This window comes from Bacillus sp. FSL R9-9492 (genome assembly GCF_038007365.1).
In the GTDB taxonomy this organism is placed as follows: Bacteria; Bacillota; Bacilli; order Bacillales; family Bacillaceae_G; genus Bacillus_A; species Bacillus_A mycoides.
Genome location: NZ_JBBOXC010000001.1, coordinates 2,787,002 through 2,902,344, shown reverse-complemented (window position 1 = coordinate 2,902,344; position 115,343 = coordinate 2,787,002). Strand labels below are relative to the sequence as shown.

General features: G+C 33.2%; 119 protein-coding genes, 6 pseudogenes, 2 riboswitches and 1 other annotated feature (1 of these 128 cut by a window edge). Of the genes and pseudogenes, 98 read left to right on the top strand and 27 right to left on the bottom strand.

What is annotated here, in order from left to right:
- Both MKY70_RS14785 and MKY70_RS14780 read right to left on the bottom strand, forming a co-directional pair.
- A protein-coding gene (locus MKY70_RS14785; RefSeq protein ID WP_341024879.1) for a cytoplasmic protein crosses the window boundary here: on the bottom strand, positions 1 to 231 show its 5' portion. Its footprint begins 126 nt before the window's first position; the window shows 231 of its 357 coding nt (coding positions 1-231); the start codon lies at positions 229 to 231; the stop codon falls past the left edge of the window.
- A 129-nt stretch (positions 232 to 360) separates the two neighbouring features.
- Positions 361 to 984, bottom strand: a complete 624-nt coding sequence (locus tag MKY70_RS14780) for an acetylglutamate kinase (RefSeq protein ID WP_341024877.1) — start codon at positions 982 to 984, stop codon at positions 361 to 363.
- Between the two features lie 1,091 nt (positions 985 to 2,075).
- On the opposite strand from MKY70_RS14780, the gene recQ reads away from it, so the two are divergent.
- From recQ to MKY70_RS14755, 5 genes are all read left to right on the top strand, one after another.
- Complete coding sequence (recQ, locus tag MKY70_RS14775; protein WP_341024874.1) at positions 2,076 to 4,193, top strand: DNA helicase RecQ; 2,118 nt, start codon at positions 2,076 to 2,078, stop codon at positions 4,191 to 4,193.
- Positions 4,194 to 4,218: 25 nt separating this feature from the next.
- Complete coding sequence (locus tag MKY70_RS14770) at positions 4,219 to 4,602, top strand: gamma-glutamylcyclotransferase family protein (RefSeq protein WP_242245714.1); 384 nt, start codon at positions 4,219 to 4,221, stop codon at positions 4,600 to 4,602.
- Between the two features lie 181 nt (positions 4,603 to 4,783).
- The gene (locus MKY70_RS14765; protein ID WP_341024871.1) at positions 4,784 to 5,527 is read left to right on the top strand and encodes a class I SAM-dependent methyltransferase; all 744 of its coding nucleotides are present in this window, start codon (positions 4,784 to 4,786) and stop codon (positions 5,525 to 5,527) included.
- A gap of 117 nt (positions 5,528 to 5,644) precedes the next feature.
- Positions 5,645 to 7,720: a HelD family protein gene (locus tag MKY70_RS14760; protein ID WP_341074527.1), complete on the top strand. Its 2,076-nt coding sequence runs from the start codon at positions 5,645 to 5,647 to the stop codon at positions 7,718 to 7,720.
- 75 nt (positions 7,721 to 7,795) lie between these two features.
- On the top strand, positions 7,796 to 8,095 hold the full coding sequence (locus tag MKY70_RS14755) for a DUF952 domain-containing protein (protein ID WP_256486231.1): 300 nt from the start codon (positions 7,796 to 7,798) through the stop codon (positions 8,093 to 8,095).
- Positions 8,096 to 8,190: 95 nt separating this feature from the next.
- On the opposite strand, the gene MKY70_RS14750 is transcribed toward MKY70_RS14755, so the two are convergent.
- On the bottom strand, positions 8,191 to 8,763 hold the full coding sequence (locus tag MKY70_RS14750; protein ID WP_341024865.1) for a DJ-1/PfpI family protein: 573 nt from the start codon (positions 8,761 to 8,763) through the stop codon (positions 8,191 to 8,193).
- 419 nt (positions 8,764 to 9,182) lie between these two features.
- On the opposite strand from MKY70_RS14750, the gene MKY70_RS14745 reads away from it, so the two are divergent.
- The 4 genes from MKY70_RS14745 (at position 9,183) to MKY70_RS14730 (ending at position 12,068) form a co-directional block, all read left to right on the top strand.
- A complete protein-coding gene (locus tag MKY70_RS14745) occupies positions 9,183 to 9,530 on the top strand; it encodes a PadR family transcriptional regulator (protein WP_341024863.1) in 348 nt (115 codons plus the stop codon).
- Positions 9,517 to 10,524 (top strand): HAAS signaling domain-containing protein, encoded by a 1,008-nt coding sequence (locus MKY70_RS14740; protein WP_341024861.1) that lies wholly within the window; start codon positions 9,517 to 9,519, stop codon positions 10,522 to 10,524. The genes MKY70_RS14745 and MKY70_RS14740 overlap by 14 nt, the downstream gene beginning before the upstream one ends.
- Positions 10,525 to 10,585: 61 nt before the next feature.
- Positions 10,586 to 11,098 carry a GNAT family N-acetyltransferase gene (locus MKY70_RS14735; RefSeq protein WP_341024859.1) on the top strand — a complete coding sequence of 171 codons (513 nt, stop codon included), beginning with the start codon at positions 10,586 to 10,588 and terminating at the stop codon, positions 11,096 to 11,098.
- A 184-nt stretch (positions 11,099 to 11,282) separates the two neighbouring features.
- Positions 11,283 to 12,068, top strand: a complete 786-nt coding sequence (locus tag MKY70_RS14730; protein ID WP_341024857.1) for a serine hydrolase — start codon at positions 11,283 to 11,285, stop codon at positions 12,066 to 12,068.
- A 218-nt stretch (positions 12,069 to 12,286) separates the two neighbouring features.
- Here MKY70_RS14730 and MKY70_RS14725 read toward each other — a convergent pair whose 3' ends face one another.
- Positions 12,287 to 12,997, bottom strand: a complete 711-nt coding sequence (locus tag MKY70_RS14725) for a collagen-like protein (RefSeq protein WP_341074526.1) — start codon at positions 12,995 to 12,997, stop codon at positions 12,287 to 12,289.
- Positions 12,998 to 13,303: 306 nt separating this feature from the next.
- Between MKY70_RS14725 and MKY70_RS14720 the strand changes: the two genes are divergently transcribed.
- From MKY70_RS14720 to MKY70_RS14675, 10 genes are all read left to right on the top strand, one after another.
- Entirely contained in the window at positions 13,304 to 13,720 is a 417-nt protein-coding gene (locus MKY70_RS14720) for a GNAT family N-acetyltransferase (RefSeq protein WP_016120345.1), read from the top strand.
- A gap of 34 nt (positions 13,721 to 13,754) precedes the next feature.
- Positions 13,755 to 14,159 (top strand): GNAT family N-acetyltransferase, encoded by a 405-nt coding sequence (locus MKY70_RS14715; RefSeq protein ID WP_341024854.1) that lies wholly within the window; start codon positions 13,755 to 13,757, stop codon positions 14,157 to 14,159.
- 15 nt (positions 14,160 to 14,174) lie between these two features.
- Positions 14,175 to 14,528, top strand: coding sequence for an MmcQ/YjbR family DNA-binding protein (locus MKY70_RS14710; RefSeq protein ID WP_016091529.1), 354 nt, complete (start codon positions 14,175 to 14,177; stop codon positions 14,526 to 14,528).
- Between the two features lie 92 nt (positions 14,529 to 14,620).
- The gene (locus tag MKY70_RS14705; protein ID WP_201067355.1) at positions 14,621 to 15,007 is read left to right on the top strand and encodes a ribosomal maturation YjgA family protein; all 387 of its coding nucleotides are present in this window, start codon (positions 14,621 to 14,623) and stop codon (positions 15,005 to 15,007) included.
- Between the two features lie 26 nt (positions 15,008 to 15,033).
- The gene (locus MKY70_RS14700; RefSeq protein WP_341024852.1) at positions 15,034 to 15,963 is read left to right on the top strand and encodes a phosphotransferase enzyme family protein; all 930 of its coding nucleotides are present in this window, start codon (positions 15,034 to 15,036) and stop codon (positions 15,961 to 15,963) included.
- Positions 15,960 to 16,478 (top strand): DNA topology modulation protein, encoded by a 519-nt coding sequence (locus MKY70_RS14695; RefSeq protein ID WP_000720539.1) that lies wholly within the window; start codon positions 15,960 to 15,962, stop codon positions 16,476 to 16,478. Before MKY70_RS14700 ends, MKY70_RS14695 begins: the two co-directional genes overlap by 4 nt.
- Positions 16,479 to 16,510: 32 nt before the next feature.
- Positions 16,511 to 17,188: a formylglycine-generating enzyme family protein gene (locus tag MKY70_RS14690; RefSeq protein WP_341024850.1), complete on the top strand. Its 678-nt coding sequence runs from the start codon at positions 16,511 to 16,513 to the stop codon at positions 17,186 to 17,188.
- 92 nt (positions 17,189 to 17,280) lie between these two features.
- Positions 17,281 to 18,477 carry a macrolide family glycosyltransferase gene (locus tag MKY70_RS14685; protein ID WP_341074525.1) on the top strand — a complete coding sequence of 399 codons (1,197 nt, stop codon included), beginning with the start codon at positions 17,281 to 17,283 and terminating at the stop codon, positions 18,475 to 18,477.
- 76 nt (positions 18,478 to 18,553) lie between these two features.
- Positions 18,554 to 19,114, top strand: a complete 561-nt coding sequence (locus MKY70_RS14680; protein ID WP_002165644.1) for a hypothetical protein — start codon at positions 18,554 to 18,556, stop codon at positions 19,112 to 19,114.
- 438 nt (positions 19,115 to 19,552) lie between these two features.
- Positions 19,553 to 20,920: a lytic polysaccharide monooxygenase gene (locus tag MKY70_RS14675; protein WP_341024848.1), complete on the top strand. Its 1,368-nt coding sequence runs from the start codon at positions 19,553 to 19,555 to the stop codon at positions 20,918 to 20,920.
- 212 nt (positions 20,921 to 21,132) lie between these two features.
- On the opposite strand, the gene MKY70_RS14670 is transcribed toward MKY70_RS14675, so the two are convergent.
- The 3 genes from MKY70_RS14670 to MKY70_RS14660 form a co-directional block, all read right to left on the bottom strand.
- Positions 21,133 to 21,567 carry a GNAT family N-acetyltransferase gene (locus MKY70_RS14670; RefSeq protein ID WP_002189834.1) on the bottom strand — a complete coding sequence of 145 codons (435 nt, stop codon included), beginning with the start codon at positions 21,565 to 21,567 and terminating at the stop codon, positions 21,133 to 21,135.
- Between the two features lie 105 nt (positions 21,568 to 21,672).
- Positions 21,673 to 22,335, bottom strand: coding sequence for a ribose 5-phosphate isomerase A (gene rpiA / locus MKY70_RS14665; protein ID WP_088033830.1), 663 nt, complete (start codon positions 22,333 to 22,335; stop codon positions 21,673 to 21,675).
- A gap of 4 nt (positions 22,336 to 22,339) precedes the next feature.
- Positions 22,340 to 22,660, bottom strand: a complete 321-nt coding sequence (locus MKY70_RS14660) for a 2Fe-2S iron-sulfur cluster-binding protein (RefSeq protein ID WP_002189833.1) — start codon at positions 22,658 to 22,660, stop codon at positions 22,340 to 22,342.
- Positions 22,661 to 22,803: 143 nt separating this feature from the next.
- Here MKY70_RS14660 and MKY70_RS14655 point away from each other — a divergent pair, with 143 nt between their 5' ends.
- Positions 22,804 to 23,490, top strand: coding sequence for an RNA polymerase subunit sigma-70 (locus MKY70_RS14655; RefSeq protein WP_341024846.1), 687 nt, complete (start codon positions 22,804 to 22,806; stop codon positions 23,488 to 23,490).
- 20 nt (positions 23,491 to 23,510) lie between these two features.
- Positions 23,511 to 24,092: an ATP-dependent Clp endopeptidase proteolytic subunit ClpP gene (gene clpP, locus MKY70_RS14650; protein WP_002136712.1), complete on the top strand. Its 582-nt coding sequence runs from the start codon at positions 23,511 to 23,513 to the stop codon at positions 24,090 to 24,092.
- 53 nt (positions 24,093 to 24,145) lie between these two features.
- Here clpP and MKY70_RS14645 read toward each other — a convergent pair whose 3' ends face one another.
- Complete coding sequence (locus MKY70_RS14645; protein WP_002085124.1) at positions 24,146 to 25,003, bottom strand: glycine betaine ABC transporter substrate-binding protein; 858 nt, start codon at positions 25,001 to 25,003, stop codon at positions 24,146 to 24,148.
- 173 nt (positions 25,004 to 25,176) lie between these two features.
- Here MKY70_RS14645 and MKY70_RS14640 point away from each other — a divergent pair, with 173 nt between their 5' ends.
- The gene (locus tag MKY70_RS14640; RefSeq protein ID WP_002013036.1) at positions 25,177 to 26,382 is read left to right on the top strand and encodes a quaternary amine ABC transporter ATP-binding protein; all 1,206 of its coding nucleotides are present in this window, start codon (positions 25,177 to 25,179) and stop codon (positions 26,380 to 26,382) included.
- Entirely contained in the window at positions 26,375 to 27,211 is an 837-nt protein-coding gene (locus MKY70_RS14635) for an ABC transporter permease (RefSeq protein WP_002127727.1), read from the top strand. The genes MKY70_RS14640 and MKY70_RS14635 overlap by 8 nt, the downstream gene beginning before the upstream one ends.
- 47 nt (positions 27,212 to 27,258) lie before the next feature.
- Here MKY70_RS14635 and MKY70_RS14630 read toward each other — a convergent pair.
- Positions 27,259 to 27,496: pseudogene (locus MKY70_RS14630) on the bottom strand (hypothetical protein).
- Between the two features lie 215 nt (positions 27,497 to 27,711).
- On the opposite strand from MKY70_RS14630, the gene MKY70_RS14625 reads away from it, so the two are divergent.
- The 5 genes from MKY70_RS14625 (at position 27,712) to MKY70_RS14605 (ending at position 30,231) form a co-directional block, all read left to right on the top strand.
- Positions 27,712 to 27,885: a hypothetical protein gene (locus MKY70_RS14625; protein WP_002085128.1), complete on the top strand. Its 174-nt coding sequence runs from the start codon at positions 27,712 to 27,714 to the stop codon at positions 27,883 to 27,885.
- Positions 27,886 to 27,989: 104 nt separating this feature from the next.
- Positions 27,990 to 28,481 carry an HIT family protein gene (locus MKY70_RS14620; protein ID WP_078185648.1) on the top strand — a complete coding sequence of 164 codons (492 nt, stop codon included), beginning with the start codon at positions 27,990 to 27,992 and terminating at the stop codon, positions 28,479 to 28,481.
- The gene (locus tag MKY70_RS14615; protein ID WP_341024844.1) at positions 28,465 to 29,301 is read left to right on the top strand and encodes a PP2C family serine/threonine-protein phosphatase; all 837 of its coding nucleotides are present in this window, start codon (positions 28,465 to 28,467) and stop codon (positions 29,299 to 29,301) included. The genes MKY70_RS14620 and MKY70_RS14615 overlap by 17 nt, the downstream gene beginning before the upstream one ends.
- A 63-nt stretch (positions 29,302 to 29,364) precedes the next feature.
- Positions 29,365 to 29,682: a DUF4181 domain-containing protein gene (locus MKY70_RS14610; RefSeq protein ID WP_080784428.1), complete on the top strand. Its 318-nt coding sequence runs from the start codon at positions 29,365 to 29,367 to the stop codon at positions 29,680 to 29,682.
- A gap of 165 nt (positions 29,683 to 29,847) precedes the next feature.
- Positions 29,848 to 30,231, top strand: a complete 384-nt coding sequence (locus MKY70_RS14605; RefSeq protein WP_060751394.1) for a DUF4181 domain-containing protein — start codon at positions 29,848 to 29,850, stop codon at positions 30,229 to 30,231.
- 108 nt (positions 30,232 to 30,339) lie between these two features.
- On the opposite strand, the gene MKY70_RS14600 is transcribed toward MKY70_RS14605, so the two are convergent.
- Both MKY70_RS14600 and MKY70_RS14595 read right to left on the bottom strand, forming a co-directional pair.
- Positions 30,340 to 30,849: a GrpB family protein gene (locus MKY70_RS14600; RefSeq protein WP_341024841.1), complete on the bottom strand. Its 510-nt coding sequence runs from the start codon at positions 30,847 to 30,849 to the stop codon at positions 30,340 to 30,342.
- Between the two features lie 40 nt (positions 30,850 to 30,889).
- Positions 30,890 to 31,735: an oxidoreductase gene (locus tag MKY70_RS14595; RefSeq protein ID WP_341024838.1), complete on the bottom strand. Its 846-nt coding sequence runs from the start codon at positions 31,733 to 31,735 to the stop codon at positions 30,890 to 30,892.
- 263 nt (positions 31,736 to 31,998) lie between these two features.
- On the opposite strand from MKY70_RS14595, the gene MKY70_RS14590 reads away from it, so the two are divergent.
- The 5 genes from MKY70_RS14590 to lpdA all read left to right on the top strand — a co-directional run bounded on the left by MKY70_RS14590 (position 31,999) and on the right by lpdA (position 37,320).
- Positions 31,999 to 32,478, top strand: a complete 480-nt coding sequence (locus MKY70_RS14590) for a DinB family protein (RefSeq protein ID WP_002085139.1) — start codon at positions 31,999 to 32,001, stop codon at positions 32,476 to 32,478.
- Between the two features lie 169 nt (positions 32,479 to 32,647).
- The gene (acoA, locus tag MKY70_RS14585) at positions 32,648 to 33,646 is read left to right on the top strand and encodes an acetoin:2,6-dichlorophenolindophenol oxidoreductase subunit alpha (protein WP_002127717.1); all 999 of its coding nucleotides are present in this window, start codon (positions 32,648 to 32,650) and stop codon (positions 33,644 to 33,646) included.
- Positions 33,647 to 33,663: 17 nt separating this feature from the next.
- Positions 33,664 to 34,698, top strand: a complete 1,035-nt coding sequence (gene acoB, locus MKY70_RS14580) for an acetoin:2,6-dichlorophenolindophenol oxidoreductase subunit beta (protein WP_002085142.1) — start codon at positions 33,664 to 33,666, stop codon at positions 34,696 to 34,698.
- Between the two features lie 27 nt (positions 34,699 to 34,725).
- Positions 34,726 to 35,925, top strand: coding sequence for a dihydrolipoamide acetyltransferase family protein (locus tag MKY70_RS14575; protein WP_341024835.1), 1,200 nt, complete (start codon positions 34,726 to 34,728; stop codon positions 35,923 to 35,925).
- A 15-nt stretch (positions 35,926 to 35,940) separates the two neighbouring features.
- On the top strand, positions 35,941 to 37,320 hold the full coding sequence (gene lpdA / locus MKY70_RS14570; protein ID WP_341024834.1) for a dihydrolipoyl dehydrogenase: 1,380 nt from the start codon (positions 35,941 to 35,943) through the stop codon (positions 37,318 to 37,320).
- Positions 37,321 to 37,488: 168 nt separating this feature from the next.
- Here the strand turns inward: lpdA and MKY70_RS14565 are convergent, their stop codons facing one another.
- Positions 37,489 to 38,082 carry a hypothetical protein gene (locus MKY70_RS14565; RefSeq protein ID WP_061674243.1) on the bottom strand — a complete coding sequence of 198 codons (594 nt, stop codon included), beginning with the start codon at positions 38,080 to 38,082 and terminating at the stop codon, positions 37,489 to 37,491.
- A gap of 220 nt (positions 38,083 to 38,302) precedes the next feature.
- On the opposite strand from MKY70_RS14565, the gene MKY70_RS14560 reads away from it, so the two are divergent.
- A complete protein-coding gene (locus MKY70_RS14560; protein ID WP_341024831.1) occupies positions 38,303 to 38,929 on the top strand; it encodes a DUF4085 family protein in 627 nt (208 codons plus the stop codon).
- Between the two features lie 48 nt (positions 38,930 to 38,977).
- Here the strand turns inward: MKY70_RS14560 and MKY70_RS14555 are convergent, their stop codons facing one another.
- Positions 38,978 to 39,469 (bottom strand): hypothetical protein, encoded by a 492-nt coding sequence (locus MKY70_RS14555; RefSeq protein WP_341024829.1) that lies wholly within the window; start codon positions 39,467 to 39,469, stop codon positions 38,978 to 38,980.
- A gap of 251 nt (positions 39,470 to 39,720) precedes the next feature.
- On the opposite strand from MKY70_RS14555, the gene MKY70_RS14550 reads away from it, so the two are divergent.
- The 6 genes from MKY70_RS14550 (at position 39,721) to MKY70_RS14525 (ending at position 44,198) form a co-directional block, all read left to right on the top strand.
- The gene (locus MKY70_RS14550; protein WP_341024827.1) at positions 39,721 to 40,491 is read left to right on the top strand and encodes a DeoR/GlpR family DNA-binding transcription regulator; all 771 of its coding nucleotides are present in this window, start codon (positions 39,721 to 39,723) and stop codon (positions 40,489 to 40,491) included.
- Between the two features lie 12 nt (positions 40,492 to 40,503).
- Positions 40,504 to 41,100 (top strand): GNAT family N-acetyltransferase, encoded by a 597-nt coding sequence (locus MKY70_RS14545; RefSeq protein WP_341024824.1) that lies wholly within the window; start codon positions 40,504 to 40,506, stop codon positions 41,098 to 41,100.
- Positions 41,073 to 41,411 (top strand): NIPSNAP family protein, encoded by a 339-nt coding sequence (locus MKY70_RS14540; RefSeq protein ID WP_002127705.1) that lies wholly within the window; start codon positions 41,073 to 41,075, stop codon positions 41,409 to 41,411. The genes MKY70_RS14545 and MKY70_RS14540 overlap by 28 nt, the downstream gene beginning before the upstream one ends.
- A gap of 314 nt (positions 41,412 to 41,725) precedes the next feature.
- Positions 41,726 to 43,576, top strand: a complete 1,851-nt coding sequence (locus tag MKY70_RS14535) for a sigma-54-dependent Fis family transcriptional regulator (protein WP_088033635.1) — start codon at positions 41,726 to 41,728, stop codon at positions 43,574 to 43,576.
- A 115-nt stretch (positions 43,577 to 43,691) separates the two neighbouring features.
- Positions 43,692 to 43,937, top strand: coding sequence for a DUF3977 family protein (locus tag MKY70_RS14530; RefSeq protein WP_000873838.1), 246 nt, complete (start codon positions 43,692 to 43,694; stop codon positions 43,935 to 43,937).
- Between the two features lie 21 nt (positions 43,938 to 43,958).
- A complete protein-coding gene (locus MKY70_RS14525) occupies positions 43,959 to 44,198 on the top strand; it encodes a DUF3953 domain-containing protein (protein ID WP_002165667.1) in 240 nt (79 codons plus the stop codon).
- A gap of 47 nt (positions 44,199 to 44,245) precedes the next feature.
- On the opposite strand, the gene MKY70_RS14520 is transcribed toward MKY70_RS14525, so the two are convergent.
- Positions 44,246 to 44,857 (bottom strand): TetR/AcrR family transcriptional regulator, encoded by a 612-nt coding sequence (locus MKY70_RS14520; RefSeq protein WP_016101297.1) that lies wholly within the window; start codon positions 44,855 to 44,857, stop codon positions 44,246 to 44,248.
- A 159-nt stretch (positions 44,858 to 45,016) separates the two neighbouring features.
- Here MKY70_RS14520 and kynU point away from each other — a divergent pair, with 159 nt between their 5' ends.
- From kynU to MKY70_RS14495, 5 genes are all read left to right on the top strand, one after another.
- Complete coding sequence (kynU, locus tag MKY70_RS14515) at positions 45,017 to 46,303, top strand: kynureninase (protein WP_107886815.1); 1,287 nt, start codon at positions 45,017 to 45,019, stop codon at positions 46,301 to 46,303.
- A gap of 2 nt (positions 46,304 to 46,305) precedes the next feature.
- Positions 46,306 to 46,935, top strand: coding sequence for an arylformamidase (gene kynB, locus MKY70_RS14510; RefSeq protein WP_044444362.1), 630 nt, complete (start codon positions 46,306 to 46,308; stop codon positions 46,933 to 46,935).
- A gap of 33 nt (positions 46,936 to 46,968) precedes the next feature.
- Positions 46,969 to 47,808 carry a tryptophan 2,3-dioxygenase gene (gene kynA, locus MKY70_RS14505; RefSeq protein WP_044444363.1) on the top strand — a complete coding sequence of 280 codons (840 nt, stop codon included), beginning with the start codon at positions 46,969 to 46,971 and terminating at the stop codon, positions 47,806 to 47,808.
- A gap of 125 nt (positions 47,809 to 47,933) precedes the next feature.
- A complete protein-coding gene (locus tag MKY70_RS14500) occupies positions 47,934 to 48,851 on the top strand; it encodes a serine hydrolase domain-containing protein (protein ID WP_088033639.1) in 918 nt (305 codons plus the stop codon).
- A 20-nt stretch (positions 48,852 to 48,871) separates the two neighbouring features.
- Positions 48,872 to 49,507 carry a Pr6Pr family membrane protein gene (locus MKY70_RS14495; RefSeq protein WP_341024821.1) on the top strand — a complete coding sequence of 212 codons (636 nt, stop codon included), beginning with the start codon at positions 48,872 to 48,874 and terminating at the stop codon, positions 49,505 to 49,507.
- Between the two features lie 56 nt (positions 49,508 to 49,563).
- Here MKY70_RS14495 and MKY70_RS14490 read toward each other — a convergent pair whose 3' ends face one another.
- Positions 49,564 to 49,896 carry a DUF3889 domain-containing protein gene (locus MKY70_RS14490; RefSeq protein WP_002013085.1) on the bottom strand — a complete coding sequence of 111 codons (333 nt, stop codon included), beginning with the start codon at positions 49,894 to 49,896 and terminating at the stop codon, positions 49,564 to 49,566.
- Between the two features lie 145 nt (positions 49,897 to 50,041).
- Here MKY70_RS14490 and sleB point away from each other — a divergent pair, with 145 nt between their 5' ends.
- From sleB to MKY70_RS14460, 6 genes are all read left to right on the top strand, one after another.
- On the top strand, positions 50,042 to 50,821 hold the full coding sequence (gene sleB / locus MKY70_RS14485; RefSeq protein ID WP_002032721.1) for a spore cortex-lytic enzyme: 780 nt from the start codon (positions 50,042 to 50,044) through the stop codon (positions 50,819 to 50,821).
- A 15-nt stretch (positions 50,822 to 50,836) separates the two neighbouring features.
- The gene (gene ypeB, locus MKY70_RS14480) at positions 50,837 to 52,177 is read left to right on the top strand and encodes a germination protein YpeB (protein ID WP_002032722.1); all 1,341 of its coding nucleotides are present in this window, start codon (positions 50,837 to 50,839) and stop codon (positions 52,175 to 52,177) included.
- 26 nt (positions 52,178 to 52,203) lie between these two features.
- A complete protein-coding gene (locus MKY70_RS14475; RefSeq protein ID WP_002085166.1) occupies positions 52,204 to 52,800 on the top strand; it encodes a YhcN/YlaJ family sporulation lipoprotein in 597 nt (198 codons plus the stop codon).
- A 104-nt stretch (positions 52,801 to 52,904) separates the two neighbouring features.
- The gene (locus MKY70_RS14470; RefSeq protein ID WP_002165674.1) at positions 52,905 to 53,261 is read left to right on the top strand and encodes a hypothetical protein; all 357 of its coding nucleotides are present in this window, start codon (positions 52,905 to 52,907) and stop codon (positions 53,259 to 53,261) included.
- 27 nt (positions 53,262 to 53,288) lie between these two features.
- On the top strand, positions 53,289 to 53,786 hold the full coding sequence (locus MKY70_RS14465; protein WP_033709200.1) for a GNAT family N-acetyltransferase: 498 nt from the start codon (positions 53,289 to 53,291) through the stop codon (positions 53,784 to 53,786).
- A 164-nt stretch (positions 53,787 to 53,950) separates the two neighbouring features.
- Positions 53,951 to 54,487 carry a DUF1697 domain-containing protein gene (locus tag MKY70_RS14460; RefSeq protein WP_088033642.1) on the top strand — a complete coding sequence of 179 codons (537 nt, stop codon included), beginning with the start codon at positions 53,951 to 53,953 and terminating at the stop codon, positions 54,485 to 54,487.
- Between the two features lie 41 nt (positions 54,488 to 54,528).
- Here MKY70_RS14460 and MKY70_RS14455 read toward each other — a convergent pair whose 3' ends face one another.
- Positions 54,529 to 54,933, bottom strand: a complete 405-nt coding sequence (locus MKY70_RS14455) for a hypothetical protein (RefSeq protein WP_002127690.1) — start codon at positions 54,931 to 54,933, stop codon at positions 54,529 to 54,531.
- Between the two features lie 209 nt (positions 54,934 to 55,142).
- Between MKY70_RS14455 and MKY70_RS14450 the strand changes: the two genes are divergently transcribed.
- A complete protein-coding gene (locus MKY70_RS14450; protein ID WP_002013097.1) occupies positions 55,143 to 56,312 on the top strand; it encodes a ParM/StbA family protein in 1,170 nt (389 codons plus the stop codon).
- A gap of 11 nt (positions 56,313 to 56,323) precedes the next feature.
- Positions 56,324 to 56,659, top strand: coding sequence for a hypothetical protein (locus tag MKY70_RS14445; protein WP_002085171.1), 336 nt, complete (start codon positions 56,324 to 56,326; stop codon positions 56,657 to 56,659).
- Positions 56,660 to 56,938: 279 nt separating this feature from the next.
- On the opposite strand, the gene MKY70_RS14440 is transcribed toward MKY70_RS14445, so the two are convergent.
- Positions 56,939 to 57,796: an alpha/beta fold hydrolase gene (locus tag MKY70_RS14440; RefSeq protein ID WP_088033644.1), complete on the bottom strand. Its 858-nt coding sequence runs from the start codon at positions 57,794 to 57,796 to the stop codon at positions 56,939 to 56,941.
- Positions 57,797 to 58,032: 236 nt separating this feature from the next.
- Here MKY70_RS14440 and MKY70_RS14435 point away from each other — a divergent pair, with 236 nt between their 5' ends.
- Positions 58,033 to 58,959, top strand: coding sequence for an NADP-dependent oxidoreductase (locus MKY70_RS14435; RefSeq protein WP_002032503.1), 927 nt, complete (start codon positions 58,033 to 58,035; stop codon positions 58,957 to 58,959).
- A gap of 73 nt (positions 58,960 to 59,032) precedes the next feature.
- Here the strand turns inward: MKY70_RS14435 and MKY70_RS14430 are convergent, their stop codons facing one another.
- Positions 59,033 to 59,461 carry a cell wall hydrolase gene (locus MKY70_RS14430; protein WP_002013108.1) on the bottom strand — a complete coding sequence of 143 codons (429 nt, stop codon included), beginning with the start codon at positions 59,459 to 59,461 and terminating at the stop codon, positions 59,033 to 59,035.
- Positions 59,462 to 59,621: 160 nt separating this feature from the next.
- Between MKY70_RS14430 and MKY70_RS14425 the strand changes: the two genes are divergently transcribed.
- The 4 genes from MKY70_RS14425 to MKY70_RS14410 all read left to right on the top strand — a co-directional run bounded on the left by MKY70_RS14425 (position 59,622) and on the right by MKY70_RS14410 (position 63,441).
- Entirely contained in the window at positions 59,622 to 60,536 is a 915-nt protein-coding gene (locus MKY70_RS14425; protein ID WP_088033649.1) for an acetamidase/formamidase family protein, read from the top strand.
- 119 nt (positions 60,537 to 60,655) lie between these two features.
- A complete protein-coding gene (locus tag MKY70_RS14420) occupies positions 60,656 to 61,363 on the top strand; it encodes a response regulator transcription factor (RefSeq protein WP_002032499.1) in 708 nt (235 codons plus the stop codon).
- Complete coding sequence (locus MKY70_RS14415) at positions 61,360 to 62,343, top strand: sensor histidine kinase (protein ID WP_002189808.1); 984 nt, start codon at positions 61,360 to 61,362, stop codon at positions 62,341 to 62,343. The genes MKY70_RS14420 and MKY70_RS14415 overlap by 4 nt, the downstream gene beginning before the upstream one ends.
- Positions 62,344 to 62,541: 198 nt before the next feature.
- Positions 62,542 to 63,441, top strand: a complete 900-nt coding sequence (locus MKY70_RS14410) for a LysR substrate-binding domain-containing protein (RefSeq protein ID WP_088033650.1) — start codon at positions 62,542 to 62,544, stop codon at positions 63,439 to 63,441.
- Between the two features lie 77 nt (positions 63,442 to 63,518).
- Here MKY70_RS14410 and MKY70_RS14405 read toward each other — a convergent pair whose 3' ends face one another.
- On the bottom strand, positions 63,519 to 64,508 hold the full coding sequence (locus tag MKY70_RS14405) for an aldo/keto reductase family protein (RefSeq protein WP_341024809.1): 990 nt from the start codon (positions 64,506 to 64,508) through the stop codon (positions 63,519 to 63,521).
- A gap of 510 nt (positions 64,509 to 65,018) precedes the next feature.
- On the opposite strand from MKY70_RS14405, the gene abc-f reads away from it, so the two are divergent.
- The 3 genes from abc-f to MKY70_RS14390 all read left to right on the top strand — a co-directional run bounded on the left by abc-f (position 65,019) and on the right by MKY70_RS14390 (position 68,190).
- A complete protein-coding gene (abc-f, locus tag MKY70_RS14400) occupies positions 65,019 to 66,647 on the top strand; it encodes a ribosomal protection-like ABC-F family protein (protein ID WP_088033832.1) in 1,629 nt (542 codons plus the stop codon).
- Positions 66,648 to 66,667: 20 nt separating this feature from the next.
- On the top strand, positions 66,668 to 67,261 hold the full coding sequence (locus MKY70_RS14395; protein WP_088033654.1) for a GNAT family N-acetyltransferase: 594 nt from the start codon (positions 66,668 to 66,670) through the stop codon (positions 67,259 to 67,261).
- Positions 67,262 to 67,695: 434 nt separating this feature from the next.
- Complete coding sequence (locus MKY70_RS14390; protein WP_002032490.1) at positions 67,696 to 68,190, top strand: DUF3267 domain-containing protein; 495 nt, start codon at positions 67,696 to 67,698, stop codon at positions 68,188 to 68,190.
- Between the two features lie 122 nt (positions 68,191 to 68,312).
- Here MKY70_RS14390 and MKY70_RS14385 read toward each other — a convergent pair.
- A protein-coding gene (locus MKY70_RS14385) for an IS3 family transposase (protein ID WP_341024805.1) occupies positions 68,313 to 69,508 on the bottom strand; the annotation gives its coding sequence in 2 pieces (ribosomal slippage) (positions 68,313 to 69,202 and positions 69,202 to 69,508; 1,197 coding nt in all).
- A 321-nt stretch (positions 69,509 to 69,829) separates the two neighbouring features.
- On the opposite strand from MKY70_RS14385, the gene MKY70_RS14380 reads away from it, so the two are divergent.
- The 3 genes from MKY70_RS14380 (at position 69,830) to MKY70_RS14370 (ending at position 73,247) form a co-directional block, all read left to right on the top strand.
- Positions 69,830 to 70,600, top strand: coding sequence for an ABC transporter ATP-binding protein (locus MKY70_RS14380; protein ID WP_002136646.1), 771 nt, complete (start codon positions 69,830 to 69,832; stop codon positions 70,598 to 70,600).
- Positions 70,575 to 72,506: an ABC transporter permease gene (locus MKY70_RS14375; RefSeq protein ID WP_341024802.1), complete on the top strand. Its 1,932-nt coding sequence runs from the start codon at positions 70,575 to 70,577 to the stop codon at positions 72,504 to 72,506. The genes MKY70_RS14380 and MKY70_RS14375 overlap by 26 nt, the downstream gene beginning before the upstream one ends.
- Positions 72,507 to 72,575: 69 nt before the next feature.
- A complete protein-coding gene (locus MKY70_RS14370) occupies positions 72,576 to 73,247 on the top strand; it encodes a lipoprotein BA_5634 family protein (RefSeq protein ID WP_088033834.1) in 672 nt (223 codons plus the stop codon).
- 75 nt (positions 73,248 to 73,322) lie between these two features.
- On the opposite strand, the gene MKY70_RS14365 is transcribed toward MKY70_RS14370, so the two are convergent.
- Positions 73,323 to 73,664, bottom strand: a complete 342-nt coding sequence (locus MKY70_RS14365; RefSeq protein WP_002127670.1) for a DUF3914 domain-containing protein — start codon at positions 73,662 to 73,664, stop codon at positions 73,323 to 73,325.
- A gap of 280 nt (positions 73,665 to 73,944) precedes the next feature.
- Between MKY70_RS14365 and MKY70_RS14360 the strand changes: the two genes are divergently transcribed.
- The 9 genes and pseudogenes from MKY70_RS14360 to MKY70_RS14320 form a co-directional block, all read left to right on the top strand.
- Positions 73,945 to 75,186 (top strand): esterase/lipase family protein, encoded by a 1,242-nt coding sequence (locus MKY70_RS14360; protein WP_341024798.1) that lies wholly within the window; start codon positions 73,945 to 73,947, stop codon positions 75,184 to 75,186.
- A gap of 86 nt (positions 75,187 to 75,272) precedes the next feature.
- Entirely contained in the window at positions 75,273 to 76,298 is a 1,026-nt protein-coding gene (locus tag MKY70_RS14355) for a homoserine dehydrogenase (RefSeq protein WP_341024797.1), read from the top strand.
- 96 nt (positions 76,299 to 76,394) lie between these two features.
- On the top strand, positions 76,395 to 77,843 hold the full coding sequence (pdxR, locus tag MKY70_RS14350) for a MocR-like pyridoxine biosynthesis transcription factor PdxR (RefSeq protein WP_088033663.1): 1,449 nt from the start codon (positions 76,395 to 76,397) through the stop codon (positions 77,841 to 77,843).
- A gap of 4 nt (positions 77,844 to 77,847) precedes the next feature.
- Positions 77,848 to 78,762 (top strand): D-alanine--D-alanine ligase, encoded by a 915-nt coding sequence (ddlB, locus tag MKY70_RS14345; RefSeq protein ID WP_002013134.1) that lies wholly within the window; start codon positions 77,848 to 77,850, stop codon positions 78,760 to 78,762.
- Between the two features lie 73 nt (positions 78,763 to 78,835).
- A riboswitch (TPP riboswitch) is annotated at positions 78,836 to 78,941 on the top strand.
- A gap of 124 nt (positions 78,942 to 79,065) precedes the next feature.
- Positions 79,066 to 79,752, top strand: a complete 687-nt coding sequence (gene tenA, locus MKY70_RS14340; protein WP_002032475.1) for a thiaminase II — start codon at positions 79,066 to 79,068, stop codon at positions 79,750 to 79,752.
- Positions 79,753 to 80,093: 341 nt separating this feature from the next.
- On the top strand, positions 80,094 to 82,475 hold the full coding sequence (locus tag MKY70_RS14335) for a pPIWI_RE module domain-containing protein (RefSeq protein WP_088033665.1): 2,382 nt from the start codon (positions 80,094 to 80,096) through the stop codon (positions 82,473 to 82,475).
- 210 nt (positions 82,476 to 82,685) lie between these two features.
- Positions 82,686 to 83,453 (top strand): DUF3959 family protein, encoded by a 768-nt coding sequence (locus MKY70_RS14330; protein WP_088033667.1) that lies wholly within the window; start codon positions 82,686 to 82,688, stop codon positions 83,451 to 83,453.
- Between the two features lie 144 nt (positions 83,454 to 83,597).
- The gene (locus MKY70_RS14325) at positions 83,598 to 84,014 is read left to right on the top strand and encodes a DUF3995 domain-containing protein (protein WP_088033669.1); all 417 of its coding nucleotides are present in this window, start codon (positions 83,598 to 83,600) and stop codon (positions 84,012 to 84,014) included.
- Positions 84,015 to 84,084: 70 nt separating this feature from the next.
- A pseudogene (locus tag MKY70_RS14320) lies at positions 84,085 to 84,376 on the top strand (homoserine dehydrogenase); the annotation flags it as partial.
- Positions 84,377 to 84,974: 598 nt separating this feature from the next.
- Here the strand turns inward: MKY70_RS14320 and MKY70_RS14315 are convergent.
- Positions 84,975 to 85,166: a hypothetical protein gene (locus MKY70_RS14315; protein ID WP_002070042.1), complete on the bottom strand. Its 192-nt coding sequence runs from the start codon at positions 85,164 to 85,166 to the stop codon at positions 84,975 to 84,977.
- A 624-nt stretch (positions 85,167 to 85,790) separates the two neighbouring features.
- Between MKY70_RS14315 and MKY70_RS14310 the strand changes: the two genes are divergently transcribed.
- Complete coding sequence (locus MKY70_RS14310; RefSeq protein ID WP_002085220.1) at positions 85,791 to 85,994, top strand: hypothetical protein; 204 nt, start codon at positions 85,791 to 85,793, stop codon at positions 85,992 to 85,994.
- Positions 85,995 to 86,346: 352 nt separating this feature from the next.
- Here the strand turns inward: MKY70_RS14310 and MKY70_RS14305 are convergent, their stop codons facing one another.
- A complete protein-coding gene (locus tag MKY70_RS14305; protein ID WP_088033673.1) occupies positions 86,347 to 86,550 on the bottom strand; it encodes a hypothetical protein in 204 nt (67 codons plus the stop codon).
- 298 nt (positions 86,551 to 86,848) lie between these two features.
- On the opposite strand from MKY70_RS14305, the gene MKY70_RS14300 reads away from it, so the two are divergent.
- The 6 genes from MKY70_RS14300 to MKY70_RS14275 all read left to right on the top strand — a co-directional run bounded on the left by MKY70_RS14300 (position 86,849) and on the right by MKY70_RS14275 (position 92,199).
- Entirely contained in the window at positions 86,849 to 87,853 is a 1,005-nt protein-coding gene (locus tag MKY70_RS14300) for a DUF1835 domain-containing protein (protein WP_088033675.1), read from the top strand.
- Between the two features lie 146 nt (positions 87,854 to 87,999).
- Positions 88,000 to 88,404: a hypothetical protein gene (locus MKY70_RS14295; RefSeq protein WP_044443784.1), complete on the top strand. Its 405-nt coding sequence runs from the start codon at positions 88,000 to 88,002 to the stop codon at positions 88,402 to 88,404.
- A 160-nt stretch (positions 88,405 to 88,564) separates the two neighbouring features.
- Positions 88,565 to 89,800 (top strand): cytochrome P450 family protein, encoded by a 1,236-nt coding sequence (locus MKY70_RS14290; RefSeq protein ID WP_002013149.1) that lies wholly within the window; start codon positions 88,565 to 88,567, stop codon positions 89,798 to 89,800.
- 267 nt (positions 89,801 to 90,067) lie between these two features.
- Positions 90,068 to 91,351 carry an MFS transporter gene (locus MKY70_RS14285; protein ID WP_341024791.1) on the top strand — a complete coding sequence of 428 codons (1,284 nt, stop codon included), beginning with the start codon at positions 90,068 to 90,070 and terminating at the stop codon, positions 91,349 to 91,351.
- Positions 91,341 to 91,970 carry a Vat family streptogramin A O-acetyltransferase gene (locus tag MKY70_RS14280; RefSeq protein ID WP_341024789.1) on the top strand — a complete coding sequence of 210 codons (630 nt, stop codon included), beginning with the start codon at positions 91,341 to 91,343 and terminating at the stop codon, positions 91,968 to 91,970. The genes MKY70_RS14285 and MKY70_RS14280 overlap by 11 nt, the downstream gene beginning before the upstream one ends.
- A gap of 73 nt (positions 91,971 to 92,043) precedes the next feature.
- Positions 92,044 to 92,199 carry a DUF1540 domain-containing protein gene (locus MKY70_RS14275; protein ID WP_000046089.1) on the top strand — a complete coding sequence of 52 codons (156 nt, stop codon included), beginning with the start codon at positions 92,044 to 92,046 and terminating at the stop codon, positions 92,197 to 92,199.
- Between the two features lie 102 nt (positions 92,200 to 92,301).
- On the opposite strand, the pseudogene MKY70_RS14270 reads toward MKY70_RS14275, so the two are convergent.
- Positions 92,302 to 92,421, bottom strand: a pseudogene (locus tag MKY70_RS14270) (PadR family transcriptional regulator); the annotation flags it as partial.
- On the opposite strand from MKY70_RS14270, the pseudogene MKY70_RS14265 reads away from it, so the two are divergent.
- From MKY70_RS14265 to MKY70_RS14235, 7 genes and pseudogenes are all read left to right on the top strand, one after another.
- A pseudogene (locus tag MKY70_RS14265) lies at positions 92,414 to 92,912 on the top strand (cytochrome P450); the annotation flags it as partial. The pseudogenes MKY70_RS14270 and MKY70_RS14265 sit on opposite strands and share 8 nt — an antisense overlap.
- A gap of 113 nt (positions 92,913 to 93,025) precedes the next feature.
- A complete protein-coding gene (locus MKY70_RS14260; protein ID WP_113769523.1) occupies positions 93,026 to 93,604 on the top strand; it encodes a cysteine dioxygenase family protein in 579 nt (192 codons plus the stop codon).
- Positions 93,605 to 93,781: 177 nt separating this feature from the next.
- The gene (locus MKY70_RS14255; RefSeq protein WP_341024782.1) at positions 93,782 to 94,633 is read left to right on the top strand and encodes a Cof-type HAD-IIB family hydrolase; all 852 of its coding nucleotides are present in this window, start codon (positions 93,782 to 93,784) and stop codon (positions 94,631 to 94,633) included.
- 351 nt (positions 94,634 to 94,984) lie between these two features.
- Complete coding sequence (locus MKY70_RS14250) at positions 94,985 to 96,772, top strand: ATP-binding protein (RefSeq protein ID WP_341024780.1); 1,788 nt, start codon at positions 94,985 to 94,987, stop codon at positions 96,770 to 96,772.
- Between the two features lie 224 nt (positions 96,773 to 96,996).
- Positions 96,997 to 99,123, top strand: coding sequence for a peptidoglycan D,D-transpeptidase FtsI family protein (locus MKY70_RS14245; RefSeq protein ID WP_341024778.1), 2,127 nt, complete (start codon positions 96,997 to 96,999; stop codon positions 99,121 to 99,123).
- Positions 99,124 to 99,201: 78 nt separating this feature from the next.
- Positions 99,202 to 99,732, top strand: a complete 531-nt coding sequence (gene lepB / locus MKY70_RS14240) for a signal peptidase I (protein ID WP_088033690.1) — start codon at positions 99,202 to 99,204, stop codon at positions 99,730 to 99,732.
- Positions 99,733 to 99,988: 256 nt separating this feature from the next.
- Positions 99,989 to 101,167 carry a macrolide family glycosyltransferase gene (locus MKY70_RS14235; protein WP_341024776.1) on the top strand — a complete coding sequence of 393 codons (1,179 nt, stop codon included), beginning with the start codon at positions 99,989 to 99,991 and terminating at the stop codon, positions 101,165 to 101,167.
- 49 nt (positions 101,168 to 101,216) lie between these two features.
- Here MKY70_RS14235 and MKY70_RS14230 read toward each other — a convergent pair whose 3' ends face one another.
- Positions 101,217 to 101,900 (bottom strand): aspartate/glutamate racemase family protein, encoded by a 684-nt coding sequence (locus MKY70_RS14230; protein WP_012261026.1) that lies wholly within the window; start codon positions 101,898 to 101,900, stop codon positions 101,217 to 101,219.
- Positions 101,901 to 102,050: 150 nt separating this feature from the next.
- Positions 102,051 to 102,166: riboswitch (SAM riboswitch) on the top strand.
- Positions 102,167 to 102,305: 139 nt separating this feature from the next.
- Here MKY70_RS14230 and MKY70_RS14225 point away from each other — a divergent pair.
- The 4 genes from MKY70_RS14225 to MKY70_RS14210 all read left to right on the top strand — a co-directional run bounded on the left by MKY70_RS14225 (position 102,306) and on the right by MKY70_RS14210 (position 105,592).
- Entirely contained in the window at positions 102,306 to 102,854 is a 549-nt protein-coding gene (locus MKY70_RS14225; RefSeq protein ID WP_002127640.1) for an ECF-type riboflavin transporter substrate-binding protein, read from the top strand.
- Positions 102,855 to 102,864: 10 nt separating this feature from the next.
- Positions 102,865 to 104,565 carry an ABC transporter ATP-binding protein gene (locus MKY70_RS14220; protein ID WP_193654152.1) on the top strand — a complete coding sequence of 567 codons (1,701 nt, stop codon included), beginning with the start codon at positions 102,865 to 102,867 and terminating at the stop codon, positions 104,563 to 104,565.
- Positions 104,558 to 105,358 carry an energy-coupling factor transporter transmembrane component T family protein gene (locus MKY70_RS14215; RefSeq protein WP_341024770.1) on the top strand — a complete coding sequence of 267 codons (801 nt, stop codon included), beginning with the start codon at positions 104,558 to 104,560 and terminating at the stop codon, positions 105,356 to 105,358. Before MKY70_RS14220 ends, MKY70_RS14215 begins: the two co-directional genes overlap by 8 nt.
- A 135-nt stretch (positions 105,359 to 105,493) precedes the next feature.
- On the top strand, positions 105,494 to 105,592 hold the full coding sequence (locus MKY70_RS14210; RefSeq protein ID WP_000007808.1) for a YjcZ family sporulation protein: 99 nt from the start codon (positions 105,494 to 105,496) through the stop codon (positions 105,590 to 105,592).
- 99 nt (positions 105,593 to 105,691) lie between these two features.
- Here the strand turns inward: MKY70_RS14210 and MKY70_RS14205 are convergent, their stop codons facing one another.
- Together MKY70_RS14205 and MKY70_RS14200 are read right to left on the bottom strand one after the other, a co-directional pair.
- Complete coding sequence (locus MKY70_RS14205) at positions 105,692 to 107,011, bottom strand: sensor histidine kinase (RefSeq protein WP_002141985.1); 1,320 nt, start codon at positions 107,009 to 107,011, stop codon at positions 105,692 to 105,694.
- Positions 107,012 to 107,057: 46 nt separating this feature from the next.
- Entirely contained in the window at positions 107,058 to 107,939 is an 882-nt protein-coding gene (locus tag MKY70_RS14200) for a serine/threonine protein kinase (protein WP_193654153.1), read from the bottom strand.
- A gap of 126 nt (positions 107,940 to 108,065) precedes the next feature.
- On the opposite strand from MKY70_RS14200, the gene MKY70_RS14195 reads away from it, so the two are divergent.
- The 7 genes and pseudogenes from MKY70_RS14195 to MKY70_RS14165 all read left to right on the top strand — a co-directional run.
- The gene (locus tag MKY70_RS14195; protein WP_341024767.1) at positions 108,066 to 108,584 is read left to right on the top strand and encodes a GrpB family protein; all 519 of its coding nucleotides are present in this window, start codon (positions 108,066 to 108,068) and stop codon (positions 108,582 to 108,584) included.
- Positions 108,585 to 108,737: 153 nt separating this feature from the next.
- Positions 108,738 to 109,727: a zinc-binding dehydrogenase gene (locus MKY70_RS14190; RefSeq protein ID WP_341024764.1), complete on the top strand. Its 990-nt coding sequence runs from the start codon at positions 108,738 to 108,740 to the stop codon at positions 109,725 to 109,727.
- 273 nt (positions 109,728 to 110,000) lie between these two features.
- Positions 110,001 to 110,600, top strand: a complete 600-nt coding sequence (locus MKY70_RS14185; protein WP_061690138.1) for an undecaprenyl-diphosphatase — start codon at positions 110,001 to 110,003, stop codon at positions 110,598 to 110,600.
- Positions 110,601 to 110,834: 234 nt separating this feature from the next.
- Positions 110,835 to 112,973, top strand: a complete 2,139-nt coding sequence (locus tag MKY70_RS14180) for a penicillin-binding protein (RefSeq protein WP_341024759.1) — start codon at positions 110,835 to 110,837, stop codon at positions 112,971 to 112,973.
- Between the two features lie 176 nt (positions 112,974 to 113,149).
- Positions 113,150 to 113,407: a binding site (T-box leader), on the top strand.
- Positions 113,408 to 113,472: 65 nt separating this feature from the next.
- Entirely contained in the window at positions 113,473 to 114,711 is a 1,239-nt protein-coding gene (locus MKY70_RS14175) for an MFS transporter (RefSeq protein ID WP_341024757.1), read from the top strand.
- A 110-nt stretch (positions 114,712 to 114,821) separates the two neighbouring features.
- Positions 114,822 to 115,024: pseudogene (locus tag MKY70_RS14170) on the top strand (penicillin-binding protein); the annotation flags it as partial.
- Between the two features lie 57 nt (positions 115,025 to 115,081).
- Positions 115,082 to 115,252: pseudogene (locus MKY70_RS14165) on the top strand (GNAT family N-acetyltransferase); the annotation flags it as partial.
- Between the last annotated feature and the right edge of the window lie 91 nt (positions 115,253 to 115,343).

The window sequence follows — 115,343 nt, the reverse complement described above, 5'->3', positions numbered from 1 at the left end:
TAAGAAGGGGAATACTTGTCCAGTATAATCATCGAGAGATTTACAATAGTATTTTTCGTCTAAGTATATGCTGTATTTACATTTTAGTTCTACTAATGAGTTACCTTCATCATCAAATACTTCTTTAGAATCAATAATATCTATTAATGCGAATTTTTCATTCAGATAAACTTTCTTCTTTTTCTCGTGCTTATTTGTGAGAATAAATACGAGACCAATTGCGTTAATCAAACTATTTCCTCCTTTAAAAAACGGATATTAATAAAATATATCGATATACGTTAAATGTAAAGAGGAGTGGTGAAATATCATTGATAGAAAACTAAATAAGCCGATTTGTTTTTTCAAATCGGCTTATTATTATTGAAATACTTGCGGAAATTGTTTTACGATTGCATCTGTTATAGTATCAGCCATTTCTAATGCTTCTTTTTCAATTTTATCATATAGTTTTACACTGGCATCATAATCTTTATTTAGGAAGGCGAGTGCTTCCGCTTTCGTTAACGCTAAATGCTCATAAAACATTTTTCTAAATTCTTCTTTTTCTATATATGGATTGATACTAGTTAGAAACTCAACAATTTCATCACCATTAGAGTACCACTTCTTTTCTATAGCGGCTGCAGCGTTTTGATCACCAGCTTTTGCGGCTTTAACAAGATCAGCAGCGATTGTTAAGTGGTCTTTAATTAATGCACTATATTTTTTTACTGCATTTTCTCCGTAGAATGGTTCAAGTGATAGCCCCATGTGTGTTGCATTTTGTAGAAGACGTCCAACGGTAACGTTTACGTCGGGCAAGTTAAAGATGATGCCTATAATGGCTAATCGTGTCCAAGCAACGTGTTGTTCCCATAAAGAACGCATATATCCTTTTAGAAAGTTTTCGTTTTTACTAACTCGGTAATTTCGTACAAATGAATCGAAGTTTCCATTAGTGATATGATAAGGGGAGTAATACGATTGCCAATAAGTATACATAAATAGTTACACTCCTTTGAACATGTATATCTCACAATATGATAAACGTTATTTTTAAGTTACGTGTCCAAGAGTTTTTTTGAGAGTTGGAAAAGGAGAAAGTTGAAGGGAATAAAAAACACACTTATGATATATATGAATAAAAAGAATTTTAAGATAATAGAGGTCCTGCAAGGGAAATTGCAGGACCTCAAAAGGGTATTGCCGAGATGTCGGACTCGACTACGTAATATTAACATAAAATCCTTTCGAAAAAACCTGGTAAATGTGTCCAAATGAGAAGGGTGCTTTTTAATAAAGTTAAAGGGATCTGCTTCCCGCGGCAGATCCCTTTAACTAGATAATGTTGATGAGCAAAAACTCATCTAGAGTACTTTTATAGTAACAAATGAAATTCACTTTGTGTATTGAGAAAAAATGAATTGCTTGTATGAATGTAGCGGATTTATATTTTGCTTTTTGGAATTATAATCATTTGTGGAGAGCGGAATAGGGTTCTAAAATGGAGAAAAGACTTTTCAGCCAGGCTACGATACATTGCAATATGTAAGTATAAAAAAAGACCTGCTAATTTAAGCAGGTCAACATAAGGGGTTTATCTAACAGATTATTATATATGGTAACAACTGTATTGTAGTAAGTCTATAAGTTATATGTTGAGAAAATTTGTTTGAATGATATATATTTGGCACATGTATTAACGTTTAAAAAGTTGAGAAAGGAAATTCATAAGCTTGCTATAAGAAAATAAGGGCTGATACTTATAAAATGATTCATATTTCCACGCATCATTATTAGAGAATTGGAGTTGTTTATTTGATGCTCTAGGTTTGTTGGAATTATTGTAACGACTCTTCATAATTTAACCTCCTCAAATTCATATGTATACGATTAGTAGTATTCTAGGAAGGTAAATTAAATGAATATTTATTTTGAAATTCTTTCTTCTTGTGTACTAGATTTGTTTTTTTATGTTGGAAAACGTAGGAAGCAAATAGAACTCAAATACTTATAAAATTCAAAGTGGCGAGAATCAGTTTGATGATATAATGGGAATAGATGAAAGATAAAGAAAAGCAGGTGACTCTTTTTTGTTTACAAAAGCACAAGAACTTTTAGCGTCTTATTTCGGTTATTCGTCATTCCGAAGAGGACAAGATGAAACAATTAAAAATGTATTAGATGGGAAAGATACAGTCTGTATTATGCCTACGGGTGGTGGTAAGTCAATTTGTTATCAAATTCCCGCATTAGTATTCGAAGGAACGACATTAGTTATTTCACCTTTGATTTCACTTATGAAAGACCAAGTAGATACATTAGTACAAAACGGTATTTCAGCTACTTATATTAATAGTTCTATTTCTATTACAGAAGCAAATCAACGAATTCAATTAGCGAAACAAGGCCATTATAAGTTACTTTATGTGGCGCCTGAGCGTCTTGATTCAATGGAATTTGTTGATCAACTTATCGATATGAAAATCCCGATGATTGCAATTGATGAGGCGCACTGTATTTCGCAGTGGGGACATGATTTCCGTCCTAGTTATTTACATATACATCGCATATTAGATTATCTTCCAGAAAAGCCGCTCGTATTAGCTTTAACTGCTACGGCAACACCACAAGTTCGTGAAGATATTTGCAACACGCTTGGAATTAATCAAGAAAATACAATTATGACAACGTTTGAGCGCGAGAACTTATCATTCTCTGTCATTAAAGGACAGGATCGTAATGCTTATTTAGCGGATTATATTCGTCAAAATCAGAAGGAATCTGGGATTATATATGCAGCTACAAGAAAAGTTGTCGATCAGTTATATGAAGATTTAGGGAAAGCAGGAGTTTCTGTATCGAAATATCATGCTGGTATGAGCGACCACGATCGAAATGAACAGCAAGAACTCTTTTTACGAGATGAAATAAGTGTTATGGTGGCAACATCTGCATTTGGAATGGGTATAGATAAATCGAATATACGTTACGTTATCCATTATCAACTTCCAAAAAATATGGAAAGTTACTATCAAGAAGCAGGACGTGCTGGTCGTGATGGATTAGATAGTGAATGTATTTTGTTATATTCTTCTCAAGATGTGCAAGTACAACGCTTTTTAATCGATCAATCAACTGGAGAATCACGTTTTTCAAATGAGCTTGAAAAACTCCAAAATATGACCGATTACTGTCATACAGAACAATGTTTACAATCATTTATTTTGCAATACTTCGGAGAAGAGCCGAAGGAAGATTGTGGTCGCTGCGGTAATTGTACGGACGATCGTGAAAGTATCGATGTGACGAGAGAATCCCAAATGGTACTATCTTGTATGATTAGGACGAACCAACGATTCGGAAAGCAAATGATTGCACAAGTATTAACTGGATCGAAAAATAAAAAAGTTATTGAGTTTAATTTTCATACTTTACCAACTTACGGACTTTTATCAAATCGTAGTGTGAAAGAAGTCAGTGAGTTTATTGAGTTTTTGATTTCAGACGAGTTGATCGCAGTTGAACATGGTACATATCCGACATTAAAAGTAACGGAAAAAGGTAAAGAAGTACTACTTGGTAAAGAGAACGTTTTACGTAAAGAACGAGTAGAAACACGCCAAATTGTTCAAAACCATCCTTTATTTGAAGTGCTTCGTGAAGTGCGTAAAGAAATTGCACAAGGTGAAGGCGTACCTCCGTTCGTTATTTTCTCTGACCAAACGTTAAAAGATATGTGTGCGAAAATGCCGCAAAGTGACTCTGAACTCCTAACTGTAAAAGGAATTGGAGAACACAAACTTGTGAAGTATGGCTCTCAATTCTTACAAGCAGTGCAGCACTTTATTGAGGAAAACCCAAACTATGCTGAAACAATTAAGACGGAAGTTGTTTCAGAACGTAAAAAGTCAGGGAAAGCTTCAGCAAACTCTCATTTAGAAACATATGAAATGTATAAACAAGGTATTGATTTAAATGAGGTTGCAAAGGAACGTGGGTTATCGAGACAAACGATTGAAAACCATTTAATCCGTTGCTTTGAAGATGGTATGGAAGTAGACTGGAATAGCTTTGTTCCAGCAGAGTATGAAGCTCTAATTGAAACTGCCGTGCAAAATGCAGAGGGTGGTCTGAAATCGATTAAGGACCAACTTCCAAATGAAGTGAGTTACTTTATGATTCGTGCTTATTTACAAATTAGAAAGTAGAGACATATAAAGGGGATAGGGATTTATGCATCACGTTTTCGTGTATGGCACGTTAAGAAAAGAGCAAACGAATGCTCATATTATGCAAGGTGCAATATGCATCGCAGACGAAGCATGGACGTATGGTAAATTATTTGATACATACGAAGGGTATCCTGCGATGATTTGTTCAAATGAGGACAAATTATACGGAGAAGTTTATGAAGTAAATGATGATGTTCTGCAAAAGTTAGATGAACTTGAAGAATACACAGGTAATGCAGAGAGTGATTTATATGACCGAATCACCGAAACGATTTATTTAGGTGATAGAGAAATACGTGCATTTGTGTATATTGCTCAAGATAAAGAGATGCTAAAGAAAGTTATCATTTCTGGTGATTGGGTGGAGTATCAACAAGGAAAATAAAAGCAGCTATAGAGCAGATAGTGGAATCGACCATTATCTGCTTTTTATATTGGTACTTTTAAAATTCTTATTATTTTGATAAATTGTAAATGTAGAGAAATAAGAATGGTTTTTTTTATGGGTGTCAGAAATTTAGTTTCTCACCTGTAGCAGAAAAGTCTAGTGCAGGAGGAGAATAATAATGAACAAATTAAATGTGAAGGAATTTTACCAAAAACAATTCGAACTGTCGAATTACGATCTCAATACAGAAAGCTGGTTAGAGCAGGTTGCTAAAGAAGTTCAAGAACAAGTTGGTCATCCATTTCAAACGATGTTAGAACTAGGAGCAGGAAATGGTAGATTTGCAAGGGCGATGTCTAGGTTACAAGTGAAAATGACTACGGTTGAACTTGTACCAGAGTTAGTTATGTTTGCAAAAGAACATTCTACTAATAATATAGATATTCATTGCGCTGATTTTTATAAAATTAACTTTGAAGAAAAGTTTGATGTTGTTAGTTATTTAGACGGTTTTGGTGTAGGAACAGATGATGAGCAATTGATTCTATTAAAACGGATTAAAAATTGGATGAAGGATGATGGATGTGCACTTATTGATATTTATCAACCATTGTATTGGAAAAAAGTAAGTGGACAAGAAATGTCCTTAAGTGCAGCTATGCGAAAATACGAATATGATAGTATAAATGAAAGAATGTTAGATCATTGGTGGGACCCTAATTATCCAAATGATGTAGTAACACAGTCTTTACGATGTTATACGGTAGATGAGATTAGCAATCTATGTGCTGAAGCTGGTTTAAGTATTATGGGATTCTTCCCTGGGGGAGCATATGATTTTGAAAAACGAAAATATAAAGCATTGGCAACATTAAATGAATGTTTGGCATATCGAATTAAAGTAAGGAAGAGTAGGGATTAATCTCTACTCTTTTTTAATTTAGAAAATTCTTACTAAAACTATTGACTTTATGAATGGATTTTTAATACAATTATATTTCGACTGAAAAAATTGGAACGGACAGGAGGGAATCATCAAATGAACAACATTTTTGACGAAGAGTTACAAAAAATGAAAGATACTTTAAGTACGATGGATGATCAATTAGAACAGCTTGAAAAAATCCCGGTTTATTATGGAGAAGATTTTAAAGAGCAAATTCTTGAAAGTATGAGGGAGTCTAATAGACAAAGCTTACGTATTGGTGTACATGAGCCGTATTTTGGAAGATTAGACTTTCAGGAGGATGGCAAGGAAGACGTAATGCCGATTTACATCGGTAAAGTAGGTGTTTCGGATAAAGATACGATGAAACCAATTGTAATTGATTGGCGTGCACCTGTCGCAAGTATGTTTTATTCATTTACCGGTGGTGAAGAATTAGCATTTTATCATTCACCAGACGGATTAGTAGAAGGCGATGTTTATTTAAAACGAAACATTTCGATTCGAAAGAGAGAACTAGAACGTGTTGTTGATACATATGTGAAAGGAAATGAAGATGTCTCACATGCTGATGATTTTCTTCTATATCGATTAGGTGAGAATAAAGATAACAAATTGAAAGATATCGTTTCGACTATACAATCGGAGCAAAATGATATTATTCGTGCGGAAAGAAACTTACCGTTATTAATTCAAGGGGTTGCAGGGAGCGGAAAAACAACGATCGCTTTACATCGCCTTGCTTTTTTAATTTATGAATATCGTGAACAACTTGAAGCGGAGAGAATGATCGTATTCGCTCCAAACAGTTTGTTTTTAGACTATATTTCAAGTGTACTTCCTGAGTTAGGTGTAGGAAATATTAGTCAAACAACGTTTCCAGATTGGGCATTACGTACGTTAGATGGTTCGGTGAAACTGAAGCAGACAGAAGAAAAATTGAAAGAAGCTTTCTCAATTAATCGCGATGAAAAAAAGGTTATGCTAGGTAAATTGAAAGGCACGCTGGAATTTAAGTCGTTTATTGAAGAAAGAATGATTCAATTTGAAAAAGATTTAGTGCCAATAAAAGATTTTGAGGCATGGGATAAAGCTGTTATTCCAGTGGAAGACGTTAAAAAATGGATGCAGGTTGAATATAAACACTATCCATTAAAGAAAAGAAGAGAACGTTTAGTCGGCCGTATGAAGCGCTGGATTGAAATTGAGCTTAAAAAGTTTGGAGAAACAAACGAGAAAAAATTACTAAAAAAAGAAGCGACAAAGAGATTGAACACATATATGAATTTTTGGCCGAAAATGAGCCCGCTTTCACTATATAATTCAATGATAAAGAGTAAAGAAATACTCGAAGTATTACCTGAAGAACTTGTTCAAGAAACAGAAAAGAATTGTCGTAAAAAAGAAGTGTATGTAGAAGACTTACCAGCTTTAATTTACATACAACATCGCATAACAGGAATTAAAATTGGACAAAAGTTCCATCACGTCGTTATTGATGAAGCGCAAGATTTCTCGCCATTCCAAGTATATGTATTAAAAGAAATTACACTAGGTAATTCTTTCACTATATTAGGTGATTTATCTCAAGCGATTTATGATTATCAAGGAATTGAAGACTGGGGTGCCTTTAAGGAAGTATTCCAAGAAACAGGTTATTATGAATTGACGAGAAGTTATCGTTCTACAAAAGAAATTATTGAATTCGCGAATGAAATAATTAAAAATGCAGAGATTCCAGTGGGACTCGCAACTCCAGTTTTCCGTAGCGGTGAAGACGTGAAAGTAATTCCGGCAGAGGACCAATTTACTGAAGTTTTAAAGACATTACAGCATTTGCAAACTGAAGATGTGAAAACAATCGCGGTAATTGGAAGAACAGACGATGAATGCCGTGATATATATGAGAAGTTAACAAATGCAGGGTTGACTGTTAATGTCATTGAAGCAGATCAAAGCAAATATGAAGGTGGTATTTCGGTAGTACCTGTATATTTGGCGAAAGGATTAGAATTTGATGCCGTACTTCTAATCGACGTTGATGAGGAACATTACAAAAATACAAAACATGATGCGAAATTATTGTATGTCGGATGTACGAGATCGCTTCATGATTTATGGATTTTCCATAGTGGGGAAGCGTCGCCATTAATTAAGGAATTAAAATAAACGTAAAAAGAGGATTTTCTAGTAATAAACAGAAAAACCTCTTTTTTTCTATATAAGGATATAGGGGGAATGGATATGATTACAAAAGTAATAACAAAAAGAAATTGGGAAATCGCAAAAACAACTAGAGAGATTAATGAAGCCTCACTTAAAGAAGAGGGGTTCATTCATTGTTCATTATTAGGCCAAGCTTTAAAAGTTGCGGAAACACATTTCAGTCATGAAGAAGATGTATTATTACTTACAATTGATCCATCCCTAGTAAAAGCAGAAATAAAATATGAACTTGCTTCTAACGGTCAAGAATATCCGCATGTATATGGGGTAATTAATATTGAGGCAATTGTAGATGTTACCCCATTGCCATCAAGTTAAAATTTTATAGAACACCAGAACAAGATTTTGTGCTAACTTGTAACAAAAAAGATCATTTTATCATTTTGGAGAGCAACCAATCCCTTGATTTGAAATTAAAAATATAAACCTTTGCCTACTGGCTGAACAGTTTCTAGCACAGTATCAACCATTTCTTCATTAATTAGGGTTCTTATAATCCAAGCTGAGAGATCTTGAGCAGCAAAACAACCCGCAGCAGTCGAGATATTTCCTTCGTTTACGAAACTTTGTTCAATAACGTCTACATCAAATTCTTTAAGCTGTTCTACTACGGATGGATATGTAGTTGCTTTTTTGCCAGTTAACAATTTTTTAGCTCCTAGTAGTAGTGAACCAGAGCACATAGATCCTATTAATTGTTTTTGAGGATCTACATGAATGCTATTTATATACTCTTGATTTTTATATAAATCTTGTACACCCTTACCACTTGCAAATATTACAGCGTCAGCAGAAGGAATATCAGATATACTTCCTGTCATGGGAATACGTAAGCCGGACATGGATATATGAGTTTTTTCCGTTCCTAATAGTTGGACATTCCAATCAGAAATACCACCAACTAAACGTACACGATTTAATAAATCCCATGGTAGAAAAACATCTATATCAGTAAAGTTATCGAAACAGACTATTGCAATTTTCATTTTCCAACCCTCCATTATCAAAAAAATAAGAATGTTTTAATTATAACAATTTCAAGTGCCGGTAGCGAGATTTAAATTTTTAAATAACTGGGTATCACTGCATCGCCATCAAGCTAAAAAATTGTAAACGCAAATGAAAAAACGCTATTCTTTATGTAGAAATATACAGAAAGGGTAGCGTTTTTGATAAGGATTTATCGATTTCTGAAGAATTACAATTGTTTTCTAAAGAATTACAGCAACATATTTCACCACACACTCTAGATCAATTGGCTAGAAAAGCACAAATTATATAGTTTGTGCTTTTTTTATTGTCTATTTTTTGTAAATAGTCATTGTTTTTATCACACTAATACTGTACGATACATAGTATAAAACACATACTGTATGACATATAGTAATGGAAATGAGGTGGGTGAATGGATACTTTATTAAATTCATTAATTACTGAGCTAAGGAGAGGATCATTGACGTTAGCGGTTTTAAGCCAATTAAGAAAGCCGCAGTATGGTTATTCACTTGTCCAGTTATTGGAGCAATCAGGAATCATGATAGATCAAAGTACTTTATATCCACTACTTCGCCGATTAGAAAAGCAGGAGCTAGTGACGAGTAGTTGGGATAAAACGGAGAGTAGACCTCGTAAGTATTATGTTTTAAGTGAATATGGATTAGATATATTTTTGCAATTGAAAAAGGAATGGATAAAGGATTCGAAAGAACTTTATAACTTATTAAAGGAGGAGGACGAGAATGAATTTAATTGAGGTTTATATTCAGGAGGTTGCGAAGAGATTACCTGAAAAAAATCGTGAAGATATTACACTAGAACTTCGGTCAACTATAGAGGATATGTTACCTGATGAGTACAATGAGGAAGATGTAAAGAGTGTCCTTGAAAAATTGGGGAGTCCGGTTTCATTGGCTAATGGGTATTTGGATAGACCGATGCATTTAATTGGACCACGCTATTTTGATGTATATACAACGTTATTAAAAATGATTATACCAATTGCAGCTGTTATCGCACTCATTGCAATGGTTGCAGAAAATTTTATAGGTTATACTGGTGATCAAGCAGTATTAGATGTTATTTTAAAATTGATAGGTAAAGGCATTGGGGAAATTGTCGAAGTAGGCCTCCATGTATTTTTTTGGTTGACACTTGTATTTGTTATTTTAGAAAGAACGGATAAAGACAAAGGTACTCAACCGTTGACGACAAGTTTAAAAAAATGGACTCCTGATGATTTAAAAAACATTTCGTATGTTCCAAAGAAAAAGTCAATCTCAAAGTTTGAAGTTTTTGGAGGTTTGATGTGGACAGCAGTTTGGGCTACACTTTACTTTTATGCGAATCATCTTGTTGGCGTATATAATGGCACAGCAAATGGACTGAAGTTTGTCGCGCCAACTTTCAATCAAGATGTTTTACTTCAGTATTGGCCAATCGTTGTAATTATGATCGTTTTCGAAATAGGTATATCTCTTTATAAATTAGTGCAAGGACAGTGGACGCAAAGATTGGCAATTGGGAATTCTATTCTTCAAGTAGCCGGAACAATAGTATTCATTGTAATTGTAGTAAATCCGCATTTATTTAACGAAGGATTTATTACGTATGTGGCAAATATGTTTACTATTTCCCCAGAGGAATTTAAAACGTGGTTAATTGGCGGTGGAATTTTCATTTACACGCTGTCTGCTGCAATAAATATATTTGATGGTTTCCGAAAAGCTAGTATTCGTATGTGGAAATGAATCAGAAATTCCGATAATATGAAACCATTTAGAAGATAACCATTATGAAAGGAAGAAAACAATGATAAGGGAAGCAACTAAAAGAGATGTAGCATATATTTTAGATATTTATAATGATGCGATAGTTTATACAACAGCTGTATATGCTTATAAACCTGTAACCCTTGAAAATAGAATAGATTGGTATGAACAAAAAAAGACTGACGGTTATCCGATTTTAGTATACGAACTAGATAATAAAGTAGTAGGATTTGCGACATTTGGTCCATTTAGAGCATGGCCTGCCTATAAATATTCAATTGAACATTCTGTGTATGTTGATAAGGAATATAGAAAAAATGGAATTGGGTCCACTTTAATGGAAGAATTAATCACAATTGCAAAAGAAAGAGAATATATGACCTTAATTGCTGGAATTGATGCGGAAAATGAAAAGAGTATTGCCTTGCATCAAAATTATGGATTTGTTCATGCAGGAACAATAAAAAAAGCTGGTTATAAGTTTAATAGATGGCTAGATTTAGCCCTTTATCAATTGGAGCTTAATGGCCCTAAAAATCCTACTGAAGAATAGCTGTATCTATTACTGTAAAAATAATTTTTTTAAAAAATTGTATATATTTCAAAAGATAGTATGAAGAAATCTCATGCTATCTTTTTCTTATTGTATTCATGATTATCATTTAACAAAAAAGGATTCTTATATTCTATATCGAATTTTGAGAAGATGATAAAACGATATAAGAAGAGGGATGAATATGCAGGCTGTCATTAGAAAAATAAAAGAAATACAAATTGGTCAAGTTGGAATACTTGTTTATTCAACAAAGAATGGAAATATAGTTGCTACCCATAACAATGAGCTATACGTTCCTTTAGCATCAGCAGCAAAAGTGGCAATTGGATTTGCAGTAGCAAAGATGGTAAAGGACAAACAAATTAGTTGGATTGATACACTTCATCACATTAAGTTTAATCCAAATGAGGATAGTGTGCAGCTATATCCTCATTTACAAGGAAGAACTACATTAACACTTAGTAAATCGGTTGAAGTGATGATAGGATGTCACGACAGCTATATTGCAAAGTCAATTGTTATGCACTGCGGAGGATGGGAAACTGTCAGAGAAAATATTTTAACGTACTTTTCAAAGATTCATATACAGGAAAACCCTAGAGATGAGCAAAATGTCGGAGAGTTAAATCAAGTTCTTTCACTTTTAGTACATATTTTTCAAGGGTATAAAGCAGAACCAGAATTATGGGAACCCATTATTAGTGGAATGGTAAGACAACAAGGTGATTATGAAGGGATACCGTATTATCATTTAGCTCATATGACAGGTGGTTTATCCACCGCTACAATAAATATTGGTATAATAGGAATGTTTCATGAATTTCCGTTTCTTTATGTAGTTGGGGGAAGAGATTTACCTAATCGATTTGATAATAAAGAGGTTGATGAAACAATTCTAGAAGCTTTGAAGTGCTTATATAAAGAATATAAGATGACAAGTCAACCAAACGTTGTAACCGATAATTGAATAAAAACGTTATTTTAATAGCAGGGAGGGGAATAGTGCACCTAAAGGAGTATACCGTTTACAAAAGTGAATCGCTCATATGTATCGGGACTATAAAGGAATGCGCTCAGCATATGGGAGTGTCTGGTGATTTCTAACATAAAAAGAGAGCACAAAGGCTCTCCTTAATGGTTTTGTGATCCGCCAGTAAAACGAAAAGCTTCAAGTACTTCAATACATTAGAAATTTTGTGAACATGAAGGACAAGGTCCACCAGTAGGTTGGAATACAACATTATCAACAAAAGCTGTTGCACCTTCTCCACCTGTAGCAATATTTTGGAAAGCAACACATGCTGTAGTCACACCAGGAGGTATACACACAACAAGAATATAATGTTGGAAAAGAGATTGCGGTTGATTCCCAACAGGTATAATATGTGGAATATTTAATGAACCAAGAGTTGTAGCGAGAGGAGGACATCCGTGTCCAAGTTCTGGAAAAGATACAGAAGCTATAAGAAATGCATTATCCCTTACATCCGCAGCGAAAGAAAGTGTAAAACAACAACCTTCGCCAACATCAACCGATTGATTAATACTTCCACCTGGTTCAATTGACGCAGCTAAGAGACTAAGTGTCCCATTTGAAAGAATACGACCACTATGGGCATTTGGAAAACCTACCTCTGTAACATCCCCAGTTTGATTCCAACCAGGAACTGGATCGGTTATTATTGGTAGCTCATCAAATCCAGGGTTGTCAAGAACATTAGTACATGGACAACACCCTACTGCTGTTGGTCCTGTTGGTCCTGTCGGTCCTGTCGGTCCTGTCGGTCCTGTCGGTCCTGTCGGTCCTGTTGGACCCGTTGGACCAATTTCAGGTGGAGGTAAAGGGGGACCAAAACATTCGCACGGAATATGAAATTTCTTTTTAAATTTACTCATTTTTACACCATCCTTATCATTCACCCACTTACACTTTATAGTTTATGAACTAGCTAACACGCAAGTATAAGCAAAAAGCCTTTAAAAATAAAAATAAGCATATGCCCTTATGTCACAGGTATAAATCTATTCCATTAATTGCTAGTTATATCGTCATAAGTTATGCAAGAACAGGGTATGTATCAATGCCGGGGTTAATTAGTTTTTCATGTTTTGTTACATATGGTGGATTTGTATGGATTAGTCTATTGAAATGAAGAAATAAAAATATGTAAATATTATAAGAATTGAAAGGAAGAAGTACATATGAAACGTATAGAGAACGGTACTCGCACTGAAGGCGAATACATAAAAAATAAAGTAATTCAATATAACATGTCCACCTTAACAGATGAAGTAAAGCAACCAATGGAACAAGTAAGTTTCGTAGTGAAAGATGAGGAAGGGAAAATCTTTGGCGGGGTAACAGGAACGATGTATTTTTATCACCTTCATATCGATTTTTTATGGGTAGATGAATCAGTTCGTCATGGTGGATATGGAAGCCAATTATTACATAAAATCGAAGAAATCGCGAAAGAAAAAGGATGTAGACTAATATTACTAGATTCATTTAGTTTCCAAGCACCAGATTTTTATAAAAAGCATGGTTATCGAGAGTTTGGGATTGTTGAAGATCATCCTAAAGGTCATAGTCAGCATTTTTTAGAAAAAAGACTTTAATATAATTATATTATGTTTACTAGGAGAACGAAAAATGTACACTTATAAATCTCACCACGAACAGTCTATCTCTGCACAACAAATAAAAATGCTTTACGATTCTGTAGGTTGGTGGCCAGAAAGAAAAGAAGTCGATATTCAAAAAATGTTAAAGAATAGCATAGCAATTGGAGTATGGGAAGAAAACGAATTAATTGGATTTGCTAGAGTTGTTACTGACGGTGTTTTTCGGGCGTATATTGAAGATGTTGTCGTACATGAGAGTGTAAGAAACAAGGGAATTGGTGAGAAGATGCTTACAATGTTACTTCAAGAGGTATCCCATATTGATATTGTTAGTCTATTTTGCGGAGAGAAACTAATAAAGTTCTATGGTGAACAGCAATTTCAAGTTACGAAGCAAATTGTGATGCATCGTAATCAAATAGTGAAAGAATAAGAGGTGCCAATTAGAATGAATGCAACAAGAGCATATTGTTTATCGAAAAGAAAAGCGACAGAAGATTCTCCAGATGGCTGGAGTGCAACATGTATGAGATTAAATAATAAAATATTTGCGATAGTAAACCATGAAGAAGGGGAAAAAGCTGCGATCACATTAAAATGTGATCCAGAACTCGCTTTACGAATAAGAGAAGATTACCCAGAAACAATAATTCCTGGATATCATATGAATAAAAAGCATTGGAATACAGTGTACATACATAAGGATGTAGGACAAGAACAAATTAATAAGATGATAGATTGGTCGTATGATTTAGTACTACAATCGTTTTCAAAGAAAAAGCAGCAAGAGTTATTGGATTAAATACAAAGTGAAGTCGACTATAAATAGCTAGTAAAATGACTATATTTTACTAGCTATTTACAGTTTTAAATTATGAAGTAGGAGCTTTTGAAATGAATACGAAACGAAATAGATTACTATATGTAATGTTTACTATAGTTGTTATTATTTTAGGTCTTAGTTCCAGAAAGTTTGCTTTTGCGTTACCAGATTTGTTAAATGGGTACTTAGGTGATGCTTTATGGGCATTAATGATTTTCACTGGATTTGGATTTTTGTTTCCTAAAATAGAAACGAGGAAATTAGCTTTTATTAGTTTAATATTTTGCTACGGGATTGAAATTAGTCAATTGTACCATGCGGAATGGATAGATAGCATTCGAGCAACGACTTTAGGTGGACTCGTATTAGGTTACGGATTTTTATGGAGTGATTTAGTGGCGTACACAATTGGTGTTGGAGTAGGAATGCTTGGTGAGTTTGTGCTACGGAAGAAATAAGTGACTTTAAAAAGGGGGATTTGTACATGAAGGATATATTAGAAATTGCAAAGTTTTGGTTTCAAGATAAAGGTGTCACAGCTACTGAAATTCAACCAAACGTAACGAAGATTCATTGTAATAATAAAGCGTATATTTTAAAGGGAAAGGGATCGATAAAACAGTTTCTAGTTGAACTAAATGTATTAGAACAGCTTGATGAAAAAGGAGTTAAAGTACAAAAATTAGTAAAAACGAGAAATGATGAAAGGTACGTATTGTATAAAGAGAAGAATTATTGTTTGTACGAATATGTTGCCGGAAGTGTACTAGAAATCAAAGATACAGAAAAGTTAAAAGTGCTAGGAAGCACAATTGGAGAGGAAATGGCTAATTTACATCACGAACTAAATTCAGTGAATAGTACTAACGAGTTAATAAAAAGAGAGTTATATAAAGTGGTATACGAATGGGCTTTACCGAATTTAGTAAAGAATGAGCATGTTCATCAGGATGTAATTCAAAAAATGGATCAAATACATACAACTTTCAAGGAAACGGTTCACTTATTACCGAAACAAATTATTCATCGCGATATGCACTTATCAAATGTAATCTTTAGAGAAAGTGATTTTCAAGGGTTTATCGATTTTGAGCTTCTAGAAGAAAACGTTCGAGTATTCGATTTATGCTATTGCTGTACAAGTATTTTAAGTGAGATATTTAGTGATGAAACATTAAGAAGGAAATGGTTACAAATTGTAAGTGAAATTTTTAGAGGATATTATAAGCAAAACATTTTAACGAGAGAAGAACTACAATCAATTTGGTATGTAATGCTTTCAATTCAAGTTATATTTATTACTTATTTTGTTCAGTTAAAAGATTTACTAAAGTTAAATGAAGAGATGTTTTTATGGATTTTTGCTAATAAGGAAGATATTGAAGAATCTATAGAGAGAATCGTATTCATATGAAAAAAATAATATTAATAGGTTCTGGTGGTTCAGGAAAATCTACATTAGCAAAACAGTTAGGGAATAAATTAAATATTAAGGTGCATCATCTTGATGCACTATTTTGGAAACCAAATTGGGAGGGTGTACCGAAAGAGGAGCAGAGAACGGTTCAAAATGAATTAGTTAAAGAAGAAAAGTGGATTATTGATGGGAATTATGGCGGGACAATGGACATAAGAATTAACGCAGCTGATACAATTATCTTTCTTGATATTCATAGAACAATATGTGTTTATCGTGCTTTTAAAAGAATTGTGCAATATCGTAATAAAACAAGACCGGATATGGGTGCTGGATGTGAAGAAAGGTTTGACTTGCAATTTTTTAAATGGATATGGGAATATCCTAAAACGAAACGCCCTTCAATTTTAAAGAGGCTAAATCAATTGAGTAAGGATACAGATGTTATTATTTTAAAATCTTCAAATGAAGTAAGACTATTTTTAGAGAAGCATGATACCATAAATAGTTAGATTATAAAAAGAAGTAACATGGGGGGATAGTATTGAATAAATTCATTCGCTCGATTGATTCTTATATGGTGGAAATTCCAGCAGGAAAAGTAGAATTAAGAGATGATCGAATAAAAAAAGAATGGCAAGTTCAAATAAAACCATTTCTTCTTGCAAAGTATGTTGTAACAGCGGAATTATATTACGCGATTACGAATCGTGCACTAAATGGTAATGAAAATGGTAATAAACCTGTTGTAAATATTTCATGGAATGATGCAATCGCTTTTTGTAATTTACTTTCTAAAAAGTTGGGAGAAACAGAGTATTATTCTATTAGTGATGACGGCCAAAAGGTTAGTTGTAATGTAGAATCCAAGGGCTATCGATTACCATTTGAGGCAGAGTGGCAATACGCATGTAAAGCAGGTACGACGGGATATACGTATGGGGAACTTCAGAAAATAGCATGGTATAATGAAAATTCAAGTGGACAAATTCATGACGTCGGTAAAAAAGAGCCGAATGCATGGGGACTTTATGATATGTTAGGGAACGTTTGGGAATGGTGTTATGATTTGTATGATGAAAAGGTATATGGATCGTACCGGATTTTCCGAGGCGGTAGCTGGGCTGAAGAAGCGAGAGGGTGCGGTGCCACTTGTCGCCGTCGTAGTCATCCTACATTTCATATAGATGATCTCGGTTTTAGGCTTGCTAGGTCAATTTAGCAGGAAAATGATACATATAACTCCGTAAAGAGTATGGAAAGTATCCATATTCTTTACAACATAGAAATTTTAAAATTTAAGGAGTGTTTTGAATGGCACGTGTTTTATTCATTAACGCTGGATCAGAAGGACATATAAATCCAACATTACATGTTGTAGAAGAACTGATTTCTCGCGGTGAAGAGGTAGTTTATTTTTCAATAGAGGCTTTCAGGGAGCGTATTGAGAAGACAGGTGCTACTGTACGAACGATTGATGATCAAAAATTTATACAAGCATTTCTTTCCGGTGGTCGAAATTATTTACAGGAAAGAATAAACGGCCTTCTACATACAACGGATGTTGTAATACCTAGTGTTTTAGAACAAATTGAAGGTGAACATTTTGATTATATTATTCATGATTCGATGTTTGGCTGTGGTCGCTTAATTGCCCAAATTCTTAATCTTCCAGCCATAAATTCATGCACATCTTTTGCACAAGATGAAAAATCATTTAAACAAATGTTAGACCATCTTTCTAAAAATATTCCACTGGAAGTTCAGGATAGAATACATAATGATTTTGAAAACTTAACTAATGGAATTACAGAAAAATATGGTGTTGATATAGATTCACCGTATGAAGTTTTCTGCAATCCAGCTTCACTTACTATTGTGTATACAATTAAGGAGTTCCAACCTTTTGGGGATACATTTAATGAAACATTCAAATTTGTGGGTCCATCTATCTCTACACAAGTGAAAAATGAAGGTTTTGATTACACTTCAATTGAAGAAAAAAGCCTGATTTATATTTCATTAGGTACTGTTTTTAATGAAGCGCTTGATTTTTATAAACTTTGTATGAAGGCGTTCAAGAATAGTAAGCATACAATTGTTATGTTTATTGGCAACAAAACGGAAATAAGTGATTTAGGTAATATCCCTAAAAACTTCATTGTGAAAAACTATGTACCACAAACTGAACTTCTCAAATATACGAAACTATTTATTACACACGGCGGTATGAACAGTACGCATGAAGGGATATATAACGGGGTTCCACTCGTTGTAATTCCGCAAAGTGCAGATCAGCCAGTAATCGCAAAGCAAGTGGAGAGTCTCGGGGCAGGAGTTAAATTGCAAATGCAAGGATTAACTGCGGATCAACTAAGTGAAAGTGTAGAAATAGTATTAAATAATCCGTCATGTAAAGAAGCTGCTTTGAATTTGAAGGAGTCTCTCCGAAAATCAGGTGGGTATAAGCAAGCTGTTGATGAAATTTTTAAATTTACAGGCCGTTATTAAAACTATACATGTGAAAGGGTGTCTATATTAAATGATATAGACACTTTTATGTTATATGAAGCGAGGAATTGATGAAATGGAAAGAATGAAAATACTAGATGTAAATTTTGCTGATATGACAGCTACACCATTTTTTCAAGTGGAGGCGAAAAATAGAATTAGATTCGATATAGAATTATTTGAGGGTAATTTGAGAGGATTAAGAGGGATTTTGACTGAACTTTTTAAAAGTCCTGATACGATTGATGTTTCATTTATTTCCGGTTACATAACATATGGTAAAAGTAAGAGAATAAATGAGAAAACAAAAATTGGAAGGTTCATGAAGATTAAGAATTGGACAGAAACGAAAGTAGACGTTGATGATCTTGAAAGTACAATCATATTTACTACGATTAAAGGTGTACATGAAGATGAAGTATATAAGTATTGCAAGTATGTCGTTAATGGTGGTCAGCAAGCGTATATTTCTTTTTATAACGATACTTATTTATTGTATATAAGTACAGACGTTATTGACATTGTTTCACCAGATACAAGTTTAATAGAAAAGTTAAAACTTCAATACAGTGAAGAATATGATAAATTTTATGAAACGATATTGACGGATTCGGAAATGTTTACAAGTGATAAGTAATTTCAAAGTATTGATAGAAAGATATATGGAAAATGGAGATGGCACGTTGTTTTAAAATAATGTGATCTCACATTGCCATGCGTTTTAAGTTAACGATGAAGGGTTTCAAGACGACTTGGTGCAATTCATCCATATATATACCTAAAATTTTTCATTACAAGTACTACAATTTCTATTGCTCACTTTTACTTTATAAATTTAGGATGTAGTTTTACGTGTTAGTAGTAATTTCACTGTTTCTGCACAACTTCTGCACACGTTTAGGTGATTTCTATGTCATGATATATTCCATAAGTGAAATATTTCACAAGAAATGAAATGTTTCTTTACGACGGTGTATGCATATTTACGCATACACGAAATAAGATTGACTCTTGTTATTCTTTTACATCAAAGCCCACATTACACTACGAAGTATAACAAGAAGGGGACAGGAACATGAATAATCGATTTTTAAAACAACTACAAAACTTGAAAATGAACAAAAAAAGTATAGGAGCTGTTGCATTAACAGCTGGAATTATCAGCACGACACTTATTCCTCAAAATGCATACGCGCACGGCTTTGTTGAAAAGCCTGGTAGCCGTTCCGCTTTATGTAGTCCAACTTATGGTTCTCTAAATGTAAACTGCGGAAGTGTTATGTATGAACCACAAAGTTTAGAAGCTCCAAAAGGATTCCCACAAGGTGGCCCAGTTGATGGGCAAATCGCTTCTGCAGGTGGAAAATTTGGCGGTATTTTAGATCAACAAACAGCAAATCGTTGGTTTAAAAATACAATCACTGGTGGGGAAAATACATTTACTTGGAAGTATACAGCACCTCACTTAACAAGCAAATGGCACTACTATATTACAAAAAAAGGATGGAATCCAAATAAAGCACTAACAAGAGCAGACTTTGAGCCAATTGGCACTGTACAACATGATGGTTCTGCAGCTTCAAATAATTTAACTCATAAAATCAATGTACCTACTGACCGTAGTGGATATCATGTGATTTTAGCTGTATGGGATGTAGCTGATACAGCAAATGCGTTCTATAATGTAATTGATGTGAATCTCATCAATAATGTGAAACCAGACACAGAAGCGCCAAGTATTCCAAATGGAATTCAGGCGCAAAAAGTAACAGCGAATAGTATAGAACTAACATGGAACGTTTCTACGGATAATGTAGGAGTAAAAGGGTACCAAATCTTCCATAACGGAGAGATGATTGACACAGTACCAGGCACTTATTTTATTGATAAGAAATTACAACCAAGCACAGAATACACTTATACTGTAAAAGCAATTGACGCAGCTGGCAATGTATCGAAAGAAAGTACAGCGCTTACAGTGAAAACAACAGTTGAAGCTCCTGATACAGAAGCACCAACACAACCAAAAGGATTACATAGCATGGGAACAACAGCGTCAAGTGTGGATCTAATGTGGAGCCCATCTGATGATAACGTTGGAGTAGACTATTACGATATTTATAGAGAAATAGAAGGAACAATGAAAAAAATTGCAACATCCAATACGACTTCTTATATGGATAAAAATTTACTCGCTAATACTACTTATAAATATGCAGTGAAAGCAGTGGATGTAGTTGGAAATGAATCCGTACAAAGTGATACGTTCACAATTACTACAAAAACTGAAAGCGCTTCATATGAAGCGTGGGATGCAAAGAAAGCATATAAAAAGGAAGATAGAGTTTTACACGAGGGAAAAGTGTATGAAGCAGTCCAGAATTATGAAGGACATGGGGATCCAAACTGGATTTTTGCTTTATCCTTATGGAAAACAGTGTAAGCTTTACCTCAAAATGAAATGAAAGATGATGGGCTTTGATGCAAAAAAAGGAAGTTTGAGAGTTAACTTTTCTGCTTATAAAAAAGACGACGTATTCAGCGTCGTCTTTTTGTATTAATCTAGAATATTCATCAAAGAGACTTTCAAACGAATAAGCTACAGAAAGGTTACTATACGAATACATAATGTAGAATCATATAGTAACCTTTCTATTATGATAACACTTTCGTCATAAGAATATGTGGAATTCCATCTTCCATAAATACGTCGGAAGAAGTTTGATAGCCTAATTTTTCATAAAACCCTTCAGCTTGTGTTTGACCGTGTAGTTTAACTTTGTTTGCTTCTTTGTTACGAGCAATCTCTTCTAACTTTTGAATGATTACTTTGCCTAATCCGTATTTGCGATAGTCTTTTAAAATACAAATTCTTTCTAGTTTACCCATTCCGTCAACGAATCGTATACGGCCAGTTCCTACAGGAAGTTCATTATAATAAACTAATATATGTTTGCATGCCTCGCCAATTTGGTCATATGTATCGAATTCATCTTCAAGTGGGACACCTTGTTCTTTTACAAAGACTTCTTTTCGAATGTGAAAGGCAGTTTCTAAATCTGTAAGTTCTGTTATGAGTTTGGATTGCAAATTGTTCAGCCCTTTCTAGTGTGATATGAATGTGTTTTCATAGTATATCATACTGTAATGCTATAAAAGAAAAAACTGACTTGCAAAAGTCAGCCTTTAAAATGCTTAATATTCTTTTATACCGTTTTTTGTTCCGATGATCGCTTTGCTCGTCATATTGATAAATAATCCTGTTTCAACTACACCGGTAATCATCTTTAACTCTGTATGTGTATCATTTGGATTCAATATTTTGTTTGGAAAAATACAATCAATAATTAAATTGCCGTTATCAGTTATAAATGGTCCGCCATCTTTCATACGTAAACGCGTTTCGCATCCTAAAGATTGAATTCTCTTTTCAGTTTGCTTCCAAGAGAAGGGGATGATTTCAATAGGAATTGGAAAGGTACCTAAATGTGAAACGAGTTTGGATTCATCTGCAATAATAATAAGTTCTTTAGAGGAGGTGGCAACAATCTTTTCGCGAAGTAATGCACCACCGCCACCTTTTATTAATTGTAAATCAGTATTGATTTCATCTGCTCCATCAATTGTGAGATCAAGTATATCAATTTCATTTAAAGAAATTAGCGGAATAGATAATTGTTTTGCTAATACTTCAGTTTCTTTTGATGTCGGTGCAGCTTGAATAGATAAACCTTCTTGCACACGTTTCCCTAACTTTTGTATTGTCCAATATACAGTTGAACCCGTACCAAGTCCAACCCTCATTCCATCTCTTACAAAGCCAGCAGCATACTCACCGGCTAGCTGTTTTAAATTCATCATTTTACTCCGCCGGGCGTGATCCAGCATCTAAACCGGAATTTTCAACTGTAAGTATAGGGCGAACGGTAATATCTTTATGTACACGCATTTGGCACGATAATCGTAAGTGGTCTTCAATTCCTTTTTCCGTAATAGCTTGTTTTTCATCATTTGTCGCCTCACAAAAATCACCTGCAATGACTTCAACTCTACAAGTTGTACATCTTGCTTTGCCACCGCAACGATGAAGAATGTGTACACCGTTATCTTCAAGTGCTAATACTAATTTCGTTCCTTCTTTAATATCGAAAGTTCCGGTACCTTCAACTGTTAATTTTGGCAAATTGATTCCTCCTCATGTAAAATTCTATATAACATATTTATGACCCGTATTCATGAACATAAACATAAAATTAATTATAAGCCCCGTAACTTTTTTATTTGTTCAATCGTTTATTAAGTAAGCGCTGAAAAGGAGTGGTTATTTTGTGCACAAAAGTAACTCAGGTTTTAAAGGATCATATCGATATGAATCATTCAAATATAAAATTTTTAATTACACATTATGCAGAGGTAAAAAGATACTGTACGTTTTTGACGAAAAACAAATGGGATGGGGAAGACCTTGCCCAAGAAGCAATTTGCAAAGTTCTTCAAAAGTATAGTGAGAAGGAAATTTGTATAACGCTTCTGTATAAAATTGCTCGAAATCAATGGTTAGATCAAATGAAATCAAAATCCGTTCAAGAAAAGTTAGAACAGCAAAATACATTTGAAGAACCACATGGAAAAATTGCAGATTTGCATGAAATGGTAGGGAAAGTATTGTCTTCGTTAAATGTGCAACAATCCGTAATTTTATTATTGAAGGATGTTTTTCAGTATAGTATCGCGGATATTGCAAAAATATGCTCTGTATCAGAAGGGGCAGTGAAAGCATCTTTATTTAGGAGTAGAAATAGGCTGAAAACTGTAAATGAAGAAGGCATTGAAATAGTGGAGTACACGGATGATGTTGAAATCGTTGTAACTTCTATTCGAGAAGAAAGACCTGAATTGTTGACGAAACTTCTCCCAACAATAGATTTCACTAAGTTACCATCAATACAACCAGTGTTATTCTTCAGTATGAAACAATCTTCTTCTTACAGTTGTATGCTTAATGCGGCATAAAACAGATGGAGGGATTTATAATGAGTGTAATTCCTTACGTAATAGAACAAACGAAATTAGGAGAACGCTCCTATGATATATATTCAAGATTATTAAAAGACCGAATTATTATGATTGGTTCAGAAATTAACGATCAAGTTGCAAGCAGTGTAGTAGCACAATTATTGTTTTTAGAAGCGGAAGATGCAGAAAAAGATATATTCCTGTATATCAATAGTCCGGGTGGTTCAACGACAGCGGGATTTGCAATATTAGATACGATGAACCTTATTAAACCAGATGTGCAAACACTTTGTATGGGCTTTGCGGCATCATTTGGTGCGCTTTTACTATTAGCTGGCGCAAAAGGAAAAAGATTTGCGCTCCCTAACAGTGAAATCATGATTCATCAACCGCTCGGCGGTGTAAAAGGGCAAGCAACGGAGATTGAAATTACAGCAAAAAGAATATTAAAGTTAAAACATGATATTAACAAAATTATATCTGATCGAACAGGGCAACCAGTAGAAAAGGTAGCTCATGATACAGAAAGAGATTATTTTATGACGGCAGTAGAAGCGAAGGAATATGGAATTGTTGATGCAGTTATTGAGAAAAAATAACGTAAAACAGGCTAGAGAATATACTAAATTCTCTAGCCTGTTTTTGTCATTCTTTATTCTTTTATCCATTCATCAACTAAAGCTTGATTCTTTTTTATCCATTTTCGAGCAGCTTCTTCTGGATCTTTCGTTTTATTTAGCATGACCATTAAAGTACCTAGTTGTTCATCGTTCATTTTCCATTGGTCAAAGTATTTCACAATATCCGGATGATCTTTTTCGAAACCTTTACGAACTGAGTAATAAATGTCATCTTTTTCACCATATACTTTCTTAGGGTCTTTTAAATATTTTAAGTCAAATTCTGAAAAGCCCCAATGAGGATTCCAAAGCGTAACAGCGATTGGTTTCTTTTTCGTATATGCCTTCTTTAGTTCGCTCATCATCGCAGCTTCTGAAGATTGGACAAGTTTTAGTTTTATATCATATTCCTTCATTGCTTTATTCGTTAAATTCATTAGGCTACTACCAGGTTCAATCCCAACAATTTTATTATCTAGCTCATCTTTATGTGCATTTAAATCTTCAATACTGTTAACGTTTTTCACATAAGAAGGGACGACTAAACCAAGCCCAGTACCTTCATACCATTTTGATTTTAAGACGAAGTCATCTTTGTAACGGGCATTTAATGGTTTATCCGTAACAGGAAGCCATACTTCTAGATTCGCATCAACATCACCACGTGCGACGCCAGTCCATATCGCAGCTTTTTCTAAATACATGAGTTCAACTTTATAGCCTTTTTCTTCTAATAAAACTTTCCACATATTTGCGGTTGCGATATTTTCTTTCCAACTTGTTACACCAAGTTTAATTTTTCCTTTCGAATTTGCATTTGTTGCATTACAAGAAGTGAAAATCATACTAATAAATAGTAACAGACTTATAATCCATATTTTTTTTCGCATTCAAAACCTCCTGTGAAGCTTTTGCTTTTTATAAATTAATCTATAAGTGAACCTTCTTATTATGAACGGAAACAAGAATTTTTAAAGAAATCTTATATATGTCATTTTTATGTAATATTTCTCTGTAAAATCGCAACACTATGTAAATAGATGGGTAGAAAAGGAGTAGTGACATGGATAATACAAAGGTACGTGTTGAAAATGTAACAAAAGTCTTTGGGAAACATCCGCAACGAGCGCTTACCTTATTAAAAGAAGGAAAAAGCAAATCCGAAATTTTAAAAGAGACAGGAATGAACGTTGGTGTGAAAAAGGCAACGTTTGAAGTATACACCGGAGAAATTTTCGTTATTATGGGTTTATCCGGTAGCGGGAAATCAACGCTAGTTCGAATGCTAAATCAATTAATCAAACCGACAGCCGGGCATATATACATAGATGGTGAAGACATCGCAACGATGGGAAAAGAAGAATTGCGAAGAGTAAGAAGGACGAAAATGAGTATGGTTTTTCAGAAGTTTGCTTTATTTCCACATCGCACGGTAATACAAAATGTTGCGTACGGGTTAGAAATTCAAGGAGTTCCAGTAGAGGAACGAGAAAATAAGGCGTTAGAATCGCTACAGTTAGTAGGACTCGATCATCATAAAGATAATTACCCTAGTCAACTTAGTGGTGGTATGCAGCAGCGTGTTGGAATTGCAAGGGCACTAACGAATAATCCAGATGTATTACTAATGGACGAGTCATTTAGTGCATTAGATCCACTAATTCGAAAAGAAATGCAAGATGAATTGTTAGAGTTACAAGATAAAATGGAAAAAACAATTATTTTTATTACACATGATTTAGATGAAGCTCTTCGAATTGGTGATCGTATCGCATTAATGAAAGATGGAGAAATTGTCCAAATTGGAACACCGGAAGAAATTATGATGAGCCCTGCAAATGAATTTGTAGAGAAATTCGTGGCGGATGTGAATTTAGGAAAAGTAATTACGGCAGAATCTATTTTAAAAAGACCAGAAACGTTATTAATCGATCGTGGGCCGCGTGTAGCTCTGCAAATTATGAGAAATGCAGGTGTTTCTACGGTATATGTTGTGAACAAAAAGTATGAGTTTTTAGGTATTTTAACAGCGGATGATGCAAGTAAAGCAATGAAAAAACAATGGCCAATTGCTGATTTATTACTTAACGATATTCCACACGTTTATCTAGATACATTACTGGAAGAAACGTATGCAAAAATGGCGGAGATGAAATATCCATTACCCGTAATTGATGAAAAGAAAAGGTTGAGAGGAATTATTAAACGTGAAAGTGTCATTCAAGCTCTTGCAGGTAACATTGAGGAAGAGGTGAAAGACGATGAATAATATTCCGCGCATTCCATTAGGCGAATGGGTCGATTCATTTGTTGCAAGTTTATATGAGCACTTTGAAGGCTTGTTCCGAGGATTCTCCTATATTATCGGTGGATTTGTTGATTTACTCACTAATTTTTTAACAATAATACCAGCCATAGTGATGATTATCATCTTATGTTTCCTCATTTGGTACACAACGAGGAAATTATCTTTAGTCATTTTTACGCTCATCGGATTATTATTTATTTTAAATATTAACTACTGGGCACAAACGATGCAAACATTAGCGCTCGTACTTACGTCAGTTATTATTTCAATTATTATCGGAATTCCCATTGGCATTTTAGCATCTCAAAATGAACGTTTCTCAAAATTTTTAAAACCGACATTAGATTTTATGCAAACAATGCCGGCATTCGTCTATCTCATTCCCGCGATAACATTTTTTGGAGTAGGCGTCGTACCAGGCATTATTGCTTCCGTTATTTTTGCTATGCCACCGACAATCAGATTTACAGACTTAGGAATTAGACAAGTTCCAGAAGATTTAATTGAAGCTGCGAATGCGTTTGGCTCTACCGCATCACAAAAATTATTTAAAGTACAATTACCGCTCGCAACCGGAACGATCATGGCTGGCGTGAATCAAAGTATTATGCTTTCGTTATCAATGGTTGTAACAGCTTCACTTGTAGGAGCGCCAGGACTTGGCGTCGATGTATATCGCTCTGTAACACAAGTAAATATCGGAATGGGATTTGAAGCTGGACTAGCTATCGTCGTGATTGCGATTATATTAGACCGAATTACGCAAGGGTTTTATACAAAAAGAAAATAATTCAAAAAACACACTTTATACTAAAAAGTGTGTTTTTTGAATTCGAATTACATCCGAACAATAACAGAACCTCCAGCTGGTGCACAAACTTGGTTTTGCTGTTGTTCCATTGATTTTATTAATTGATTATTTTCTTCGATTAATGAGATTAATTTAGCTAATTGGCTTTCAAGGCTTGCGATACGCTGCATCATGTATTGCGAATCATAATGCAGTGTATTCCTTACTGGATGGGGGGGAGTAAGCATATTGTTGATTTATATTTGGATTCCAATGAGGATACATTTGAATCGTTCCTCCTTCAATAAATTACTGATCTTTCTTATAGTAAATGCCTATGTATATGTAATGGTGACTTAAAAATTCTTTCAAACGAAGAGGATTATGTAGGGGGAATGGAAAAGTAATAAAGTACATTTTCTGGAAATTTTCAAGCGGAATAGCAAATATATTAGGAGACAGCAACGTTCATGTAAATGGATATTATATGGGGAGAAATTATGAGAGGAGATGCTATTTTGGCTAATAATAAAAAAAGAAATGATGCTATGACAATTGGTGTCGCTATAGGTGTTGTAATCGGTGTAATTCCTGGTGTATTTAATGATAATATAGCAATCGGAATAGCGATTGGGATTGCAGTTGGAATGGGGATTACGCTTTTGAAGAAATAATGAGTTGTAAATTATTTTAATGTGAAAATTCTCATTTCAAGAGATTGAATTTTCGGAATATAAAACCTATTTTTCCTTTTTTTATGATATTATATATGCAAAGGATGGTGATGGATATGCCAATAAACAATCAAGCAGAACAAAACTGCTTCATTTGTGAAAAACATAAAGGGAACATTACAGTTCCAGGTGGAGCTATTTACGAAGATGAACTCATTTACGTTGGACATGTCCATTGGGATGCAGAAGAAACATATCTTGGTTATGTAATGATTGATATAAAGAGACATGTACCTGGTCTCGCTGAATTAACTGAAGATGAGGCAAAGGCATTCGGACTGATAACAAGTAGAGTAAGTAAAGCGCTTAAAGAAAGCAAAGGTGCAGAACATATTTACAGTTTCGTTTCAGGTAATGGTGTACCACATTTGCATATGCACATTATTCCGCGTTATCCAAATACACCAAAAGAGTTTTGGTCACCGACTGAAGTAGCAAATTGGACTGGTGCACCACATGGAGATTCAGAGAAAATTAAAAAACTATGCGAAAGAATACGAAAGTATATGGTAAATGAGTATGCATACAACAAATAATACACAATATTCATGGGTTGGAAGTAGGGAAATGTGTTTAGACGAAGTTTCAGTAAAGCAATATGGTGATATCGTACTTGGTAAATACGGCGGGAATATAAGTGCCGGAGCAAAAAAGAATGAAGACGGTGCATTAGTTTTGTCGAATGGTGATTGGGAATTCGCCGTTATATTAGACGGACATAATAGTACAGAAAGTGTGGATTTAGTAGTAAATACAATTAAAAAAGAATATGAAAATATAGAAGTGATTATGAAAGAATCAATTGAAACCGTATTTCGATCTGTTGAAAATTATATACTTACGATATTTCAATCCTGCTCATTTAAAGAAAAGTGCGAAAGGGTAAAAGGTGAAACTGCTTGCTTAATATGCGTAAGAAAAGAAAATTACATATGGTGGCTTTCCATAGGTGATTGCTTAGTTTATGTATTTCATGATGAATTACATAAATTAGGACAATATACATTGAATCAACGCCACTTTTACGAATGGATTGGAAATGTAAACACATTTGATTTACCTGTTCCTTGCTATTCTTCAGGAATTCGTGAACTACGTACTGGAAAGAATCGAATTGTAATGGTGACAGATGGGGTATTAGAATGCGGGGAACGCCGTTATGAAACGCCATTAAACCTATACAGTGATATGAATAAAAATAATATAGCGCTTAAAGAAAATGTTCACAATATTTTAGAACACGTTCATCATCAATTAGGACGAGATAGTGCGACCATTATTAGTTGGGACCTAGAAAACAAAACAAATGCTACGTATCCGAGTGATCAGTCGGAGAAAATTAAAGTGAAAAAATAAAAAGGAGAGGGTTTTCTGTCAGTTACAAAAATATCCTTATTAATTTTATGGGTGCTATCTTTATTGGTTTTTGAAAGAATAGCGAGAAGACAGTTAAATATACCGAAACAAAAAGGATGGAATAACCAATATGTGAATGATACACATAAATGGGGAAATAGAATTATTATTTCCTCTTATATAGTTGTTATTGCTATAAGCACTTTTCTTCCAAATCGTATATATATGGGCTATGTACCTCTTTTGTTTTTTATTACGTTATATGGATTTCAATCATATATGGAGTGGAAATATGATAAGGAATCGCGGGAGTTTTTGATTTCATTATTAGGAGTTGCAGCATTAATAATAACAGGGTTCATACTATATTTCTTCCTTTAATATAGTATAAATTTAAAGGAAGAGGGAGAGAAGAAATGAAAAACCTTTTCTTACGTGCAGAATCGATCATTTTTAATGAAGATCATTCAAGAATACTCGTTCAATAACCGTTAATATAGTCCACTTTATTTTAAACAATTCAATGAAGTAATAGGAGGAATGATATTGAGAACCTATACATTTTGGATTATAATTTTTGTTTTTTGTATAGCGGGCTACTTTTTGGATCGATTTTTAAGAAAAAAATTGAATATGCCAAAGAGCGGGTTTTGGGGATATAATAAATATGTAAATAGCTTACATAAAAAATTGGAAATAGGACTGCTTTTTGTTTATTTAATAATTAGTTTTATTTACATCTTTAAATTCGAAAGCACTAATATTTGGTTTATCATTTTCACTTATTTAGGGGTTACGTGGATCCTAAGGACATGGATGGAATGGAAGTATGATAGAGAATCGAAAGAATATATTTTTTCGATAATTGGATTATTTGCAGTTATTTTTATGACTTCGATGCTATTTTACTTCGTTCCACCTGCTGCATAATAAAATGATTATTGATGGTACAAATAATGAGATAACTAATTAATAAGAAACCATTCATCTATACATGAATGGTTTCTTATTATGTGTATGAAGTTCGGCCTTCGCAATTTAATCATTTATTTTAACCGATATGGATTTAATGAAATTTGTTTTATCCGCTGCATATTTATGCTTATCATTAGGGTTAGCTTTTGAAAGTTGAATCTTTAACTGTTCATACTGCATACGAGAAGTTTTATTGTCTATTAAGTAGTCTCTGAATTTTAATTGTTCCATTAAATATTTATTCTCTTGTTCATACATATGAATTTGATGAGTTCTTGGCTCACCTTTATTGAAATAATACCTTTCAGGTAATACATCTTTTCTATATTTATAATGTAATTGTTCTAGGTTTGTAATACATTTTAGACCACTTTTGAAATCTTTTAATTCAATCGCAATATCAATAATAGGTTTTGCGCTTAAATGCGGGATGGAAGTACTTCCGATATGGTGTATCGCTAAAATATATTTTCCAATTTGTTCCTCAATCAATTGTTTTTCTTTTGAAAATTCAAATTCCCACTTTTCGGACCACGGAACTAAAAACACTTTACCATAGGGTAAACCTAGCATTTAATTAGCACCCCCTTACATATTTTTTCAATAAAGTTACTTACATCTTCCTAAAACTCTTCAAAACAAGAAACTCCCATAATCTCCAAGGTAAAATCTTCTTCGCAAAGATCATAAATTTTACACCTTTCCCAATTGGGTATCGTAATGTAGTACGCCTTGCTTCAGCAATTTCTACGATTTTATTTGCAACATCTATCGGATTACCAAATGTATCACTGCCGCTATTAATATGTTTTTGGATTTTATCCATATATTCATTGTAAGGAGAAGAACTATCAGATTGGTTTGTAGCTAGTTGTTTACCAACTTCCCAAATATTCGTGTTATAAGAACCAGGTTCAATTAATGCAACATCTATTCCGAAAGGTTGTACTTCTAAACGAAGGGATTCACTCCAGCCTTCTAATGCATATTTTGAAGAAACGTAAGGGGATAAACCAGGGAATCCGACTTGGCCGCTAATGCTGCTAATATTAATGATTTTTCCGCTTTTCTGTTCTCTCATATATGGTAAGGCAAGCTGAGTGATTGATATAGCTCCAAAAAGGTTCGTTTCAAATTGTTTACGGTATTCCTCTACTGGAATTTCTTCTACAAAGCCCCCAGTTGCATATCCTGCATTATTAATGAGAAGGTCTACTCTGTTTATTTCTTTTAAAAATAATTGGAAGTTATGTATAGAACCTTGATCTGTTACATCTAATTGTTGAACTTTTATATTTTGTTGTAAGTGGAGTTTAGTAGCTTGAGATATTAAGTCTACTTGTTTTTCAAGATTTCGCATTGTAGCAATGACAAAATAGTCTTTTTTTGCAAGTTCAAGTGTCGTTAAAAGTCCGAATCCACTTGATGCCCCTGTAATAATCGCGATTTTTGTATTCATTGTTCGCTCGCTTTCTTTTTCTTTTATCATAACGAGTTATAAAGAGAAAATCTATTAATCTTACATATTGTTTTTATACATGTAATAGCAATTAGTAGCATTCTATATTTTAGGAGGCGGCTTATGGATTAGGTGCTTTAAGTTTTTTTTAGCGCGCATAAGTGTGGCTAAAAAGAGGGAATCGTATAGACTCAGCGTATATAGAGAAGAGAGTGTTGCATTCATGATGATGAAATTAAGTTTTTAAAATGGGGGGAAGCAAAGTGTTCCATGTTAAAGACGTATTAGCAGATCAGTTATTAGCAAATGCGAATGATCCCAGTTGGTATATTCCATTTTCAGATGCAGTTAAGGATTTATCTGAGAGAGAAGCTTTCTGGAAACCGAATGAAGAGTGTAATAGTATAGCTGAAATTGTACAACATTTACTGTATTGGAATACGACGTGGCAAACTAGGTACAAAGAATCAAATGTTAATGCTGTGCCTGCTATTGGTGATAATAACAAAAGTTTTATGCTTTCAGATAATCAAACATTTGAAGAGTTAAGAGAAAAACTATTAGAGAAACTGTTACAATGGCAAAGTCTCATAAATGAAGACAAGGTTGAAAGTGATGTAATTGGATTTCCTGTATCTGCGAAGTGGTGGGAAGTATTAGCTAATGTAACGACTCATAACGCGTATCACATTGGTCAAATTATTTACATTCGGAAATTACAGAAGAGTTTTGATAATGAATAAGATAATAATTCTCAAATTAGGTGAACAAAAGTGGACAAAACGAGACAGATGTCTCATTTTGTCCACTTTTTTATTATGAAAGAAAAGAGAAAACCTATTAAATCAGGGATTAGAATTTGGCACAGTACTTGCAATATAAAAGATGAACAAGAAAATAGGAGGGCTGGACATGTTAAAAACAACTGAAAGTAAAGGGAATGAAATTACGAAAGAACAAGCTCGTTGGATGTATGAAAAAATGTTAGAGATTCGTAAGTTTGAAGACAAGGTGCATGAATTGTTCGCGCAAGGCGTTCTGCCAGGTTTCGTTCATTTATACGCTGGTGAAGAAGCAGTAGCAGTTGGTGTATGTGCCCACTTAACAGATAGTGACAGTATTACAAGTACGCATAGAGGTCACGGCCATTGTATCGCAAAAGGTTGTGATTTAAATGGCATGATGGCCGAACTTTTTGGGAAAGCGACAGGGTTATGTAAAGGTAAAGGTGGTTCAATGCATATTGCCGATTTAGATAAAGGAATGCTTGGTGCAAATGGGATTGTAGGCGGAGGTTTTCCACTTGCTTGCGGTTCAGCATTAACAGCTAAATATAAAGGAACGAAAGATGTAAGTGTTTGCTTCTTCGGTGACGGAGCAAATAATGAAGGAACATTCCATGAAGGGGTTAATTTAGCAGCGATTTGGAAGTTACCAGTTATTTTTATCGCAGAAAATAACGGTTACGGTGAAGCAACAACATTTGAATATGCTTCTAGTTGTAACTCTATTGCTGATCGTGCAAAAGCATATAACATTCCGGGTGTTCAAGTAGATGGAAAAGATCTATTAGCAGTATATAAAGCGGCGGAAGAGGCTGTTGAGCGTGCACGTAATGGCGGTGGCCCAACTTTAATTGAATGCATGACATATCGTAATTACGGTCATTTTGAAGGAGAAGCACAAACGTATAAAACAGCGGAAGAAAAAGAAGAACATTTAAATGAAAAAGATGCGATTGTGCATTTCCGCAAGCATTTAATTCATGAAGCTTTATTAACGGAATCCGAACTTGTGGATATGGAAAAGGCAGTAGATGAAGCAGTACAAAAATCAATTGAATTTAGTGAAAACAGTCCATATCCAGAGGATGAAGAATTATTAAAAGATGTATACGTTTCTTACAAATAAGAGGAGGGTGAAAAATAATGACTAGAACAGTAAGTATGTCAACTGCAATTAATGAAGCGATGAAAATATCAATGCGTCGTGATGAAAACGTAATTTTAATCGGAGAAGATGTTGCAGGCGGTGCACAAGTGGATCACTTGCAAGATGATGAAGCATGGGGCGGTGTACTCGGTGTTACGAAAGGACTTGTACAAGAATTTGGTCGAAATCGTATTTTAGATACTCCAATTTCAGAAGCGGGTTATATGGGAGCGGCGATGGCAGCTGCTGCAACAGGTTTACGCCCGATAGCTGAATTAATGTTTAATGATTTTATCGGTAGTTGTCTTGATCAAGTATTAAACCAAGGTGCAAAGTTCCGCTATATGTTCGGTGGAAAAGCGAAAGTGCCAGTTACAGTACGTACGATGCACGGTGCTGGATTTAGCGCAGCGGCACAGCATTCACAAAGTTTATATGCGTTATTTACGAGCATTCCAGGTATAAAAGTTGTCGTTCCTTCCACTCCTTATGACGCAAAAGGCTTATTATTAGCGGCAATTGAAGATGACGATCCAGTAATCTTCTTTGAAGATAAAACACTTTACAATATGAAAGGCGAAGTACCAGAAGGGTACTATACAATTCCTTTAGGAAAAGCAGATATTAAACGTGAAGGTTCTGATGTAACAATCGTTGCAATTGGAAAACAAGTTCATACAGCACTTGCGGCTGCAAAGCAATTATCGGAAAAAGGACTCGAAGTAGAAGTAATCGATCCACGTTCTTTATCACCGCTGGATGAAGATACGATTTTAGCATCTGTTGAAAAAACGAATCGCCTAATTGTTATTGACGAAGCAAATCCAAGATGTAGTATCGCAACAGATATTGCGGCAATTGTAGCGGATAAAGGATTCGATTTGTTAGATGCACCTATTAAACGAATTACAGCGCCACATACACCAGTTCCGTTTTCGCCACCACTTGAAAAGTTATATTTACCAACGCCGGAGAAAGTAATTGAAACTGTATCAGAAATGATCGGAGACCAATCTTTATTACGTGTGTAATGAAACGATGAGAAGGGAGAGAGAAACATGGCTGTAGAAGTTGTAATGCCGAAGTTAGGTATGGCGATGAAAGAAGGTATTATTACGAGCTGGAATATTAAAGCAGGTGATAATGTAGAAAAAGGTGAACTAATTGCTAGTATTAACTCGGAAAAAATCGAAACTGAAATAGAAGCACCAGCTGATGGAACTGTTCTTGATATAGCTGTAAGTGAAGATGAGGGAGTGCCGCCGGGTACTGTAATTTGCTACATCGGTAAACAGGACGAAAAAATAGAAGTCTATGAAAGTACAAATGTTGTAGAAGAAAAAATACCTAATCCAGAACCTAAAAATATACAACATCCAGAACCATATGCGAAAGAAATAGCAAATCAAAGAATCAAAATTTCACCTGTTGCGAAGAAAATTGCAAAGTCTGAAAATCTGGATATCAAGGCATTAGTTGGTACAGGTCCTGGTGGAAGAATTACAAAGGTAGATGTGTTAAAGGTGCTTGAAAAAAGAGTGCCGATTCCAGAAGTACTTGAACAAGAAGAAAGTAAAGTCATTCCTGTTACTGGTATGCGGAAGGCAATTGCGAACCGTATGCATGCAAGCTTACAAAATAGTGCGCAATTAACATTAACGATGAAAGTAGATGTTACAGATTTAGTTGCTTTACATAAAGAAATAGCGGAAGTTGTACAAAAACGATACGATAACAAACTAACCATTACGGATTTTGTTTCTCGTGCTGTTGTATTAGCGCTTGGGGAGCATAAAGAAATGAATAGCGCTTATATAGATGATGCCATTCATCAATTTGAATATATTCATTTGGGTATGGCAGTCGCGTTAGAAAAAGGATTAGTCGTTCCAGCTATTCGCTTTGCTAATAATCTATCTTTAGTAGAGTTATCTAAAGAGATTAAAAATGTGGCACAAAAGGCACGAGCAGGCAGTTTAAGTAGTGATGATATGCAAGGGACAACATTTACAATTAGTAATTTAGGTAGCTTCGGGATTGAATATTTCACACCAGTATTAAATACACCTGAAACTGGTATTTTAGGTGTAGGTGCAATTGAACATGTTCCTGTATATAAAGGGAAAAAATTAAGAAAAGGAAGTATGTTACCTTTAAGTTTAACATTCGATCATCGTGTATTAGATGGTGCACCAGCAGCTGCATTTTTACACACAATTAAAAGTTATTTAGAAGAGCCTGTAACAATTCTTTTATAAAGAGAAGGTGAGAAAATGAGTAATTTAGTTGTTATTGGGGGCGGACCTGCTGGTTATGTAGCGGCAATTACCGCGGCTCAAAATGGAAAAGATGTCACTCTTATTGATGAAGCTGATCTTGGCGGGACTTGTTTAAATGTCGGTTGTATGCCTACGAAATTATTGTTAGAAAGTGCGGAAGTATACGATATTGTTAATCATGCGAATCGTTTTGGAGTATTAGTAGATAAGCAGAATATATCAATTGATTGGAAACAAATACAGACGAGAAAATCACAAATCGTAACGCAGCTCGTCCAAGGAATCCAATATTTAATGAAGAAAAATAAAATAAAAGTTATACAAGGTAAAGCGAAATTTGAAACGGATCACCGTATGCGAGTTACACACGGTGATAAAGAAGATGTAGTAGATGGAGAACAGTTCATTATAGCGGCAGGATCAGAACCAACTGAATTACCTTTTGCTCCATTTGATGGGAAGTGGATTTTAAATAGTAGTCATGCAATGTCCCTAGAAAATATACCAAAATCATTATTAATCGTTGGTGGTGGTGTAATAGGTTGCGAGTTTGCAAGCATTTATAGTCGTCTTGGAACAAAAGTTACGATTGTTGAAATGGCATCGCAATTATTACCTGGTGAAGATGAAGATATCGCACAAATTTTAAGGGAGAAACTAGAAAATGATGGCGTAAAAATATTTACAGGAGCGGCTTTAAAAGGATTAAATAATTATAAGAAGCAGGCTTCATTTGAATATGAAGGAAGTATCCAAGAAGCCAACCCGGAATTCATTCTCGTTTCTGTAGGTCGAAAACCACGTGTACAAGAATTAGCTTTAGAAAAAGCAGGCATTCAATTTTCAAATAAAGGAATTTCTGTGAATGAACATATGCAAACAAACAGATCACATATTTACGCAACGGGTGATGTGATTGGTGGAATACAGCTTGCTCACGTTGCCTTCCATGAAGGAACGACAGCGGCATTACACGCGAGCGGAGAAGATGTGAAAGTAAACTATCATGCTGTACCTCGCTGTATTTATACAGCTCCAGAAATTGCTAGTGTCGGTTTAACAGAAAAAGGAGCAAGAGAGCAATACGGTGACATCCTCATCGGAGAATTCGCATTTACAGCGAACGGAAAAGCGCTTATTATTGGAGAACAAACGGGGAAAGTAAAAGTTATTGTGGAACCTAAATATCAAGAAATTGTAGGGATTTCTATTATCGGTCCTCGTGCAACCGAACTAATCGGACAAGGAACGGTGATGATTCATACAGAAGTAACCGCTGATATAATGAGAGATTATATTGCAGCACATCCAACTTTATCTGAAGCAATCCATGAAGCATTATTGCAGGCGGTAGGACATGCTGTACATGCTTGAAGGTAAAAAGACCAGTCTAATATGACTGGTCTTTTTAGTAAATAATATTTAAGTAGCAATATGTATAAAAAGATACTAGAAAAATCACTATACTCTCATGTTTTTTTAATCGATGAGAGTATAGTGATTTTGAAACGTCTTCACTTATTTAATTGAAATGCGCTGTTACTATTTAATTTCAATAGCTGAAGTTATATCGTTCCAATCTGCAGCTAAATTAGCAGTTTGACCATACCAATCAGAGTGTCTAAAGGAGACACCTTTTCCATATCCTTGAGTTGAAGAATGTTCCCATAGCGTTGTTGAATAACTTGCAGAAGGTGAAGCTGTACTTACAGAAGAAATTCTGTCGTTCCAGCTAGAAGGTAGGTTTTTAAAGCCACTGCTCCAATAAATATACTGTCCACCTTTATTTTGATGCTCATAAAAATCGGTACTACCAGCACCACTACCTAAAGGGTTAATTTTATTTTTAAGTGCCTTTTTATCCTTTTCAATAAAAGCATTCAATGTTTCTCTGCTAGTAAAGCCATAAGCTAACCAATCTCCATTTTCATTTTGCTTAGGTAGTACCATAGTAATTTGGATGTCTTTTTTTGATTGATCGCTTAATTTTGTGAATGAATTAACATTCTTTTCATCAACTTTTAAATAATCAAATGATTTAATTGTATTATCTTTTTCTGCAGCACTTACTACTCCTAATCCTCCAGTTAATGCAAAACCTGCTACTAATGTCCCTGCTACTAATTTCTTCAACATATAACCATCCCTTTTTGTTTAGATTTTTGTACAGGTAAAACTTGTACATGTAAAATGTATTCTAATTTCACATTTTTGTAAATATTCTGAAGTTTTAGAAATAATAGGCGGAATATTTACATTTTTGCATTTATTCTTTAGAAAAAATAGCTATTGGAATGATATAATAAATAGATATATTGCTTTTGTTGGATGTTGAAATGTTTTAGGAGGAAAGCCATTGAAGTATTTCAATAAAGATTGGTATAAAGAAATGCAAATTATAGAATTTGTAAGTTTTATAGAGTCTATAAAAGAATGGTCAGAAATGGATATACAAAGTTTAATAGAGGAAATAAAGGAAAGGAAAATAGATTTATTAAAATTCCTTCCTGAATCCATACATCCATTTATTCATAGCACCACAATTAATTCAGAATATCCTTCTAGTGAATTGAAAAAACTTATGAAAGAATGGATAGAGGATTGTGAGAAACGAAGGGCTCATTTAGATCGATTCTACTTAGAGCACTTCTATTCGATTAAGAAAAAACTCCCAACAAATGTTATGAAGTTACATAATTGCTCACTACATGACAGTGTAGTCAAATCAGTAGAGAGAAGATCAAAAGATACGCTAATTATAACTTTAGATTGCAGTGGTACTTTCAGTGAATTTGACAAACTGGAAGTAACTTTTACAGGCGTAACGAAATGTTCTATTCCGGAAAATTTTGAAGGTGCTTGGTGGTTATGTCATGAAATAGATCTTACTAATGAAGGTTTCGAATTGGATGTTTTATTTGATTGCCCATTTGAAGAAGTGACGATTTGTGCAAAAGATGTATTGCTTAAGAAAAGTAACTAGTAAACTTTATAACTTTACAAACAAAAAACAGTCTTATATGACTGTTTTTTATTTAGATGCTAAATTATCAAGTTTCCAATATGTATCTGTTAACGGCGCAGCTTTGCTATCTATGTATAAATACATATTATTTAAATCTTTTGGAGAAGTTTTCATATTAAATACAATGTCGGTAGTTAAAGAAAACTCAGATGGAACCTTTTTAGCATTTTCATTTTGTATAAATTCACCTTCGTATTTTTCACCCGTTTTTTCATCTTTTATGAAATATTTTATTTCTGAAAGATCTATCGTTTGTCCTTCAGCACGAGCATTATTTATAGTAACGCGAGCTGTGAGACGCCACTCTTTGTCTATTTTATCGAATTTTGCATTTTCAACAGTTGCTCTATAGTATTCGTTTTTAAATATTTCCCCATAGTGCATTGCATTCTTTTCAAAAGCGCTCTTTTCTTGTTTTGGTGCAGTATTTCCACTACACCCTGCCATTATTCCTGTAAATAATAATGCTGTACAAGTTACTTTAATTATAGATTTCATAGTAATCCCTTTCTGTATTAAAAAGTAAAACATAGGAATAATTTTACATCAATAGGAAGGTAAATGGAAGTATGTTTGTGGAATATGCAAATATACATTTATTTCGTTTTCAAGTTAATGGGATAGAAAGAGGGAGAAAAACTGTATAAAGCTGAATAAATCAGAATTGAAAATATTGTAATACAGAAAAAGCATGCATATAATTAAAATAAAGATTAAATTTCTGAATCTTCAATAATGGTGGTGATAACATGTTCACTGAAGAGCGTAGAGAGAAAATTTTAGAGTTACTTAAGAAAGATGGAAGAGTAATCGCAAAGGATCTTGCGGAAAGTTTTGATATGTCTATTGATTCTATAAGAAGAGATCTATCCATTATGGAGAAAGAGAGTTTATTAAAAAGAACGCACGGAGGTGCAGTTGAACTTACGCGAGTGAGAAACTTAGCTGCCGAACCATCGAAACGTTATCGTGATAGTTCAATAGATGAAGATGCGATTGCGAAAGTTGCTGTATCCTACATACAAGAAGGAGATTCCGTTTTTATTGGCGGGGCTTCCATTCATTATGCCATGTTAAAGTATTTACCTGAAACATCATTTATAGTTATTACGAATGCTTTAGAAATTGCTAGTAAGTTACGAGAATATAAGAACATTGATACGTACTTAATTGGTGGAAAAGTGAAACCATCAGGAAATATGACAGATACACTGGCCTCTGAATTGATAAGTAGATTCTCTATTGATCTTTATTTCTCTACAGGTGGCGGTATTTCATTGAATGGTATAAGTACTGCGACACCGGAAGTTGCTTATTTTGGAAAAACAGTAAGTAAAATTGCTAGAAGAAATATTTGTTTAGCTCCTCATAATAAACTTGGAATAGACTGCTTTATAAAAGGAGAGTCACTGTTAGAAATTGACCTTATAATAACAGATGAAGGGGCTAGTAAAGAAACGATTCAACAATTTGAGAAACAAGGTAAAGAAATTGTAATAGCGTCAATAGACCTCATTTAAAAGGAGTTTGAAATGATTATAAAAGGACAAGAGTTTCATATAAATGGATTAACTTATACAGTTCGTTCTGCAGCTGAAACGGATGCTGAGCAGTTATCGGAAATTAGAGTTCAGATCGATGGCGAAACTGAAAATATGGATAGAGAAGCTGGAGAGGGGTTTATTGATAAGATAGGGTTTCAAAAAATAGTAAAAACAGATAGTGAAGAGATGAAGAATCTTTTTTTAGTTGCAGAAGTGCACAACCGAATCGTAGGATTTTCGAGATGTGAAGGATCAAATTTGAAGAGATTATCCCATAAAGTAGAGTTTGGTGTTTGTATTTTAAGAGAGTTTTGGGGATATGGAATGGGTAAGAGTCTATTGCAACAATCTATTCAGTGGGCTGATGAAAATGAAGTGAAAAAGATATCATTGCAAGTGTTAGAGACAAATGAAAAAGCCATCCAACTTTATAAAAAATTAGGTTTGGAGGTAGAAGGTATTCTAAAAAATGATAAAAAACTGTCGGATGGTAAGTATTATAATACGGTAGTAATGGGAAGGTTTACTGATACTTTTCATAAAAGAGGTGAAGAAGTATGTTTTACAGAAGGAAATACTATGTAGTAAAAAATGAATTCATAGAAATATTTAATGATCATTTCAATGATACTAATTTACCTAATCAAATAAAATATGGTTCTCGTTTAATAGGACGCTGGATGAAAGATAATAATGATGGTACGACTGAAGTATTTGCAATATGGGAATATGATAGTTATGAACAGTATAAAGAAATTGAATCAAAAATTAGAAGCGACAAGATACATGTTAAAAGAATACATGATTGGTATGAAAAACATGGCGGGAAAGAATATGTTTTACAGGAGTACATATTAGAGTTAAAAAATGAAGAGTTAGTATGTACTGTAAAGTGATAGAGGGGTGAGGAATAATGGGAATTAAAACAAAATTATATTTTAGTTTAGCATCCACCATTTTATTTGCAATAGCGGTGATAGTTTTCTTTATAAACGGCAATCCACAAAAGTGGTTTTGGTTATGTATTTTCTTTGCGTCCATTATACAAAATATAGTTCTACTAAAAAAGAATAAAGAAGTTCATTAAGATATTCAAATTATTAACATATTTGTGTCATCTTTCTAGTTGTATTGAAAACGCTTTTATTCAGTTTTATAATAAAAGTATGTTTTATAAATCTCCAAAACAATTAATAGGGGAGATGATACAATGTTAGCTTCACCGTTTTACTTACATACATGGAAAAAGTTTGTGGATGAAGGAGTCCTTGATTCGAACCGTATAAACGAAAGAATTTCAGAGTCATGGCATCGATGTAAACAAGCAAATGTGAATCCTCATATGAATAAAGGTCAGAAAATTTTGTCTTCTGATATTTTTCAGGATCAAAAGAAAAAGAGTGAAATCTTCCTTGATATAGCAATACCTCAAATACAAAATATGAGAAAAACCATTGATGAACTGCAAATGATGGCATTATTAATTGATCCAGATGGTTATGTTCTATCATTAAGTGGGAATCAGCAAACGTTGAAACGAGCGAAACATATTAATTTTATTGAAGGTGTGAAATGGACGGAAGCAGCTGTTGGTACAAATGCGATAGGAACAGCGTTACAGATTGAAGAGGCTATTATGATAAGTGGTACAGAGCATTATTCTGTCGCATCTCATAGCTGGAGCTGTGCGGCCTCTCCGATTCATAATGATGATGGGAAATTAATTGGTGTTCTAGATTTCTCCTGTCCAATTGAGTTTTCACATCCATATATGCTCGGAATGGTAACTTCGATCGCGCATGCGATTGAACGTGAATGTAGTATTCGAGTACATCAAAATGAACTGCATTTAATCCATCGTTTTTTAGATGTAATTGACAGTGATGAACAAGTTGTTATTTGTAACCATCGTGATGTTATCGTTTCTGCGAGCAAGAGGGTTCGTGAACGAGTATGTAATTGGTCACGAATGAAACTTGAAGATTTATTGCACAATGGATTGAAACCTAAATTAGAGGTACCGGTATATAGTAATGATAGAATGATTGGGAAATGTATTTACTTAAAGGAAAATAAACAAGAAAATTTATTTTCTACTTACCCGTTTATAAACGGAATTACTTTCCCTGGAGTTATTGGGACAAGCAGCGTATTTCAACATACTTTAGAAGAAATTAAGCTTGTTTCACCAACTGACGCTAGTATATATGTTTGTGGAGAAACAGGTGTAGGGAAAGAATATGTAGCGAGAGCGATTCATGAAAATAGTCCAAGAAAAAATGGTCCTTTTATAGCTGTTAACTGCGGTTCATTACCGAAAGAATTAATGGAAAGTGAATTATTCGGTTATGCTGAAGGTGCGTTTACAGGTGCGCGGCGCCAAGGATATAAAGGGAAATTCGAACAAGCAGACGGAGGAACAATATTTTTAGATGAAATTGGTGAAGTACCGCCAGAGATGCAAGTGGCATTATTGCGTGTTTTGCAAGAACGAACAGTAACCCCAATTGGTAGTTCAAAAGAGGTACCAGTAAATATTCGTATTATTACTGCGACACATAAAGATTTACTACGATTAGTAGAAGAAGGGAAATTCCGTCAAGATTTATATTATCGTTTACATGTTTATCCGCTATATGTTCCGTCGTTAATAGAAAGAAAAGAGGATATTCCGTACTTCATACAACATTTTTGTGAACGAAAGGATTGGAATGTTGTATTTCCAAAGAGTATTTGTAATCAATTTTCACAGCATACATGGCCCGGAAATATTCGAGAATTATTAAATGTAGTAGAACGCATATACATTTTGTCGCAAGGACGGGAAATATGCGAAAAACAAATCTCTTTTTTATTACAAACAATGATTGGAAATCAACATCAACTTGAATTGCAAGCAGAAAATAAAACGGAGCATACATTAAATTTCCGTGAAAAAATACAGCGTGATAGCATGATTGAAGCGTTGCAAAAGACGAACGGAAATGTTTCATTAGCTGCAAAACTATTAGATGTGCCACGCAGTACATTTTATAAACGTATGCAAAAATTTAGGCTATAAAAGTAGATTTTTGTAATCTACTTTTTCTTTATGGGCTCACGTTCTGTCGGAATGTGCGCTTGCCAGGGAAATAATAGAATAATTAGAAAGAAGATTTCCTGAAGGGGGTTAGCATGTGAAGTATATTGAAATTGGAATCGGGAATAGGTGGTTCATTCGAACGGAAACCGAAAATAAAGATGGAACTGAATTCGAGGAACGAGGAATTATTAAACCAATTTATTTTGAGTCTTTATATGTACGGATTTGGTTTCGGAAAACGTGTTTTATTTTTGATACGAAAGAGGGCTTTAAGAAAGTAAGAAAAAGTAGAGCTGAGTATAAGTTTATTGTTGGAATGGTGAGTAGGTTAAAACAATAGAATCACACAGGGGGTGTTTTTATGATTAGAATTATCACATTCATACTCGCTTTTATTATAATGGGCTATTCTATTTACAGTTGGAATGATGATTCGAAGCAAAGTATGCTCATTTTACAATTACTTTTAGGTTTTATGCTTGCCGGTATGGGGATACACAACGTTAAGAAGGATGAAAAAGAGAATAAGAATATGGGGCTTTTGCTATTACTTACATCACTTTTTTGTATTATTGTATCGTTAATAAAATATTTTAAATAAACCGTTACTAAGCATATTGAGTAACGGTTTTTTGAGGTTATAATGTGCTATTTATATAACCCCGTCGTATACATTACCGTTAAAGTATGTACAATTTCTTCTAATTCTAGTTCTTTATCATTTTGCACGATTGTCCAAAGAAACGTTTCATTCATAGAGAACCAGCCGCATGCGACAATCTCTTTATTTAACTCAGTTCGTACTAATTCATTTTCCTGGGAATGGGTAATGTCTTGTATAATCCGTGTTACAAAGCGTTCGCGAATCTCATCCCATTTTTGACGTATTTCTTTTGAGGTTCTTATTGCTTCTTCAACAACTTGTAATATAGCTCTTTCTTCTTGTGCTAACTGTAAAAAAGCGCGCACTTGATTCTGAATCATATCTCGTGCTTCGACCTTTGTTTGAGGGGAAAAAGAGCGATCAGCAATATCATAAAAGCGATTCATAACATCTTCCATCAAAACGACGAGGAGAGCATCTTTGTTTTTAAAATATACATATGCTGTTCCATAACCAGTTTCTGCATGTTTAATAATTTGCGTGATTGTAGTTTTCTGAAATCCGTTTTTTATAAACATAGTATAACCGGAATGTAATAGTTTCTTTTTTGTTTCTAAGGAGCGATGTTTTCTTGTTGAAAGAGTAGAATTTTTCAAGGAATCACCTCTTTATACTGAAATATCTGAAAATATAATTGTATTGTAAAAGAAGTTTGTATATAAAGTCAACTGACATAATATCATTGACGTTATATCAATTTAAGTGATATATTTCAATTAGTTAGAATAAAAAGAAAATTAAAAGAAGGTGACACCATGTATAAAGAACCATTTCAACCAACTTATGAGTATGCGCTTGAATGTGATAAACATGATGAACTGAAAGATTTTCAATCTGAATTTTATAAAAAAGAAGGAACAATATATTTAGATGGTAACTCTTTAGGGTTGCTTTCAAAAAGAGCAGAGAAATCGTTACTTACCTTGCTAGATTCATGGAAAGAGTTTGGGATTGATGGATGGACTGAAGGTGAGCATCCATGGTTTTTCCTTTCGGAGAAATTGGGTGAATTGACAGCACCTCTTATTGGATCTTTACCGGAAGAAACGATTGTAACCGGTTCCACGACTGCGAATATACATCAAGTTATTGCGACGTTTTATGAGCCAAAAGGAATACGAACAAAAATTCTTGCGGATGAATTAACTTTTCCGTCAGATATTTATGCACTTCAGAGTCAAATTCGTTTAAAAGGCTTAGATCCAGATGAACATTTAGTACGAGTGAAAAGCCGAGATGGAAGAACACTTTCTGAAGATGATATTATTCATGCGATGACCGATGATATCGCTTTAATATTATTGCCTTCTGTACTATATAGGAGTGGACAAATTCTTGATATGAAGCGATTAACAGCTGAAGCTCATAAACGTGGTATTCATATCGGTTTTGATTTATGTCATTCAATTGGCTCCATTCCGCATCATTTTAAAGAGTGGGATGTAGATTTCGCTGTATGGTGTAATTATAAATATTTAAATGCAGGTCCTGGTGGTGTTGCAGGCCTTTATGTAAATAATAAACACTTTAATAGACTCCCAGGATTATCTGGTTGGTTTAGTTCTAGAAAAGATAAGCAATTTGATATGGAGCATTCATTAACTGCGGCTGACCATGCTGGAGCTTATCAAATAGGGACACCTCACGTATTAAGTACTGCACCATTAATCGGTTCTCTTGAAATTTTTAAAGAAGCTGGTATTGAAAAGTTACGTGAAAAATCATTACATATTACGAGATATATGCTTGATTTAATTGAACATGAATTAAAAGGCTTTGAATTTACAATTGGAAATCCATTAGAGGATGAAAAACGAGGCGGGCATATTTATTTAGAACATGCCGAGGCGGCACGTATATGTAAAGCGTTAAAAGCAAATGGGGTTATTCCAGACTTTAGAGCTCCAAATGGAGTTAGACTTGCGCCTGTTGCTTTATACAATACGTATGAGGAAGTATGGAACTCTGTACAGATTTTAAAGAAAATTATGAAAAATGACGAATATAAAAACTTTGAAAATAAGCGAGAGGTTGTGGCGTAAGCATGAAAATATCGCAGTGGATTGATATTTCACAACCGCTAAATAATGATATCGCGACATGGCCAGGGGATACACCGTTCTCGTATGAAGTTTCATGGTCAAAAGAAAACAGTGGTTCAGTAAATGTCGGAAAGTTAACGATGAGTATCCATACAGGTACTCATATTGATGCACCTTTTCATTTTGATAATGACGGTAAGAAAGTGTTGGATTTAGATATTCAAGTTTATGTTGGCCCAGCGCGAATCATTGACGTTTCTAATCTTGAAAGCATCGGGAAAAAGGAATTAGAAAACTTTCATTTAGAAGGTGTAGAACGATTGTTATTACGTACATCTTCACATGGTAAAGCAAATGAATTCCCAGATGTAATCCCGCATTTACGCACAGATATTGCAGCCTTTCTTTCTGAAAAGGGAATTCGTTTAATCGGGGTGGACGTACCATCTGTTGATCCTTTAGATGATAAAGAACTAGCAGCACATCATCAATTATTTAAACATGGAATTCACATTTTAGAAAATGTCGTACTCGATCACGTAGTAGACGGCGATTACGAACTTATTGCATTACCACTTGCATTAACAGATGCGGATGGGAGTCCAGTTCGAGCTGTTATTAGACCAATATAAGTAGAAATGAACACAAAGGGGCGTTTAGCTAATATGAAAGAAAATGAAAAGGTAATTATGGAAAAAGGGATTCATACGGATTTTAAGGAGAATATGACGTACGGAGAGTATTTACAGCTAGATAGCTTATTATCTAGTCAACAAAGATTATCAGATCATCATGATGAAATGTTATTTATCGTTATCCACCAAGCGAGTGAGCTTTGGATGAAACTAATTTTACATGAATTGAATGCTGCAATTGAATCTATTAAACAAGATAAATTACCACCAGCTTTTAAAATGTTAGCACGTGTATCAAAAATTCAGTCGCAAATTATTCAATCTTGGGATATTCTTGCGACATTAACGCCATCAGAATATATTGAGTTTCGTGATTCACTTGGTCAGGCTTCAGGTTTTCAATCGTATCAATATCGAATGATTGAATATGCACTTGGTTATAAAACACCACATGCATTAAAGATTTATGAAAAGGACCCAGAATTACATGCTCGTCTTCATAAAGCACTTCATGCACCAAGTTTGTATGATGTGGCGATACAAGCGCTTGTTAAAGAAGGATTCCCAATTCATAAAGATGTGTTAAATCGTGATATTACGCAGCCTTACGAAGAGGATGCAACTGTAGAAGCGGCTTGGATAGAAGTATATGCGGACGTGCAGAAATATTGGGATTTATATCAGCTTGCAGAGAAATTAATCGATATTGAAGACTGGCTACAACAATGGCGTTTCCGTCATATGAAAACGGTAGAACGAATTATTGGTCATAAAATGGGAACAGGTGGCTCTTCTGGCGTATCTTATTTAAAGCGAGTGCTTGATCAATGCTTCTTCCCAGAGCTTTGGAACGTTCGAACGAAATTATAAAAATAAACTTGTCAGCTATTAAATGCTGGCAAGTTTATTTTTTGTTTTAATAACAAATATGATTTAATAGAGAGAACGAGATGAACTATAAATATTACATAACCATTTAGATGGAGGAAGATTTCTTGAATTTCGAGCAATTACAAAATAAATTTGAAAAGAAAAAGGTTAATACATTTCTTGTTTATCAAAAGGGGGAATTAACGACTGAGTACTATAAAACGATAGACTGTGCAAATGAATTATTTAAAATTAATTCGATTACAAAAAGTATCGTATCTATATTAATTGGTATCGCAATTGATAAAGGATTTATAAATAATATACATACACCAATCACAACATGGATTCCAAATGTGCCGGAGGAAAAGAGGGAACTAACGCTGTATCATTTATTAACGATGACAACAGGAGAAGATTGGAAAGAGTTCGGAAATGGGGTTGTTTTCCCAAATGATTTTGTGGAATCAGACAATTGGGTGCAATACATTTTAGAAAAGCCGCTTATTGAAGAAATGGGTACGAAAATGAATTATAATTCAGGTTCTTCTCACTTACTTAGTTACATCATTCAACAAGCAACTGGAATGTCGACGGAGCAGTTCGCGAAAAAGTATTTATTTGAGCCGTTAAACATTACGGAGTATGAGTGGCAACAAGACCCGCAAGGTATATATGTTGGCGGATTTGGTATGAAAATGAAATCTATAGATTTATTAAAATTAGGAAAAGTATGTTTGCACAATGGATATTCGAAGGGAAATGAAATTATATCATCGAAATGGTTAGAGCAATCAAGTACAGCTCTATTCGAAACGTATGAACATGTCGGAGCATATGGATATCACTGGTGGGTATTAAATAACGAAAGATTTCACATACCGTATTGTATGTATTTTGCTATGGGATACGGAGGGCAATACATTATTATCATTCCGCAGTTAGAGCTCGTAGCTGTAATTAGTAGTCACATGCCAAAACGTGGCCTCGTACCATTAAAGTTATTTATAGAACATATAAAAGAGAATTCCAATCATAAATAAGTAGAGAAATGAGGTGTTTTATGAGAAGTGCAAAAATGATAGCGATTTATAGACTGTTATTAAGTCTTCTAGCGTTTAGTGCACTTATTACTCAATTTGTTACAAGGGCACAAGTGAAACCGTTCAATCCAGTTAACTTTTTTAGTTTCTGCACAATTGAAAGTAATATTTTAGTTGCGGTAATTCTACTATTTAGTAGTTTGGGGACAGCTCTATTTGGACGTTCCGAGCAGTTTGGAGTTCTTCGCGGTGCAGCTACAGTATACATACTGACAACAGGACTTATTTATTTTTTGTTATTAAGGGGATTAGAAGAGTCACTTCAAACACCGATACCGTGGGTAAATACTGTGCTTCATTACATCATGCCGTTAGCGATGATTTTAGATTGGGTTATAAATCCACCTACGAAGACCATTACATGGAAACAGGCTGCGAGTTGGCTTGTTTTCCCGCTTTTATATGTTGTCTATAGCTTAATACGCGGGCCATTCGTGAATTGGTACCCATATCCGTTTTTAGATCCGAGAATAGGTGGATATGGGAGAGTATTTTTATATAGTATAGGGATATCCGTTGTTATTGGAGCTATTTGCGGATTAGTAAAAATGTTAGGGAATCGATCTTTGCATATAAAAAATAATCCTCCTTATTAAGGAAGAAGTACATAAAGAAACCTCTGTCTGTATGTAAAGACGGAGGTTTTTTTGTTTTACCGACTTGTCTTCTGAAAGGACATCTTTAAAAATTCCTCTGTTTTCGTATCAAACTCTACATCCACAAAAACACCATACTCTTTTCCACCCTCACGTAGCCATAATTTAAACTTTTCAACTGTTATTTGAACAGTTTTTGGTTGTCTACCTATATGAAGGTAATCGATAATCTCAGCTTTCGGATATTGTTCTTTCGTTTTTTCAACGGCTAGTTTACCCCATTTTGCATATGGCGGCTGTGCGTGAACAATAGATGGGTCGGTATGTATATTTGAACATGTTGTTATTAAAAAAAATATAAATGCTGTACGTACGAAGAATCGCTTCATAATAAGCTCCTTTTATTCTTTTTGTATATTGTTTACATATTTCTTCAAGCATATAAGTTTGGATTTTTTTGTCTTCTTTACATAAAAGCGAGGGTTTTACAAAACATAACCATGAAATCATTTCCGTAATTAAGGAGGGAAATACATGCGTCAGAAAGCTGTTTTTAAAATAGCGATTTTGCTTGTTTTTATCGGGCTATCTTTAATGGTAAGTAGTATACAGACCAAAAATGTGGAAGCCTTTTCTAATCAAGTGATTCAAAGAGGGGCATCTGGAGAAGATGTCATTGAACTGCAAACTCGTTTGAAATATAACGGATTTTATACGGGGAAAGTTGATGGTGTTTTCGGATGGGGTACATATTGGGCACTTCGAAACTTTCAGCAAAAATTCGGATTGCCAGTTGATGGTTTAGCGGGTGCTAAAACGAAGCAAATGCTTGTAAAGGCAACGAAGTATGATAAGTCGACCGCTAATAAAGATACTACAACTAATAAAGGGAACAGTGGTGGAGGTAAACAGGAAAATAAGCCGCCAAAAAGTACAGGGACAAATGTTCCAAACGGTTATTCTCAAAATGACATTCAGTTAATGGCAAACGCTGTATACGGAGAATCCCGTGGTGAGCCGTATTTAGGACAAGTTGCAGTAGCTGCGGTTATTTTAAACCGTGTCACAAGTGCATCATTTCCAAATACTGTTTCAGGAGTAATCTTTGAGCCGAGAGCATTTACAGCAGTAGCAGATGGACAAATATATTTAACGCCAAATGAAAATGCGAAAAAAGCCGTATTAGATGCGATCAATGGATGGGACCCAACTGGGAATGCATTATATTATTTCAACCCGGATACTGCGACAAGTAAATGGATTTGGACTCGTCCACAAATTAAAAAAATTGGTAAGCATATTTTCTGTAAATAGAGCGGAGGTGGAAACATGTTACGAGGTATTATCATCGTATTGTTAACAGTAGGTGTAGTCGGAACAGGGTATTGGGGCTATAAAGAGCATCAAGAGAAAAATGCAGTATTAATTCGAGCGGAAAATAGTTATCAGCGTGCGTTTCATGATTTAGCATATGAAGTTGATTTATTACACGATAAAATTGGAACAACACTGGCGATGAATTCACGTTCCTCATTATCGCCAGCTTTAGTAGATGTATGGCGTTTAACATCAGAGGCTCGTTCTGATGTAGGACAATTACCTTTAACATTAATGCCATTTAATAAAACGGAAGAGTTCCTTGCGAATATCGGTGATTTTAGTTATCGTGCAGCGGTTCGTGATTTAGAAAAAGATCCGTTAAATGATCAAGAATATAAAACGTTACAAGGTTTATATTCAAATGCAGCAAATATACAAGATGAACTGAGAAAAGTGCAGCATCTTGTATTGAAAAATAATCTTCGCTGGATGGATGTAGAAATGGCTCTTGCGTCAAACCAAGATCCAGCAGATAACACAATTATCGATGGATTAAAGACGGTAGAAAAGAATGTAACATCATACTCGTCCACAAACTTTGGACCGACTTTTACAAGTGCACAAAAGAATAAAAAAGGCGGATTTGAAGCAAAAGGAAAGGCGATTTCGAAAGCGGAAGCGGAAAAAATCGCGAAATCATTTTTAAACTTAAAAGGGAATGAAAAAGTAGAAGTTGAGAAAAGTGGAAAAGGTGCAAAAGAATCATTCTACAGTGTGAAAATTCAAGATCCAGCAACGAACAATGAGTATTATATGGATATTACCGGAAAAGGTGGATATCCAATTTGGGTAATGAACAACCGAGAAATTAAAGAGCAAAAAATCAGTTTAAATGATGCAGGAAGTAAAGGATTAACATTTTTAAAGGATCACAAGTTTACAAATATGGAGCTGTTTGATAGTTCTCAATATGATAATATCGGTGTGTTTACGTACGTTGTAAATGAAAATGGAGTGCGTATTTATCCAGAAGCAATCCAAATGAAAATTGCTTTAGATGATGGGTCGATTGTTGGTTTTTCCGCAAAGGAATATTTAGCATCACATCAAAAACGAACGATTCCGAGTGCGAAGCTAACCGCTGCTGAGGCGAGAAAGAAAATTAACCCCGATGTAAAAGTTATGGAAGAACGTAAAGCTGTAGTAGTAAATGACTTGCATAATGAAGTACTTTGTTATGAATATATTGGTACTTTAGGGAAAGATACGTACCAAATTTTCATTAACGCAAATAGCGGTGCAGAAGAAAAAGTGAAGAAGATGCAAGCTGTTGAGAAAATTTATGATTAAACATCAATGATAAAGTGGTGAAAATAATGAAAATCATTATATATATGTTAATGCTTTGTTTCGTTATTACTGGATGTAGCATTGGAAAAAAAGACAATCCTAATGAAAAGCCAGAACAAAAAAATGTCTCGATGAAAAATGTTACGTATACAAATAAATCAAATAAGCCAAATGAAAAAGCAGCTGATCATCTGGCATCTTTAGCTGCAAGTATACCTGGTGTAAACGATGCGACAGCAGTAGTAGTTGGGAAGTATGCTGTTGTAGGTATTGATGTGAAAGCGAAACTTGATCGAACTCGCGTTGAGTCAATTAAGTATTCTGTTGCAGAAAGTTTAAAGAATGACCCGAACGGTGCAAATGCAGTCGTTGTAGCAGATGTTGATACGTATGAAAGACTAAAACAAATAGGCAAGCAAATTAAAAAAGGTAAAACTGGTGAAGGCATACTTGATGAATTAGCAGCAATTGTTGGCCGAGTAATGCCGCAAGTTCCAAATGATATGATTGAAAATAGAGAAACGAATCCGATTAAAGATAATGATAAACAATTACCAAAAGATGAAGAACAAGAACTACGAAAAGAACAAGAAGATCAGTCAAATAACCATTTGAAAAAATAGTGAAAACCCCGTACTAAATTGTACGGGGTTTTTCTGTAAGATTAAATATTCAGTTTATTTTTAAGGGAATATATGGTTTAATAATGAGGGGAGGGACAACCGTTATGATGAAAAAAAGCGCACTCATATTAGGTAGTTTATGCATAGGTTTTAGTATGACAGCGTGTGACCAGAAGAAAGAAGTGAAGAAGAAAACAGCTATGTCTTCTACTATAACGGAAAATAAAAAGCAAGAGACCATTAATATAAATCATTTCTCAAATATTAATGAAGGAATGACTTATTTAGAAGTGAAAGATTTAATCGGTTTTGAAGGGGATTTACTCATAGAAGAAGGAGAAGAACATTCTACACGAATTAAGCAAATTTTTGCTTGGAAAGGAAACGATCCAAAATCATTTGCTGAAATTACATTTTTGGATGGAAAAGTGCATTCTAAAACACAGCAAGGTTTAAGTTAATAACTTGAAGGAGTGGGAGAGTTAAGCATGAACATACATACAGGGGAAATACAATTAGTTCCATATAAGGAGCAGTATAAAGAGATAATACAATCATTTACTTTACCAAGTGAACAAGTTCAATTTACGGCGAATCCAGGTGAATTACTGGAGAAAGCGAAAAATGATCGAACGAAAAATGTAGTTGTTATTTTAGACTATAACGGAGTACCTGTCGGTGTATTTATATTACAAACAGGTGATAGGGTACAGGAGTTTACAGAAAATAAGGATGCCATACTTTTAACTTCTTTTTCCGTTAATCACAATAAACAAAATAAGGGATATGCTAAAAAATCATTGGCGTTATTACAAGACTTTGTAAAATATTATTATCCAGTAAAAAATGAAGTGATTCTTGCTGTAAATGAAAAAAATATTCCGGCACAAAAGTTATATGAGAAAGTTGGATTTCAAGATAAAGGGTTTAGAAGAATGGGACCAATTGGACAACAATTCATATTACATTTACCTATAACGAGATAATGAGATAACAAAGCTTACTCTTGAAAAAAATCATGTAGTAAGTTTTTTAATTTGAGATATTTTCCGTACATGATATGTTAGATGTATTAAAGTAAGTATTCGAGAAGCATGAAGGTGCAAAACAATTCGATTGTTAAGCATTTAAATACGTGAGGGGTAATCATATGACAATTTATATTGCACTACTACGGGGAATTAATGTAGGTGGACATAAAGTAATCAAAATGGCAGATTTGAAAATAATGTTTGAATCAATAGGGTTAAAAAGAGTGAAAACATATATTCAAAGTGGAAATGTAGTGTTTGAGTCAGAAGAAGAGATAAGTTTTTTAAAGGAACGAATTGAATGTGAAATTAACAACGTTTTTGATTTCAATGTTCCAGTCATGTTACGAGCAAATGATGAATTTATTAATATTATTAAAAAGTGTCCTTACGAGACCCATTCGTTATTAGAAGGAGAAAGTGTACATGTGGCCTTTTTAGCTAATCCACTTTCTGAAGAAGACAGTAAGCGGTTACTTATGTACAAAAGTGACATAGAAGATTGCCATATCGAAGGAAGAGTAGTGTATTTATTTTTCAAAAAAAGCATTCGTAATTCTAAACTAATGAACCAGTTTCAAAAATTACATACGCCAGCTACAGTAAGGAACTGGCGGACTGTGAATAAGCTGAAAGCAATAGCAGAAGGTATTTAAACATAAAAAAGTGGTTTTCTGCATTTAGAAAACCACTTTTTTTATTTATATTGTTTGGCGACAATGAGTTCAACAATAGGGAAAATAAGAAAGGATGAACAGAGTGCTATAAAGAGTGGAAGGTTTTTTACACCATCCAAATTGGAACCCATAGAAAATCCTTCCGAGCAGAGTAATATAAGGAACATAACACCTACAAGCACAAAATACGCGATTTTAAAGCTTTTATATGTAATTTGTTGTCCCATCTCATCTTGACTTTCTTTCGATACTCCGTTTGGATCTCCCCATGTAATATGATTAATTAAATTACTAAGTATTAAAGAAGCAGCGAAAATTGTCCCACCCAAAATTGAACCTTCAGTTATGTATTTGTATGTGCCATGTACAAGTATAGCGATTAAAGATAAAGTTATGATTACAAAAATAATTTTTTTAGTATTCAATATATAATTGCACCTCCACTTTTGTAAAAAACTCTTTACATCCATAGTATAAAATTGGAAAAGTTTTATGTCAAACGTTTTTTACATATGAAGTGAATGTTTATGATATTTTGTTTAAAGGATGAAGAAAAAATTACATTACATTTGAATGTAAAAGAATGGGCTCGCATATATTTGGAAGGGATGTCAGATTAATTTAGGGGGTAGTTATGTCTATTCTTTTAAAAGCTGGTGCAGATGCAGGAAATAATGGTTTGAAGTTAATGGTGAAAGGGCAGGAACCTATTTTTATTCCGAGTATTTATTCCTTATATATAGGTGAGTCTACGGGGTTGTTAGATGAGGGTGAAGTTTCATCGTCAGAATTAGAGAATCACATTGATGTGACCATTAGTTCTCCATCGCTAATGTTAAATAATGTACGATACATCGTTGGAGAAAAAGTGATTCAAGATCAATTAAAAGGTACTGAAGTGGAGAAAAAATCAAATAAATCTACTGATGAGTTAATGGTCATTACAATCCTTTCAGGTTTAGCGATAAGTGCTATGCGTCAAAGCCCTACTTCAAGTCATATTAATATTCGTTATGATTTATCTGTTGCTCTTCCAATGCAACTTATTACACAGGAAATTGCTGCTGAAAATGCGAAACGGTATATGGGTAATCACAAGGTCATATTCCATTATCCAAATGGACGCGATGTTACGATTAATGTTTCTATTGAGTTTTGTAAATGTCTACCTGAAGGCGCTTCTGGGACGTGGGGGATTGTATATGATGAGGAAGGAAATGTTGTGAAACATAAAATAGAATGTGAACAAAATCAAGTTTCAGAAATTGATTTTGTAGATAAAACTTTATTGTCTTTTGATATTGGCGCGGGGACAACGGAAGAAGTTGTTTCATTAGGGGTAAATTTCCGTCCGCAATTAAGTAAAGGATTATCATATGGTGTAAAAGAAACGTTACTACAAATTATTACGAGATGGAATCGGAAATATCCTACGAAAACAATTGATAGCATTACAGAATTTAACCAAATTTATTTAAATGAAAAGCACCCAAGAAATGCATTGTTAGTTGAGGAATCGCAGCCAGCATTTTTAGGTTTAGCAGCACGTGTCGCAACGGATATTATTAACAAAATTGATGATATGAAAGACGATCCATATGTATTTATTTATGGTGGGGGCGCAGTTATTATTAAAAATAGCTTAAAAATGATTTTGAAACAAAAAGGACGCTTGAAAAATGTGATCTTTGTAGATAACCCGTTATTCACCAATGCTCGTGGGTTATTAGTATATACATGCTCGCCAAAATATAGAGAGCATAAGCAAAAAGAGTTAGGGTTTACAAACTTAACGATAAGTTAGTTGGTGGAAGTATGCGATCTAGGCGATATAAACGTGGTGATCGAGTGAAAATTAATATTAATAAATCGGTATCGCCTGAAATGATTGCTTGGCTTAATAAACAATCTAATCCAACTAATTTCTTTTTCTTTGCGGCCCAGCAATTATTTAAACAAGTAGGAGATATTGATGTATCAAAAACCTTGCCAAGTAGCCATGTTTTTTCTTTATATATAGAACCATCATCTCTATTAAAAGTTGAAATGAATCCATTTAAACACGTACCACTAGAAAATAGTAAATCCACCGAAAATGTAAAAAAAAAATCGTGGGAATCTGTTGACCAGTTAGATTGTCCATTTTTTTAAGCATAGAAAAATATAGGTAGAGCCCATCACTATACATACGAATGCAGTGATGGGTTTTTGATATTGTATCGTAATCTTTATAAAGTGAAACTATAATCAGTGGGGTTTTGTTCATCCCCCACTGATTATTAGCCTTCACCAATCGGGCGTTTACGGGCAGTTTATCTCCCACCTAATTTCTTTGCTTCAGCTGAATTTTGAGGTGGGAGTTTTACTGCCCACAAATAGCGGGATAAATAGAAGGGGCAAAACAATTTGTGCCCCTTCTAATAGTTGTTCTTATCTTATACGGGATATATGTTCTGAAACTGCTTTAATAATTTTATCCCAGTCATCGGGATGATTCTCATGTCCTGTACCTTCAAGGGATAATAGCTTTGAGTTCGGAATTTCATCAATAAGTGCGAGTCCATGTTCAAGTGGAAGAGCTGTATCGTCCGTACCATGAATTACTAAAGTAGGTACTAGTAACGACTTTAGTATACCTTCATAAGAATCATCACCTGTAAGGAGGGCGTGATTAAACATACTTAATAGATTGTTAGCACGTTCTATTTCTTGCTTTACTTGTTTTAAAGTTCTTGCTTCATCAAATATACGCTTTGATCCACAGAGTAGACGTGATCCTGTAATTAAATATTTCGCTATAACATCTTTATTTGTCCAATCTAAATTTGCACCATTAGCATGATGTGTCAAAATTCTTTCATCCATTGGAGGCAAATCACGAGTATTGTTATCAGATCCAATAACGCTTGTTGCTAGTAATGTTAAGGTCAAAATTCTTTCTGGGTGTTTTACTGCAGCAATTTGAGCAATCATACCTCCTAATGACATGCCAAAAAGGTGTGCCTTGTCAATATGATACGCATCGAGTACTCCGATTGCATCTTCAGCCATATCTGCTACAGTGTAATTGGAAGTCCCAGGCTCATATGTAACAGAACGCCCAACATCACGGTTATCATAGCGAATGACAAACCTTCCAGTGCTAGCCAACCTTTCACAAAATTCTTCATCCCAATAAACCATCGAACACGTAGCTCCCATAATTAATAATATTGCTGGGTTATTAGGATTTCCAAAGCTTTCTGTACATATATCAATACCGTTTACTTTGAAAACTTGTTCACTCATAGCACACTCTCCGTTTCATTTAAAGGTCATTAATAAATAAAGAGAAATATAACTTTGGGTGTTTCTTAGGCGTAAATTAGATTGTATTTAAGTGAAATAAATGTTTTTTGCACTCATGATGCTTAATTAGTAGAGTAGCATAAATATCACCTCCAAACATATTTATTTTCATTCAAGGCGAAAAATTTTGAAAAATAATTGTTTGTTATTAAAATAAACAGCAAGGGGGAGAGGAAATGAAATCAATTGTTATTGATCAATATGGTAGTGTTGAAGAATTACAAGAAAGACAAGTTCCTAAACCAGTTGTTAAATGTAATGAAGTATTAATACGTATACACGCAACATCTGTCAATCCTGTTGATTGGAAAATAAGAAAGGGAGACTTACAAGAAAAGTTGCGATTTTCATTTCCAATTACATTAGGATTAGATGTTGCTGGAATAGTTGAAGAAGTTGGAGAAGATGTGAATCATTTTAAAATAGGAGATAAAGTGTTTACGAAACCTGAAAATATAGGGAAAGGTTCTTATTCTGAATACATTACAGTGAAATCAAATTTAGTAGCGCAAATGCCTAATAATCTTAATTTTGAAGAAGCAGCATCTATACCTCTTGCAGGACTAACAGCTTGGCAAAGTCTTGTTGATTACGCACAAATAAAAGAAAATGACCGAGTATTAATTCATGCTGGAGCGGGCGGAGTAGGGAGTTTTGCAATTCAAATCGCAAAATCATTTGGGGCCTTTGTCGCAACAACTGCAAGTAGTAAAAATGAAGAGTTTTTAAAGTCTTTAGGTGCTGACCTTGTTATTGATTATAAAAAAGATAAATTTGAAGAGCTACTATCAGATTATGATATTGTGTTAGATACAATCGGCGGAGAAGTACAAGAAAAAAGTTTTCAAATTATTAAATCTGGTGGTGTTCTAGTTTCTATCGTTCATGAACCACTTCATGAAGTAAAGGGGATAAAATCAGGGTTTTTATGGTTGAAACCAAGCGGGAAGCAATTGGACGAATTATCTGTTTTGATTGAGCATGGAAAAATTAAACCTATCATCAGTAAGGTTGTTCCGTTTAATGAAGAAGGAATTAGAGAAGCTCATATTTTAAGTGAAAGTCAGCATGTTAGAGGGAAAATTGTAATTACGATGGAATGATATTTACATAAATATACGAGTGGTGACTATATGAGATGAAAATAGTCACCACTCGTATATACTATAATTTTTGCTATCGTGAATACATTTTTGGACATTCATCACCACTTGGTTCGTAAAAGCAATGGCTTTTAAATTGCCCTGCAAACGGCTGATTATACCATTCGGGTGGACAAGCTCCAACTGGACGGAAATACCAAAGAGCCCATCGTGCTGGCCAGCGCCATTCACCTTGTAAAACTTTTCTTGCGATTTCTTTTTCTGATTCACGGGCACGTTGATAAAAGTAACCGTATTGAACTGCTTCGAATCCGCCAGGGCTTTGATATACTGCATCACGCACAGATCGAAGTTGTTTGAAATCTAAGCAATCACAAAATACACGGTTTACTACAACACATCCAACAAGTTGTTCACCTTGTCGTCCTTCGCCCTCAGCTTCAGCACGGATTAAACGTGCTAGTAAATCAACGTCACTTTCGTTGTATGGAATAAGGGGCATTGTAATACCACCTTTCTTTACCTGTTATAGTAAAGAGTGTATGTTTCAAAATGAGCTAAGTGCATTTTTCTTGAAAATAACTACTAATTTTAAAAAGGGGCTTATACGGAAAAAAGCTAATTATTATATGGAAGATAAAAAACGAAAAAGGAGAGGTACTATGCATCGTATACATAAAGAACATATCATTTACGCAATGTCACCAGAAAATAATCCATGTATTGAAGTAGAAATTGGGAGCCGTCTTGTATTTGAAACATATGATTGCTTTGAAAATCAAATTGATTCTGAAGATGTTGTGTTTCAAGAATTAGATTGGAATCGAATAAATCCAGCGACCGGACCTGTACATATTAAAGGTGCAGAACCTGGTGATATATTAGTCGTAACGATTGAAAAGATTAAAATTGCAGAGCTGGGTGTTTTAACTACAGGTGCGAACCTAGGTGTAATGGGTGATGAGCTAAATGAAAATACAGTAAAAATTGTCCCAATACATAATGGACATGTTTCATTTTCAAATGAACTGCAAATTCCAATTAATCCAATGATTGGTGTGATTGGTACTGCACCGAAAGAAGAGAGTATTTCATGTGGTACACCGCATGATCACGGCGGGAATATGGATTGTAAAGAAATCAAAGAAGGTACAACGTTATTATTACCTGTAAATGTTCCTGGTGCTCTTTTAGCATTAGGCGATTTACATGCTGCGATGGGTGATGGTGAAATTGGTGTTAGTGGAGTAGAGGTTGCTGGTGAAGTAACTGTAACTGTTCAAATTATAAAAGAAAAGACATGGCCAATACCAATGGCTATCCAAAAAGAAAAAATAATGACAATCGCTTCTGAGAAATTGTTAGATGATGCAGCTAGTCGTGCTGTACGTAATATGGTGACATTTTTACATGAAGAATTAGAAATGTCTAAAGCTGATGCAACTCTTTTATTATCAGCAGCAGGTAATTTGAAAATTTGCCAAGTTGTGGATCCACTAAAAACGGCGCGGATGGAACTAGGAAGGGAATATGTGGAGAAGTTAGGATTTTCTCTAAATGAATTTCATATTAAATAAGAAAAATAGAAAAGGATACTTTTGTATAAAAGTATCCTTTTCTATTTTACGGATTTTGTGAAAAGAGGTAGTATTTATATAAGTATATTTGAGATTGTGGATCAAAAAGGAGTTCAGAGATGGTTAAAATTATGATTGTTGAAGATGATATAAAAATTGCGGAGCTATTATCAACATATGTTGCGAAATACGGTTACCAAGGAATTATTGTAACGGATTTTCAAAATGTGTTAGACATATTTTTAGAAGAACAACCGGAGTTAGTTTTATTAGATATTAATTTACCAAGTTTTGATGGTTACTATTGGTGTCGTCAAATTCGCGGGGTTTCCACATGTCCGATTTTATTTATTTCGGCCCGTGAAGGTACGATGGATCAAGTTATGGCGTTAGAAAATGGTGGCGATGATTTTATTCCGAAGCCGTTTCATTATGAAGTTGTAATGGCGAAAATTCGTAGTCATTTAAGACGTGCTTATGGAGACTATGCACCGAAACTAGAAGAACGAATGATTGAACAACAAGGTCTTAGTTTATATCCCGAAAGACTTGTATTAAAACTTAGGAACCAAGAGATTGATATAACGAGAAACGAAGCCATTTTATTAGAGATGTTAATGAAAAACTATCCGCGTGTTGTTAGTAGGGAAGTATTATTAAATAAATTATGGGATAGTGAATCTTATGTTGATGATAATACATTAAGTGTAAATACAACACGTGTGCGTAAAAAGTTAAAAACGTTACAAATTGAAGGAGCAATAGAAACAATTCGTAGTGTTGGATATAGATTACATATTACTTGGGATAATGGTATGGAAAAATGATAAGGTTATTTATACGTGATCATATACCACTTATTTGTTTTACTGCGATCCAACTACTAGCCATATTCTTAGTTTATTGGTTTGATGGGCATAATCATATTTCAACGGCATTATATGCAATGTTTTTAGGTGCTTTTTTTATGGTAAGTTATTTAGTATTTCGTTATTTTACACATCGTTCTTTTTATGAACGTTTAGCAAATCCGTTGCAATCTTTGGATGAATCTGTTCAAAAATCTGATTTTGCAGTTTTATCTACTGCTCTCCAAGATTTGCTCGAAGTACAATATCGACATTATCAAAATCAGCTCCAGTTACAAGAGAGGAAAAATAATGATCATTTAACCTTTATGAATCAGTGGATTCATCAAATGAAAACACCTTTATCTGTAATAGAATTAATTACACAAGATGAAGTGGATTCACGTTTTGAAAGTATTAATGAGGAAACAGATAGGTTGAAAAAGGGGTTAGAGATGGCACTGTATGTCGCACGTTTAGAAGCATTTACACAAGATTTTTATGTAGAAAGAGTACAACTACATAAAATAGTGAATGATTCCGTGCATGAACATAAACGCTTTTTTATTCGGAATTTTGTATACCCAGAGCTTGAAATTGATAAGAGTATTACTGTAGAAAGTGATGCGAAGTGGTTACAATTTTTAATTGGACAAATAATATCGAATGCGATTAAATATTCATCAGGTAGTAGAGAAAAGATTAAAGTGAAAGTACGTAAGGAAGGTAATACAGTTGTACTTGAAATTACCGATAGTGGCGTAGGGATACCGAAGCAAGATTTACCAAGAGTATTCAAACCTTTCTTTACAGGAGAAAACGGTAGAGATTTTAAAGAATCAACTGGAATGGGGCTCTATCTTGTATATGAAATTACGAAACAATTAGGACATAGTGTAGGAATCCATTCAGAGGTTGGTAAAGGTACCGTTGTACGAATAATATTTTTTAATGTGTAAAAAGTGATTCAGGCTAAAGAACTTTTAAGATAAGTTTTTTAGCCTTGTTTTGTAATACTGATACAATTTGAGAATGTAAAATTATTTACATAAGAGAAGATAAACTCAACTGAAAAGGAAAAAGAACAACTAGTCATACACATGCTTTTTAGTAATAAAAGTGCTTTTTGGGTAATTGATAATGACTGGGGGATTGAAATGGATATTCGTAAAATGAGATATTTCATAACAGTGGCAGAAGAATTAAACTTTAGTCGTGCAGCAGAACGGCTTAGGATGGCACAACCTCCTTTAAGCCAAGAAATTCGTAAATTAGAAGATGAATTGGGCGTTCAACTTTTTCATCGAACAAAAAGAATGGTTGAACTAACCAGTGCAGGGAAAATATTTTTAGAAGGTGCGCGGCAAACGTTGCTTCAAGTAGATAGAACTATTAAAGAAACACAGCTTGCGGATGAAGGGAAGATAGGACATTTAATAATCGGTTTTGTCGATTCTACAGAAACCGTAATAGACATATTAAAAAAATTTCGAGAACGTTTTCCTAGAATACAGCTTATATTACGCGAGATGACAACAGACCAGCAAATAAAAGCGCTATATGAAAAACAAATTCATATTGGATTTATTCGTTCCAAGCAAAATAATGAAATATTAGTTTCCGAAGTTTGTTCTGAGGAATGTTTAAAATTAGTTTTGCATGAAGATCACCCTTTAGTTTCGTTACGTAACATTTCAATCAAATCATTAGTTGATGAACCATTTATTTTATTTCCACGTCATTTCGGTACTAACTTTTATGATTTAATTATTAGTTACTTTTGGGAACATGGAGTAAGTTTAAATATTGTTCAAGAGGCGATCCAAATGCAAACTATTGTGAATTTAGTTGCAGCAGGAATGGGGATTTCTGTCGTTCCATCATCGGTGGAAAGCTATAAAAAATCGGGTGTCATGTATAAAGACATTCAAGAAAATACACCGAAAATAAATTTATATGTTGGATGGAGACAAGATGAAAAGTCTGTCGTATTAGAGAACTTCTTAACAGTTGTTAGAGAGGTTTATACGACTTCACAATTTGAATTTGAAAAGTAAAGGCCCATCTTGATGGGATGGGCAGTCGGAAAGTTGGATAGGAAAACTTCTATTTTTATTTTAAAGTCACTGAAGATTCAACCTGTTTTACTCGGATCGTACTCAGCGAAACCTTGTAGTATATTATCAATCTGATCCATAATTTCAGGTTGCAATTTAACACTAGAAGCAATTACGTTTTCTCTTATTTGCTCCGGATTTGAAGCGCCAATAATTGCAGAGGAAACAGCTGGATTTTGTAGTACCCAAGCAACTGCGAGTTGTGGTAGGGTAAGATTAGTTTCTTGCGCGATCGGATTAAGTTTCTGAATTGCAGTGAGTACATCATCACTCATCCAACGTTGCACAAGTTTGTGGAAAAATGGTTTACCAGCATCTGAATTAGCACGTGATTGAGTCGGTATTGGTTTACCAGGTTGATATTTTCCAGAGAGAATGCCTTGTGCGAGGGGAGACCATACAACTTGACCAAGTCCCTCACGTTGACATGTTGGTATTACATCAGTTTCAATAACTCGCCACAACATCGAATATTGAGGTTGGCTAGCGATAAGTGGAATGTTCAATTCTCGTGCAAGTGCTGCACCGCGGGTAATTTGTTCTGATGTCCATTCACTTACGCCTAAGTAAAGGACTTTACCTTGTCTTACAAGATCAGCAAAAGCTAACATCGTTTCCTCAAGGGGAGTTGTTGAGTCAAATCTATGTGCATAATAGACATCAATGTAGTCTGTCTGCAACCGCTGTAACGATGCATTACAATTTTCTATAATATGTTTTCTCGATAATCCACGATCATTTTTTCCAGGTCCGGTCGGATGGCATACTTTTGTACATAGTTCTATGCTTTCTCGGCGTATACCTTTCAAAGACCGACCAAGTACTTTTTCGGCTATAGTGTCCGAATAAACATCAGCAGTATCGAACGTAGTAATTCCGACATCTAGTGCGGCTTTCACACAATCATTTGCAATATCTTCATTTACTTTCCCGCCATGGTTTATCCAGTTCCCGTATGCAATCTTACTTACTGTTAATCCACTGTTTCCTAGTTTGCTAAATTCCATTGTAGTATCCTCCTTTTAAAATGATATCTTTATTATAAGAACTGAAATGTAGTATGTATAATATATAATTACTCTTAAATTTATATAAAAATTATATAAGAGGGAGTGCTTAGAAGGTTATTATTAGGGAAATCTAAAGGAAGTAGTACAACTAAAGTATGCTTGTTCAATTTGAAGTTAAGAAATGATAAATAGACCTAGAAGAAAGCAATCTTTATAACAGCACGTATAATTGCATTTACACATACTGTATTATCATGGTACAATATGGTTATTAACGACGGAAAGGAATGATGGGTGGACGATGATTAACTAATCTTATTTTTAAATGTTGAAATTAAATAAATTTCAATTTGTAAAAAATAGGATTAGTCTACCCAATTCCATTCAACGGTATTGCTATTTATTATGCGTAATAGCTTATTTGGGTATAAATATGTTAACGACTAATCCTGCCAAAATAATTTGGGAGGATTTTTTTGTTCTCCCTTAATGAAAGGGATCGGTAATATGAAAGAAATTTTAAAATTAAATGATGTTTATGTTGAAATAAAGGAAAATACTTTATTAGAGAAAATGAATGTTACAGTAAAACAAGGGGATGTTATCGGATTAATTGGTAAAAACGGTGCCGGTAAATCAACGTTACTTCAATTAATAAATGGGAAGATTGAGCCATCAAAAGGGATTGTTGAATGGCAGCAAATGAATATGACAACGGCATATGTTGAACAAGAAATAGAATCTTTTATTAGTAATGATATGATTGCAAAAGAAGCAGAACTTCTTGCGAAATGGGGCGTGCCAACGAACGATTTTCTTACTTTAAGTGGTGGTGAAAAGCTGAAAGTTCGACTAGCAAAAGGATTTGCCGAAAATCCTAATTTATTAATATTAGACGAACCGACAAATCATTTAGATGAGATGAGTACGGAATTTCTCATTAAGCAAATAAAAAATATGAAGGGTACAGTTATCGTTGTATCGCATGATCGATACTTTTTAGATGTTGTCGCAACGAAAATATGGTCAATTGAGGAAAAGAAACTAATTGAGCATAGCGGTAATTATACGAGTTATATGAAAGCACGTGAGCATACAAGAATGACGCAGCAACGTGAATATGAAAAACAACAAAAAAAGATAGAACAAGTAGAAACACATATAAAAGAATTAAGTTCATGGTCACAAAAGGCACACGCACAGTCTACAAAACAAGAAGGAGTTAAAGAGTTTTATCGTGTAAAAGCGAAGCGAATGGATGCGCAAGTGAAGTCAAAACGAAAACGTCTCGAAAAAGAGCTGGAGAAAACGAAAGTAGAACGTGTGAAAGAAGAGTATTCAGTGGAGTTCTCTATTCAAGCGAATAAAAAAGTAGGAAAACGCTTTTTAGAAGTAAAGAAATTAAAAAAAGACTTTCATGGAAAGACATTATTTGAAAACGTTAATTTTACAATCCAGCACGGTGAGAAGGTTGCGATTGTTGGACCAAACGGTAGCGGGAAAACAACATTACTGAAGATGATTATGGGAACGGAAACTGTACAAGGAGAAGTATGGATTTCACCATCTGCAAACATCGGTTATTTAACACAAGAAGTATTTGATTTACCACTGGATAAAACACCAGAAGATTTATTTTTTAAAGAGACATTTGAAGAAAGAGGAAAAGTCCAAAATTTAATGAAACATTTAGGATTCCAAGCTTCTCAATGGAAAGAGCCGATTGAGCATATGAGTATGGGGGAACGAGTAAAATGCAAGTTAATGGCTTATATTTTAGATGAAAAAGATGTACTTATTTTAGATGAACCGACGAATCACCTTGACCTCCCTTCACGTGAACAGCTTGAAAATACATTAGCTGAGTATAATGGAACACTCGTTATAGTTTCTCACGATCGATATTTTCTGGAGAAAACAACTAACACGAAACTCGTGTTTTTAAATAATACGATACAAAAGCAGCTAGAGGAACTTATTAAAACAAGAGATGATATTGAAGAGCTACGTTTAACATTAGAAACAGAGAGACAAGAAGTATTAGGTAAATTAAGCTTTTTAACTTCTAACGATAAAGAATATAAAGAACTTGATGAACGATTTATAGAACTTACGAAGCAGATGAAGGCGCTTTAATGTAATTAAGGTGGATTAACATGGGAGAAGAGAGTTCGACTAATTTATTTAGAATAGACTGTGGAGATATATACTTGCAAGAGTTTACTATCAAAGATGCGGAGAGTATTTATAAAATATCGAATCAACCGGAAATAGAACAGTTTTTACCAGACTGGAAATCAACGAAAGAACAAAGGGCTGACTGGGTTATTAATGATGAAATACCAGCAAATAAAGCATTTCTTAATGCAGTGAAAAATACATGTAACATAGATGATCATATATTAAAGCTAGGAATATTTAATAAAGATACAAATGAATGTATCGGATGGTGTTGCACAGGTATTAAAGAAGAACTCCCTTCACCAAATAGAGAAATAATGTATGCTATTTCAAGCGAGTATCAAAGCAATGGTTACGCTACGAAAGCGACTAAAGGGTTAATTGATTATTTGTTTAAAAATACAAATGTAGATGTCCTCAACGCAATTGCTTTAATTAACAACGTACCATCAAATAAAGTTATTGAAAAATGTGGATTTACTTATTTGAGCCAACAGACGATAGAAAACCAACTATATAATCATTATTTATTAAGCAAATCAGAGTGGATAAAAAATATTGCTCTTTAAAAGAATCTATAATGGAATGTAAAAAAGCTTAGAGCTAAAACTCTAAGCTTTTTTACATTCCATTCTACCTGTTACCATATCAAAGAGACAATTTGGATGGCTTCTTGCCGGATTTTCTCATCAAAAAAACAAGGGGATTAAGCTGTACATGCGATAATCATTTTATAAAAAATCATATATGAAAAGGGGTTTGGATAATTTTGTCGAATGCATTTATCTATGAAAACACCACTTTCTTACTCAAATTATCCTAAAAATGAATCATTTTGAGCTCAAATAGAAGAACGCACGGCAAAAGTGAAGGTGAGCGAAGTTTTGCATATAAAACTTACGGTTGAGTGTTAGTGGATTAAAAGTTTTAAGTTATGAAATAGATTAAATGAGGGAGGGGAACGCATATCATAATTTGGTTTCGTCAATTGCCACAGATAAGTATGGATTTTTCAGAATGGACTCCTTTTATTAAGAATAATTGGTATCAAAAGCATTATATGAAGTTTGTATATCTACTTCAAATAATCATTTTTCTGATACCAAATTACTTTGGAGTAGGTTTCACTCATATTAATATATTGTATCTAATCATAATAGGTATCTTTGTCTTCATCATTCACGAATGTCTACACATTTTGGTCATAAGTAACAAAGGTGATATTAGCTTAACATGTAGTGGAATATTTTTTTGGCTAAATACAAATGCAACCCTATCCAAAGCGAGATTTTGGGTCTTTATGAGCTTACCCATAATTGTATTATCGGTAGCCCCTGCATTTATGTCGTTCTATGTATCAGGAAATATTAAATCAATCATATTATTTGTATGTTGGATAAACGCAATAATTTCCGCCTCAGATATTTACAATTCATTTTTAATTGCAATGAAACCGAAGAACTCAGTATTTTGCAGAGGATATTATCAAGTGAAATAGTATTAAAAGTATTATTTAATTATATTTCAATTTAAGAAATTAGTTAAAAATATAATATTTGAAAGTAAAAAGACCGATAATACAATGGTCTTATCCCTGTCAAGTAGACAGTATTAAAAAGACTAAGCAGCCATCGAGATTCGATATTCTATCGGAGCTCGATGGTTGAGTCGTTTTTGGAACCGTTTATAGTTATAAAAGTAAATATATTCTTCAATTGCTTGTATTAAATCTTCTTCTGTTTTAAAATGATTCAAATACAACATCTCCGATTTAAAATGGGAGAAAAATGACTCGATACAGGCATTATCATGGCAGTTTCCTTTGCGAGAGTGGCTGCCAATGATACCTAAATCTAAAAGTCGTTTGTTGTAGGCATGAGATGTGTACTGGAATCCCTGATCTGAATGGAGAATGGTTCCACGCACATCTCTTTTTTGTGCCAACATTTCAATTGTATCTAATACAAGTTCATTATCATTGCGCTTGGATATTTTCCAAGAAACAACTTCGTTATTATAAATATCTTGGACAACAGAAAGATACCGAAATCCCTCTTGGAATCGTAGGTACGTAATATCTGTAACAAGTGCTTCATTTTGTTGGCGATCTTTGAATTCACGGTTTAAAACATTTGGAAAAGTATTGGAGTAATTCCCTTTAAAGAAGCGACGCTTCTTCCGAATAATAGACTGAATGTTAAGCTCGCTCATTAAGCGATATACCTTTTTGTGATTTATAAAATAACCCTCCTCTTGTAAGGCGATTTTCATACGTGGATAACCATATTCTTTGTGCTTTACGTGAATAGATTGAATTACCTTTTTTAATTGTTTATCGGATTCTAGTCGCATGTTTTTCATACTTTTTGTATGAATCCACTTATAGTAACTTGAGCGATGTACATTCGCAAAATTAGTAAGCCATATAACGGGATATTTTCTCTTTAGTGATTCAATGATATGATATCTTTCTTTATATTTTAGTACGCCCCCATTTACAGATTTGGATACTGCTTTTTTAAATATTCAACCTGAGCCTTATAGTAGTCACGTTCCTCTTCAACGGTGTTAAAATGAACGCGTTTTCCTTTTAAAGGATTTGGTATACCTTTCATTCCACTATTTTTCCCACGAGTATCTGTAATTTCACCACATTCTTTATATTTTTTCACCCAATTTTTAAGTTGTGTAGAGCTTTTAATCTGATATTTCTCCGTTATCATATCGTAGCTTCCTTCTTCGTTTAAATAACTTTGAACAGCTGATAACTTTAATTCTTCTGAATATATATTAAAAGTTAAGCCTTTTTTAGTCATGAAAAATCCCCTCCAAGTAATAGTGTAACATCCATGTATGTACATGGTCTTTTTACACTGTCTACCTAAAGGGGATAATATCACAATCGGTCTTTTTTCATTAATATAATAAAGATTAGAAATAAATAGCATTGTATTTCATACTACCCTGCGAATATTATAAGATAGATATAAATTGATTATAGTTTGAAAGTAGATTTGTTATCAGTTTTTTTAGAAATCTTACAAGCGTGTAAGATAAATGAAAGATGAATCAATATGTGCTATAAGACAATTCATTTACACTATATTGTGAGAAGTGCAAATGAAGGGAGAATATAAATGGAAATTCTACATGCAAAAAGTATTAGTAAAGTATATAAAGGGAAAGTACCTTTTAAAGCATTGGTAGATATTGATTTATCAATTCAAGAAGGTGAATTTATAGGGATTATGGGGCCATCAGGGAGCGGGAAAACAACGTTATTAAATATGGTATCTACTATCGACTCTCCAACATCGGGAGAAATATTAATAAATGGTACAAATCCTTTCCAGTTGACATCAGATAATTTGGCTTTATTCCGTAGGAAACAATTAGGATTTGTTTTTCAATCATTTAATTTACTTAGCACACTTACAGTAAAGGAAAATATCGTATTGCCGATGACATTAGATGGTGTTTCTGTACAAGAAATGAACAAACGAGTTGAAGAAATTGCAGAGAAATTAAATATTACAGATATATTGAGTAAAAGAACTTTTGAAATTTCAGGGGGGCAAGCTCAAAGAACAGCAATTGCTCGTGCAATTGTTCATAAGCCGCAATTATTACTTGCAGATGAACCAACAGGGAATTTAGACTCTAAATCTTCAAATGATGTAATGGAGATGCTAGATACTTTAAATAAAGAAGAAAAAGCTACGATGATGTTAGTTACACATGATCCGTATGCAGCGAGTTTTTGCAGCAGAGTCATATTTATTAAAGATGGTCAACTATATAACGAAATTTATTGTGGTGAAAGTAGGCAAGCATTTTATCAAAAGATTATGGATGTCCTTTCTTTGTTAGGAGGGAAAAGGCATGACTTTTCGTCAGTTCGCATTTAATAATATTTTTCGCAATAAGCGTACATATGCAGCTCATTTTTTAAGTAGTGCATTTTCTATTATGATTTTCTTTACGTATGCTCTTTTATTATTTCATCCTGATTTACAAGGTGAGTTGAAATCGACAAGTGCAACAATAAGTGCATTCGGTACATTGGGATTTTCAGTTTCGCAAGGCTTGATTTTTGTATTTTCATTTTTCTTCATTCTATATTCAGTTAGTTCATTTTTAAAAACGCGTAAGAAAGAATTTGGGATATTAATGATGCAAGGTATGTCAATGAGACAGCTTAAGAAATTATTATTAATTGAAAATATGTTGATTGGACTTGGCTCAATTTGTATAGGAATTCTCATTGGACTCGTATTTTCTAAACTAGTTTTATTGATAAGCGCAAGTGTATTAATGATTAGTAATGGTTTGCCTTTTTATATACCAGTGCAGGCCGTATTATTAACAGTCATCACATTTCTTTTATTATTTTTAATTGTTTCGCTCGTTACATTTAAAATGATAAAAGTAACAGAACTTGTGGAACTTATACAAGCAGAGGAAAAGCCAAAGCCAGAACCGAAAGCATCAATTTTATTATCGCTACTTTCTTTAATTAGTATAGGGTATGGATATTTTTCAGTATTTCGCTTTATCCCAAGTACTAATTTTATTACGCTTGGAATAGGGGTGCTCCTAGTAATTATAGGAACGTACTTTTTATATACACAGTGTAGCGTTTATATATTGCACCTTGCGAAAAGGAGAGAATCTTTCTTTTTAAAGAGAACAAATATATTAACATTTTCTGAATTAATTTACCGTATGAAAGATAATGCAACGATGTTTTTTATAGTATCTATTGTTTCAGCAGTTGCATTTACAGCGATTGGTACAACAGCTGCAATTGGAAATAGGGATTTGGTAAGGATGACAAATCCGTATACATTTTTGTATGGAAGTTTTGAAAACGACAAAGTATTAAATGAAAATCTTTCTATTATAAAAAAACACCTTTCTGATGCTAATATTCCGTATCGAATGGCTTCATCTTCATATATATACACGGAAAATGGTGTAGATGTAATGAAGTTAAGTGAATATAACGATCTTGCTAAAGCACTAGGCTATCAACAAGAAACAATAGAAAAAGAAGATGAAATTTTATTAATTCCTGGAGTCGTATCACAAAAACAAGAATTTAAAAATGGCGAGTATAAAAAGAATATAGAAGTCATTCAAGGAGATTGGACAAAGACATTTCATGTGAAAAAAGCCGTAGAAAATTTAGTTTTACCACATGATTCTAGAACTATTTATATCGCTGTTAAAGATCAGGTATATGATGGAATACCTCTTACTAGTGACCCAGTTAATAAAGATGTTCAATATCGTACTTACGGATTTGTTGTAGACGATTGGATGAAAACGAAGGGAATTTCAAACGAATTAATTAGTAGATTTGAGAAAGATACTAGAGTAGGTAATTTTCAATTTCGGGCTTTAACTATAGATTTGTTAAGTGCAAAGCAAACGAATGGATTATTACTTATGGCAAGTGTTTTAGTCGGAATCGTCTTCTTCACATTCGCTGCTAGTTTTATTTATTTCCGATTATATACTGATTTGGATCGCGATCAACAGCAATATAAAATGATTTCGAAAATGGGATTAAGTAAACGAGAATTAAAAAAAATTGTAACGAGACAGTTATTATTAATGTTCTTCTTACCGATTGTTGTTGCAGTGATTCATACTGTAGTCGCTTATACGGCATTACAGCAATTAGTCGATTTTTCTATAATTAATAGCTCTATCGTTATTTTAATTTCATTTATATGTATACAAGTATTATATTTCTTTATAACCCGTTGGCGTTACCTGCAAAAGCTTTATAAGGTTATGGAGCAATAGAGTTTATTAGCTTGTAAGACTACATTAAAGTATGTGGAAAAAATGAACTGTATGATGAAAGGAAACGCGATGAAAAGAACTTTAACTATTTTTATGTTAACGATACTATTATTAATAAGTTTTAGTGCATGTTCTAAAAAGGAGAATCCATTTCCTGCAAACGGTTTATTAATCATTGGAAATGAAAATAAAATTTCACCAATTATTAATCGTTATCAAGAAATTACGAAAGAAAATGAAGTGTTTTCTGTGAAAACAGGTACTTATGGAAACGGACAGGTATTAATTTTAAATGAGTCTACAGCACAAGCATTGATTAAAGCTAAAGTTTTCCGTAAACGAGATAATGGCTCCAATTTTATACCTGTAAATACGTTACCGAAATTCCCAAAAGAGGGTTCTCTACTGTTTGCACAAGAAGACGAAAAGACTTTGAAAAGTATTAAATTAGAAGGAAACGAGGTTCCTGTCATATACAATAGTGACGCTTGGATAGGTAACAAGCGTAATTATCCAACGCAATGGTATGTGATTGTATCCAAAAATAATATATATAAGGAAATAAAAGCAAATGAAACAAAAATGCATCTTCTTCAATTAAAAAAATCTTTAGGTGACGAAAAACCTAAAATGTCGACAGATAATACATTGGTTAATGAAAATGTAAAAGTAAGAAAGCTAATTAAAGATTTTGAGGGAGAAGTATCAGTTCAGTTTTTAACGATTGAAGAAAAATCTTAAAAAAGAGTTCAAGGTTGATAGAAACTTTATCAACCTTGAACTCTTTTTAGTTATAGACCATTCAGATAACATAGTTTACATGACTTCATTTAATCGAGTCTCGCTCGTTTCTTCAATCGCATTTGAATGTTGAACCGAACCATTTTGAGATTCCTTTTCTTTACGAAATTTCTGTAACATTTCTAAAATCATCCATAAAGGTACACCTTTGTCTTTTAGCATTTTCCATAAGTCTAATTCGCTAAATTTATGATCCGCTTGTTTCATTTCTTGTTCAGATGTACGAATATCAAATTTGATTAGATCATTAGATTTCTTATCTTCATGCTTAGTAGAAGAGATAGTATTATGCTCAAGATTAGATGGGGTTATTTTAGAAGGTTGAGCTAATGTATGAATGTTTAATCCGACTTGCATGCTTTTTTCCTCCTTTTCAAGCAATGAAATTAGTTTTCTTATGATTTTTAAATCCATTTAACATGAGGAAACTATATTTAATTATAAATTCAAATAATCAGATTTACAAGTTGTGTTATGAAAAGTAAATGCTTACTAGAATTAATATTTATCAACATTTGTAAATGTTTTCTATATATACAACGTATATAAAATACTTTACATTATGTTTAAGTTGCAAACTAATTTTGTGTTTTTTTTTCAAAGATAAATGTAAACGTTTTATTGAGGGGGAGAAAGTATGGGGAAATTATTTTTAAAAGTATGTTTTTTCGCATTAGTGACTGTTTGTTCATTCGCAGCGAAAACAACATACGCTGAAGAGAGACAACAAAATAATTATCCTATCATTTTAGTGAATGGATTTGCTGGATGGGGTAGAGAGGAAATGCTAGGGGTAAAATATTGGGGTGGTGTTCATGATATACAAGAAGATTTAAAAAGAAATGGTTATACAGTACATACTGTAGCTGTTGGGCCAGTTTCTAGTAACTGGGACCGTGCATGTGAATTATACGCGCAAATTAACGGTGGAACAGTAGACTACGGTGCGGCACATGCTGAGAAACATGGACATAATCGTTTTGGTAGAACTTATAGTGGATTTGCACCGAATTGGAGTGAAACAAATAAAGTTCATTTAGTTGGGCATAGCATGGGTGGACAAACGACAAGAACATTAGTGCAATTATTAAAAGAAGGAAGTTATGAAGAAAAAGATTATGTGAAAAATCATCCGAACACAAAGATATCACCACTATTTGAAGGTGGCAAATCGTATGTTCATAGTGTTACAACTTTAGCAACTCCTCACAATGGTACAACACTTGCGGACGGAAGTCTTCTGTTGCCGTTTGTTAAAGATTTACTCATTACAGCTGCAAGTTTAGGAGGAAACAATAATTTATCATTATATGATTTTAAATTGGAACAATGGGGTATAAAAAAGAATGCCGGAGAGTCCTTTTTCCAATATAGTGATCGTATTCTAAATAGTTCAATTTGGAAAAATACAAAAGATATAAGTCAATGGGATTTAAGTACTGATGGTGCAAAAGAGTTAAATAATTGGGTAAAGACGCAATCGGATGTATATTATTTATCCTATAGTGGACATGCATCGCAAGCAGCACCTATAACAGGTTTACATTTACCTCATATAACGATGAATAAAGTGTTAATGGGTAATGCATTCTTCTTAGGTTCCTTTGCAAGGTACGAAGAGAATCGACCATTAATAGATACTTCTTGGTGGCAAAATGACGGTGTAGTAAATACAAATTCTATGATTGCGCCTTCGTCTAATATTGCTGCAAATGATAATAAGTCATTACAGATTGGAAAATGGAATCATATCGAAACGAAAGCAAATTGGGACCACCTCGATATGGTAGGACTAAGTGTTTCAGACACGTTAGGATTTTCTAATATTCAAGAGTTTTATAGAACAATTGCAGAAAAATTATCACGGTTACCGAAATAGATAATATAAAGCGCTCTCGATGGAATTCGAGGGCGCTTTATATTATATTGAAAGAGGGATTTGGTAGAAAAATATGGGGGGATATTATGAAAATTCAAGTTGTATTATCAGGATATGGGACAGTAGGAAGAGAGTTTATAAAATTATTAAACGAAAAATATTTATATATATATGAAACATATGGAATTCATTTAGTTGTAAGTGGCGTATTAGGTAGAAATATTGCAATACATAATGAGGAAGGTTTGTCTATTCATCATTTATTGATGTATGGTTGTGGTACTGCTGCAATTGAAAAATATATAGAGCATCATCCGAAGGAACGTGCAACAAATAAGATAAGTGGTAATGTATTAGTAGAATCAACAGTTACAAATCTTAAAGATGGAAATCCAGGTAAAAAATATATAAAACAAGCGATTGAGAAACATATGGATATAGTTGCAATTTCTAAAGGTGCCCTTGTTACAAACTGGAGAGAAATAAAGGAAGCAGCAAAAATGGCGAATGTACGAATTCGATATAGTGGTGCAACTGCCGCTGCGTTACCGACATTAGACATTGGACAACTAAGTTTAGCGGGTTGCCATATTGAAAAAATAGAAGGAATATTGAACGGGACAACAAATTATATTCTTACAAAGATGCATGAAGAATATAAGACGTTTGAAGAAGCATTGCAAGAAGCACAAAATAAAGGAATTGCGGAGACTAACCCGTTATTAGATATAAGAGGGATGGATAGCGCTTGTAAATTATTACTTTTGACGAATAGTTTAATGGGAAACGATTATTCACTCAAAGATATAAAAATAAACGGAATAGAGCACGTTACAACGCAACAAATTCAAAATGCAAAGGAACAAAATAAATCAATTAAATTAATTGCATCAGTATATAAAGACGATAATGGAAAAGTAAACCTTAGTGTACAACCTTGTAATTTAGAGAAAGAACATCCGTTAGCAAATATAAATGGCACGGAAAAAGGAATTACGTTCTTTACAGATACAATGGGACAAGTCACTACAATTGGTGGAGCTTCTAATCCACGCGGAGCTGCAGCTGCTGCTTTAAAAGATGTAATCAATTTATATCGAAATGATTTATAGGCTTTATAACCGTACCGCTATTAATAAAAAATACATATGTAGTGGACCTTTTGAGAATGAAATAACTATGTAAAAATAATTGCAGGGGGTAAGAAATTGTTTAAAGATTTTAAAGTTGTAAAAGATCGTCCCGTTTATATTCAATTAAAGGATTATTTAAAAAAGATGATTATGAAAGGGCATTTGTTGGGGGACCAAAAAATCCCATCAACAAGGGAACTGAGTGAATTATTATCAGTGAGCAGAAATACAGTACTCTCTGCATATGCGGATTTAGAACAAGAAGGACTCATTTATGCAGTTAAAGGAAAAGGAAATTTCGTTGCGAAGGTGGATATAAGTAACACCTCGTCTGTTGAAATAGATTGGAAAAATAAACTTAATACAGTTACCACATTAGCGGATGAATTAGACTTAATGAAGCATGGAGTTCGCTGGGAAAAAGGAATGATTGTTTTTAATAGTATAGCCCCGGACGAAAAGCTATTTGATGTTGAAAATTTCAAAAGAGCTTTTCTTACTCGTATGTCCATTGAAGGGGATATCGTATTGAACTACGGATATGCAAAAGGTTATAGACCGTTAATTAATTATTTACTTCATTACATGGAAATGAAAGGTGTAGATATTTCGAACAAAGATATTCTAATTACAAATGGATTTACAGAAGGATTAGATATTGTGTTATCTTCTTTATCGAAGAAATCAGGGCGTGTTATTTGTGAGAACCCAACTCACCATGCTGCATTGAAGCTTTTCCGTTTACATGGACTTGAAGTTCATGGAATTAATATGAATGATGATGGTATTGATACGAATGAAGTAGAAAAAAGTTTGCGTGAAAAGGATTTTGATTTCGCGTATTTAATCCCTTCTTATCATAATCCGACTGGTATTGTTACGAGTTCGGAGAAAAGAACGGAATTGATGAGGTTATTTTCAAAATACAAGATCCCTATTATAGAGGATGGGTTTAATGAAGAATTACGTTATTCGGGTTCACATTTATCGCCATTATTAACTTTTGCAGGGGCTGGTAATAATGTGATTTATATTAGTAGCTTTTCAAAGGTACTTTTCCCTGGTTTACGTGTAGGTTGGATCATTGCAGATAAAGAACTGATACATTATTTAGAAAGTATTAAAAGAGCCAGAACCATTCACACATCTACGTTAGATCAAGCTGTTCTGTTTCAATATTTACATGAAGGATATTTTGAAAAATATTTAAAAAAAGCAAGATCTGTTTATAAGAAAAAATATGAGTTAGCTGTTGGGGCGTGTAATCAGTACATTCCGTTTAAAAGAATGACTGGAGACGGTGGACTTCATTTGTTTATAGAGTTGGAAGAAAAAATTCAAGCCCGCACACTTTTACAAAAGTGTTATGAGAAAGGAGTTACGTTTTCTCCTGGAGATGTTTTTTACTCTGATGGAGGAGGAGCGAACACATTCCGATTAGGATTTTCACGTTTGAAAGAACAGGAAATTGTTAGCGGGATTCAAATAATTGGTGAAACTTTAAAAAATGAAACTTGGAGTTGAGAAAATGAGAATTGGCGTTATTATGGGAGGAGTATCCTCTGAAAAACAAGTATCAATTATGACTGGGAATGAAATGATTGCACATTTAGATAAGAGTAAATATGAAATCGTTCCAATTACGTTAAATGAAAAAATGGATTTAATTGAAAAAGCGAAAGACATTGATTTTGCATTGCTAGCATTACACGGAAAATACGGAGAAGATGGTACGGTTCAAGGGACGCTTGAGAGTTTAGGTATTCCATATAGCGGCAGTAATATGTTATCTAGCGGTATATGTATGGATAAAAATATTTCGAAAAAGATTTTGCGTTATGAAGGAGTAGAAACACCAGATTGGATTGAACTTACAAAAATGGAGGATCTAAAGCTTGAGGAGTTAGATAAATTAGGATTTCCGTTAGTGGTAAAACCAAACTCTGGCGGCTCAAGTGTTGGAGTTAAGATTGTCTATGATAAAAATGAATTAATCTCTATGCTGGAAACTGTATTCGAATGGGATTCTGAAGTAGTAATTGAGAAGTATATAAAAGGTGACGAGATTACATGTTCAATTTTTGATGGGCAACAGTTACCTATCATTTCGATTCGACATGCTGCTGTGTTCTTTGACTACAATGCAAAATATGATGATACTAGTACAGTTGAAGAAGTTATCGAACTTCCAGCTGAAATAAAGGAACGTGTAAATAAAGCGTCACTGGCTTGTTATAAAGCATTAAAATGTAGTGTTTACGCAAGGGTTGATATGATGGTGAAGGAAGGAATTCCATATGTAATGGAAGTTAATACATTACCAGGGATGACACAATCAAGTTTACTACCAAAAAGTGCGGAAGCAGCGGGAATTAATTATAGCAAACTATTAGATATGATAATTGAAACTTCATTAAAAGTAAGGAAAGAAGAAGGTTTTTAAGGTAGTTATATAATTAATTCTTTTGACAGTTCCACGAATTATGCTATGATAATTACAATACGACAACTAAATATTTATCCACTAGGGGGGCCTTTTATAGGCTGAGATCAGATGAAATTTTGAGACTCTTAGTACCTGATCTGGTTAATGCCAGCGTAGGGAAGTGGGAAAGACGTTGCTATTTAACGAATAAATACTGTCAATTTCACTTTCTTTACGCCTGTAAAGAAAGTTTTTTTATTTTACAGCTTTAATAATTGTGGATAAATACGTATATTTTTTACATTATTTGGAGGGATTTAAATGACTTTTTCACAATCATTACGTAAAGAAGTAGATTCAATTTGGGAAGCAAGTTTTAACCATCCTTTTGTAAAAAAACTAGGCGAAGGAACATTAGATTTAGCTAGTTTTCGATATTATGTGCTTCAAGATTCTTATTATTTGAGTCATTTTGCTAGAGTACAAACGTTAGGTGCTGCAAAGGCTCTTGAATTAGAAACGACAGCTCGTATGGCACACCATGCACAAAATACGTATGAAGCTGAGTTATCATTACATGAGAATTTCGCAAAGAAATTAGGGATTACAAAAGAAGAAAAAGATAATTTTATTCCTGCGCCAACTGCATATGCATATACATCTCATATGTATCGTGCAGCTTATGAAGGGCATTTAGGAGATATTATTGCGGCTATTTTACCTTGTTATTGGTTATATTATGAAATCGGTGAACGGTTAAAAGAATGTCAACCAGAAGAGCCAATTTATCAAGAATGGATTTCTGCATATGGATCTGATTGGTTCCGTACTCTAGTAGAAGAGCAAATCACACGATTAGATACGATCGCTGAAAAAGTAACAGAGGCAGACCGTAATCGTATGAGACAACATTTTATTTTTAGTAGTCAATATGAATATTCATTTTGGGAAATGGCATATACATTAGAAAAATGGCCGGTGAATGAAGAAGTTAAAGGTGTTATTTAATTAAGAGTATATAAAAGGTATCGCTATATAAAGAGGCGATACCTTTTATTATATTTAGTTTCTGTAATTTTTTTGTAAATCATATATAAAAAATATAATAATTAATTATAATTAATTATAATGATTTTATAATATAAATTCCCATAAGGAGGTAGTTATATGTTAATAGTTACTTTATATTAATTTGATTTCAATACTGTTTTATTTATATAACCAAATGTAATTTAGCTATTTCCTTTAATGTGCTTGGTTAAAATTTGATTCGTTAATGCTTAAAAAATTGGTATCTTTTCTAGTATTATTCATGATCAATATAAATTAAGAGAGGAAGTATTAATAATATGGAAAAATTACAGTTATTAGCATTTAAAAATATAGTAGAACCCCTCTATAATGAGAAAGTATCGTATATTTATTTTCCTATTGAATGGCTTGAGATTGTAGAGATACATTATAGAACATTTTTATTAACGAGCAAATTAAAACTTGTAAATGAAAGATTGTATGAAATGTTTTCTGATATATTATTCATTCAGCATAATCCATATATGTTAAAGGAAGATACGCCCTGGATTGTAGCAAAAGAACCAATGAAACAAGAACAGTTAGACTATATTTTCCAAAGCTGGTATGAGGTTATTCATGATTGGAAACCTAATAAATTAATAGATCCACCACATTTAGAATGGCAGTATGATTTAATTAGTAATTTACCAGCATTACATGATAAAAAAACGTTTTCTAAATGGGTACCAGCTCTAATTACTCATATTTTTTGCGAACAGCCTTTACATATGGAAAATAAAAATGAGGAAGAAATATATTTTTCACCACTGCGATCACAACATGTTTCTGAAGCGATGTCTGAGCCAATTAAAGATGAAGAAACACATGATTATTTCTCTTATGTATATCGGTTTGAATACGTAACTCGTGGAGGTGAGAATATTCCTCTATTAAAAGTATCTGTAGGGATTAGGAGGTTTTATCAACAATATAATCATAAAGATATCCCTATACTTTTAGGGCGAAAGCGGAGCCAAATACTGATTTCAACTCCTGAATTTGAATCAAATAATAAAAAGCAAAGATTTGTAAAGTTAAAAGTACAACAAGCTGTAAAAGGAATAAAGTGGATTAAACGTTTTAGAAATTTAAAAGATGATTATAGGATAGGGGGAGAAGTTAAATTAGAGAACATTCTCCAATGTCCGAAAGAGTATATTAGAGGAACAAAGATAAGAGTGCTTCTTCCATATAACGAAAATATATATAAAGTTCAAGGAACAAAAATAAAATTTGGTATAAAAGTAAGAGAAAAAGAGGAACTTTTTAATGAATTCCAACGAATATGCCCATATTTCACATTACTTCCAGAATGTGAAAATGTATTAACTAATAATGAGAATGAGTTATTACCTTTATTTGCCCCAAAGGGATTAGAATCAATTACGTTAGAAGTATGGTCAGATGATATAGTAATAGAGATAGAACAAGCGTTATTAGATAGCAAAATAGTTTTAGCTCAAAACGGAGATTCCTCCTATGTATTAAATGCAGACAATCCGGTGTTGTTAAAAATAGTAAGATATAACATTAGGAAATTGTTACAAAATCCATATAGAATGCAATATAGTCATAAAAACAAAAAGAAACTAGTAGACGATGTCGTAAAAGCTGTACATGCTACGGCAGGTGAGCAAAATGAAATGAAATTAGCATTAATTGCAATAAAAAATTGTGATGGTCGCGAAAAAATTAATCCAAAGCAAATTATTCGGGAAGGATTCGCTCAAACGGAACGTATTTCAGCATTTATTAATTTATTTATCGGACAAAGTGTATCTAAAAAAGAAATTATTAATGCCATTCTTAGTTTGTTAGAACAAAAGGGGTTCTTAAAGTGTAGTTGGAATAAGATAGAATTACCGGGGATAATTGTAAATTTATCAATTGAGAAAATGTCTAAATATGATTTCTTACCTATTTTTTCAAAAATAAATGGGAGAGAAATATTATATAAATTATATGGTCAAGAAGAATGGGGCACAATTGATCATACTTTATTAAATATAGGTAATAATAAAGTGTTTTTACCACAACCATCAAAAAGGAATGATATAGGAGTCAGTTTTAAACAATTTATGTCAGAAACATTAGTTGAAATTTCACAAGATGCACATAAACAAAATAAAGAAGTTTATTTTATTGTAGATGCCAATATGAGGAAATATTGGATAGAGGAATTGCAAAATAAAAGCGTTAATATTGGGGTTTCACCTGAAATAATCTCAAATTTTAAAGAGGATATAAACATAATTAGAATTAATACTAACTCAGATGTACCGAACTATATTGTTAGAGACCAAGAACATGTTATGAATGAAACGAGATTATTTGTAGATCAAATGGGAATTTACTATAGCACGGCTGCATACGAATTAGATTGTAATGAGATAGTACAGCAGTACATACTCGAGGTTATCCCGCTTGGTGTAAAATCTGAAGAGAGAGAAGAAATCGCCAAAATGATACATTACATGTGCTGTAAATCAACCTTGCTCTCAGAACAAAATATTCATAATACGTATGTAATGCATATGGCTAAATTAATTAAAAATTATACTACCGATATTGATTCAAGGGAGTTTAAAGAATTCAATGACGAATTAGATGAAGATGTAATAATTTTAGAAAAAGAAGATTCATTGATATTAATATAAATAATAGTGTACAAATCCTGCTAGTAATAATGAGCGGGATTTGTCATTTTTTCATGTAAATAAGGCTATCCTTTGTCATGTATCTTTTCTTTTACGTATTTACTTTATTTACATACAGGATTAAGATGTTTTTTAGAAATACAAAAACTACATCATATGGAAAAGCGATTTTTATTAATTGAAAAGAAAATTTGAAAGGAATGGGGAATTGTGAAGAAATTAGATGTATTATTAATGCTACTGAGCGGCCTCTTTCCAATTGCAGGAATGTTAAAGCAAATCCCTCTTGAACAATCTTTATATATTGGAGGACTTTTATTTTTTACTAGTTTCGGTAGTTACTTTGCGAAAAAGATATATTCACGTATATGTAGCTGGATAGCGTATGCACCATTTATAACATTACTGTTAGTTATTTGGAATCAGGATATTTCAATAAGTTCAATAATAGCGAACGCGAAAATCGCCGCTTGCATTGCGTTAATTCCGTGTTTATTCCGGTTTCGTACATACGGGCTTACTTTGGGCTTATTCTCATTATGGGCCGCGTTACTATGGGATATAAAAGAAGTGCAGTCGTTAGTCATACTTGAGCGTATGATGAATTTAATGACAAGCCATTACTTATATATTCTCCTTTTAGTTGGAGGACTTATATTAGGTGGATTACTTGCGATGTTATTACACCGTAAAGAGAAAGACACTAATAAAGAAAATACAAATCTATTTAAACAAAAAAAGAAACGTAAAAGGCTATCATTTAAGAACCGCTTTCCAAGATTACCGAAATTTAAGATGAAATTATTTAAGTTTGGTGGAAAAGGTTCTAAACGTAAAACGCCAGAAATAATGCATGAGCGTAATAACGAAGAACCAGTTGTAACATATGAAATGGCAGAGCAAATAGATCAATATAAAGAAAGTACTGTTCAAGGACAAACTAGGATGGAACGTCGGAAAAATAGGTATAATGCATAATAAATTTCACTAACCTCTTAATGATTTATCGTAAAATTGATAAATCATTAAGGGGTTTTTTATGTAATTAAATATAGGTTGCGTATGAAGGATTCATAGCATATTTTAAAGGTAAGGATTTAAATAAAATAATGGGAGGACAAAATGCTTATTATTACATATATTTCTGTTTGCATATTATTCTTAGTTAGTTTTTTACATGTTTATTGGGCTTTCGGAGGTAAGTGGGCGACAAATAGTGTCATTCCAACTAGAGCTGGAGAAAAGGCGTTTACACCAGGTACAGGAATGACATTGTTCATTGCGTTATTATTAAGTATGGCAGCAATGATTTTATTACAACAAGCAAATATTGTTCATTCCGCACTTCCCAATGTTTTTGTTCAAATGGGATCCTGGGTTTGTATGGTTGTTTTTTTCATAAGAGTAATTGGTGAGTTTCATTATTTTGGTATCTTTAAACGAAAAAAAGATACGCAGTTTGCTAGAATGGATACTGTTTTATATGTACCACTTTGTGCATTTTTATCTTTAACCTTCTTATTAGCAATAATAACGTGAACATATAACCAGCATTATTTTAATACTTTATTACAAACTAAACTAGGGATTTATACGGCAACAGAGATGATTAGATAAGCAGTACCCTCTACCATTTGCTTTAAATAACAAGTTATTGGAGCGGTTAGAAAATGAATCTCTTCAAACTATTTGAGGGTTGTGTATCATGTCTACATTTTATGTTGGATATAAATTATGAAAAAATAAAACATTATGGATCGAGCACAAGTAGGTCATTTGTTCCATTATCGCAATCTTCAATTTGTCTTGCTGATTGTGTTTGTTTAACAGGAGTTGTATTGGGGTTACTAGGAACAGTGACATTTGGAGGATTAATGTTATCTGTATGTTCTCTTACATAAAGAAAAAAGGACACCCACTTAAGGTGTTTTTTTTAGTTACTTAGGAGAGCTTTTGAGATAGGAGGGACATGGATTCAAATCTATAGTTACACATTTTTATTGTGTTGTGTAACTCAAAAAGGAAAGTATCAGCAACTGCTTATTTTGTATGACTATAAACATTGGCTATTTGGGAGCTGTAATAGAATGCTTAGAAGGGGGCAAAAAATGGTGTGTGAAATATTAATAAAAAAGGACAAGCAGTCGTACCTACTGTCCTTTAAAGGAGAAAAGTCTTTTGGTTAAGAACTACGAATAAACAGAAAATCTGCTTGTAATTAGTTTTATCCCAAATATACATGCCTATACAAAAAGGGATAAGTTCAAAAATATTTATCCCAGGAAGGGAAATCCCAAACACCAAAATGGCTTGTATTGGTATACAGGTTCAAAAGTAGTATATGTCAAACGAAAAATCTCATACAAAAAGCAGACAATCAAAAGTATTGTCTGCCAGAAAGTCGGATGAATTAGCCAACTGTGAAAAATTGCTTTCCCACTTCAAGAAGAGTAAAGGCAACAAATTTGAAAGAAATGAATTGGGATTTAGTTATTGCTTCTATGAATGATGCATTTTTTTCATTTTTTTTGTCCCCAAAAAACAACTAATAATTGCGAGTAATGCATTTGAAGAAATGAAATTTACGGTCCAATAAATTCCTGTTCCAGCAATTATATCGATAATTATAAATCTTTTAATTGCCGAACTTTGTACTACATGAAAAATAAATTGATTGTTATCGTTACCCAATGTTATCACATCCCTTATCTAATATATGACAAGGCATGCTTGCTCTAGTCTTCATGATAATATACGAAAAAGAGTAATTGGCAGAAGCTTATAAAGTAGTTATAAATAAAAGCTAACTATCTGAAGTTAAATTATTAACTTCAGTGAAAAAAATAAAAATCATAATTTATCCTGCGTTATTGATGGGATATTATGTTTTACTTAAGGGCTTATGCGGAAAGTTTGATGAAAAACTCTTTCATTAAAAGTACGATTCCTAGCAGAAACAAGACTTCAATTGAGAACCAAAACATACTTTTGTGAGGTTTTTTAAACTCCATAATAATTGATGAAAATAAAAAAATTGCGATAAGTATGGTGATTAAGAGTCGGATTATATCAACCATTAATAACACTCCTAATATTTAATCAGTACTATTATGTAATCTTTTCCAAAGATATATAATTCTAGAAACATTCTATTGAAATTTTAATGAAAAGAACAGGTGGTGTTTAGTAGCTTTTTTCTCAAAATCATTTCAAACGTGTAGTGGAAAGTGATAAAAGTGATAAATCCACGTTTTAATAAAAGGATGTAAGCGTATTTTTAGCGAATTATAGATAATTAAGAGAGGCGGTGACACTATGAAGTATGTAAAAGTCAGTATGAATGGTGGAAGTGAGCACAAATTCTCAATGACTTTAGAACGATTTGAAGAGTTTATTACTACAGAGAATGGATTATTAGAAAATAAATTAGTTTGTATTGAAAATGTAATGATTAACCCTACTAATATATCTTCTGTAGTTGAAAAAATTGGTGTACCTGCTAAATTTATGGAAGTTTAAAGGTAATTAGATAAAAAACATCCATGGGGATGTTTTTTGTTTATAAATAAAGCAATTGTACAATGAAAGTATGAGAAAATTTTATTAGTAATAATGTAGGCTATTAAGAATGAATGGATATAGAAAGGTCTTTTCTAGCGTATTAGTTACTCCAATGTGTATGTATCTATTTGGCATCTAGACATTGTGCTTTCTAGTGCACAATGTAATAAGTATAAGCATATAGTATGTAATAGGACAAGATCTTCGTGTCCTACTAAATACTCAGAAAAAACCTCTAATCACATTAGGGCATCCAATAGCAGGGTGCTCTAATTTTTTATGAAAAATGTAGCTTCACAACGGTTTCGTTTCAATTATAGTTTTCTTTAACGTTAATAAATATTAAGATTAATATGATAGCAATAATTAAATTAGACAAATAGAAATTTTGGTGACACAGTAGTTCAAAGATGACATCGAATGTATACAATAAAGCGACAGCAGGTAATATACAAATAAATATAAATCTCCAACTTTTTAAATAATGTTTATAATTAGTAAGTACTTTCGCCATTAATATTGCTCCTGTATTTTTTATTTTCTATATAATTATACATTTAAATAAAAAGATTTACAAAGTGTTTAAAAATTATTTAGCAACTAATGTGATTTTGGGAGATAAATAAGGAGGAAGAAAAAAATATTATAGATCTATAGATTGAGAGGAATATAGAGAAAGCTTTTGTTAAAAACTTAGATGGCTGCAGCAATCTGTGTAATAAACGATTTGATTTTAAAAAGACTTTTAAACATCTGGGCTAAAATGATACACTATAATCTACGTTATTTTAGAAATGAATAGAGGGATTTATATGATAGATAAAATTAAAAATGTTGTAGAGGATATGTATGAAGATGAAGCAAAACATTTACTTCAAAGTATTCTAATACAGTTAGATGTATTAGACGGGAATTATAGCGAAGATATGATAAAAAATTTAACGAGTATCCCTAAGCAATTGACGAGTCATACAACTCAGGAAAAAAATTTAGAAGAAAGCACACACATTCATATTGCCTTTGATGATTCAACTGCCGGATGTTTAAAATATATGTTGAAACAAGAAGGATTACACGAGGAGAGTGTTGTTTCATACTCTGAATTCTTTTCAATTGGTCCCATACATCAATTACATACGAATGAAGGTCAATTAGCAAGGGCACAGTGGTTATTAAATAACTTAACTTCTTATGATTGCTATTTTGAAGAAGAGTATTTACCAAGATTTAAGGAGACTTTAGAAGAGCTACATTCAATTCCGAATGAAACACCAATTACCATCTGGAAGGCGGATAATGCCCATGAGCATGTAGGGCTTTGTTTTGCAATTGCGCAATTAAAAGATAAGAAAGATATTCGTGTTCTGAATACTTTTGAAGCGAGTAGAGAAATATTAAAACAAGATTATGATATTCGTGGAACTGGAGAATTATCTCCTGAAAGTTTAGCACTATTCAAAAAAAGTTTTGTGGAATTTCCGTATTTACCTGAAGAGAAGCGAATGAAGTTTGCACATGAGTGGGATAGGTTATCGCAAAGCACGGAGTTTTTAAGAGTTTGGAAAGACGATGAAGTGCATTCTGTACAAGAAGATTATTTTGATCAATTCATTATTGAGTGTGCGAAAAATGTAGGAGCAGATAAAGAATTTCATAAAGCTCCGAGAGTAATAGGTGAAGCACTGGGACTTGCGGATCAATTGGTTGGGGATACGTTTTTGGAATATCGCTTGAAAGAATTAATTAAGCAAGAAGTATTTGAATATGAAGGTTCGTTAGATCAAATGCGTTTTTATAGTGTGAAGTTAATAAAATAAAAAATATATTTTGTTTATAAAAAAGCTCGTATTTTTAAAATACGAGCTTTTTTTAGATGAATTTAGGCTATACATAAGCTTCCTATGAATGGCGTATCACATATGAATGTTAAAAGAAACAAATGAAAAGAAGGTGATGGGTTATTATGTATAACCAACAAAACTATCCATATGATCAAGAGATGTATTATAATCCACAAAACTACGGTTATGAATCTACAAATGAAGTGAGAGATATTGAACAAGAAGACTATAGACCAGATGATGCGGAAGATGCTCCAACGTCACCACCACCGTCACAAGCTCCGTCTTTACCATCCACATTTGCTTCTCCAGCACAAGCAGGGAATATGAAATCATGGATGTGTAACTGTCTAGGAAGATGGGGCTATTTACGTTTGCATCGTCCTGGACCTTTCGGAAGAGACTTATGGTTTTTTCCGACAGAAGTAAGAAGAAGTGGGGTATCCGGCTACACTTGGCAAGCTGGTCGCCGCCGTAAAGTAAGTTATCGATATCAACAAATTAGTAATTTTATGTGCTTCGCATAATAGGAAGTGAGAGAGTAGAATAATTTTACTCTCTCACTTTTTTATTTTTCAATATACGAAGTAAGATTTTAATTAAAAATTTACAATTTTCCAGTTTTTATTGAAGTATAATTCAAATGTTAGGTTGATTTACACAAATAATTGAGAGTGAGGGAATGTAATGTCAATAAAAAATAAGGTTGGCCGAAAAATAGAGGATGGCATTAATTTAGCTTCCGCTCAGTTTAAAGAAGATGCTTATGAAATTTATAAAGAATCGAGAAAAGTACAGCCTATATTATTTGTAAATCAAATTGAAATCGGTAAAGAATGGCTCATTACAAGATATGAAGATGCTCTGCCGCTTTTAAAAGATAATCGCTTAAAAAAAGATCAGGCAAATGTGTTTCCTCAAGATACAAAGAACATGCATCTTTCCGTTGACAATAGTGATCATTTAACAACGCACATGTTAAATTCGGACCCACCTAACCACAGTCGTTTGCGATCTTTAGTTCAAAAAGCTTTTACACCGAAGATGATTTCACAATTAGACGGAAGAATTCAGAGAATAGCGGATGATTTAATAAGTGAAATAGAGCGAAAAGGTACATTAAATCTTGTGGATGATTATTCATTCCCATTACCGATTATTGTAATAAGTGAGATGCTTGGAATTCCAAAAGAGGATCAAGCGAAATTTAGAATTTGGTCTCATGCTGTCATTGCATCGCCAGAAACACCTGAAGAAATAAAAGAAACCGAAAAACAACTATCTGAGTTTATTACATATCTCCAATATATAGTTGATGTAAAACGAAAAAATCCAAAAGAAGATTTGGTTAGTGCGTTAATACTTGCAGAAAATGAAGGGCATAAACTTAGTGCTCGAGAGCTATATTCAATGATCATGTTATTAATTGTAGCCGGACACGAGACGACAGTGAATTTAATAACAAATACGGTATTAGCACTTCTTGAAAATCCGAAGCAATTACAGTTATTAAAAGAAAATCCGGAATTAATTGATTCAGCTATTGAGGAAGGATTGCGTTATTATTCTCCAGTTGAGGTGACGACTGCAAGATGGGCGGCTGAGCCGTTTCAAATTCATGACCAAACAATCCAAAAAGGAGATATGGTTATTATCGCATTAGCTTCAGCAAACCGTGATGAAACAGTATTTGAAAACCCAGAAGTATTTGATATTATGCGTGAGAATAACCGTCACATTGCTTTTGGACATGGTAGCCATTTCTGTTTAGGAGCTCCACTTGCTAGGTTGGAAGCAAAGATTGCTATTACTGCTCTGTTTAAAAGAATGCCATCGTTACAAATAAAAGGTGAGCGTGACAAAATTAATTGGCAAGGTAATTATTTAATGCGTTCTTTAGAGGAATTACCATTGTCTTTTTAGAATAGTTATATTGAGACATGCATACACGACAAATGATTAACATAGAGTATGTATGTGTTATTTAAATTCGAAACGGAAGGGTGAAAACATCCCAATGATCAACTAATTCTATTTGTAAGAGATCTTCGTTAAAAAACGAAATATTCTTCTGAATAGGATTAGTATGTGCATGTATAGAAAAGGGATGTGTTTCGCACTGCGAATATATAGTCTTTTCATATGATTTGTGCTGCCTCCTGTTCAGAACACGAAATAGGAGGCTTTTTTATGTCGACGACTGCAGAAACGAAACAAAATCATGGGGTATCACAAGTATTAAAAAATCGATTTGTGCAAGGGATTCTAGCATCAGCATTATTTTTACAAGTTGGAATTTGGGTTCGTAACTTTGCGGTATTACTTTATGTTATGGAAATGACGAAAGGTGATGCTTTTGCTATTTCGATGATTTCGGTTGCTGAATTTGCTCCCATTTTTATTTTCTCATTCATTGGTGGAACTTTTGCTGATAGGTGGAAGCCAAAGAAGACAATGATATGGTGTGAGACGTTAAGTTCTATTTCCGTATTCGCTGTATTAATTACTCTTATGTTTGGAACGTGGAAAATCGTGTTTTTTGTGACGCTTATTTCTGCAATCCTTTCGCAGTTTTCTCAACCATCCGGTATGAAGTTGTTTAAACAGCATTTATCAACGGAACAAATTCAATTAGCGATGTCTATATATCAAACAATATTTGCGATTTTTATGGTGTTAGGACCGATTCTTGGTACATTTATTTTTCATAGTTTTGGAATTTATATTTCAATCATCATAACAGGTATCGCTTTTTTACTTGCAGCAGCTGTGTTGTTATTTCTTCCGAAAGATCTTGAGAATGATAATGAGAAGAAAGAAATTACGCTGTTACAGGAAATGCTGGATGGTATTAAATATGTAAAAAAGAAAAAAGCATTAACTTTGCTAGGGTTTTGTTTTATGGCAGCAGGACTAGGTATAGGTTTAATTCAGCCACTAGGCATCTTTATTGTGACTGAGCAGTTAGGGTTATCAAAAGAGAGTTTACAATGGTTACTAACAGTAAATGGTGCGGGGATGATTGTTGGCGGAGCTCTAGCGATGGTATTTGCGAAAAACGTTGCTCCGCAAAAAATGTTAATTGTAGGTATGCTTGGTCAGGCAATTGGAATTGCTATTATAGGATACTCTACAAATTTATGGGTGACACTTATAGCACAACTTTTCAGTGGTTTAGCCCTACCTTGTATTCAAATAGGGATAAATACACTTATTATACAAAATAGTGATACGGATTTTATTGGTAGAGTAAATGGCATTTTAAGTCCACTATTCACCGGTTCAATGGTAGTAACGATGAGTATAGCTGGTTCATTAAAGGAGATGTTTTCATTAGGTACGATGTATGAGGGGACGGCTCTACTATTTGTTATTGGATTATTGTTTATTTTGCCTATATACAATTTAAAGCCAGTAATAGCAGTAGAAAGTGAAATGAATGGTAAAGGAAGTGCTGTGCAACATGAATCCTAATCCAAATGTTAAATACCCTATTGAAGGAAATCAAAACGTTCATTTTATAAAAAATACAATAACGAAATCTAATATATTTGTTGGTGACTATTCTTATTATGATGCGAAAGATGGAGAAACATTTGAAGATCGAGTATTACATCATTATGAATTTCTTGGAGATCATCTTACTATTGGAAAGTTTTGTTGTATTGCAAATGGAGTTACCTTTATTATGAACGGAGCGAATCACCGGATGGATGGATTTTCGGCATATCCATTTAATATATTTGGGAATGGGTGGGAGAAGTATACACCTAATTTGTCTGATTTACCTTACAAAGGGGATACAGTTATAGGAAATGACGTATGGATTGGTATGGATACAACGATTATGCCCGGAATAAAAATAGGGGATGGTGCAATCATTGCAGCTAAATCTGTTGTGACTAGAGATGTCGTACCATATACAATTGTTGGCGGAAACCCTGCAAATAAAATAAAGGAACGATTCACAAATACAATAATAGAAGAATTATTGCAAATTCAATGGTGGCATTTTGAAATTGAAAAAATAACCGAAAATATAGATGCTATTGTACAAGGAGATATTGAACCATTAAGAAAGTTAAAAAGGTAATAAAAAATGCATGACAAAGAGTATCATACCTCCGAATTTTGTTAATGATAATAGAACAAGGAGGTGTGATACTATGGCACAAGACGTTTTATGTGAAGTAAACAACTGTAAATTTTGGGCTAACGGCAATAAATGTAGTGCAGATGCAATTTATGTAGTAAGTCATAAAGGTAAACATGCATCTACAACTGAAGAAACAGATTGCAAAACTTTTGATCCAGAAGTATAAATTTTTGAAGGGTAGCCAAATCGTGGTTGCCCTTTTATTAATTATAGTATTGATAATAAATCTCATTTTCATTCATTGTTTTTAACTTTTCTTTTTATTTTTTCATATTTTCTTCATAAGTGATGCAATCCAGAGCAAGTCATGTTCAATACGTGATTTACTAAATTCAATGACTTCTGTAATAAAAGATGAGCTAACATGTAAAGGTTGAATAGCAGGTAATGAAACAACTACAAATTTAATTATTAACAGCTTTTATTGCTTTTTAGTAGATTCACCTGGAATATATGAAGAGTTAAGAAAAGAACCTACGTTAATTTCAAAAGCGATTGAGGAAGTTTTACGCTATCGCTTTCCCATTACATTAGCTAGGAGGATTACAGCGGACACAAATATATTTGGACCTTTTATGAAAAAGGATCAAATGATTGTTGCGTGGGTTAGTGCAGCAAATTTAGATGAGAAAAAGTTCTTACAAGCTTCTAAATTTAATTTACACAGAATAGGAAATGAAAAGCATTTTAACCTTTGGTAAAGGTCCTCATTTTTGCTTAGGGGCGCCACTTGCACGTTTAGAAGCTGAGATTGCATTAACTACCTTTATAAATGCCTTTGAAAAAATAGAGTTATCTCCATCGTTCAATTTAGAAAAATGTATATTAGAAAATGAACAAACATTAAAATACTTACCTATTCTTTTGAAAACCAGGTAAAACGTTCAACAAGGTACAAAATTACTGTACCTTGTTTTTTATTTCTCAATTGTAAATTTTTAGTGGTCTATTTAGTATGGAAGTGTGTGAAAGAAGAGTGGAGGAGGATGCTTATGTTAACGTGTAATGGAAGTAAAACGTTTCAAACATTTATTAAAGCTGTAACGGATTTAATTGATAGTAATTTATTAGAAAATCAAATTGTTTGTGCGATTGAAAAATTACTAGAAGAACTTTTAGAAAAAAAAACATGGCTTCCGCTAGAAAAACAGAAGGCGAATTCGGCTCAATATGCACGACACTTGTTATATGAAGATCCTTTAAAGCGATTTGAAGTATTAGCTCTTGTATGGAAAGATGGACAATCTACACCTTTACATGATCATGATGGTACATGGGGAGTAGAAGGCGTTTTTTCAGGAAGGGTAATGGTGCAGAACTTTATACAAACTAAGCAGCTTGAAAATTCACTTGTTTATTTAACCCATACAGGAAATCTTTATTTGGGAGAAGGAGAAACAGATAAAGTCATTCCACCAGCTGATTGTCATATTCTTAAAATAGCTGAATGTGAAAGCGTTGTCACGATTCATATTTACGGAAAACGTTTAGAAAAGTTTAAAGTATATGTCCCAACTGAAGAAAAGAATGTGTATATGTGTGAGACAAAATATATTAGTTATAGTTCATAGTTTAAAATCAAAAGCTTTTCTTTAAAGAGAAAAGCTTTTGATTTTATTTTTAATTATTTCTTGACCTGAAACGCTTTTCATAAATTATAAATAAGAAGTACTTAACGAGCTCAATATGAAAACGATACCTTTTTGTTAAATAGATCTCGTGTATTTATAGAAAGTGGTGAAGAAATAATGAAATTAATAGCAATTGACTTAGATGGAACCCTTCTTTCTGGTAATAAAATGATAAGTAAAGAAAATGCAGAAGCAATTCGAAAATGTCAGGAAGCAGGCCATGTTGTAGCAATTTGTACTGGACGTTCTATTGTGGATATTGAACGACTATTGTTAGAAGTTGATTTGGAGTGTCCGATTATCGCGGAAAATGGTGCCCTTATATATAAAGATAAAAAAATGATGAAGAGATATCCAATTCAAAATATGCAGGCACTTGAGATTGTAGAATATCTTGAAGAGAATGGCTTGTATTATCAGCTTTATACTAATAAAGGTGTGTATGTACCGGATTATGGAGTAGAGAGTGTACGTAATGAAATCGAGTATGTGAGGAATGCAAAAGAAAATTTCGATTTGAAAGAGTTAGAAACGATTGCAGCATTATATCTTGAACATACAGCATTTCATAGTACAGAAAGTTGTAAACCAATTGTAGAAACTGATATACATGTGCATAAACTTTTACCGTTTTCTTATGACATAGAGAAATTAAAAAAATTAAAAGAAACGTTTCTGCATAATACAGATTTAGCTATTACATCTTCCTATTGGCATAATTTAGAGATTAATCATCGAGATGCTCAAAAAGGAAATGGATTATATACTTTAGCAGAACATCTTAATATTCCAGTTGAAAACACTGTAGCAATAGGTGATGGTCTAAATGATGTTTCCATGATGGAAAAAGCAAATATATCAATTGCAATGGGGAACGCAGTTGAAGAAATAAAAGTGATGTGTCAATACGAAACGTTAACAAATGAAGAACATGGTGTCGCACATGCTTTATATAAATATGTAATGTAATAAAAAAAGAAAAAAGAATCCAAATAGATTCTTTTTTCTTTTTATTAGGGGTAAGGTATTCTATGTGATTCATAGAAGCCTTATTACAACTCATTATATAGAATATATTGGAATAAATGTTTATATTTTTCATGAAAGTTGTGAAAAATTTGTGAACTATATGTTTATTGTATTTTTATACTGCTGCTAGCAGCGCGTAACACTCCCATATTATTTTCTGTTTTTAATTGAAAAATAGAATTTGTTCGAATAATTATTCTATAGCTATATACCTAGGAGCACTTTCTTCGTATAATGAAGAAGTATGAATTTTGAATTTGTATAAATTTTACATATAGAGGTGGAAAAGGAATGAATGCGCGGCTAATGGAACTTATTGATGTGAGTACAATAGAAACCATGGCAGAACAATTTTATAAATTAACCAACATATCACATCAACTTCTTGATGCTGAAAACGAATGTATATTTTCATTTGGAATTAATGAAATGAAAGTATGTAAACTTCCCAAAATCGAAATCCCCCTTTTCTTATACCATCAATATTTAGGATCTTTTGTTGTATGGTCCAAACGAAGCGAAATTTTCAATTGCCAAAAATATTTTGAAATGCTTTCTAACCTCATTATAGCTGGGGTAAAAAAAGCAGTTCAAAGTAAAAATAGATCGTTACTTTCTCGAAAAGAGGAAGAACTACATACAATCTTACAAAACATGCCTGTTATGGTTGATGCGCTTGACTATAATGGAGATTTTGTTTTGTGGAATCGAGAATGCGAGATTGTAACAGGTTATACTGCTGAAGAAGTAATTGGGAATCCAAACGCTCTTCAATTACTGTATCCTGACCATAATTATCGCCATCAAATACAAAATAAATTTTTGACTCGTGGAAAAAATTTTAGAGATTGGGAAATGAGTTTAACATGTAAAAATGGTGAAATTAAAACGATAATGTGGTCCAATATATCTGAGCAGTTTCCTGTAACAGGATTTAGTTACTGGGCTGTTGGGGTAGATATTACACATTTAAAAGCGATAGAAGGGCAATTAAAACAACAAACGTCTGAATTAGAATTAATTTTTAAAGCTTTACCAGATTTATGTTTTTTAACAGAAGACGATGGGACAATTATAGATTATAAAGCAGGATCTCCTACAAAATTTTACGTACCCGCAGAAGCTTTTATGGGAAAAAAGTTTTACGAAATATTACCGTCTCCAGTAGCACAGCAATTTCAAGAAGCAATTCGCCAATTGAAAGAAGAAGGAAAGAATGTAATTGTAGAATATCCTCTAACAATTAATGGAAGCATCGATTTCTTTGAAGCTAGATGTTTACCATTATTACAAGATAAAATTATGATCATTGTCCGCGATATTACAGAGCGGAAAAAGGCAGAAGAATTGCTAAATAAATCAGATACACTTGCGGCAATTGGTCAATTAGCAGCCGGTGTAGCTCATGAAGTGAGAAACCCATTAACTGTAATTAAAGGATTTATACAGTTATTCCAAATTAATAAAGAAGATCAAGAAAAATATTTTGATCTTATGCTTTCCGAAATAGAAAGAATAGAAGCAATCCTCCAAGAGTTTTTGTCGATTGCTAAAACTGATGATATAAATACAGAAAAGAAAAATATTTATCAAATTTTTAAAAATGTCGTATCATTAATTAATACAAAAGCAATCATGACAAATATTCAAGTTGAACTATTTACAGATTCCAAAGAGATAATCATTGAATGCTCAGAAAATCAATTGAAACAAGTATTTATTAATATTTTGCAAAATTCAATTGAAGCAATGCTAGATGGCGGGAAAATTTCAATCCATATAAAAGAAATACATAAAAAAGGTGTCATTATTAGTGTAATAGATGAAGGAATAGGAATACCTGAAGAAAGAATTAAAAGATTAGGTGAACCTTTCTATAGTACGAAAGAAAAAGGTACCGGTATTGGATTGATGTTAAGTTATAAAATAATTGAAGGTCATCAAGGAACAATAAGTATAATGAGTGAGGTTGGCGTCGGGACAACTGTAACTATTTACTTGCCGAAAATTCAGAGTAAACAATCTCTATCAAATTGTGATGATAAATGTATATCGATACGTTCTAGTATTAACTCTTAAATAAATGATTAAATACCCAATGAAAAAAGCTAAACTTTTTTCATTGGGTATTTTTATATTTAATTTAGTAAACTTTACCTTTTCTTAACCTTTGTTTTAATTTCTATTAAGTTTTTATCAGTATATTAATATTTGTACAAAGTACTGTATAGAAAATGTGCACTACTTTTAATATATAGATTCAATTATTATTAGAAATACTGTAAGGAGGAGATTATGACAAGGTGAAAAAGCAAGTGAAAAAAAGTGGTGGAGCAATACCGATGCGGTTAAATATTTTATTTCTATGTGTATTTTTATTATTTTCTGCAATGATTATACAGTTAGGTAAAGTGCAAATTTTCGATGGAGAGACTTATAAAAATGAAGTAGAAAAGAGAGAAAATGCAACTGTGAGCCTATCTGTCCCACGTGGGAAAATATTTGATCGAGAAGGGAATCCAGTTGTTGATAATACATCTTTACGCACGATCACGTACACAAAGATGAAAGGTGTAAAATCAGAAGATATATTAAAAACTGCAAGACAACTTGTAGACATAATTGAAATGCCGCAAGAAGATATAGATAAGTTAAATGAGACAGATAAGAAAGATTTTTGGATGCAATTAAATCCGCAACTGGCTGAAAATCTAGTATCGAAAAAAGAAATAGATACATTTAGAGAAAAGGATATTAGCGGCAAGAAGCTAGATAAAAAAATAGAAGAGTTAAAAAGAAAACGGGTTACAGATAAAAATCTTCAGGAATTAACAGAGAAAGATATAAAAGTGTTAGCTATTAAAAGTAAGATGACTTCAGGTTATCAAATGGCACCTCAAATTATTAAAAAAGATGTTAGTGAAAAGGAATTTACTATAATTAGTGAAGGTTTAGCGAATCTCCCAGGTGTAGACGTATCGGTGGATTGGGAGAGAGTGTATGTAAATGATGGATTATTCCGATCTGTTCTTGGAAATGTTTCTAATTCCGATGAAGGATTACCAAGTGAACGATTAGATTACTACTTGGTACGTGATTATAGCCGAAATGATAGGGTTGGAAAAAGTTATATCGAGCAGCAATATGAAGATGTACTTCATGGTACAAAAAAAGAAGTAAGAAGCGTTGCAGATAAACAAGGTAATACAATTAGAACGGAAACCGTTTCTGAGGGAAAGAGCGGTAAGAATTTAACTTTAACAATAGATATGGAATTACAGAAAAAAGTAGAAGAGAGCATAGAAAAAATATTAAAGGCATATAAAGCGTCAGAATCAATGTTGGACCGTGCTTTCGTTGTAATGATAAATCCGAAAAATGGTCAAGTATTATCAATGGCAGGGAAAAAATTAGTAGAAAAAGATGGGAAAACAGAAGTTGAAGATTATGCTTTAGGTACGATGACAAGTTCATATGAGCTTGGATCAACAGTTAAAGGTGCGACAATATTGACTGGTTTCGAAACGAAAGCTATAACACCAGGTACTTACTTTTATGATGCGCCTATGAAGTTTAAAGGAACTAAGAAGAAAAAGTCTTGGAAAGATTTCGGGAATATTGATGATCTAAGAGCTTTACAAGTTTCTTCTAACGTTTATATGTTTAATACAGCATTAAAAATTGCAGGTGTAGATTATGTGAAAAATAGTTCATTAAATATTAAACAGGAGTACTTTGATAAAATGAGGTATTATTTCAGGCAATTTGGATTAGGTGTTCCAACGGGTATTGATTTACCGAATGAAACAGCTGGACAAATTGGTAAAAAAGATAATCAACCTGGTTTTTTACTAGACTACTCAATTGGCCAGTATGACACCTATACGCCACTTCAGCTTGTACAGTATATTTCAACAATCGCAAACGGTGGATATCGAATGAAGCCACAAATTGTTCAAGAGGTAAGAGAGCAAACGTCGCAAAAAGATGAGATTGGTAAAGTGGTGCATGCAGTAGAACCAATCGTTTTAAATAAGATAGATATGAAAGAGGAATATATAAATCAAGTAAAAGAAGGATTTAGAAGGGTATTCCAAGAAGGTGATGGAACAGGAGTAAGGGCGTTCCAAAAAGCATCTTATAAGCCAGCAGGTAAAACAGGGACAGCACAGACAGTATACGGTGGAGAAAGTGATATTGGAAGAAATGAAAAAGGTGAGCGAAGAGAATGTTATAATTTAACGTTAGCAGGATATGCGCCGTATGATAATCCTGAAGTAGCATTCTCTGTAGTTGTGCCGTGGGTTATTAATGATAAATCTGGTATTAACTCTGATATTGGAAAAGAAGTTTTAGATGCTTATTTTGAATTAAAAAATAAGCGATTAACTGGCGAAGCACCAAAAACAGATGACTCTAAAGAGAATTAAAATATACGAAACGTCTCTAGCAATTATATGAACTAGAGACGTTTTTTTACATACGAATAGATTAGAAATGAGGTATATATGAAGCAATTGATTCTAAAAGATCGGAGAAAAATATGTAGCTATATTTTAATTATAATAGGAATTATTTTTATTAATAAGTCATTTTTATTTTGTATGGTAGAAGGAATTTCGATGCAACCTACTTTGAATGAGAATAATCGCATACTTGTTAATAAGGCTAGCATCTATTTTTCTTCTTTTCATCATGGTGATGTTGTAATAATAAAAAAAGAAGACTCGCCTACATACTACGTGAAACGAATTATTGGATTACCAGGGAATAACATACAATTAAGAGACGATGAGGTATATATTAACGGTAAAAAGCGTGATGAGTCGTATATACAGTTAGATATGTCACAAGTATCAAATCGTTTTTCAAACTGTAGAGAAATGAAAGTTCCTACGCATAAATTATTTGTGTTAGGTGATAATCGAAATCATAGTAAAGATAGTAGGAATACGCTTGGACTAATTGATGAGTCAAATATAATAGGTAAAGTGAAAATGGTATATTATCCATTTGATCAAATAAAATGGTTAAAATAATTCTATTAGATATGCACGTTTTATAAAATAAATCATATATTGATAGCATAGGACAAGCAGAAAAGCTTATCCTAACCTCACAGAACACTCCTTATCACAGTTAGGCATCTACATTTTATGTAGATGCCTTTTTCAATGTCTGATAATTATTTATCAACCTAAAGTAGTAAGTATATTGGGACTATTAAGGGAAGATTGCTTGTAATAATAACAGTACGATTAATAAGAAGATTGAATTGTAAGGAGTGAGAAATAAGTGATGAATATTTTAATAGTTAATTTCCCTGCAGAGGGACATGTAAATCCTACATTAAGTTTAGTAAAGGCTTTTACTGAAAGAGGTGATAACGTACACTATATTACAACGGAAAGCTTTAAGGAAAGGCTTGAAGTTTTGGGAGCCATTGTACATACTCATCCGGATTTATTAAAGGAGATTTCTATTGATAATGAAACTTCATATGGATTAAAATCTTTCTTTCATGTACATGTTCAAACTTCTTTATACATATTAGAAATTACGAAACGATTATGTAAAAGCATTAATTTTGATTTCATAGTTTATGATATATTTGGTGCTGGAGAGTTAGTAAAGGAATATTTACAAGTTCCAGGCATAGTTTCCTCTCCTATATTTTTAATTCCACCAGTATTATTGGAAACCTTGCCTTTTCATCCAAATGCAGAAATACAATTCCAACCCGATGAACTCTCTGAAAAGTTACTGTATCAAATGGAACATGAATTTGGAGTAAAGCCCAAAAATAATCTTCAATTTATGCATAATAAGGGAGATATTAGTCTCGTGTATACAAGTCGTTATTTTCAACCTAATAGCGATTCGTTCGGAGAAAACAATGTTTTTATTGGGCCGAGTATTATAAAGCGCAAAACAAATGTAAAGTTTCCACTTGAATTGCTTTCAAAAAAGAAAGTTATTTATATTTCAATGGGAACACTTCTTGAAGGGATCGAACCATTTTTTAATACTTGTATTGACGCTTTTTCAAATTTCGAAGGGATTGTAGTAATGGCGATTGGTGATAGAAATGATATTTCAAAAATTAAGCAAGCGCCAGACAACTTTATTATAACCCCTTACGTACCTCAATCAGAAATATTAAGTGAAGCAGATGTTTTTATTACACATGGTGGAATGAATAGTGTGCACGATGCAATCCATTATAATGTCCCATTTGTGATAATACCGCATGATAAAGATCAACCTATGATAGCGCAAAGATTAACTGAGCTGGAGGCAGCACATAGATTATTGAAAGAGCATGTTAATGTGCAAACTTTAAAAAAGGCGGTAACAGACGTTCTTTCAAATAAAAAGTATAAACATGGCATTCGAAAACTGAATGAAAGTTTTTTAGAGTGTGGTGGTTCCAAAAGAGCCATTGCAGTTATTGATGCTCTTTTAAATAAATAGTTCGGATAATATAAAAGCATAGAGGCTCTACCTGTATGCTTTTATATTATTATCCAGCAAATTGTACAGCAGTATTCGCATGTAAATAAGCAGTATCAAAAACAGGAACAGATAGATCATTTTGGGAAATGAGCAAAGGAATTTCCGTACAGCCAAGTAGAATTCCTTCAGCCCCATTATTAATTAATGAATTGGTAATTTGTATTAGTTTTTCTTTTGATGTTTCTGAAATAACTCCTCTACTTAATTCATTTAATATGACGTGATGGATAAAAGTTCTTTCTTCGTCATTTGGGATGATTGTCTCAATGTTATATTTTGCTAGTCGTGATGTATAAAAATCTTGTTCCATCGTTTGTTTCGTTCCTAATAATCCGATCCGTTTTATATTCTGTTCTACCATTTCTTTAGCACTTACATCACCGATATGAAGAAGTGGGATTGATATTGCTTGTTCTACTTCCTCAGCAAATAGATGTACGGTATTAGAACACATTAGTAAACATTCAGCTCCTGAGTTTTCTACCTTTTTTGCTACCGTGACTAATTCATTTTTCACTTCTTCATATTGATGGTTTTGCAATAATGTAGTTACCTCCCCAAAGTCCATGCTATATAAAACAAGCTTCGCATTTTGATCATATTTAGAGAGAGTCAGTGTATTAATGTGTTTATAGTACAACGATGTTGATTCCCAACTTAGTCCGCCAATTAAGCCAATTACTTTCATCATGCATTCCTCCCGTAACAATTTTGAATTTATTATTTCATAATTCCGATAAGAATACAATGATTTAAGTGAACTATTTATCGAAAAATAAAAATAGTAAGAAAAGTATTGAAATTATTTATTGTTAGTGCCATAATACAGATTACAAATACATACTTATCCAGAGAGGTAGAGGGAACGGCCCTTTGAAGCCTCAGCAACCCCTATGTAATTACATAGGAAGGTGCTAATTCCGCAGAGGACACTATGTGTCTTTTGAAAGATAAGGGGATTCTTGTACGTGAAAGAAAATGACCTCTTATTTAAGAGGTCATTTTTTGTTGTATAGAAAGGAAGTGTCGATGCATAATTCATTTTCAAAATAAATATAGAGTATTAAAAGTTGAATAATACGAGAGGGGAATTGTAATGAACAAATTAACGACAAAGCTAGTAGTAGCTATTGGAATTGGAGCAGCTCTATACGGGGTATTAGGGCTTTGGGGATTTTCTATCGCACCGAATACATTTATTAAACCCGCATTGGCTATTTTAACAGTTTTTGGAGCGTTATTTGGCCCGGTAGCAGGACTTTTAATAGGACTCATCGGTCATACCGTTACAGATACGATCGCTGGTTGGGGTATTTGGTGGGGATGGGTTATTAGTTCAGGTATTATTGGTTTAGCAATGGGACTCATACAAAAAAGAGTTGGTTTTAGTGTAAAACATGGAACGTATAATAACCGTGATATTTCTTATTTTGCAATTGCAGGGTTAATTGGTATTGTCATAGCAATTATATTTGCTGGAGCATTCGATATTATTGTGATGGGAGAACCGTTTGACAAAATAGTTATACAAGTACTAGGCGCAACAATTGCAGACGTTATCGTATTTTTAGTTCTTGGCTTACCAATCACGATCGGTCTAGCGAAATCAAATAAGAAACATACACATTTAAAAATTGAAAAGTAGGGATGTATACATGCAACCAATTATTTCTTTTGAACAATTTACCTTTCAATATAGGCATACCACGCAGCCTACTTTAAAAGATATTACATTTCAAATATATCCTGGGGAAAAGGTACTTATCGCTGGACGAAGTGGTTCAGGTAAGTCAACATTAGCTCATTGTATAAATGGGCTAATCCCATTTTCTTACGAAGGGATAAGTACCGGTAACATTTTAATAGCTGGAAAGGATCCGAGAAAAGGTAGTGTTTTTGAACAGAGTAAACACGTAGGGACAATATTACAAGATCAAGATTCACAATTTATAGGCCTTACTGTCGAAGAGGATGTAGCATTTGCATTAGAAAACGATTGTGTAAATCAAATAGAAATGAAAAAGATTGTTACGGATTCTTTAAAAAAGGTAAGCATGCAGGACTTTCATACACAAAGTCCGCATGAATTATCAGGAGGTCAAAAACAGACAGTCTCTCTTGCAGGTCTGCTAACGACAAATGCTGATATATTATTATTTGATGAACCGTTAGCTAATTTGGATCCTGCATGTAGTTTGAATACAATAGAACTCATTAAAAATATACATGAGAAATATAATAAAACAATTGTAATTATTGAACATCGAATAGAAGAAATTTTAAACCTTGATTTAGATAAAATTATTTTAATAGATGAGGGAGAAGTTATTGCCGTTGGTTCACCGGATAGTATTTTAAATTCTAATATATTACCAAATATCGGACTAAGAGAACCTATTTATATAGAGGCGCTAAAGAAATTAAATTTTGATAGTAATAATGTTAGGGTATTTCCAATTGAAAATCTTTGTAATGCAGGCATTCATAGCCTATTAAAGAACTGGATGCATAAGCAAGTTTCATCAAAAAACAAATATATTAAAAAAGCTTTATGCAAGATAGAAAATTTATCATTTACGTACAATAACAAACATACAGCCTTAGAAGATATCAACCTTTCAATAGGAGAGGGAGAAATAGTAGCGTTATTGGGTCATAATGGAGCAGGGAAATCGACATTAGCTCATACTCTTATAGGAATAAATAAAACGAAGAATGGGAGAATAACATTCGATGGAGAAAATATAAATTGTTGGTCTATTCGTAAACGCGGGGAAGTTATTTCTTACGTTATGCAAAACCCAAATCAAATGATTACACAGCCTACTGTTTTAGAAGAGGTTTCATATTCATTAAAATTAAAAAAGGTTTCTAAAGATGAGATTGAGAAAAGAGTCGAAAAATCTTTAAAAATTTGTGGATTATATCCATTTCGTAACTGGCCAATTCAGGCATTAAGCTATGGACAAAAAAAGAGGCTTACTATTGCATCTGTACTTATAACAAACCCAAAACTTATTGTATTAGATGAGCCGACAGCTGGACAAGATTATTACCATTACAAACAGTTTATGTCGTTTATTAGAAAACTGGCTGAAAGGGGCATATCCTTTATTATTATCACACACGATATGAATCTTGCTTTAGAATATGCAGATCGAGCGGTAGTTCTGCATGAAGGGAAAATTATTGCGGACAATACTGTATCTGCTGTTTTAGGGGATAAAGGAACGTTACAAAGAGCTAATCTACGGGAGATTTCATTAATAAAACTAGCTAAATTAAGCGGAATTCCAACTCCAGAAACATTTGTGCAACTTTATATTGAAGCTAATAGGAGGGAGGAATATGCATAATACGTATTTGTATCGTATGGATGGTGCAATTAAATTATCTTTATTTATATTTTGTATGACACTTACTTTTTTATTTTTTGATTTTCGTATATTGCTAATTTTATTTATTATTGGATGTATCGGCCTCTTAATTGCAAAAATTCAATTGCGTAAAATTATAGTTATTTTCAGCGTTATATTTACATTTAGTTTATTAAATTCCGTTATGATTCTTTTCATTACGCCCACCCATGGATCGGAATTAACGGGATCGTATACCTCTTTTTTTTATATAGGTTATGCAACAATTACATATGAAACTTTATTTTATGCAGCTACACTTTCATTGAAATATTTTACGTTATTACCATTTACACTTCTTTTTATTTATACAACTCATCCAAGTGAATTTGTAAGCAGCTTAAATAAATTTGCTGTTCCTTATAAAATTACATATGCAATAAATATTGCACTGCGTTATATACCAAGCATTCAATCTGAATATATAATCATTAGACACGCGCAGGAAACAAGAGGCGTACCTTTTGAAAAAGGAGAAGCGAGCTTGTGGATTCGTATGAAAAACCGTGTTTTAATTTTTTGGCCACTTATTATTCATTCATTAGAAAGGATTGATACTGTTTCAAATGCAATGGATTTAAGAGGTTTTGGAAAAAAGGATAAACGAACGTGGTACTATGCAAAAGACGCACAAAAGGAGGATTACATCACACTTTTTGTTGGTATTATCATTTTGATTATTGCAGTTTACTTAAAGCTGAATGTATTCCAAAACTTCTGGTACCCATTTTAAAGCACTCTCAATAGAGTGCTTTTACTAATTTTTATGAAGACATGCTCAAAAAAGGGAGATATACATACTGTATAATACGAACCAGTTAAAATGATCAACTACCTATTAGTTTTCAAACCAAAAGGAGGAAAAAATATGAGTTTCGGCGGTTCTTGTGGTTTTGGTGGAGGTTTCGCTTTATTAGTTGTGTTATTTATTTTATTAATTATTGTTGGATGTAGCTGTTGGAGCTAAGGGTACTAATTTCTAATTAGTCTCTTCTAAATGTAAATTTAAAAAACATAGCAGATACTTTTTGTATCGAAATAAAAAAGGAGCCATTATGCTCCTTTTTTATTTATTATGCAACGTGCTCTCATTATTATATTTTGGGAATGTAATAGTTAAAGTAGTTCCTTTATTAACGATACTTCGGATTTTTAAACTGCCTCGCATCGTTTCAATAATTTTAACAGCAACCATCGTACCTAAACCAGTACCTTTCGTTTTTGTACTAAAATATGGTTCGCCAAATCGATTAATTTGCTCTTGCGACATTCCAACTCCACTATCTTGAATCCTTATTATGACCTTATTATTGCTAACAGTTGCAGAAATAATTAGATTACCGCCACATGGCATTGCTTCTATACTGTTTTTTATTAAATTTAAAAAACATTGATGGAAGTGCTGTGTATTACCAATAATTGTTCCCTCTGAGAACTCTTTTGTAATATTAATAGTATTCATGTTACAAAAAGGCAACATCATATTAATAACTCGATTTAACTCGTGCTCCACTGAAATATGATCTAGTTTTTCTGAAGCCGGTTTGGCAAAAGTTAAGTAATCATCAATAATTGCTTGTGCACGATTTAACTCTTCAAGAATATGTTCAATATACTCATCTTTGGATTGTTGAGTTATATTGGGTGTTTTTAAAAGTTGTGTAAATCCTTTTACAACAGTCAATGGATTCCTTACTTCATGTGAAATACTTGCAGCGAGTTGGCTGACAATCTCCATTTTTTCAACTTTTATTAATTTTGATCGCATAAATATTGCATCTTTTAAAACCTCATTAAAATAGACCATAAATAATATTAAAATAGTTGGTAATAGAATGAAATAAATAATGTACAAATTATTCACTTCAAAATCTGATAGAGTTAAAACAATTACTGTTGTAAATATTGCAAGGAAAAAAGTTAAAAACATAGATGAAGTTACTTTTATTTTCCTATTGTATGTATTAAATTTTGAGGATGCGAATGCTGTAATTATTAACATCGTTCCATAAACAATGATTGTTAACAGGCTAAAACCATAAAACATAAAACGTATTATTAATAAAATCATGAGTAATGCAATACCGACTGGAAATCCACCATAAAGTGTACCAATTAAAAAGGGGATTTGTCTTAAATCGTGAATATAATTTTCATCCATATAGATGGGATACCGCATACATAAAATTAGTGGGATACTCGTACAAAGAATGATAAGTAGTTTCTTATATTTCTTCCCGAAGTACCCACTATCATAAATAAAATAAAAAACAAATATACTGCTTAAAATATAAAGAAGATTATTTAAAACATTTTGATTAATGTAAACAAAGTTCATAATACATGCCCCGTTATCCTGAATTTCAATCCCATATGTATTATACATTATAAAAGTACAAGTTTTACATGTACTTTTACAATGTATGTAGTTTTTATAGATTTTCAGTGTTATAGGCTTTTAACCATGCATTATTAAACTCTTCCATTGACGCATAGCGCTCACTACGATTTTCATTTACAGCACGGTATGCTACTTCATATAAGCCTGCACTAGCTTCCCATTTCATAAAGGAACGATCTTGCCCGCCACCTAAAAGTGCAAAAGCTATAGCCCCCATATTAAATACGTTTGTTTGTCCGTCTATTATAGAGTTAAGTTGAAACTCTTCAGGTGACATAAAACGAGATGACCCCCACATTCGTCCCATCTTATTTACATACGGCTTTTTACTGTATAAATCAATATCACAAATTTTTGTTTCATTAGTTTTAAAATTGTACAAAATACTACCGTCATAAAAATCAATAGCTACATAGTGTTTGTGTTCAACGTAAGTATGGAAATTAAAAATAGAATTTAATGAAATCAGTCTGTCTTTAACGGATAATTTTTTATATTTATAAAATGGTGAGTTAGGATCATTATATTTTGCTGGGGGTGGGAAACTCCAGTGCGGGTGGAGACATACACCGTCAAACCAATCAAAAATTAAAACATATCCATGTTGTACAGGGTAGTGATCAATTAAACTTATAAGAGAAACGTGTTTTAATTCATTGTATATAGTAACTGAGCTTTTTAATCTTTGTATAGCTTCATTTGTAGAAGCATTATATGCGAGTGTTTGTGCCCCTGCATATTTTATAAAGTTCTTTTTCCCATTCTTTTCAACACCAAAACTTATATTACCGGAATCTTGTTGGTCAAAAACCGCAAATACTGTACCTAGTTTTGTAAGCCAATCAAAATTATGATGTTTTTTTAGTTGGAATGTTATAGTATCTAACTGAATTTTAACGGGAATATCTTTCATAATTCACCTCAAATTTAATATAATTAAGTTGTCCATTACAATATTCGACATATTTTGTGAAATCCCTATATTTATAAACTTAAATTTTATAAATATAATAATATATAGTTATAAGGAGGAAAGCAAATGGATGGAAAAATCATAATTAAACCGTACCAACAATATTGGCATACAGAGTTTTTAAATGAAAAAAATAAACTTGTGCCGTTACTCCATGAAGAAATTATTGCTATTGAACATATAGGAAGCACAGCCGTAGAAGGGTTAGGGGCTAAACCTCTTATTGATATGATGATCGGCGTAACAAATTTACAAATTACCGAAAATTGGAGGGAAGCCCTAGAAGAAATTGGCTATGAATATGTTCCTAAAAAAACACCTAATTGGCGTTTTTTTAGAAAAGGTAAATGGAGAGCTGGTACCCACCATTTACATGTTTATATTTATAATAACGAGGAATGGAGGAACAACCTTTTATTTCGAGACTTTCTAATAAATCATGAGTGGGCACGTGAAGAATATAGAAAATTAAAAGAGATGCTTGCTGCTACCTATTCTTTTGATCGTGTTTCATATACAAATGCAAAAGCACCGTTTATTCAAAATATATTAACATTGGCCAAAAAGAGTATTAACAAAGTATAAGTAGTATCAATTAAAGTCCTTCCTACAAAAAAGTGTGGGGAGGATTTTGTTTTTTCATCATAATGATTTTTATTATTTTCCAGTTGTTACAATCAGATTATTTTATTTATTTCGATATTTTTAGTACATTAAAATTATTAAGGGGGATTATTAATGAAAGCTATTGTACATCAACATAAAAAAGGATTAGAAGGTTTAGAATATAAATTATCACCTGAGATAACTCCTAACATTGGAGAGGTTAAAGTGAAATTAAAAGCAGCAGGTTTAAATCATCGTGATTTATTTATAATGAATAATAGAAAAGAAATGGAACTACCATTAGTTTTAGGGTCAGATGGTGCAGGTATTGTTATAGAACTAGGAGAAGGAGTTTCAAATATTTCACTACATACCGAGGTTATTATTAACCCTAGTATTGGATGGAATAATACTCATGAAATACCAGAGTTACCTGAAGTACTAGGCGGACCAGCAGATGGAACATTTGCTGAATATGTTATTGTACCAGCAGAAAATGTAGTGGAAAAGCCATCATATCTTACGTGGGAAGAAGCTGGCGTTTTATCTTTATCGGCATTAACTGCATATAGAGCGCTTTTTACAAAAGGTAGATTAAAACCTGAAGAACATGTCCTAATTCCGGGAATCGGCGGTGGTGTAGCTACTTATGCTATGTTGTTTGCTAAAGCAATTGGAGCAAAGGTAAGTGTTACTTCAAGGATAGAGGGCAAAAAAAAGGCTGCTGAAAAATATGGTGCAGACTTTTCTTTTAATAGTTCTGGTAATTGGGAAGAGTGCCTACATGGAGAAAAAGTGGATTTAATTATAGATAGTATAGGTCCGGCGACTTTCTTAAAATATTTTGATATATTAAAACCAAATGGAAGAATCGTTAACTTTGGTGCAAGTTCAGGAGATAAAATTGAATTACCGTTACGAGCATTATTTTATAATCAAATTGATATTATGGGAACATCAATGGGGAGCAGTGAAGAATTTAATGAGATGGTTCATTTTATAGAGAAACATAATATTAAACCAATTATTGATAAAGTATATCCATTAGAAGAAGCAATTCAAGCTTTAAATCGAATGCAGCAAGGAGAACAATTCGGTAATATTGCCCTTCGTATGGAATAAGAATATGATTTCGTAACTAATATATTTAAATGAATATGTTATGTATTATATCCATGCATAGAGTGTTCACCATACTATTTAAAATGGTTTACAACCTTTATACATATTTAGCTCGTGTAAATAGTTACACCATTGTCAAATGAATAGTAGCAAAATGAGAATTTGATGAGAAAAGTTTAAACCCATTTTCATATTGATGTTGTATACTGTGTAAATCAAGAACGCTTGTATCTTTATTTAAAGTACAATGAGTAATAATAAGGAGAGAGTAATATGAATTACACAGTATTTCAATGGATTAATAACTTTGCTGGATCATCCAAGCTATTAGATACGCTAATGATCGCTATTACAAATAGTGCTGCATATGTAGCAATACTATTTATGCTTATCCTATGGTTCAATAATGGAAAGAAAGAGAATGCAATTAGAAAACAATATACAGTGTTATATACGACACTTTCAGTTAGTATTGCATTATTAGTAAATGTTCTTATACATGCGGTATATTACCATCCGCGTCCTTTTATAACACATCATGTAAATCAATTAGTACCGCATGCAGCAGATTCATCATTTGTAAGTGATCATTCTGTACTCGTATTTTCGATTGCTTTCGTATTTATTCTAAGAGGAGAAAAACTTAAATATATCGCGTTAATATGGGCAATATTAGTCGGTGTATCACGCATGTACGTAGGCGTTCATTATCCTCTAGATATACTTGGTGCTGCGTTCTTAACATTTATTACAAGTGGATTAGTGATGCAAAGCGCACGTATATTTGAACCGTTAGCAAGTTTTATTTTCAAAATGTATGCACTAGTAGCAAAACGGTTGCCATTTTTAGCGAAATATAACCATATAGCTTAATCTTAAGAACCTACAAAAAGTAGGTTCTTTTTTGAATATTCTTAAATTTCACTTACCGTATTTTATATTAAAAAATACAAAATTAATAAAAAATAAATAGCAACAGAACTGGTTTTCTTATTGTTATAGAGGAATTAGTAAAAAAACTTCGAAAAATATAGTATCTACTATATTAAAGAACATATTTAGTAGCGCATCTTCGCATTAATGCATTGTAAAGGAAAGGAGATTAGTATGCATAAACTTCAAACGAATAAAGGCGCTCGATATATGATGATTGCTTTTATTGTTTTGTTTCTTACTATGCTTTTACGTATATTTTATATTCAAGCAGTAGGAGTCGTGCATAATGTTAATGTAAAAGATCTCGCGAATGAACAACAAAACAAAAATGGAGTTTTAGAGGCAAATCGCGGGACAATTTATGATCAAAACGGTAAAGTATTAGTCCAAGACTCAACGACATATCGTATCGTTGTAAACTTAAAAGGAAAAGATAAACTAAAAGATAAGGAAGATACTGCACAACGTTTAGCAGATGCGCTTGAAGTTGATAAAGAGGAGATCATGAAAAATTTTCATGAAGGACGTACACAAGTTGAAATTGGTAAAATTGGACGGAATTTATCTAGAGAAACGAAGGAAGAAATAAAAAAATTAAAAATACCAGGGGTGTCATTTACGACAGAAAAAGCTAGAGTATATCCAAACGAAGACTTTGCATCATATATCCTAGGTTTTGCTAGACCAGATGAAAAAGGAAATGCAGAAGGTAAGTTTGGACTCGAACAAAGTCTTGATAAATATTTGCGCTCTACAAATGGTAATGTCGCATATGTAGGTTCACGAAATGGTATCCCACTTACAAATGATATAGGAAAAATAGAACCTGCTAAAAATGGAAATAACGTATACCTTACGCTTGATAAACAAATTAATAGTTTTTTAGAAGATGCAATGAACAAAGCGGAGCAACACTATGACCCTTCTATGTTAGTAGGAATTATTGCAGATCCAAAAACAGGTAAGATTTTAGCAATGTCTAGTAAGCCTAGTTATAATCCTAACAAGGGAGACATTGAATATTTTTTAAACGATCCAATTGCGAATGCATTCGAACCAGGGTCTACAATGAAAGTTTTTACATTAGCTGCTGCAATTAATGAAGGTGTATATAACGGGAAAGAATATTTCCAATCAGGAAAATACGCAGTTGGTTCAGCAGAGATTAAAGATCATAATGGCGGCTATGGATGGGGCTCAATTACATTTGATGAAGGGTTTGAACGGTCATCGAACGTTGCTTTTTCTATTTTAGAAGACCAGTTACTGAAACCAAATAAATTCAAGCAATATATGAATAAATTTGGTTTCAATCAAAAAACAGGGATAGATTTACCTGGAGAAAGTAAAAATACATTATTGTTAAATACTCAAATTCAACAAGTTACTACTTCTTTCGGCCAAGGCTCAACTGTAACTCCTATTCAAATCATACAAGCGGCCACAGCTATAGCAAATGAAGGGAAAATGATGCAACCTTATATTGTTGATAAGGTTGTAAATCCAACAAATAAACAAGTTATTATGGAAAATCAACCTAAAGAAATAGGGAATCCGATTAAAAAAGAAACTGCAGATAAGGTAAGGAACTTAATGGAGCGAGTTATTACTTCATCAAAAGGAACGGGAACGATGTATAAAATTGATGGTTATCCGATTGGTGGTAAAACAGGGACAGCGCAAATTCCGAATCCTGAAAATGGACGATATATGGAAGGGAAAGATAATTATATTTTTTCATTCTTAGGAATGGCCCCAATTGATGATCCGCAATTAGTCGTATATTTAGCCATTAAGCAACCTAAATTAAAGGGGAATGAATACGGTGCTCAGCCTCTTGCTGAAATTTTTAAACCAGTTATGAAAAATAGTCTAGAATATTTAAAAGTGAAACCATATACAGAAAAGAAAATGGCAGATGCAACAAAGCAATCTGAAATAAAAGTACAAAATTATGTAAATCAAACAATGGATACTGTAAAAAATATTGCAGAAAAAGAGAAACTTGAGCCGGTATTATTAGGAGAAGGAAAGATAATAAAACAATATCCAGAGACTGGCGAAGTAATGAGTGAAGGAGATCGCATACTTCTAGTAGGAAGTAATGTGAAAATGCCTAACCTAAAAGGTTGGTCAATGCGTGATGTTATGTATTTCTCCAAGCTATTAAAATTAGATTTAAAAACTTCAGGTATGGGCTATGTAACGAGTCAAAGTATTGAAAAAGGACAAGATTTACAAGAGAGTGATACTTTAGAACTAGAATTAGAACCACCGCTACAACCGTTAGTAGAGGCAAATACGAATTAATTTGGACATTTTGAATGGCCTATATATAATTGGCTCTTTTTTTAGAGATTCAACTAATTTCACGCACCGTAATTTTTTGAAAAAATAATAAATAAAACTATTAACATTGGCATAACTTAAAACATCTGATTATTTGTTATTTACAGTTAAATGAATATGTGATAATATGGAAAAAATCAAATGCAGTGAAGAGAAAAGTAAATAAAATGAATTTTTCACAGAGAGCTCCATTTAGCTGAAAAGGAGCAAAAATTCTTTATTGAATCAAGCCTCTGAGCAGAACATCGGAACCTTTTAAAAGTGGATGGTGTGACGGGAGCTCCCGTTATAGAGCTAAGGTATAAGCATGAAAATAGTGCAGTACCTGATAAGGTTAATATGGCGACATATTAACAAACTAGGGTGGCACCGCGATGATAAATCTCGTCCCTAAGACTAAAAGTCTTGGGGGTGGGATTTTTTTATTGTTTTAAAACAATTTAGAAAGCGGGTGCCTAAAGTGAAAAAATTACTTAAAGATTGGAAATATCCTTTATTACTATTGTCCGGAGTTGGTATTGCGAATTTAGGTGCATGGATTTATTTAATCGCACTGAATGTACTTGTCTATAATATGGGTGGCTCAGCCTTAGCTGTCGCTACTTTATATGTGATAAAACCATTAGCCACTTTATTTACAAACGCTTGGTCAGGAAGTATGATAGATCGTTTAAATAAACGAAAGTTAATGATTCACCTCGATATATATCGAGTAGTATTTATCGCTATTTTACCCTTGGTTCCATCCCTTTGGATTGTCTATCTCTTAGTATTTTTTATAAGCATGGCCAGTGCGATTTATGAACCAACTGCTATGGCATATATGACGAAATTAATTCCAGTAGAGCAAAGACAACGTTTCAACTCACTACGTAGTTTAATAGGATCTGGTGCATTTTTAATTGGTCCAGCAGTAGCGGGGATATTATTAATAACTGGTACACCAGAGTTTGCTATATATATGAATGCTATAGCATTTTTGCTATCAGGGTTCATTACATTACTTTTACCTAATCTTGATAAAAAAGACGATTCTAATACATCCAATGATAAATTATCACTAACTGTATTAAAGAAAGATTGGAACATAGTTTTAAATTTTAGTAAAAAATCTATGTATATTGTTTGTGTTTACTTCTTATTTCAAGGGATGATGGTATTAGCTACCGCTATTGATTCACTTGAATTATCATTTGCGAAAGAAGTTTTATTGTTAACAGATAGTGAATATGGCTTTTTGGTAAGTACCGCTGGTGCGGGTTTTATTTTAGGAGCCATAACAAATACAATTTTATCAAAAAAATTAGCACCTTCATTTCTAATTGGGATAGGATCATTATTCATTGCAATCGGATATTTGATTTATGCTTTTTCAAGTGAGTTTTTAATAGCTGCTATCGGATTCTTTATTTTATCTTTCTCTATGGCATATGCAAATACAGGATTTTACACATTTTATCAAAATAACGTTCCGGTTCATATGATGGGACGAATCGGGAGTATATACGGGCTCGTTATAGCTGTTTTAACAATTTTTATAACGATTCTGTTCGGCGTTGCAACTCAATTCACTTCTATACAACTTGTAGTCATTGTAGGAGTATTGGTAATGCTACTTATTACTATCATATTGTGCGTGTTTACTTTATTACCATCGCAGTCTAAGGTATATTCCGCTGAATCAATAAATTCGAAATAGTTCCCTTGGTTTTTATTTGAAACTTAGGGGGTTGAATAGGAGGTTTCTTTCCCCTATATATGGAAAAAAATAAGGGGAAAGAACAATACCAATAAACAAGGGTGGTTATTATGATAAAAACAAAAGATCAAATAGAGAAAATTGTAAAAGAAATACATCAGAATATAGATTTTTCTGGGGTAGTCTTAATAAAAAAGATGATGATATTATCTATGAAAATTCATTTGGATATGCTAACCGAAGTGAATGTATAAACAATACACTACAAACAAGATTTGGAATTGCCTCAGGATGCAAATTATTTACTGCTATCATAAAGGGGCAGGACCTGAAAAACTAATGGTAGAAATAGAAAGAGCTTTTTAATTACATGGATATAAAAATTAGTGCATATAAAAAAGAAGACGAAATAGGATAGGTACGTTGCCGTGCGTTATCTTTTTTAGATACAGCATATTATGACAATGTACTTAGAGCGAAAGAAAAATATGAAAATCCCGCAATTGAACTAGTAGCTATATATGAAGACCAAGTAGTAGGAGACGTATGAGTAAAAAGTACGTCTTTTTACTTTTATGAATTATGCTTAAGGCTGATGGGAGATCACATTCCATATTATACAAATTAAAGTA

Bases quoted from the DNA above. Each gene is read 5' to 3' on its own strand.
- MKY70_RS14420 (WP_002032499.1), top strand. From the start codon at position 60,656: ATGGTTAAAATTATGATTGTTGAAGATGATATAAAAATTGCGGAGCTA.
- clpP (WP_002136712.1), top strand. From the start codon at position 23,511: ATGAGTGTAATTCCTTACGTAATAGAACAAACGAAATTAGGAGAACGC.
- MKY70_RS14600 (WP_341024841.1), bottom strand. From the start codon at position 30,849: ATGCTAGGTTTACCCTATGGTAAAGTGTTTTTAGTTCCGTGGTCCGAA.
- MKY70_RS14750 (WP_341024865.1), bottom strand. From the start codon at position 8,763: ATGAAAATTGCAATAGTCTGTTTCGATAACTTTACTGATATAGATGTT.
- MKY70_RS14410 (WP_088033650.1), top strand. From the start codon at position 62,542: ATGGATATTCGTAAAATGAGATATTTCATAACAGTGGCAGAAGAATTA.
- MKY70_RS14490 (WP_002013085.1), bottom strand. From the start codon at position 49,896: ATGAAGCGATTCTTCGTACGTACAGCATTTATATTTTTTTTAATAACA.
- MKY70_RS14325 (WP_088033669.1), top strand. From the start codon at position 83,598: ATGCTTATTATTACATATATTTCTGTTTGCATATTATTCTTAGTTAGT.
- kynB (WP_044444362.1), top strand. From the start codon at position 46,306: ATGAAAATATCGCAGTGGATTGATATTTCACAACCGCTAAATAATGAT.
- MKY70_RS14720 (WP_016120345.1), top strand. From the start codon at position 13,304: ATGAAACGTATAGAGAACGGTACTCGCACTGAAGGCGAATACATAAAA.
- MKY70_RS14780 (WP_341024877.1), bottom strand. From the start codon at position 984: ATGTATACTTATTGGCAATCGTATTACTCCCCTTATCATATCACTAAT.
- MKY70_RS14715 (WP_341024854.1), top strand. From the start codon at position 13,755: ATGTACACTTATAAATCTCACCACGAACAGTCTATCTCTGCACAACAA.
- MKY70_RS14705 (WP_201067355.1), top strand. From the start codon at position 14,621: ATGAATACGAAACGAAATAGATTACTATATGTAATGTTTACTATAGTT.
- MKY70_RS14250 (WP_341024780.1), top strand. From the start codon at position 94,985: ATGAATGCGCGGCTAATGGAACTTATTGATGTGAGTACAATAGAAACC.
- MKY70_RS14390 (WP_002032490.1), top strand. From the start codon at position 67,696: ATGGATTTTTCAGAATGGACTCCTTTTATTAAGAATAATTGGTATCAA.
- MKY70_RS14395 (WP_088033654.1), top strand. From the start codon at position 66,668: ATGGGAGAAGAGAGTTCGACTAATTTATTTAGAATAGACTGTGGAGAT.
- MKY70_RS14725 (WP_341074526.1), bottom strand. From the start codon at position 12,997: ATGAGTAAATTTAAAAAGAAATTTCATATTCCGTGCGAATGTTTTGGT.
- MKY70_RS14735 (WP_341024859.1), top strand. From the start codon at position 10,586: ATGATAAGGGAAGCAACTAAAAGAGATGTAGCATATATTTTAGATATT.
- MKY70_RS14370 (WP_088033834.1), top strand. From the start codon at position 72,576: ATGAAAAGAACTTTAACTATTTTTATGTTAACGATACTATTATTAATA.
- MKY70_RS14740 (WP_341024861.1), top strand. From the start codon at position 9,517: ATGAATTTAATTGAGGTTTATATTCAGGAGGTTGCGAAGAGATTACCT.
- MKY70_RS14450 (WP_002013097.1), top strand. From the start codon at position 55,143: ATGTCTATTCTTTTAAAAGCTGGTGCAGATGCAGGAAATAATGGTTTG.
- MKY70_RS14220 (WP_193654152.1), top strand. From the start codon at position 102,865: ATGCAACCAATTATTTCTTTTGAACAATTTACCTTTCAATATAGGCAT.
- MKY70_RS14640 (WP_002013036.1), top strand. From the start codon at position 25,177: ATGGATAATACAAAGGTACGTGTTGAAAATGTAACAAAAGTCTTTGGG.
- MKY70_RS14180 (WP_341024759.1), top strand. From the start codon at position 110,835: ATGCATAAACTTCAAACGAATAAAGGCGCTCGATATATGATGATTGCT.
- tenA (WP_002032475.1), top strand. From the start codon at position 79,066: ATGACTTTTTCACAATCATTACGTAAAGAAGTAGATTCAATTTGGGAA.
- MKY70_RS14415 (WP_002189808.1), top strand. From the start codon at position 61,360: ATGATAAGGTTATTTATACGTGATCATATACCACTTATTTGTTTTACT.
- MKY70_RS14205 (WP_002141985.1), bottom strand. From the start codon at position 107,011: ATGTATAATACATATGGGATTGAAATTCAGGATAACGGGGCATGTATT.
- MKY70_RS14195 (WP_341024767.1), top strand. From the start codon at position 108,066: ATGGATGGAAAAATCATAATTAAACCGTACCAACAATATTGGCATACA.
- MKY70_RS14675 (WP_341024848.1), top strand. From the start codon at position 19,553: ATGAATAATCGATTTTTAAAACAACTACAAAACTTGAAAATGAACAAA.
- acoB (WP_002085142.1), top strand. From the start codon at position 33,664: ATGACTAGAACAGTAAGTATGTCAACTGCAATTAATGAAGCGATGAAA.
- MKY70_RS14625 (WP_002085128.1), top strand. From the start codon at position 27,712: ATGAGAGGAGATGCTATTTTGGCTAATAATAAAAAAAGAAATGATGCT.
- MKY70_RS14290 (WP_002013149.1), top strand. From the start codon at position 88,565: ATGTCAATAAAAAATAAGGTTGGCCGAAAAATAGAGGATGGCATTAAT.
- MKY70_RS14770 (WP_242245714.1), top strand. From the start codon at position 4,219: ATGCATCACGTTTTCGTGTATGGCACGTTAAGAAAAGAGCAAACGAAT.
- MKY70_RS14755 (WP_256486231.1), top strand. From the start codon at position 7,796: ATGATTACAAAAGTAATAACAAAAAGAAATTGGGAAATCGCAAAAACA.
- MKY70_RS14435 (WP_002032503.1), top strand. From the start codon at position 58,033: ATGAAATCAATTGTTATTGATCAATATGGTAGTGTTGAAGAATTACAA.
- MKY70_RS14215 (WP_341024770.1), top strand. From the start codon at position 104,558: ATGCATAATACGTATTTGTATCGTATGGATGGTGCAATTAAATTATCT.
- MKY70_RS14680 (WP_002165644.1), top strand. From the start codon at position 18,554: ATGGAAAGAATGAAAATACTAGATGTAAATTTTGCTGATATGACAGCT.
- MKY70_RS14445 (WP_002085171.1), top strand. From the start codon at position 56,324: ATGCGATCTAGGCGATATAAACGTGGTGATCGAGTGAAAATTAATATT.
- kynU (WP_107886815.1), top strand. From the start codon at position 45,017: ATGTATAAAGAACCATTTCAACCAACTTATGAGTATGCGCTTGAATGT.
- MKY70_RS14335 (WP_088033665.1), top strand. From the start codon at position 80,094: ATGGAAAAATTACAGTTATTAGCATTTAAAAATATAGTAGAACCCCTC.
- MKY70_RS14285 (WP_341024791.1), top strand. From the start codon at position 90,068: ATGTCGACGACTGCAGAAACGAAACAAAATCATGGGGTATCACAAGTA.
- MKY70_RS14685 (WP_341074525.1), top strand. From the start codon at position 17,281: ATGGCACGTGTTTTATTCATTAACGCTGGATCAGAAGGACATATAAAT.
- MKY70_RS14465 (WP_033709200.1), top strand. From the start codon at position 53,289: ATGAACATACATACAGGGGAAATACAATTAGTTCCATATAAGGAGCAG.
- MKY70_RS14200 (WP_193654153.1), bottom strand. From the start codon at position 107,939: ATGAAAGATATTCCCGTTAAAATTCAGTTAGATACTATAACATTCCAA.
- MKY70_RS14495 (WP_341024821.1), top strand. From the start codon at position 48,872: ATGAGAAGTGCAAAAATGATAGCGATTTATAGACTGTTATTAAGTCTT.
- MKY70_RS14360 (WP_341024798.1), top strand. From the start codon at position 73,945: ATGGGGAAATTATTTTTAAAAGTATGTTTTTTCGCATTAGTGACTGTT.
- abc-f (WP_088033832.1), top strand. From the start codon at position 65,019: ATGAAAGAAATTTTAAAATTAAATGATGTTTATGTTGAAATAAAGGAA.
- MKY70_RS14225 (WP_002127640.1), top strand. From the start codon at position 102,306: ATGAACAAATTAACGACAAAGCTAGTAGTAGCTATTGGAATTGGAGCA.
- MKY70_RS14615 (WP_341024844.1), top strand. From the start codon at position 28,465: ATGCATACAACAAATAATACACAATATTCATGGGTTGGAAGTAGGGAA.
- sleB (WP_002032721.1), top strand. From the start codon at position 50,042: ATGCGTCAGAAAGCTGTTTTTAAAATAGCGATTTTGCTTGTTTTTATC.
- MKY70_RS14190 (WP_341024764.1), top strand. From the start codon at position 108,738: ATGAAAGCTATTGTACATCAACATAAAAAAGGATTAGAAGGTTTAGAA.
- MKY70_RS14470 (WP_002165674.1), top strand. From the start codon at position 52,905: ATGATGAAAAAAAGCGCACTCATATTAGGTAGTTTATGCATAGGTTTT.
- MKY70_RS14425 (WP_088033649.1), top strand. From the start codon at position 59,622: ATGCATCGTATACATAAAGAACATATCATTTACGCAATGTCACCAGAA.
- MKY70_RS14375 (WP_341024802.1), top strand. From the start codon at position 70,575: ATGACTTTTCGTCAGTTCGCATTTAATAATATTTTTCGCAATAAGCGT.
- lepB (WP_088033690.1), top strand. From the start codon at position 99,202: ATGAAGCAATTGATTCTAAAAGATCGGAGAAAAATATGTAGCTATATT.
- MKY70_RS14550 (WP_341024827.1), top strand. From the start codon at position 39,721: ATGTTCACTGAAGAGCGTAGAGAGAAAATTTTAGAGTTACTTAAGAAA.
- lpdA (WP_341024834.1), top strand. From the start codon at position 35,941: ATGAGTAATTTAGTTGTTATTGGGGGCGGACCTGCTGGTTATGTAGCG.
- MKY70_RS14620 (WP_078185648.1), top strand. From the start codon at position 27,990: ATGGTGATGGATATGCCAATAAACAATCAAGCAGAACAAAACTGCTTC.
- MKY70_RS14460 (WP_088033642.1), top strand. From the start codon at position 53,951: ATGACAATTTATATTGCACTACTACGGGGAATTAATGTAGGTGGACAT.
- MKY70_RS14275 (WP_000046089.1), top strand. From the start codon at position 92,044: ATGGCACAAGACGTTTTATGTGAAGTAAACAACTGTAAATTTTGGGCT.
- MKY70_RS14260 (WP_113769523.1), top strand. From the start codon at position 93,026: ATGTTAACGTGTAATGGAAGTAAAACGTTTCAAACATTTATTAAAGCT.
- MKY70_RS14730 (WP_341024857.1), top strand. From the start codon at position 11,283: ATGCAGGCTGTCATTAGAAAAATAAAAGAAATACAAATTGGTCAAGTT.
- MKY70_RS14305 (WP_088033673.1), bottom strand. From the start codon at position 86,550: ATGGCGAAAGTACTTACTAATTATAAACATTATTTAAAAAGTTGGAGA.
- MKY70_RS14700 (WP_341024852.1), top strand. From the start codon at position 15,034: ATGAAGGATATATTAGAAATTGCAAAGTTTTGGTTTCAAGATAAAGGT.
- MKY70_RS14745 (WP_341024863.1), top strand. From the start codon at position 9,183: ATGGATACTTTATTAAATTCATTAATTACTGAGCTAAGGAGAGGATCA.
- ypeB (WP_002032722.1), top strand. From the start codon at position 50,837: ATGTTACGAGGTATTATCATCGTATTGTTAACAGTAGGTGTAGTCGGA.
- MKY70_RS14430 (WP_002013108.1), bottom strand. From the start codon at position 59,461: ATGCCCCTTATTCCATACAACGAAAGTGACGTTGATTTACTAGCACGT.
- MKY70_RS14695 (WP_000720539.1), top strand. From the start codon at position 15,960: ATGAAAAAAATAATATTAATAGGTTCTGGTGGTTCAGGAAAATCTACA.
- MKY70_RS14380 (WP_002136646.1), top strand. From the start codon at position 69,830: ATGGAAATTCTACATGCAAAAAGTATTAGTAAAGTATATAAAGGGAAA.
- MKY70_RS14645 (WP_002085124.1), bottom strand. From the start codon at position 25,003: ATGCGAAAAAAAATATGGATTATAAGTCTGTTACTATTTATTAGTATG.
- acoA (WP_002127717.1), top strand. From the start codon at position 32,648: ATGTTAAAAACAACTGAAAGTAAAGGGAATGAAATTACGAAAGAACAA.
- MKY70_RS14300 (WP_088033675.1), top strand. From the start codon at position 86,849: ATGATAGATAAAATTAAAAATGTTGTAGAGGATATGTATGAAGATGAA.
- kynA (WP_044444363.1), top strand. From the start codon at position 46,969: ATGAAAGAAAATGAAAAGGTAATTATGGAAAAAGGGATTCATACGGAT.
- ddlB (WP_002013134.1), top strand. From the start codon at position 77,848: ATGAGAATTGGCGTTATTATGGGAGGAGTATCCTCTGAAAAACAAGTA.
- MKY70_RS14760 (WP_341074527.1), top strand. From the start codon at position 5,645: ATGAACAACATTTTTGACGAAGAGTTACAAAAAATGAAAGATACTTTA.
- MKY70_RS14405 (WP_341024809.1), bottom strand. From the start codon at position 64,508: ATGGAATTTAGCAAACTAGGAAACAGTGGATTAACAGTAAGTAAGATT.
- MKY70_RS14440 (WP_088033644.1), bottom strand. From the start codon at position 57,796: ATGAGTGAACAAGTTTTCAAAGTAAACGGTATTGATATATGTACAGAA.
- MKY70_RS14535 (WP_088033635.1), top strand. From the start codon at position 41,726: ATGTTAGCTTCACCGTTTTACTTACATACATGGAAAAAGTTTGTGGAT.
- MKY70_RS14635 (WP_002127727.1), top strand. From the start codon at position 26,375: ATGAATAATATTCCGCGCATTCCATTAGGCGAATGGGTCGATTCATTT.
- rpiA (WP_088033830.1), bottom strand. From the start codon at position 22,335: ATGAATTTAAAACAGCTAGCCGGTGAGTATGCTGCTGGCTTTGTAAGA.
- MKY70_RS14575 (WP_341024835.1), top strand. From the start codon at position 34,726: ATGGCTGTAGAAGTTGTAATGCCGAAGTTAGGTATGGCGATGAAAGAA.
- MKY70_RS14595 (WP_341024838.1), bottom strand. From the start codon at position 31,735: ATGAATACAAAAATCGCGATTATTACAGGGGCATCAAGTGGATTCGGA.
- MKY70_RS14230 (WP_012261026.1), bottom strand. From the start codon at position 101,900: ATGATGAAAGTAATTGGCTTAATTGGCGGACTAAGTTGGGAATCAACA.
- MKY70_RS14310 (WP_002085220.1), top strand. From the start codon at position 85,791: ATGAAGTATGTAAAAGTCAGTATGAATGGTGGAAGTGAGCACAAATTC.
- MKY70_RS14765 (WP_341024871.1), top strand. From the start codon at position 4,784: ATGAACAAATTAAATGTGAAGGAATTTTACCAAAAACAATTCGAACTG.
- MKY70_RS14555 (WP_341024829.1), bottom strand. From the start codon at position 39,469: ATGAAATCTATAATTAAAGTAACTTGTACAGCATTATTATTTACAGGA.
- MKY70_RS14280 (WP_341024789.1), top strand. From the start codon at position 91,341: ATGAATCCTAATCCAAATGTTAAATACCCTATTGAAGGAAATCAAAAC.
- MKY70_RS14210 (WP_000007808.1), top strand. From the start codon at position 105,494: ATGAGTTTCGGCGGTTCTTGTGGTTTTGGTGGAGGTTTCGCTTTATTA.
- MKY70_RS14540 (WP_002127705.1), top strand. From the start codon at position 41,073: ATGTTTTACAGAAGGAAATACTATGTAGTAAAAAATGAATTCATAGAA.
- MKY70_RS14475 (WP_002085166.1), top strand. From the start codon at position 52,204: ATGAAAATCATTATATATATGTTAATGCTTTGTTTCGTTATTACTGGA.
- MKY70_RS14185 (WP_061690138.1), top strand. From the start codon at position 110,001: ATGAATTACACAGTATTTCAATGGATTAATAACTTTGCTGGATCATCC.
- MKY70_RS14565 (WP_061674243.1), bottom strand. From the start codon at position 38,082: ATGTTGAAGAAATTAGTAGCAGGGACATTAGTAGCAGGTTTTGCATTA.
- MKY70_RS14255 (WP_341024782.1), top strand. From the start codon at position 93,782: ATGAAATTAATAGCAATTGACTTAGATGGAACCCTTCTTTCTGGTAAT.
- MKY70_RS14710 (WP_016091529.1), top strand. From the start codon at position 14,175: ATGAATGCAACAAGAGCATATTGTTTATCGAAAAGAAAAGCGACAGAA.
- MKY70_RS14365 (WP_002127670.1), bottom strand. From the start codon at position 73,664: ATGCAAGTCGGATTAAACATTCATACATTAGCTCAACCTTCTAAAATA.
- MKY70_RS14355 (WP_341024797.1), top strand. From the start codon at position 75,273: ATGAAAATTCAAGTTGTATTATCAGGATATGGGACAGTAGGAAGAGAG.
- MKY70_RS14545 (WP_341024824.1), top strand. From the start codon at position 40,504: ATGATTATAAAAGGACAAGAGTTTCATATAAATGGATTAACTTATACA.
- MKY70_RS14295 (WP_044443784.1), top strand. From the start codon at position 88,000: ATGTATAACCAACAAAACTATCCATATGATCAAGAGATGTATTATAAT.
- MKY70_RS14525 (WP_002165667.1), top strand. From the start codon at position 43,959: ATGATTAGAATTATCACATTCATACTCGCTTTTATTATAATGGGCTAT.